Below are 115,343 nucleotides of genomic sequence, written 5' to 3'. Positions count from 1 at the left end.
CTCAATCTCCGGAGCCGAATGATGACCTTCGACCTTCTCGTCAAGAACGCCAACCTTCCCGATGACCGGACCGGCATCGATATCGCCGTCTCGGGCGGCAGGATCGTCGCCGTCGAAAGAGGCATTACCGCCGAGGCCGGCCGCGTCATCGATGCCGGCGGCAAGCTTATCACCGCACCTTTCATCGATATCCATTTCCACATGGACGCGACGCTATCGCTCGGCACGCCGCGACTCAATCGCTCCGGGACGCTTCTTGAAGGCATCCAGCTCTGGGGCGAGCTGAAGCCGCTGCTCACCAAAGAGGCGGTTATCGAGCGTGCGCTGCGCTATTGCGACCTCGCCGTTTCACAGGGGCTGCTCGCGGTCCGCAGCCACGTGGATGTCTGCGACGACCGACTGGTGGGCGTCGAGTCCCTGCTCGAAGTGCGCGACCTCGTGAAAGACTATCTCGACCTGCAGCTCGTCGCCTTTCCGCAGGACGGCTTCTTCCGCTTGCCGACCGCGTCGAAGAACCTCGTTCGCGCGCTCGACATGGGGGTCGAGGTGGTCGGCGGGATCCCGCATTTCGAGCGGACCATGGAAGATGGGCGGCTGTCGGTGAACGCACTGTGCGAACTCGCGGCCGAGCGCGGCCTGATGGTCGACTTGCATTGCGACGAGACCGACGACCCGATGTCACGGCACATCGAAAGTCTCGCTTACGAGACCCAGCGCCTGGGCCTCAAGGGTCGCGTTGCCGGCTCGCACCTCACCTCCATGCATTCCATGGACAATTATTACGCCTCGAAGCTGCTGCCGCTGATCGCCGAAGCGGAAATCCATTGCGTGCCGAACCCGCTTGCGAACATCGTCCTGCAAGGCCGCCACGACACCTATCCGAAGCGGCGCGGCATGATGCGGGTGCCAGAACTGATGGCGTTGGGCGTCAATGTCGCCTTCGGCCAGGATAGCTGCATGGACCCTTGGTATTCGTTCGGCAGTGCCGATATGCTGGAAGTTGCCCACATGGCCGTGCATACCGGTCATATGACTGGCCGTGAGGCTGTGAAGGCCTGCTTTGCGGCGATCACCGAAAATCCCGCCAAGGTCTTCGGCCTCGAAGGCTATGGCCTAAAACCCGGATGCAATGCCGATTTCGTGCTGCTTGAAGCCCGCGACGCGATCGAGGCTGTGCGGATGAAGCCTAACCGCCTTGCGGTTGTTCGTCGCGGCAAGGTGATCGCCGAGACGGCTCCCCGCACGGCTAGCCTTTCGATCGAAGGCCGGCCGGCGACCGTCGAGCCCTGGCGCTACGCGCCGGTGGAGGCTTCAGCGACGTAAGGATGAGAACGGCGGCGGCTCAGAAATTGCCCATCGAGCCGCCGTCGTTCCAGGCGTAGATCTCCCAAAGCTCATCATCTGGACCGGCAAAATAAGCGCCGCGGGCGTTCCAGACATAATCGTTGGGTTCGCTGTAGAAAGGCACGCCCTTTTCCTTCAGCTCTGCATAGGCCTCGTCCACCACCTGCGGCGAGGGTACCCGCACGGCGATGCAGGCCTTGTGCGGTCCTTCCGCCTTGGCGTTAGGCACCCCGGTATTTTTGCTCAAGTGGTCGATCTCCCAGCAGGCGAGCGTCAGGCCAGCGCCGTTGAACTCGGCAAAACCCTCGGCGCGGCGATTGAGTTCGAAACCGAGCTTGCCGACGTAGAAATCGATCGAGCGCTGGGTGTCCTTGACGAGAATACAGATGTCGGTGATCGCGTGGGATTGAGCAAAGGGCATGGCGGGGCGATTCTTTCAGTCGGATGTTGACAGGCGGCCGGTAACGACCGGCCGGCGTTCAGGCTGGTGACGGCCGATGAGGATGGCTGCGGAAATCGCCTCGGCCGCCGTGGCTACGGCGGCTTCGCAGCGGCAGTGAAGGATGCAGAGTGGCTCGCCTTTCTCAACGACGTCGCCGACGTGCACGATGCCGGTCAGGCCGACGTCGTGATCAAGCGCGTCGCTGGCGATCTTCCGGCCGGCGCCGAGCCCGACCATGGCAAGACCGACCGCATAGGCGTCGACCTTCCTGACGAAACCCGAAGTGGGCGAGGGAAGAGGGGACACGAACGGCGCCGGAGGAAAATAGCTGCCGGCGTTCTCAACGAGGTCGGCCGGGCCGCCGAGCGCCGCCACCATCCGGCTGAAACGCTCGAGCGCAGAGCCCTGTGCTAGCCGCTTCTCGAGCATGGCGGCCGCTTCTTCGGTGGAAGCGGCAAGGCCGGCCATGACGAGAATTTCGGCGGAAATATCCATCACCAGCGCCCGCATACGCGGTTCCTGACGGCGGCCGGCGAGAAAATCGATCGCCTCGCGCAGCTGCAACCGGCTGCCGATCGCATCCCCCATCACCTCGTCCATCTCGACGATCGGCGCCACCATGGGCAGGCCGGCGAGGCGCGCGACCGAAATCAGGCTTCCAGCCAGTTCGTCGGCATCCGCATAGGTCGGCATGAAGGCACCGGAGCCATAGTTGACGCTCATGACGAGGCCGGAAACACCCGAAGCGAGCTTCTTCGAGAGGATCGAGGCGGTGATCAGCGGGATCGATTCCACCGTCGCGGTGACATCGCGAACGTAATAGATCGCCGCATCGGCCGGGGCCAGCTTCGTCGTCGGGCCGATGATCGCGACCCCGGCATCCATTACCGCCTGGCGGAACATTTGCGTGGAGGGGGCAATTGAGGCGCCCGGTATCGCCTCCATGAGATCGACCTCGCCACCGGTGTGGCCCAGACCGCGAGCCGAGATCATCGGCATGTGGATGCCGCAGGAGGCGACCAGCGGCGCGAGGATCAGGCTCACCTTCTCGTCACCTGTGCCGCCGCTCGAATGTTTGTCGATGATCGTGCGAGGATCGATGCCGGCACCGGTCCAGTCGATCACCTCGCCGGAATCGCGCATCGCCAGCGTCAGTGCCGCAGTCTCCTCCGGCGCCATGCCGTTCAGGAAGCAGGCCATGGTGAAAGCGGCGATCTGCGCCTCGGAGACCTCGCCGGCGCCGATGCCCTCGACGAAGCGGCGGATGTCCGCTTCGGAAAGGCTCTTGCCGTTCCTTTTGGCGCGGATGATCTGGGCGGGGAGAAAGACCGACATCGCTCAGCCTTCGCGGCGGTTGACGCCGGGCCAGAGCGGCAGATCGCCCTGGTAGCGGTTCATGCCGATGTCCTGGATCGTCGCGCGCCGATACATTTCACGCATGTAGGGCTCGAAGCGGGCGTTCAGCCGCTCAAGTTCCTCATGCTCGGCCAGATAGGCCGGCAGAAGCTCGCGCAGTTCCGCGAAAATCTCCGCCTCATCGATGGTGGTGAGCCTGTTGTCCTCGACGACGACCTGACCATTGACCATCACCAGACGGATGTTCGATCCGTTCTCGCAATAAACGAGGTGGTGGTCGAGCCGGTTCATCGGCATGTAGTCGTAGCCTGTGATATCGAGCATGATCAGGTCGGCGCGCTTGCCGACTTCCAGCGAGCCGGTCACGGCATCGAGCATCGCCGTGCGAGCGCCGCCGATCGTGGCGGAGCGGAGCACCTCAGCCGCCGTCACCCAGCGTTCTGTATCGGGCGCGGCGATGTCGTGAAGCAGGGCTGCGAACCGCATCACGTCGAAGATGCGGGCGGTGTCGTTGCTGGAGAGCCCGTCGGTTCCAAGCCCGACATGCACGCCGGCATCGAGCAGCCGGCGGACGGGCGCGATGCCGGAACCGAGCTTCAGGTTGGAAACGGCGTTGTGCGCGACCGAGCACCCGGCCTCTCTCATCATGGCCATGTCTGCGTCGCTAACCCAGATCGAATGGGCGATGGTGGTATTGGCCGTCAGCACGCCAATATCCTTCATGTAGCGGATCAAGCTTCTGCCGTAGAATTCCGGCCCGGTGACCGCTTGCGTCTTCGTTTCCAGCACATGCGTGTGATAGGGCACGCCCTTGTCCCGGGCCAAGTTTACGCAGGCCTGCATCATCTCCACCGAGCAGCGCTGCGGGGCCGAGGCCGAGACCATGAAGCCGAGCCGGTCGGCGCGGCCGTGCTGCGAGCCGAAGACGTCGGCGCAATAGGCCATGTAATCGGCCACGGTGATCGAGGGGCCATCGACCTCATCCTGCAACGCGGCGGGCATGATCTCTCGGAGATAGGGCATGGTGTCGAAGACATGCCTGTCGATGACGCAGTGGGAAATGTTGGCCCGGATGCCGGCGTCATCATATGCATCGAAGACGCGGGTGAGGCGAGCGATGTCAAAGTCCGGTGGATCGAAAAAGTCGTCGACCAGCGTCGTGACGCCGGCTTTCAGCGATTCCATCGCCGTCAGCAGGCTGCGCAGATACAGCAGCCGTTTCGGAATCGGACCTTTCATCAGGATGGGATAGGAATAGAGCATCCAGACTTCGAGCGGCGTGCCCTGGTAGCGCCCCTTGAAGAAAGTCTCCGAGGAATGCAAATGGGCGTTGATGAGGCCGGGCATGATCAACCGGCCGGTCGCGTCGACCACCCGGGCGTCTGCGGGAGCCGCGAGATCCCGATCGACCGCCGCGATGCTGTCGCCTTCAACGAGCAGATCGCCTGAGAACGGCGTCGTACCATGGGTCTTGTCCATGGCGAGAATGGTGGCATTCTTGAAGAGAAGCGTCATGCGTATGCTCTAGCTTTGATTGTCGGGCCTGCCGACCAGAAGCGGCAGCAGCACGAGTTCGAGGCCGATGAGGACGAGGCAGGAAATGCCGAAGACGATCGTGCCGATGGCGTTCAGCGACGGATCGATCGCGGCGACGAGAACGGAATAGATGGCGACTGGCAGGGTCGGTTGGAACCCGGAGACGAACCAGGCGATGATGAACTCGTCGAAGGAGAAGGTGAAGGCGAGCAGCCAGGCGCCGAAGATGCCGGGCAGGGCAAACGGCAGCACCACCTTGGTGACCGCCTGCCATTCGGTCGCGCCGAGATCCCATGCTGCCTCTTCCAGCGCCGCCGGCATCTGGGCGAGCCGAAGCTGGATGATGGCGAGCGCCGGTGCGGTGATCAGCACGACGTGGGTCAGGAAGACCGCGAACAGCGTTCCCGACAGATGCAGCCGGGCGAGCAGGCCGAGGAAACCAACACCGAGGATCAGCGGCGGAATGAGGATCGGCAGGGTCACCAGCGCCAGGAACGTCGTCTTGCCGCGGAAGGTGAAGCGGTTGAAAGCGTAGGCTGCGAAAAAGGCGATGACCGTCGCGACTGTCGCGGCCGCCGGCGAAACCACCATCGTGTTGCCGAGCGCCTTCAGCAGCGTGCCGTCGGAAAACAGCTTGTCATACCATTGCAGCGTGAAGCCCTGCAGCGGAAAGCCGGGGAAACGGTTCTTCTGGAAGGAGAACAGCACCAGCACGACCAGCGGCAGAAACATAAAGGCATAGGCGAGGCCGAGCCAGAGGCCGCCGGCAAGGATCCACGGGTTGCGGCGGTAAGGAGCGGAGATCACGAGGTCCTCCTGTGTGCACGGTCGGTGGCGACGAAGCCGAACGCCAGGGCAAGAACCATGACGGCGATCAGGATCGTCGCGAGCGCCGACGTCCGCGGTAGGTTGGTGGAGCTCGAATAGTCGGACATGATCATCGAAGCATAGGTGGGCAGCTTGCCGATGATCGAGGCACCAGCGCCGCCGCCCAGCAGATTGCCAGAGAGCGCGTCCCCGAGCGAGACGATCACGGCGAAGCTCGCCGCCGTCATCAGCCCGAAACGCGACAAGGGCAGGATCACGCGGGTGAAGGCCTGCCAGCGCGTGCAGCCCAATTCGCGCGCCGCCTCGATCAGCACCTTGTCGATGGCTAAGATGCTGACATAGAGAATGACGATCAGGATCGGCGCGAGATAATGAATGAGGCCGATGCGGGTGGCGATCTGGGTATAGATGATGTCGATCCGGTAGTCGGAAAGCCCGACCTGTTTCAGCACCGAATTGATCACGCCGTTGCGTGACAGGATGGTCTGCCAAGAATAGAGGCGCAGTACGTAGCTTGACCAGAACGGTGCGACGGCCAGCAGCAGCGCCAGCCGCTGCCAGCGGCCCGGCACGGCGAAGGCGATCGACAGTGCCACTAGGTAGGAGAGGATGGTCGCAACCGCCGCCGTGGTGATCGCCACCCAGAGGGACTGGACGAGCGCCAGGCCATAGCGCGATTTCGAAAAGAAGCTCGCGAAGATTTCTGCGTAATTGCCGAAGGAGAAGGCAGGGACGGCCTGGAAATTCTCGACCCGCCAGAAACCGATCCACAAGAGAAAGGCGAGAGGCAACAGGAACAGAACGGCCAGCCACAGGCCGAGCGGCGCGAGAAAGAGGATCTTGAGCGGGCTGTCGTTCGGCGTCTTCAGCCGCTTGGAGGGGGAGGCGGTGTTCGTCATGCGGCTCCCCGGATCAGCGAGGCGTTTTCAGGCGAGAACCAGGCCGAAGCCGGGCGGTTGATCTCGACGGCGAGAACCTGCGGCACGGTCATCTTCACTTCGGTGCCGTCAACCAGGTCGAGCAGGTACACATTGTGGGAGCCGGCGTATTCACGGCCTCGCAAGGTGGCGTCGAGGCGGTTTTCGCCGGCAACGCCGGTGGGGGCCGGCGACAGCTTGTCGGCCTGCACCACCACGAAGACCGGGGTGCCGACTGGCGGCGAATCGTGGGTCCGGACCTCGACCTGGCCATGGCCGCAATGGACGATGACGCGATCATGCGCGACTTCCTGGATGCGCCCGGCAAAGAGATTGTTGGTGCCGACGAAGCGGGCGACGAATTCCGTCTTTGGCCGGGCATACATCTCCTCGGGCGCGTCGATCTGCTCGATTTTCCCCTTGTTCATGACAACCACCCGGTCGGCCATCGAAAAGGCTTCGACCTGGTTGTGGGTGACGTAGATGAAGGCCATGCCGAGCTGCTGCTGGATGCGCCTGAGCTCTCCCTGCATGCGGATTCTCAGATGGGCGTCGAGTGCCGAGAGCGGCTCGTCGAGGAGCAGGATTTCCGGCTCGGTGACGAGCGCGCGGGCAAGTGCCACACGTTGCTTCTGCCCGCCGGAGAGCTGGCTGATCTTGCGCCCCATGAGATCGGTGAGGCCGACCAGCTCGGCCATGGCCCTTACCCTGCCGGCGACGACCGCTTTGTCGTGCGGCTTCAATGTCAGGCCGAAGGCGATGTTGCCGGCGACGTCAAGGTGCGGGAAGAGCGCGTAGTTCTGCCAGACAAGCCGCGTCGAGCGCAAGTTGACGGGCACGTCGGAGACGTCCTTGCCGCGGATGTGCAACTGGCCGGAACTGGCGGTCTCCAATCCGGCGAGAATGCGCAGAAGCGTAGTCTTGCCACAGCCGGACGGACCCATGATGGCCACGAACTCGCCTCGACCGACCGTCAGATTGATGCCGTCGACCGCGACGAAATCATTGAAACTTCTCGTAATCGCGACGAGTTCGAGATCTGGGGGCGTGGTCGAGGCGATGGTCATGGAATATCCCGGAAACGAGGAAGGTGCGCCCCGCACTCGCGGGGCGCCTGGGCCCGGCGGAAGGCGATCAGGCCGTCTTGAACTCGTTGAAGATGTCGATCCACGCCTGTTCCGGCTGGTTGGCCGGCAGGCCGCGCGGCATCGAGTGGTCGATCAGCGTCTCGACAAGCATCTTGCCGGGGTTTTCGGGGTCCGGAACGTAGGACAGCAGCTTCTTCTGGTCGTCGTCCCAGTAGTCCACGATCTTCATGTTCGGGCCGCGCGCCTTGAAGGCCTTGGTATAGACGAGCTTCGACTGCACCTTGGGCGAGGTCATGTACTTGACCCACTCCATGGCGAGATCCTTGTTCTTCGACGCCGAGCAAACGCAGGCCACTTCCTGCCAGCGAATGCCGCCCTGCTTGGGAATCGTCGAAGAGAAGTTGTCGTAACCGGCCAGCTTCAGGTCGATATCGAGGTCGCCGGTCGGCGAGGCGACGATGTCGCCGGCAAGCATCGCTTGCGCGATCGGCTGGTTGGAAGAACCGAACATGCCGATCTGCGGCCGCAGCTTGGTAAGGAATTCCTTGACCTTGACCAGCTGGTCGTCGGTGATCGCGTAAGGTGTCTGGTTGCCGGGATTGACGGCGAGGCTGGCATTGCCAAGGTTCGGCAGGTACCAGTCGAACATGCCGATCTTGCCGGCATATTTCGGATCGAGCAGAGAATTCCAGTCCGCCGCCTGTTCCGCCGACATTTCGTCCGTGTTGTAGGAGATGCCGTAGAAGGAGAAGCGCGTCGGGATCCCGTAGACGGTGCCGTCGGTCTCGCCCTTGGTGGGTGCGAAATCGCGGAACTTCGGATGGTAGTTGGCAAGCTCCGGAATGCCGTCGGTCTTGTAGGCTTCGATCGCCTTGTTCGCCTTCAGCTTCTGGACATACTCGGCGTCCGAAATGATTGCGTCGAATGTGCCGGGCGGCGTCTGGGCGAAGAACTGCAGCATCTGTTCGCCGCCGATGTAGATCTTGAATTCCACCTTCGTCTTATGGAGATCCTCGAACTCGGCGATGACATCCCTCTCTTCGTAACCCGGCCAGCAGAGAACGCGCAATGGCTCGGCGGCCTGTGCCTGTCGTGAGAATATGGTGAAATTCCCGAAGGCGGCGGCCGCGGCACCGGCGGCCGTCGCCCCCAAAAGCTTGCGGCGCGAAATCTCTGTTTGATTGGACGTATTCGTGGTGTCTGGCAGGCGAGGCTTATTTGACATGTCGTTCCCCTGATGGCGATGGTTGGCACCGATCAGAGAGCAGCAAGTTCTATGCCATGTGATTATCTGATTGATTTAATTGGGTTGTGCTTCTTTTGAGAAAGGTAGTCTTGGAACGGCCAAGGTCAAAAACTGACCAAATGGTCAATTTTTTGACAGTTGTAGAATCATCTGCCGAGTACCGACGAGGGTCGGTGCTCCGGTCCGCGTCGGGGCTTTGCGACGCCACCCAATTATGATGACGAAATCGCTCGGTGAATGTGTCACGACTTGAGCCCGCGCATGAGGCCTCATCGCAAAATGGTCGGGCCTCGCTAATGGGAGCACAAGGATCGCGCTGTCACTAAAGATATCAATTCACCCATTTAGGCATCGTCTCCTCAAATCCCTTGACGACGACAAATTTTACAAGCGTCTGTGCCATCAGGCCTCAGCAACCAAAATTTACACATTATACCAACAAGAAAGCCCTCTCAGAGGGCTTTCTTGCGTTTAAGGCCCAGCGCACGGCAATCTGGCAGGCTTATTCGATCCGTGTCGCAACTACGCCTGTCTCCCTCTGCGGGAGCGACACATCATGCCTGAACGCTGGACGTGAGTAATTCCTCGGCGAACTGGATAAGCCTCTTCTGTAACCCGGAGTAAGCGATTAGCAAATATATCGTCCAAGCGTGAGTATAAATTCGGAGTTGATTTTCAGCATGTTTTTACGCATATTTCTATCATGGATAGTATATTTCAAATATTGAAGTATATTTGTTCCGTAATTGCTTGGGATCGCCGCATGCTCGTATTTTCAGATGAAAATTTGGAGGTGATACATCGTTCAGGATCATCTCCCTATCTTCTCGTCACCTTTAACGAGATGGAAATGAAGGCAAACGGCAGCCGCTTCTGGGGGCAGCGGTTCTGCGAGAAGGCTGACATTTCGGCGCTTGGCTTCATCAGCCGACGGCCGAACTGGTTTCCGGCGGCGAGCGTCGTCAAGGCGGTCGAGGCGGCCGCGCCCATCCTGCGCGCAGCACCGGAGCGGATCCTTTACGGGCACTCGCAGGGCGGCTATGCGGCGTTGCGGTACCGAAGGCGCTTCAACGCTGCCGTTGCCATCGCTTTTTGCCCTCAGATCTCGATCGATCCGAAGGCCGTTCCTTTCGACGGTCGGTTTGCACGCCATTTCTCGCCCGACCTCCACGCCAATATGGGGATCGCGCCTGATCACGCAGCTGGCCGGGCCTATCTCTTCTTCGATCCGTTCCACGCCGTCGATCACCAGCACGCGGTTCGAATCGCGACGCTGCAGGCGAGGACGCACCTCGTACCGGTCCACATGACAGGCCATGGCACCGTTCGGGCGTTCACTGGAACGGCACGCGCCCTGTCGCTGATCGAAGCCTGCCGCGAAGACGATCTTCCGGGTCTACGCGCGCTGGCTCGCGCAGCCCGAGTCATGGCGCCGATGCGACCCTATCAGATCGCTGTGACGGCGATCGCCCGGCATCGGGCCTGGGCCGACCAGTTTCATGCACGCTTCGGCTCGGCTTTCTCTCCGGTTGAGCGAGCAAACTTCCTCTATCATCGCGCCAACCGCCACATTCGCGACGGTGAGCTTGCGACGGCGCGGACCATGCTTGTGGACGCCATGACATATCAGCCGGAAAATCCTAGTTTCGCCCGCCGGATGGCGGAACTGGACGGCCGTATCGCGCGCCGCCTCGGGGCGGATGAGGCCGCGCATTCGTGATCCGAATGTTGCCGAGCCTACTCGACAAGATGGCCTTGCTGAAGAGTGACAGCCTGTCTCAGGTCCAACGCTCTTGGTTGCCGGCAGCATCCTTGTTCCTGCGAACGGCTTCTCAAGGGTTTGGTTGACCGATCCTCTCTTGTGAAGCCCTTTCAGCGCTTCACAAGGCGAGCGTCGTTAACGCGAGTGCGCGAGAAGCGCCGAGCTCTCGGTCATCGCGGCATCTAGCTTCCGCCGCAGCAGCGCGCGATAGAGTTTGACGTGTTCTCGCGCGCAGGCGAGGCGGTCGGCGGGCTGTCGCATGGAAACGCAGAGGCGCTCCCAGATTTGGCTATCACCCAAGACTTCGACGATGCGGTCCGCGAGATCCTGGCTGCTGCCTGCGCGAAAGTGCAGGCCATCTTTTCCTTCACGCACCTTCTCGGCCATCCCGCCGATGTCGGAGCAGATCATCGGCCTACGATGGAGCAGGGCCTCCTGGATCACGATGGGCGAGTTTTCCCACCAGACGGACGGCAGAACCACCCAGTCGACCGAACGCATGAGACGCGGCACGTCGGCGTTCTGGTAAGCGCCGTAGAAACGGACGCGGTGGCCGGCGTCTGCGATGAGCTTCTTCATCCGCTCCTGGAATTCGATCGGCTGTCGCTCGAGGTTGCCGCCGAAGATCATCAGGCAGGAGTCTTCGCCCCATATCTCCTTCGGGATGCGCGAAACAGCGTCGATCAGGAGGTCGGCCCCCTTGAACGGCGTCATTTGTCCGAAATAGGCAAAGCGGTTGCGGCGCGGGTTGGGACCTTGCGTTTCTCGCGCGGGCGCAGCTGTTTCCACGGCGATGCCGTTCTCGATCACACTGAGCTTGTCCTTTTCGATGCCCCATGCGACGTAGCGCTCCGCCAGAAACCGGCTGGGGGAGACGAAAGCGTCGGCAAGGCCAAGCATCCCGCGCGCAAACAACTCCCGCTTCAGGAAGCGTGAGACGGGGATGTCGGGAAAGCAGCCGTGGCAAGCGACGGGGGATGCTGTTTCGCAGAGCTGACCGGAAGGCCGTTTCACCATCTGCCCGTGATTGTGGCAGATCGACAGATACTCGTGGAATGTGACGAGTATGGCCGCGTGCGGAAATGCTTCTCTAAGGGCGTAGAGGGCTTCAAGGCCAATGCCTAGAACATGATGGAAATGCACGACATGCGGCCTGAGATCGCGCGCGAAACGCAACAGGTCGCGGGTGATTGCCTGGGTATCGCCGTTCGACAAAAAGAAATGGTCGTAGTCGTCCGCGTGGAACAGCAACTCATCCTCGGCAAGGCGAAGGCTCATCAGCGCGGACGAGGCATGCCGCGGGACCGGATGGCCGACCCGGGCCAGGTAAACCGATTGCACGTTCGGCAATGCGTTCAGGCCGCGATGCAGGTTGTGAGAGGCGATTTCCGCCCCGCCGAGCGAAACGCTCGGGTGCGCATGCGAGACGACAAGGACGCGAAGCTGCTCGTTCATGCGGGCCTCTTTTCCGAGTGCTTTTCGACGGTGAGGATAGGCAACCATTGACTCTTGAAGATCTTTCGATCGATCTCTTCCACCAGAGCCGCCATCGCTGGACTGCCACCGTTGCGGGCGTCGTCGCAACCCCACATCTGCACCGATGGCAGCAAATAGGAGTCAAACCCGGAGCGGCTGAGACGGAGGCCGAGATCCAGACCCTTTTCCTGCGCGCCCAGATAGCCGCCGGAACAGCCGCCGGCGCGCAACAGGGCATCGCGGGGCATGACGCAGCACTCGAGCGAGGCCGCCGCGATACGGGTCAGCTTCATGTCGGTAACCGCTTTGAGAGGATATCCCGTATAGCGGCCCACGACTGGTTCGTCGCCGTTGCCGTCATCGATCCAGTTTCCCGCCCAGCGAATGGAATGGTCCTCGTAAACCAGGACCGGCGAGACGACGCTTCCTTTGAGCGTCGCGGCCCTGGCCAAGAGTTTTCCATACCAGCCTGGACCGTACGGGATCAGTGAGGCGGAGAGCGACACGACCGTTTCACAGGAGAGTGCTTGCGTGCCGGCTTCCAGCATGTCGTAGACGTCGCCTGTTCCCTTCGCCGATACCAGCCTGGCCGAAAGGCTATAGAACCGCGCGAGTTCCCTGAGGCGAGCAGCCTGCCTGCGGAAGCGCTCTGCGGGCATGGCGATCACGATCGGCGTGCGCCGAGTTTCCGGATCGAGCGCAAGCAAGGCCAGCAGCGGGGAAATGTCCTCCTCGCCCTCCCCGGCGCCGATGACGATCGGTGGGCCGTTTTTCTCATCGAAGGAGCCGGCATCGAGGATTGTCTCGACAACCGGTGTTAACCTTCCAGATTGTCCGAGGAACGGGACAATTTGTGAATCGACTATCGCCGGCAGCGCACAGTTTGCGGGATCGATGGAGCCGATCTGGCGCAATGCCGCCAAGCGCGCAGAAACCCGCGTTGGTTTCACTGGCAGAAACGCACGGCGCGAATCGTGCAGCGTTAGTTCGAAATAGAGGGGCGCACCAGGATCTTCATTCGGCAATTGGGCGTGGGCGATGAAGCCATGCGCGCGCTGTTCGCTCCGAAGGCTCGGTGTGAAGTGCTGCTGGTCGTCGAAACTGTCCGTGACATCGGGGCGATCAAAACGCGTCCAGCGTTCGTCGAGGCGAGCCGCGGCATCGCATCGCCGCAGTCTTACCGTTGCGACGTGGCCGTCGGGGTCATAAAGCCAGCCGGAGACGAGGAGGTTTCCTCCATCGGCCTCAAATGTGCTGTCTACTCCCATTCGGACGGGATAAGGCAGGCTGGAGACGGTTTCCTTGCCCTCAAAGCTGTTGGCGGCTGCTCGCAGGGACAGGAGCACGTCCGGCGCGCCATGGGTCCGCAGTAGAATCGACCGGATATGTTCGGGCGTTTCCAGCGGGCCGGCGATGCGCTTTCGGGGGTGGACCGAAACATACCTCCAACCGGCGCGCCCCCGAAAAACCAGACCTTCGATGTCGAGCGCGAGGGCAGCCTGGCTGGCGTCGAGAAGGCCGACAAAACCAGAGGCGCCATCGGGAGCGTCCGGGCGAGGAAAGATGGCGATACCGCACTCCGCAACCACCGGCGTCACATTGCCGACCACGGACACCCGGCAAGGCCCCGGCGCCATGCCGCGGCTCCAGCCCTGCAGGAACGTCGCGCCATCATGGCTCTCACCAATCAACTCGATAAACCCATCGCCGGCGTGGGCTGACTGCAAAAGCGCGGTTATGGTCAGAAGTCTGCGGCGGCTGACATTGCCGACCATCAGAGCGTCCACGAGCCGGTCGAGGACTGCGGCTGACTGAGATCCCGCAGACTCGACCACAAGCGCGGCTGCTTCCTCCGCGGAGATAAGCCGGGGCGCAAAGATGTAGCGTGCGCCGGTCTCCTCCTCTCCGAACCGGATCGTGCTCATGGCCAGTTCCGTGCCCACAGCCGGAAGGAGCGCCGCGAAGCCGTGCCTGGCCCGCGGTGAGGATGCGGCCAATCGCCATTCCGAGACAAACAAGCTTGGCGTGACGGCTTGATCTTCTCCGAGGCCGACGACCACGTCGCCGGCCGTGACACGGCCGAGGCCGATGATCAGCAAGGTTGTCTCATCGACGCGGCAGCCGATAACCCTTCCAGAGCGTATTGCCCTGCTCGCGGCATACCCGCCTGCCGAGGGGCCAATGACAGCGGGGGATTGTTCTCTAACCAGCACGCTTTACCCTCCCTGGATCAGATTCTGGCAACCAGCGTAAGGCTGGCGCCCGCTGCAAATCCCACGAGAACGAACAGCAGCAGCAGCAGGGGCTTTATTTCGCCGTTCGCACGCTTTCGCACCGTATTCAGATTCTTCTCCATTCCTGCCACAACCCCATCCAGCCGCATCAGGTGGACATCGAGATCATTCAGCCGTTGGCTGATATCCACCTTGAGGCTTTCGACCGCGTTGCTGACATCGGTGAGGCCGGCGGTCTCGGTCTTGTCGGCATCGATTTCCGGTGTGCGCTGCAGCGAGCGCTGTGAGACCTGCAACTGCCGCTGCGCCGCCATCAGCAAATCGAGCTTATCGAGCACTTTCGCCAGCGGTGCGGCGATAAGAGCCTCGGCCGCCTGCTCGTTTGGCTGGGGAACGCGCAGGGCCTGCTCGGAACCGCTTCCATTTCGCGCCATGACGACAATATCGTTCGCCCGAGACTGGAGGGGATCGGGCAGCGCGATTTCAAATGCGTGTTTGCCGTCGCCGATGCCGTTGCGCCGTAGGTCGGGACGATTGCGGTCGGCAACAGTCTCGGCAATCACCTTGCCATCGAGGAGGACACGAATGGTCAGCCGTTGATCCGGCGCCATCGGGTCGAATGCCCAGCCGAAGACCCTGCCCATGTCAACGGCATCCACCCGGCCGTTCATCGGCTTGGCGTTGTCCTGTTCGGATGCGGCATCCGGTCGTTCAGCGGGACTAATCATAAGCTCTCCTGTGCCTGAACCGGTGCCGTCTCCATCCGCTTGAGGTAGCGGCGGGCGGTCGTGTCGATGTCGTCGGGCTTGCGGGCGTTTTCGGAGAGCTGGCGCAGCAGGTTCGGCTCTTCCGCCATGTTCCGCATCGCCGCGGCGAGCGCTCGGGGATCATTGGGTGGAACTGTCAGGCCGTTGACGCCATGCTCGATCATTTCAGCCATTCCCCCGATGTTGCTGGCGATGACCGGGCGGCCTTGAGCCTGGGCTTCCTGAATGACAAGCGGCGCGTTCTCCCACCAGACGGAAGGAACTATGGTGCAATCGACCGCGGCCACGAGATCGCCAATATCTTCGCGTCGATAGGGTCCTCGGGACTGCACGGATTCTGACGTTTCGGTAAAGCGCCGATTGATCTCATCGACGAAGGCCTCGCTCTGGAAGGGCGCTCCGCCATGGACGCGGAGTTCGAAATCAAGGCCGTCGGCCAGAAGCTGACGCGCCGCCTCGAGCAATACCGTCACCCCTTTCCAGGGGTTGAGATTGCCGAAATATCCGAAGACCGGCTTCCCGCCCTGGAGCAGATCTCTTCGTACGCTGGCTTTGCGGGCGGGGATGCCATTGGGAATGACGCTGATCGTATCTTCGTCCAGTCCCCACTGCACGAAGCGATCCCGCAAAAAGGCGCTTGGCGAGACGAAGTGGTCAACCGTGCTCAACAGGGCCTTCAGGTGGCGTTCGCGCAAGGCAAAGCGATCGAGCGGAATGTTATTGAAGCAGCCATGGCAGCGGTCCGGGCTGGCCTGGTGACAAAGCTCCTTGCTGCCAGTGCGCACCATCAGGCCGTCATGGTGGCAGATGGGGTAGTAGTCGTGGAGTGTCATGACGATCTGGCAGTCGGGCAAGGTACGGCGGACGATGTGGGGGAATTCGGCGCCAAGCAGCAGCATGTGATGGAGATGAACGACATCCGGCCGGAAATCGCGCAGCAGTTCCGCTATATCCGGCACAACACCATAGAGGTCGATTTGGCTCATGAAGAAGCGGTCGAAATGTCCGGACCACAGCAGGATTTCGTCTCCCGCCGAGCCGATGCTCTGGAAGCTCGTGCCTGGTCTGGCTTCGCGATGGATTTGGTTCGTGGCACCGAGAAACAGGGCTTCGTGCCCCTCGCGCTGGTAGGCACGAAACAAGTCGTGAGCAAATATTTCCGTTCCACCCGGGTGAAGGGACGGATGGTTGTGGGCTGCCACCAGAATGCGCTTGCTCATCGACCGTTTACCCGGCGCTTTGCCACGATGAAGTCCTGATGGTGGCCCGCATTGGTGCCGCGCCAATGGCCAAGCGATTTCAGAGCGACGGAGAGGCCGGCCCGTTCGAGCGCCTTGTCCAGAAAGCCGTCTTCGAAACCGACCGCGGCAAGCGGTGGCTGGTTGGGTACGAACCAGCATGGGCTTTCGCCATAGCGGCGGAAGGCGAGACGCGGATCGCGCCGCCCATGTTCGTTTGCCGCCGCGATCCGGTCGACCACGAAGGCGGTCATGAACAGGCGCCCGCCGGGTGACAGGGTTCTGCGGACCTCAGCGAGGTAGACAAGGACCTCCGCGGGCGGCAGATGAGTGACCAAGGACGTCATGATGACGAAGTCGAAATGGTGATCCGGAAAGGGAAGCCTCAGGGCCTTGCCGCTGACCTTGCCATTTGGATTGTAGAGCTCGTGCGCGATATCCAGTCGCTGGAAGGCGAAATTGGAGTAGGCGGGAGTGATCGTCCGCTGACACCAGTCGATGCCGCCCTCGACCGGATCGATGCCATCGTAGCGGCTCGTTTGCGGATCGAGATACTGGGTAAGCGGCACGGCCATCCGGCCGATACCGCAGCCGATATCGAGCACGCGGGCCTCTTCGCGCAGGCCGCCGATACGGATGAAGTGCCCGAGGAATTCCGCGCCTATCGCACGAAAATCACCGTCACCCACGAAGACATTGGTGGGTTCCGGCTGCGGCAGAAAACGGTTGCCCCGAACGGCTTCAAGCAGCCAGCGAACACGATCCTCATCGACCAGTCGAGTCGGCTTGGGAGGGTGCACGAGTGCTACCTGTGTCACGCTGCGTTCCTTTCCCGGATTTTCGCATTTGTGGCGGCGGGGCGATCTTGATCTCTGCCGAATTGGTTCGCCATCAAGTCGGTGATGTCGTCTTCCCAGCGTTGCGTGTGCAGCCATGAATTGTATTGGCTGGCAACGCCGCGCATATAGTCCTGGCTACGGCGGATCGAGCGGCGCTCGAAATGATACAGGCACGCGGCCGGCTCATAGGCGATCTGGAGCCCGAGACGGCGGATCTTGAGGCAGAGGTCACTGTCCTCGTAGTCGCCGATCACGTAGTCCTCGGTGAACCCGCCGACACGCTCGTAGATGGCCCTGCGGGTCACGAGGCAGGCGCCGGTGACGCCGGGAACCTCGCGGGCTTGTTGGGCGGGAGCATAGTCGCCGGGCATGCCCTTGTTGAAATGGTGGTTCAACCAGATCCCGCGCTGGTCGCGGCCAAAATAGAGGCCGGCATGCTGCAGCGATCCGTCTTCGAAGAGCAGTTTCGGGCCGATGGCGCCCAGCCTGCTGTTTTCCAGCAGCGGCCGCGACAGCACCTGAAGCCAACCTGGTCCCTTTGGCACCACATCCGAATTGAGCATGACCAGAATGGCGCCGCGGGCAAAACGTGCGCCGGCATTGCAGGCGCGCGCGTAGCCGCTGTTGCGGTTCATGACGACCAGCTTCATCGGCAGCCCGTGCAGGAGGTGCAGGCCGCCCAGCAGGTGCTCCGTCTCATCCTGGATTTCCGGTGAATCGAGGACAAAGATGATCTCGGCATTGGCGACGAGCCACGGATCGGTGGCCATTCCCGACAGTTGGAAGCGCAGGAAATCGAGAACCTTGTAGAGGGGTACGACAATCGAAACGAGGGGTGTGGTTTCGGACAGGCTGTAGTCCTTCGCGGAATCGACCTCTATGATCTTGCCCAATCGCCGTTCTATGTCCTGCAGGGCGGGCGCGAGGATCGTGCGGAAGGCACTGTCGACCGCATGCTGTGGTGGCACGGCGCGCAGGACATGGTTTCGTTGTGTCGCGGGCTCGAAAGGCTGCGGCGTCGGTATCAGCGGCCTGACCGCTCCCGAAGCAAGGCGCATCTGAAATCGCGGTTGCAGGAGCGGCCCAGGGGATTCCGACAGCGGGACCCAGGCAACGAAACCGGTCACATCGGTCTTACTCTTCTCATCCTTCCCTTGCGCCCATGCCGGGAATTCGTAGCTGTTGCCGTCGAGCGGCACGGCCGTGCCGTCCTCCTTGACGTAGTCGATGCCGGCGAACGCGGATGACGGCGCGTGGAACCAGCCGCCGGCCAGCAGACCGTCGTCGAGCGCCAGAGCGAGATCGACCTCACCGGACGGATGCATCGATGACTTGGCAATCCGACTTGTCGCCAGTGGTGCACGAACTTGAAGGTCGATCGCCGTGGCGGCGCCGCTTTCCGGCAACGTGGCGAGTCGACGGACAATCATTTCGCGCAGTTCCACCGCCTCGGGGTTTTTGCCCCACCAACTCTGAAGGTTGGGATGGCGAGGCTTGCCGTGAGCAAGCTGGCGAATGGCGATGCCATTCTTGCTCAGGAGCACGATGAGAAACGGAGGGGAAGGGGAAGGCGCCTCTGCGATGAAATGGCACGATTGCAGGGCGTTTTTCGCGTTGCGTCCAAGGACAAGCCTTACGACCATGCGTGTAATCGAAGCTGCACCGATCGCATAGACCGATGTGATATCGCCCAGATCCGGATTGATGGCCGTCTCAATCAGATGGCATCCTTGCGCAATCTGGCAGACGATGCTGGCTGCCTGCGGTTCGGGCACGAGCGCGTGAAGGGCGTCTTCGACCACCATGGTGAAAAGATGGTCGCTGGCGATGCGGAAGGCGCTTCGCCACACGGTCAGCAGGTTGTTGACAAACTTGATGCGGGCATCCGGCGCGAGATCCGCGAATAGTGCCTCCACATCGAGGGGCGCGAGCGTGCGCGCCGGCTGCATCACGATGGTTTCGGCGGTGCTGCCGTGTTCCGTGCAAATGCCCACACTCACCGGCTGCTTTTCCGGTCTCATCGCCCAGAACATTCGTTGTCTTCCGTCGCCAAGCGGCAGCATCATGCTGACGAGCGGTACTGGCGACTGGTCCATGGACAACAGGCACTTTGTGGTGGCGGGCAGGGACGGGGGAAGATCCCAGATAAGGAGGGCCAACTCCGCGCCGAGCCGAAAGATCTTTGCGTTTCTGAAAACGCCAGTGGCGTCTATCGCTTCGTGGAACGTCACACGCTACCCCTTTGGATCGGAGTTGCGCGCCCCACGGGAGGAGGCAAGGCGCGCAGAAGTCATATTCAGTGAACGGTGAAGTAGTTCTCGGGATTGGCATGGATGTCATCGGCATCGACATTTACCAATGTGAGCGTATCGCCATGGCCGAGATCCACGACGACATTGCCGCCGACCTGCGTGACACGCGAGGCCAGGTCTTCGGGCGAAGACACGTCGAGGCCATTGATGCCCTTCGAGATCTGCAGCAGATCCTCGCCCGCGTTAAAGTCGAGGATGACGTCATTCCCGCCGCCGCCGTCGAAGACGAAGATGTCATGGCCAGCACCGCCTGCCAGGACGTCGTTGCCAGCACCGCCATCGATGATGTCGGCACCATTACCGCCATAAAGTATGTCGGCGCCCTTGCCGCCGGACAGGAGGTCGCTTCCCTCTCCGCCGAGCAGGGTATCGTTGCCCTTGTCGCCGTACAGAAGGTCATCACCCCAGCCTCCGACGAGGTTGTCATTTCCGTTTTCACCGTTCAGCAAGTCATTGCCCTCTCCGCCGAACAGGGAATCGTTTCCCTTTTCGCCGAACAGCAGGTCGTCTCCGTCACCACCGAACACGAGGTCGTGCCCGTTGCCGCCGCTCACGAAATCATCGCCCCCATGGGCACGAATGAAGTCGTTAAAGCGGGAGCCGAACAGTGCATCGTCGTATGCTCCGCCTTCCAATGTGGCCATCTGCCTCTCCTCTTCGGATTGATATTGATGCGTCTCGGCGCCGGGTGCGACGATTTCGCGCTTGAACTGTGCACTGCAAAAAAACGAAGTGCAAGTGTATCGCGAAGCTAAAATGCCATATATTGAGAAATATATTTCCCAAATTGAGTCTTATTGGCACATTATTTCAATAGTTCCCTGAATTATAAAATAATATACATATATATTACTTGGTAATAACTTCAAAATTTGAAACAATTCCTGCGATGCAGCATTCCATTTCATCTGGGAATCTAGTCTTCCCTGAACGCGCGATTGAAGCTCTCGAGGACGGGAGAGGTGAGGTAGTCGATCGCAAGGCGTGACTCGTGGACGATCAGCACCTCGGCGGGCATGCCGGGATAGAGGCGGACGTCCGGATTTGCCTTGAGCGATGCCGGATCGAGTTTGGCGCGCGCGACGAAAAACGCACTGTTTGACTTTTCATCTACCGACTGGTCCGCGGCGACATATGTAATGGTGCCTTCCATCGGCAGGCGGGAGCGTTGACTATAGGCTGTCAAACGGACTTGCGAATGCGAGCCCACGGCGATGCTGTCGATGTCGCGAGGATTGACGCGCATTTCGACCAGCAGTGGCTCATTTTCCGGAACGATCTCGAGCAACGGTTGGCCGGGCGTGACCGCGCTGCCAGGGGTGCGCAGCAGGATGTTGCTGATGATGCCATCCTGCGGAGAGCGAATCTCAAGGCGCCGCAGTACGTCCTTCGAAGCGGTGATCTGCTCTTCGACGTCCGCGAGATCGATGCGTGCCGTGGTGATTTCGCCAGCAATCGTCGACTGAAAGTCACTTTCGATCCCGGTCAGCGCAAGCTGTGCTCCTGCTGCGGCTTTTTCTGCCTGGGCCTTGTTGCCGACGAGTTCGCCCCGTTCCCTGGCAAGCTCGCTTAGCTTGGAGTCGATCTCGATGAGTTGCGTGCGCGGTGCCGCGCCTTTTTTCACCAACGTTTCCGTCGCCGTCCGGTGCTCTTTGAAGAGATCGATTTGCTGGTCGGTCGCCTGGATCTGGATGTCGAGCGACGTTGCTTGTTCGAGGTGCTCCTCGATGGTCTTTTGCTGGACCTCGACGCGTCCGACCTTGGTCTCGCGCCGCTTTTCGAAAAATATCGTCTCCGCCTTGACAGCGTCATCGACCGTAGCGTCCCGGGTGTCACCCAAATCGCGCGGAAAGCTGATTTGCGGCATGTCAGTCTGCTCGGCTTTCAATCGCGCCAGTTTCGCGATCAGGCCAATGCGTCGGATTTGGAGCGACTGCAGGCTGGAGCGGGCGCGCGTATCCTCCAACGCGATCAGGGGCTGCCCGGCGGAAACCTTGTCGCCCTCCTGAACAAGCAGTCGGCTCATCACGCCGCCTTCGAAATGGCTGATAGACTTTCGCTTCGAATCGACGATGACCGTGCCGTTGGCGACCGTCGCGCTGCTGAGCTCGACCGAAAAGGCCCAGGCAAAAAATCCACCGAAGGACACAAGGATCGTGGCGAGCCCCGCAACGACAAGACGACGGAGCGGTGAACGGTTATCAAACCGGTCGAATTCCAAGTTCGACGGGCCGACATCCCGCGAAGCCGGCTGATGCTGCTGGAGGCGACGTTCGGCGAGATCGGGCCGGACCGCTAGGGGGGTCTTTTCAATCATATCGCGGCTACCTCGCGGTGTGGTTCGCCCGGCATCGTGGTTGTAACCACGGCCGTTCGCGGTCCGAACTGTGTGACGCGGCCGTTTTCGAGCACGAGCAGCTTGTCGGCGACCTGCATGATGGCTGGCCTGTGAGCGATTAAGATAACGATGGCGCCGTCGTCGCGCGCACACTGGATCGCGCGGATAAGGGCACGCTCGCCGATCGAGTCCAGGTTTGCGTTCGGCTCGTCGAGCACGATGAGGCGAGGCTGGTTGTAGAGGCAGCGCGCCAACGCTATGCGCTGCCGCTGCCCTCCGGAAAGGGTCAGATGTCCGTCGCCGACGGGTGTGTCGTAACCGAGCGGCAGGCGTCCGATCATCTCGTGGATGTCGGCCAATCGCGCCGCCTCCAGCACCTTGTAGGGATCGCTGTCCGCCATTCGCCCAATGTTTTCTCGAATGGTGCCTTCCAAAAGCGAGACGGATTGCGGCAGATATCCGACCACCTGACCGAACGAGCCACGCTCCCACAGATAGGTATTGTTGCCGTCGAGGAAGACACCGCCGGACGTGGGGCGCAAGATGCCGACCAGCAGCCGCGCGAGCGTCGACTTGCCGGCCGCGGAGGGACCGATCACGCCCAGAACCTCGCCCGGACTGAGGGAGAAAGAAATGCCCTTGATGATGGGCACATCCAGCCCGGGAGCTGCGTAGACGAGCTTATCGACCACGATGTCGCCCGACGAATGCGGCGTGGGCATCGTCTGGCGGATTGCAAGATCCGCCTTGAGAAGGGCCTCGAGGCGACGCCAGCCAGCGATCGCCAGCACCCATTGGCGCCAATTCTCGATAATTGAATCGAAGGGGATCAGGAGGCGCCCGACAAGAATGCTCGATGCCATCATCGCGCCGGGCGTGACTTCCTGCTCCAGGACCAGATACGCGCCGGCTGCCAGGGTCATGATCTGGATGGAATAGCGCAGGCTGCGGGTGATGGACGACATCGCCTTGCTCCTGCACCCACTCGTTTCAAAGGCGGTGAGAGCCTGCAGTTGAAGGGCGCGCCAACGATTTGCCAGAGCTGGCAGCATGCCCATCGCCTCGATGGCCTCGGCATGTCGCAGCGAAGCGCCGATCCTGGACACGGCCTCGATATTTGTTTGGTTCGCTTCCTTGGTGAGTTGATGCGTCAACATGTCCGTGATCAGGCCGCCGCAAATGAGCAGTGCGGCGGAGACGGCTCCGATAAGACCAAAAAGCGGATGCAAAAGGAAAAGGGCGCCGAGGAAAATCGGTGACCAGGCAGCGTCTAGGGGCGCACTGACCGCTGACGAGGTCAGGAAGCTTCGCAATTCTGCGATGTCCCGAAGCGACTGGGTCGCGCGCGACAGGCCCTGATCGACAGAAGCCTGAACGGCGGCCGCCAGGACAGGCATGTTCAGCCCACGCACGAGCGCGCCTCCGATGGCTTGGAAGGAGAGGGCACGGATGAATTCCAGGACGCCGAGCACCACAAGGGCGCCGACAGCCAAGATAGTGAGCATTGCAAGTGTGTCCATGCTCTGACTGTTGAGTACCCTTTCATGAACTTGCAGCATGAACAGGGGCATCGTCAGTTGTAATATGTTCATACACACGCTTAGTGCAGTTGCATAGAGCAACCCGGACAAAAATACACGCTTTGCTTGCAGAATCAGCAACCTTGGGCTGCCTTGTTTTTGGCCTCCCTCGGTTCGCCCCTTGCTTCTTGTCTCATTTTGAACCGTATCACGCATGAAGATTTGCCTCGAGTTAACTTTAGAACCATCTGTTGTAGGACAGATTTGGTTGTAACTGAGCGTAAGGATAGTATTGCTTCGACCAATCTGGCACATAACAACGGGATTGTGCAAGCTCATGGTGATCGACAGTGGTGAGCGTATTTGAATATTACTTCAAGTTTTGAAGTATTTCCTTGAAACGGAGAGTCGAATGAAAGAAAACGATGTGTTCAGTTTGCCGGTAGAACTGAATGACGATCTGAGTCTTCGTCTGAGCCAGACAGCACAAACAGACCCCCGGCTTCCTCAGGGTACCGAGCTTGGGGACCTCCAACAAGTTACGTATTTCGAGCTCGCTCGCCTCATGGAGCGGGCAAGCCGGCGCTTTTCGGGCCTGATCCGTGCGGAGCTGACAAAGCTTCGTGTAGACGATATCGGGCCGGCGCAGGCGATGATTCTGCTGGCAATCGGCGATTCGGAACTGTCGGTCGCCGAGCTTCTGGATCGTGGGCATTATGTCGGCTCCAACGTTTCCTATTATCTGAAGCAGCTTGGCGATGGCGACTACATTGATCGCGTTGCCTCCCAGCGCGACAAGCGGTCCGCCCGCATCAAATTGACGGAGAAGGGGCGGCAGCTCAGGGCAAATCTCCGCGACGCGGCGATGGCCTATGAGCGCGCGGTGAATCGTGGCGACCTGGAACAGCGGATGCTTGAGACGGCTTTCCAGACGCTGCACCAGCTCGAACTGGCCTGGGGCAGGGCTTCACGGTACGGCGTCTAAGCGGTGAGCGATGCCGCGCACCTGGCAACGGCGGACTAACGCGATGCACGTGGCGTTTGTTCATCGACGGGGTTTCGGTCAGTTCGCTGCCTTGGCCGCTCAGCTCGCGCAGGCGGGCAATGAGGTCAGCCTCATCACTGAGACCATAGACCAGAAGATCCCATCCGTTCGCGTCGTTCGACATCGAGCGGAATCGGGCCCGCGCGCAGATCCGCATATGGCCCGACACATGGGTACTCCCGATCACCATGCGCGAATCGGCCATCGCGTCGCCGAAACGCTCGACGCCATGGCGCGGCAAGGGCTGGTACCCGACGTTGTCGTAGGCCATATCGGTTGGGGAAGCATGATGTTCTTGAAGGACGTGCTGCCGCGGGTGCCCGCATTGGGGTATTGCGAGTTCTTTTACCGATCGGAAGGGGCGGACATCGGGTTTTCCCCCGACGATCAGCCCGATCTGGAGACGCGCAAGAGGCTGCGGCTGCGCAACATCGCGCAGCTCCTGTCCCTTGAGGCCATCGAGGCCGGCATCAGCCCCACCCATTGGCAGAGAAGTCTGTACCCCGCCGACGCCCGGGGGCGCATTTCGGTCTGTCACGAGGGGATCGATACGGCGCAGTTTCGACCGGACCCAACAACTTCGGTCAGGCTTTCGGACGGGCGTGTGCTCAGCGCGGGTGGTTCTCCCATTGTTACCTTTGTCGCGCGCGACCTTGAGCCGTATCGTGGATTTCCACAGGTCTTGGAGGCTGCCGCCAAGGTTGTGCGCCAACGCCCCGATGCCTTGTTCGTTTTCGTCGGAGGAGATGGCATCAGCTATGGTGTGCCGCCGCCTGGCGGCGGGGCGTGGAAGGATCACCTCCTCAAATCCCTGGATATACCGCGGGAGAATATCCTCTTTCCCGGCGCGGTGCCGCATTCGGTTTTGCGGCAGCTTTTCCAGATCTCGGCGGCGCACCTTTATCTGACTTATCCATTCGTTTTGTCGTGGTCGATGTTGGAGGCGATGGCGTGCGGCGCCCTGGTCATCGGATCGGACACCGCGCCCGTCCAGGAGGTTATACACTCCGGCCGGAACGGCCTTTTGGTGCCGTTCTTCGATACGGATGCACTCGCTGAGGCCGTTCTCGGCGCCCTGAAGAGTCCCGAACACCATTTTGGGATGCGTGCAGCGGCGCGCCGGACGATCGAGACGCGTTTTCGACTGACGGACTGCCTCGATCGTCAACAGAATCTTCTTGAGAAATTGACCGGAAAATCACTTCGCCGCAATGCAGAAATGAATGCATGATTATTACTTTGATTTTTAAAGTATATATGAAATGTTTTTCTTTGTGGCGGCTAAATTTTATTATTGTGCACTGCAACGTTAGTTGTTAGGCTCCCTATACATGGCGCGGAATGATTTGAATAAATATCTGATTATTCGGCGTCTTTGCTTTTTTCTCCGAGATAATTCTTCAGAGGCCGCGCGTGCAAGAATTGACGTCTTCCGGCATTGGGAAACGACTGGTGACGAGAAAGCTAATAGCGGCATCGGGCCGGGATCGATTATGCTTCGAAGGCAGCGATATCGAGCATCTGGTTGTTTACCTCGATGTTGATGGGCATCCTCCGGCGACATTGCAGAATGCTTTTCCATTGATCGCCATCGCCTTTTCCGAAGAGGGTGAGGCGGATTTGCGGGAGCGTCTGGCGCTGCTTGGACCACTGGGAACTGTCCCCGCGGTTCCCATACAGCGGCTTGATCCCGCAAATAAGCTGGACAGTTTTCCGCTTCTGCGGGCGCTCACTGAGGGCGGCGTCGGCCGGCTTGCCCGGTATAGCGCCTCCATCACTTCGGAGCTTGCGATCCTGCGCCGGGAACGCGAAACGCTGCTGGAAAACTACCGGGCGCTCGAAGATGCGTTCCAGGCGCGAAACTGGGAGCCGGTTTCTGAGATTTTTTCCCATGATCCCTACGGCGATCCAAAGGACGAGGGGATCGGGCCGTTGCTTGCCGCCGCCTTTGTCGAGCAACTGCTGCCGATATCCAGCCTTGGCGTGGCCGGGTTCGCCCTTCACCTGCACTCGGTGCCCAGGATCACCGGAGAGCTTGTCGTCGCATTGAGCTACCTCGAGAGTGGCGAAGGAGTCGCCGAGTGGATCGTACCGTATGCGCAACTCGTGCCGAACTGGAATTTCTTCTCGCTGCCCCGGGCCTGCGGAGGGGCTGCGCGGACGCTTCGGCTGCGGATCTCCGCCACCGGACCGGAGACCGTCGGCCTTTCGCTCGGCTATCCGATCGCCGGCGAGCGCTATTCGGCACGGTCGGAACTCCCGCATCCGGATCTCGACCTGCGCCCGCTGGCGTTCAAAGTGTTTACGGGACTGCCGGGAGTAAAACCCGCCAGAACACCCAACATGATTGCGCCCAGCAGCCTGCTCGAAGGCCAGTACACTGTCGATTATCGCCTGGCGGTCGCTACGTTGAGGCAGATCGCGGACGTTTCGGTCACGCCGATCGTCCCGGAATTCCAGACGGTGCGCTTCCTCGAGCATGAGCATGCTGTTGTCTGCCACCCGTTGCCGAGTGGCATATCGGCAGGCGCGGTCAGTCGCGCCGTCGAGCCCGGAACGATATCCTTTTCGGCGAGCGCCTTTATCGATCATCCGGAAGGTCAGCCCGCGGCGGTCAGCTTCCTGCTCGCACCGACGAATTCAAATGCGCGTTCCGAAGTGGCCGAGGTTGCGCGAAAGGGCGCGGCCAAACCGTCGGCATTCTTCAGCGGATGGCGTGAAGTCAGCTCCAGTGAGGTCGTCAACATCAACATCCAGCTGGACGAGCCGGCACGCGGCCCGATGGACCTGATGATCCTCAGCCGCGCAGTCACGGATTCGGTCGATTTCTCCTGGCTCAAGGTGTCTGGCTTCAGGCTGGTCAAACAGTTTACGGAGGCCGCCGATGTCCAGTAACAGGGAGCCAATGGACCTGATCGCCGTGGCCATGCCCCTTTACGGTCACGCGGCACTTGCCCTGGAGGCGATCGAGTCGGTATTTGCCTCGAACGTTAGCAGTTGCCGGATCGTCATTGTCATCTCGGTCGACGGCGATCCACGGCACGAGACGTTCGATCAACTGTTGCTCTACGCCGCGGTTCATTCTTCCGTCCATGTGGTGTTCGGCCAGAACGCCGGTCCGGGTGGCGCGCGCAATCGCGCCATCGACTTCGTTCTCGAGCGCTTTCCAGAGACGAAGGCCGTCTATTTCCTCGACGCCGACAATCGCGTCCTTCCCGGCACCATCGAGACGCTTTACCGGCACCTCCTCTCCAGTGGCTGCGGGTGGGTCTACACGAATATCGACACATTTTCGGTAAGCTGGCGCGCCCACTACGGCAACCGCTATTCACGACTGGTCCACTGCATCACCGACAACATTTGCGATACAGGATCGATGATCTCGATCGATGTTTTTCAGCAAGGCGTCCGCTTCAACGACGACAGGCAGAACGGCTTCGAGGATTGGGAGTTCTGGCTGTCCTGCATCGAACATGGTTTCGTCGGCACGCCTTGCCATGACACGGTCTTCGAATACAGGCTGAGGGCGGAGAGCCGCTTCAAGGAGGCCAATCGAGACCGCGCCACGTCGGTAAGCTTCCTGCGCAAGCGCCACAGGCCGCTGTTCCAGCGCCCGATGCTGGTGGATTTCGAGCATGAGGAGTGCCCGCGCTACCTGTTTGCGCGAACGGAAGATACGGCGATCTCTTTCTTCACTGATCCTACCAAGCCGCCGACGATCCTTCGCCTCGACGACATCATCCCCGCGTTCTGGGGCAATATCGGCGAGCCAGACAATGAACATTTCCCGCCTTTCCTGGTCGCCGGAAGCGGCGCGGCGCTCGACCTTCTGCGGCGTTCGCGCATGCTGCCGAACGTGCTTGCCCATCTTGAGCGCTTGAGCGAGAACAGCAACGTCGTCTTCGTCCAACTCGCCAACGATGCCGCCCAGCGCAAGATCGAGCCGATCGTTCATGGGGCGGGCGGACAAAAAATCGGCCCCGCCGATCTCGTTTTCCTTTCGATCCGGCTCGTCCAGGAGGTGGTCCAGAACAATGCTGTGGACTGGTTCGCCTCGATCGGGAGCCAGCAGGTATGGCCGACATCGACCGTTCTGAAAGTGCACTTCCCTTTTCCAAGAAGCCTCCCGCGCCGTTCTCTCATCACGCCTCAGCAGGTGATGATCAATTGCGTCAACGCAATTGCCATGAGCCCCCTGCGCGAGACGGCGGGCAGGCGGTGGACGTGGCGTCCCGCGCGGCTCGTGCCCTACACTGATCTCTACAAGGCGTTGCGCAAGGAAGTCGGAGGATCACCGGTCCTGCCGCTCGGCCATAGCGAGGGCAAGCGGACCGTGGCGCTGCTCGTGCCGAATGCCTCGTTCGGCGGAGCCGAAAAGGTCGTCTATGCAGCCGCCCGGGAATTGAAGGCGGCGGGTTACGAAACTCATCTCTTCGTGCTCGGCACGTCCCGGATGGATGTGATCGATGAATTCGATTCCAGCTTCGACTACATTCACTTCTGGGACGCGGGAATTCCGGCCTGGGGAGGGTCGGGCTCCTTCCTGGGACAGGATTTCATCGACGAAGGGCATTCGGTCGACTGGGAGGCGCTGAAGGGACAGCTTTCCGGCTTCGACCTGGTCATCAACAACCACGTGATGGCCGTCCATCCCCTCATCGCGCGATTGCGCTCCGAAGGCACGCGCACGGCCTGCTATCTTCACGTCGTGGACAACACGGCCTTCAAGAGGCCTGCCGGTCAGCCTTTCGCAGCGATTGCCCATGAGCACTGCTACGACGCCTTCCTAACCTGCTCCGAACAGCTCAAGATCTATCTGCACAGCTACGGCGTCCCCCACGAGAAAGTCTTCGCCGTCGCGAACGGAGCGAGCTTCTCGGTACCGCCCAAGGCCCTGGCGGAGGTTCTGGCCGTCAGGCGGATCGAGCGCAGGGATGACCGCTTGCGGCTTCTTTACATGGGCCGGTTCGATCAGCAGAAGGGCATTGACCGGCTGGCGGCAGCGCTCGCGGAACTGCGGGCCTCCAACGTCAATTTCGAAGCCCGGGCCATCGGAGGGGAAATCCTCGCCGATTCCAGGGTCTCCTGGAGCGAACGGCTGAAGGACCTGGGCGTCGACGTGCGCTCGCCCGTCTTTGCGAGCAAGGATCTGATCAAGGCACTGGGCTGGGCCGACGTTCTCGTCATGCCCTCACGATGGGAGGGCGCGCCGCTGATGATCGCCGAGGCGCAGCAACTCGGCTGCGTGCCCATCGCGACCGCGGTCGGCGCGGTGGACGAGCTCATTTCCGACGGCGAGGACGGCATACTCATCAACGCGCCTTCCGATCCTCAGGTGGTGAGGGAGATGGTGCGGATCATCGAAGAGGTCGCGCGCAATCGCGAGAGGCTCGCTCCGCTCATGGAGGGCTGCATCAGGACCGCCGCACGCCGGTCATGGGCCTCCTCTTTCTCGGAGTTTATCTCTTGGAGCGATCGGTCCGTGAAGAATTCGTCACTGTCCCGCGCTGCGGTCTTTCGCGAGCAGGCGGCGCCAAATCCCGTGGTCGCGGCAATTGGCTGATTGCCGCGCCGCTTCTTTGAAACAGAAAGGTCTAGTCGAATGCGTCCGCGAATTCTCGTGACGGGTATTCCCGGTCACTACACGCGCCTTGCCAACGGCGCCTACGGCCTGTCCGTCTCCTATGCGGAGCGGCAGAAGCAGCCGGAAACGAAGGAGGAGTTTCTGCAGGAGCTGCGCAACATCAGCAATACCGGGAACTACCTCATCGGTGAGGGCGCCCTGCATGCGCTTGCGCCACATGCGAAGCAAGTTCCCTTCTGGCATCTCTACAATTTGAGCAAGAACGGCAATGGATTCGACGAGTTTAACGCCAACTTCGACATCTGCGTCTTCACCTGCGCAAACCTATTGCGCAAGGGACTTTCCGCGGACGCAGAGGCGGATGTCCTAAGCCGACTCAACATGCCGATCGTCATGCTGGGCATCGGCCTGCAGAACCGCAAGGACCTTGAGAACAATCTTCCGGAGGGAACGAAGCGGCTTCTGGCCGTCCTGAAGGAGCGTGAGCACTACTTCCTGACACGCGGCTACGAGTCCGCCGGCTTCTTGAAGGACCAGGGCTTCTCCTTCGTGCGCCCGACCGGTTGCCCTTCCGTCTATTTCATGCCGGCCAACATGCGCCGGTCCATGAGGAAGCTGCCGAGCGTAAACATCGGCAAGGCGCGGACAATCTTTTCAGGCTATCTCGGCGGCGATCAGGATGCGATCCTCGATGCGAATGCGCTGGCCCCGCCGGACACCGTGCCGCAATACGTGGTGCAGGACGAGTTCCTCCACTTCGATATGAAGGTGGAGCCTAATGACGAGGAACGCGTCTATGATTCCGCATCGGGCCTGATGATCGGCGATCTGGCCTATCCCGGCACTGAGCGGGAGAAGCAGCGGTTCGAGTTTCGCACCTTCTTCGACACGAACCAGTGGCGCGCCTGGGCTTCGTTGATGGACTTCAATTTTGGCCGTCGTTTCCACGGCTCGATCATCGCCATGCAGGCGGCCGTGCCGAGCCTCATGGTGGCGGTCGACGACCGCATGCGCGAGATGCTGGGCTTCACCGGCCTGCCGGCCGTCGACATCACCGAGGTCGACAAGGCAGAGAACCGGGCCGAGTTCGTGGCCGATCATCTGGCAAAGCTCAACACGAGCGAACTTGTGGACCGCTATTCCGACCGCGAGCGCGCCTTCCGCACCACGCTTCGTGAAATCGGCATCGGTCTATAGCGGCCTGAAGGCCATCACTTTTCGGTTCAGAGGACAGTTATGCGTATTTTGCTTACGGGCATTCCATCCTACTTGCAGCGGACGATTGCGGACGTCTCAGGCACGACCGTCATCCATCGGCCCTATTTCGACGAAACCAGGACCAAGAAGGATCTGATCTCGCAGGTCAGGAAGATCGCCAACACCGGCAACTATCTGATCGGCGAAGGAGCGGCTGAGAGCTGCGCGCGGTCATGACGTCACCTATCTGCCGTTCTGGCATCTCGCCAACAATCGGGACTCGAACGAGCTTTACGAGCGCGTGAACCGCGAATTCGACTTGTGCGTCTTCGCCTCCGCTAATCTGCTGCGTCCTGGCTATTCCGCCGATCTCGAAGCGGAAATCTTCGCGAAGCTGAAGATGCCGGTTGTGGTGATGGGCATCGGCATCCAGCGCAAGGAAGGCCTCAAGGATCAGCTGCCGGCCGGAACGATCAAGTTCCTGGAGGTGCTGAGGAACAAGGAAAGTTTCTTCCTCACGCGTGGCTACTTCACCGCCGAATTCCTCAGGGAGCAGGGGATGAAGTTCGTCAAGCCGACGGGTTGCCCGTCGCTCTACTTCTCGCCGAACGACATGAAGCGTTCGCTTTCGGCACTTGCCAATCCGGGACTGGCGGAGGCCCAGAGGATCGTCTTCGGCGGCTATCTCGGTAGCGTTGCCGATACGATCGTCGATGCTCATGCGCTGCTCAAGCCCGACAGCGTGGCAAGCTATGTCGTCCAGGACGAAGTGGTTGCCTACAGCCTCTCCCTGACAGGTGACGATAATGACATCGTCTATGATCGCGCCAGCGGGCGCATCACGGGAGGGACGGAGTACAAGCATTCGGAGAAATGGCAGCGGAAAAACGAGCTGCTGGTCTATTTCGATACGAGCCAGTGGCGCGGCGCGATGTCCGCGCGCGATCTCTGCTTCGGCCGCCGCTTCCACGGCTGCATCATCGGCATGCAGGCCGGCACGCCCGCCCTCATGATCGCGGTCGATGACCGCATGCGGGAGATGCTGGAATTCATCGGCTTCCCCTATATCGAGGCAGCCACCTGGAACAGGGAGGCGGACAAGCGCGCCTATCTCGCCAACTTCCTCGGCAAGATCGACACGCAGGCCGTGATCGACCGTTATTCCGCTTGCGAGGCGAATTTCCGCAATGCTCTGGTGCAGATCGGACTTTGAGCGGATGAGGGTGGTGGCGCAAACGCGCGCGCGCCTTGCTTGCGCGCTGGCAGTGCTCTGGGCCTTCGCCTCGGCGCTGCCGGCGGGCGCTGCCGAAGTGCTCTCCGATCGTATCGGAATCAACCGCGTAAACCTAGCCTGGCTTTCCCGCGGCGATCAGGAGCGCGTCCTGAATGAGATCGCGGCAAGCGGTATCACCCATGTCCGGCTTTCGCTGTCGAGACCGGTGGACAAGAGCATCGAAGCGCTCGAAATGGCGGACCGGCGGGGGTTGAAAATCCTCCTCGAGATCCAACTCGGCAACAAGGATTATTATCCCGCGGAGGCGCGTTCTCGCACCGGTTTCGGCCGCATCTGGGATGTTCAGCGGCTTTCGGATCTCGATCTCGATCTCTACCGAGCGCAGTTGCGCTCGGCGCTTCGCCGCATTGACGAAATGGGTATCCGCATCGACGCCGTCGAGCCCGGAAATGAAATAAACTACAGCGCTTACAACGGCGACCTCGTCGTCTATGAAAAGCCTGGGCGGCAGACGCCGCGGAGCGTTTCGGAAGTTGCAAATCGCTCGGCCCTCGAACGCGGGCTCGACGCATATGTCGGCGCACTCCGCATCACCCGGGAAGAATTGCGGGCGACGGCCTATAGCCGCGACGCGCTTCTGATTTCGGCCGGACTTTCCGACGTCGGCACTGGCGAGGCCGACCGCCGCGGCATGGAACGGCTCGAACCCGGCGAGTTCATTTCACTCCTGCGGAAGCGGGGGATCGATGCGCTGGTCGATGGCTACGGCATTCATGTCTACCCGGGACGCAAAGATGACGCGGCGCTTGCACGCTATGTGACGACGCTTCTCGACTTTTGCCGGCCTGAAGGGGAAGGCAAGCCGTGCTGGGTGAGCGAATGGGGCATTGCCAACACCGCGCTTTCCTGCCCGGTCGATGATCGCGAGCGGGAAGTGGTGGTCCGTGCCGTGCGCCGCAGCTTCGCGGAGTTGATGGAGAAGGGAAGGCTGAAAGCGGCCTTCTACTATGACTGGGACACCCAACCGGTCTACAGGGTCTGGCGTTGCGGCGCCTTGAGCCCGGCCGGCGTTGCGGCCACCGAAGCGAATAGCGGCGGGGTAGCGAGATGACGGGTCAAATCTGTCCGTTCCCCGTAGCCGAGGTCCGCGCGGCCGCGATGGGAAACGGTGATGGAAGGTCGGCGGATACACGACTGGTTGCATTCCCCGTCCCAAGACGACGTCCGCCGGAGGCACTGGTCTAAAGACCGTAAAGCCCGATTATTCGCGGCGACCTTAGCCAGTGTCTGTCCACAAACGGTAAGTTACTGAAATTATTGCATGTATCGCGATACTTGAACAATCAAAGCGCGGCGGTTTCAGGTACACTTAGATCAAGCCATTGTGCTAAAGACAAACCCGCAACCGCCGGAGCCGACAATGCGCCAAGAACGCAAATTCATAATGCCCGCGCCGAAGCCGTCTATATTGACGGTGATGCAATGGCCGGTCGCCGGCGCGCCGCGATACGAGTTCCACGCTGCGCCGACTTCTTTTCAAGAGCCGTCGGTATCAGCCTCTTGAATTGCCGTCGCCCGAATGACCTTCGTTCTCAAGAGTTACGACCTCGTCGGCTATCGATGCCACCTGCTGATCATGCGTGATGAAGAGCACCCCCCGCTGCGAAGAAAGCTCTCTGATCAACCGCAGAATCTCACCCTTGGTCTTTTCGTCCAGCGCTGATGTTGCTTCGTCAAAGATGAGTATGTCTGCATCGCGATAGATCGCCCTGGCTATAGCCAATCGCTGGCGCTCGCCACCGGAAAGCTTCAGCCCCCGCTCACCGATTTCGGTGTCGAAGCCGTCCGCCAGACCTCTAACCAGCTCTTCGATTTCGGCCGCTCTTACGGCCGCCCACAATTTCGCGAGATCTGGCTCCTTGGTTAAACTGATGTTGAAACCAAGGCTCTCGCGAAACATGACGGCGTCCTGAGGGACAACCGCGATCTTTCGCCGAAGCTCAAGGCCATTAAGTCGACCAATGTCTACGCCATCCAATAGAATTCGACCTTCATTCAAAGGCAAGGTCTTCAGAATTAGGCGTACAAGCGTCGACTTTCCGCTCCCCGATCGTCCGAGCAAAGCCGTGATTTTTCCCTTTTCGACGTGCAGGTTCGCGCTCCGAAGTGCATGCCTGCCGTCCGGATACCTATAGCCCGCACCCTCTATATCGAGCCGCGAAATTCCACTCACCGCTTGCAGGGAGCCTTGATCCGGATCCTTTTCTTCCGCGAACACGTCCAGGAAACGCTTCACCGCTTCGAAGGATTGCCGCGTGTCGCGATAGGAGAAGCTAAATCCCTCTAGAGTCCGAAAGAGCTGCAGGATGTAGGTGTTCGTTAGCACGAGCGCCCCCACAGACAGCTCGTTGGAAACAACGCGCATCGCTGAGATCCAAACGGCGGATGCAAAACCCAGCAGCAGTACGGCCGACAATGCAATGCCGAGAAAACCACGGCTGAAATAGAACGTCCGAAAGCGTGCGTGAACTTCACCAAGCCGGTCGCGGTAAGACTTGACCACCGCCTCTTCAATGACGAGCGTCTTGACTCCTTCGGCATTCAATATGGCATCACCGGCCGTACCTTGCGCGTCGATTGAGGCGTTCAAAGCTATCTTGAGTCGCCGGCTTGCGAGTTCGGCACCGAAAACGAGCGCCACTGCATAGAGCGCGATCGTGGCGAGCATGATCAGGGAAACATCGGCATCAACGAACGTGAAAAAGGCTATCGAGGTTATCAAGACCTCGAACAACAACGGAGACAACTGCGTGAAAAGCATCCCGCTGAGCGTTTGAATCCCCCCGAGCCCCTGCCCGACAATGGAATCCAGACGCCCCATGGATCGGTTGACGTGAAAGCCGACCGGAAGATCTAATATATGTCGGAGATAGACCTCGCGGACAGAATTGAGGATCCGGTTTTCCGCCGGTTGGTAGACCAGCCAGCGTTGCTCGACGAGAAACTTGGAGAGCGCCAGAGCCAGCAGCGCAAAGACGACGAAGCTCAGCGCCTGGTGCCCCGGGAGATCCTTGCTCAAGAGCGCATCGATGGCCTTCGAAAAGAGAATGGGTGAAAGTGCCTGCAGGATGCTTGCCAGGAATGACAGCCCCACGCTCAGGAGCAGAAACACGAATATGGTACGACCGCTCTGAAGCGCCACGATAGAGCGAAGCAGCATCTTTGCCGTCGATCTTCGATCGACGGCCTCAGAGGATTCAATCGCTGTTTGTGACCTATGCGATGGCCGCTGTGCGACGTTCATTTCCGACCAGTCCTTCCGCGATTTCAACGATCGGATCTCTGGCCGGCGCTCGCGCCTCCAAAACGCGAGAGAGCGCCCGACTGTGATGGCTCAGGCATTGCCTCAGTTCCGAACTCCCGAGTAGATCTTCAATCCCCTTAGCCAACTCGAAGGTGTTCTGCGGGTCAGGCACTCTCAGGACGTTGATGCGGTCCACGAGTTGACCACTGAAATAGACCTTTTCGTATATTTCTCCACTCAGGATTAACGGCGTCGCACATGCGATGACTTCCCTTGGAACTTGCGGCGTATGAAACGATATCGGAAACCGATTCTCGAGGAAAGCGACGGCGATGCACGACCGGATGAAAGACGGGACGTGCCAGGGGGCCACCGGAGGCAGTAGAATTGACCGGCCGCGAAGATTGTCCTTCTGGCTCACGTAATGGAAGGCGTGGGCGAACCTATTGGGCGTGGCGCTCCATAGAGCTCGATAGGAAACTTTGATTCCTCTTCCCACGAGAGTGTCGAGCGCATCAATCAGATTATAGGTGCCCTTCACTTCCGCGATTTTTCCATATGAGCCGACGGCAGGGTCTTGGCTTTCCAGGCCGGCACGGTTCCAGGCAACAAGCGCGCGATAGGTCTCGGTATCGAAACCGTAATGAGAAAACCACTCCTCGGCGCGATCGACCATCGCGGGCAGGTCAAACTGTTCTTCATTGCTATAGAAGGACGAGTGCAGGGCCCGCCCTTTGGCCCGGATGATCGCGTTCTCCTTCACGCCGGTGCTTTTCAAAATATCCTCAATATCTGGATTCTTGCCGGTGATGACGGCGGCCGATTGCGACAGGCATCTGTCATAGAGGATGCCCAAACTTGGGATGTGACGAAGCCGCCCCAGGTCACTTCCGGCATGCCTTAGGACGACGGGAACATCACACAATTGCCCAAGCAGAGATGCCGCCACGCCATAGGGCTCAAGGTACCATCCAATGATAACGTCGGGTTTCGTCCGTCCGATACTTGCCAGCCCCGAGCCCAGTAACTGGCTGACGAAGGGGGGCGCCCATGGGATATAGGCGTGGGCTGGGATGTTCTCGCAATGTTGGACATTTCCGCCTTTCTGCAAAAAGACATCGCGTACTTTGTCGTCGCTCAGCAGCATCTGGCGGAAGCCATAGCCCATCTCGTCTGCGTTGGAGATGACGTCGATGGAATGACCGGACTCAAGAAAGTCGCTTGCGGCAAACCATGTGCTGCGGGAAACACCTCCTTGAATCGGCGGGATCTTTCCAAGCAGAAGTACATGCATGCTTTCAATCCTCCCAACCACATTCACCCCGGCTGAGACACCAAGGCGAATGGGTCCCGCACAAGCGTGTCAGTTCACGGTGCAGCTATGGCCCGTGCAACTGTTACAACCGCTGCAGCCTGTGCAGGCAGCCACATCAGTGTCGTTGCCGGTCGGCCGAGGCCAATAGGCCGATGGCGCCGGTTCGTTAAACACCGCCTCATAGTCGGCGAGGAATGCGAGGTAGTGGTCGAAGGTGCTCGCCGACATCTCGCCTTCGACTTCCGGAACGTGATGCAGGAAGCGGCCGGCCACAGCATCGCAAAAGGCGGCATAATCGCGGGTGAAGATCACGAACGTATGCCAGAGCTCGTCGACGGCGCCGGTCATGCCGTAGAACTTGCCGTGCGGCGCCGCGGTTGCGCACAGGGCAAAAAAAGCGCAGCATCTCGCGCCGATGGTCCTGGGCGATTTCCACCGACAGGCCATGCTCCTTCCGGTGGCGGGCCAGCACCGGCTTCAATTCGAAGCGTTCGGCGATGTTGCTTCGGCGCAGCGCGTCTGCGGTAAAGCCCGGGATTGTGGATGCGTGGCCATGCCGAATGTTGGAATTGTCGATTTCCTCCAGCTCGGCCGACGGAAATACAGGAAGGCGCGCGAAGGTCTTTTCATTTGGGATAAGGTATTCGGTCATTTGGAATCCTCCTTTCCTGGCGCTGAAACGATCAGCACGCAGCGGAGAATTTTGTTATTCTGTGGCGAAAGAAGGGCATTCGCTCTGATATGGTCAGAATATATTCAAGTTATATTGCCATTATATATTTAGATATTTCGATGCATCTCAACGTATACTTCGTGCGTTTCTTTTATTCTTTGTATATTTATTTTGTGAAAATCACGATTAAGTCAGGCCGGCGTCTCTTGCCTGAAACGCGCCTATGGCTTGGTGCTCTGCACCTGGCGTGGGCTCGACCACTTCAAGACTTAGTTTGGTCCTCGGTAGTCGCTTACAATCTCGCCCGCCTCAGATCGCTGACTTCCCATGTCGGCAGCTGAAACCGGACCGGCGAAAACGCCGGCAGTTGCCAATGCGCGCATTTCCACCAGAAATCCTCGCCGCCCAAATTTGCACCCATGAGCCACACCGCATGGCTTCAAAGCAGCCGCCAAGCAGAACCCAACGTGCTGCAAGCACAAGAAAAACCAGCCATTTATGGATGGAAACTAGCTAAAGCCTCTCGTTCACGAGAACAGCTCCCGGAATAGGGGTGGGCCAGCTTCTTCCTCCGCGAGGGCGGCGCGGTTAGCGGCCTCACGGAGTGCCTGAAAGTCAGCCTGATCCTCAAGCCTTGTACCGCCAAGCCGCACCGTCACCGATATCTGGCGCTCTTGTCCGGCTGTGAACGTGGTTTCTTGCACCCGCGCGCGGATGCGCTCGCAGATGTTGCTGGCATTTTCCGTTGTTGTGCCGGGCAAATAGATGCCGAGTTCGTCGGAGGCAAGGCGGGCGACGAGATCACCATAGCGCAGGGAAGAATGTACGATCCGAACAATCGATTGAAGCAGCGTATCGGCCCATTGCGGACCATAGCGACGACTGATCTCATCGAAATTACCGACATTGAGAACGAGCATGACACCATCCGGGTTTTCCGCGCCGCTCACGCGCCTGCGGTCTATCGCTTGCTCGACTGAGTTCGCAAATTCGCTGGCGCGCAATGTATCCGTGACGGGATCATGACGGAGCGCGTACTGAAGTTCTTTTTGGGTATCACGAAGCGCTTCGTTGCGCCGAGAGATTGCCAATTGAAACCGAAATGTGACAGCAGCCGATATTAACGCCACGGCGGTCAATTCCACCCAAAATGGAGGTTCGGGAAAAAGCAGGCTCAGTGCCCAAACGACCACGGTCGCTCCAGTCGCAGAGGCAAGGGCGCGGAGCGTTGACATCTTGATATGCGGGGCGATTACGGCCTGGCGACAACGAAATTGCAGAGTCATCGGTTAACGGAGCTTTTGCAGTGGTCGCTACCTTTAAGGGCTTCGGTGAAACACCAGGTGAATAAATCCGATGGCATTTTAGCAATGGGCCGCGAAGAATTTGATCGTCACGTGAACCAGATCACGGCCTGTGAGGCCCAGGCCAATGAGCTCGTTTAAAAAACATTCGCACCTTCTGCGTTAACGCCGGGAGTATTTTCTAAAGGCGCAGGCCCTTCTCGTTGAACAGATGAAGCGGTGCGGCCGAGAGCGACAGGCGGAGCTCGCTCCCGATCGTCAGGTTGTGCTGGCCAGGTGCGACCACCAGAACCTTCTGCCCGGCTACATCAGCATGGATGACGGTTTCCGAGCCGAGCGCTTCCACGAGCCTGATCTTGGCCGGAATGGCGGTCGGCTCGCTGCCAACCGCAATATGGTGGGGCCGCACGCCGACCGTGACCCGCGCGCCATGGCCGAGATTGGTGCCGTTGACCGGAAGCTCGATCCGTTGCCCGCCGGGCAACGCGGCAACTGCCCTGCCGGACTGCACGGATTCGACCGTTGTTTCGAGGAAATTCATGTGCGGCGAGCCGATGAAGCCCGCAACGAAGCGGTTGGCCGGTGAATTGTAGAGTTCGAGCGGCGTGCCGACCTGCTCGATCCGGCCGGCGCGCAGCACGACGATCCGGTCCGCCAGTGTCATCGCCTCGACCTGGTCGTGGGTAACGTAGATCATTGTCGCCGCAAGCCGGGCATGGAGTGCTGCAAGCTCAGCGCGCGTTGAGCCGCGCAGCTCGGCGTCGAGGTTGGACAGCGGTTCGTCGAGCAGGAAGGCGACTGGCCTGCGCACGATGGCGCGACCGATGGCGACACGCTGGCGCTGGCCGCCAGAGAGCTGGCCCGGTCGCCGGTCGAGATAGGCCTCTATCTCCAGCATGCGCGCGGCTTCGCCGATACGCTCGGCGATCTCCGCCTTAGGCATCTTGGTGTTTTCCAGGCCGAAGGCGAGGTTCTGGCGCACGCTCATATGCGGATAGAGCGCATAGGACTGGAACACCATGGCAAGGCCGCGGTCGGCGGCCGGGATAGTGTTGACCACCTTGCCGTCGATGGCGAGTTCGCCGCCTGTCGGCTTTTCGAGCCCGGCAATCATGCGAAGCAGTGTCGACTTGCCGCAACCGGAGGGCCCGACGAAGACGACCAGTTCCCCGTCCTTGATCTCCAGGTTGATGCCATGGAGCACGTCCACCGCCCCGAAGGATTTCGTCACATTGGTGAGCTTGATATGACCCATGACGGCCTCCTCTATTTCAGTCCGGTTCCGGCAATGCCGGTGGTGATGAAGCGCTGCAGGAAGATGAAGACGAGGACGACTGGGATCATCGTCACTACCGTCATCGCCAGGATGAAATGCCACTGCACATTGAGCTCGCCGGAATAGATGCTGAGGCCAACCTGCAGAGTATAGAGTTCCTTGCGCGATAGCACGATCAGCGGCCAGAGGAAGTCGTTCCAGCGCCAGACCACGGAGAAGATCGCAAGAACGGCGAGCGCGGGTGCGGTCAAGGGCAGGATGATGCGCCAATAGATCTGCCATTCCGACGCCTTGTCCATGCGGGCCGCGTCGATCAATTCGTCGGGAATGGTCAGCATGTACTGGCGCAGGATGAACACGCCGGTCGGCGTCGCCACGGTCGGCAGGATGACGCCCCAGAGATTGTTGAAGAGGCCAAGCGCCGAGACGATCGAATAGAGCGGTACCATGATCACCGAGAGGGGCACCATCAGAGTGGCAAGGATGAGCAGCATGGCAAAGGTCCGGCCGCGAAACTCGTATTTGCTGAGCGCAAAGGCCGCCATTGAATTGACCACGAGCGTAATCAGCGTTGCCGTTACCGTCACGAAGACGGAATTCCACAGATAGCGGACGAAATCGAAATGGGTGAAGGGTTCGGTATAGTTCTCCGACGCGAACGACATTTCGCGAACCGGGGTGCGCTGCGAGATGTTGACCTTGACGATCTCGCCCGGTTTTTGCGGATCGATCATCTGGCTCACGATGCCGATGCGCCGGACTTCGGCGAGTGTCGCCTTGCTGCCATCCGGCAGCGTGACGTTGTAGAGATCGAGCGGCTTGTCATAGCCTTCGACCGTCACTTTCTGAGTGACGTAGGGCAAGATAGTCGGCGGGAATTCGGCAAGGGCTGCCGGCGACTTGAATGACGAGCCGACGAGCCAGACGGCCGGGCCGAACATGACGAACAGGCCGCCGACGAGCCAGACCCAGGTGACGATGTCCGTCCAGTGCCAGCGCTTGCCGCCCTTGCGGCGCAGGATGAATTCGGCAACGCGGCTCATTTGCGGGCTCCTTTCTTTTCACTGGAGCGGCTGAGGCCGAGCTGCATCAGCGTCAGCACGACGAGGACGACACCCATGAGGATCGAGGCCGCCGCGGCAAGCCCAGGATTGCGCAACTGCGTGGCAAAGCCGGTCTCGTAGATATACTGGGTGAGGTAGAGCGTGCTGGTGCCCGGTCCGCCGCCTGTCAAGACGTAGACTTCGTCGAAGATCTGCACGGCCTTAATAAGGACGAGGACGACCACGACGAGCAGGTTGGGCGCAAGCAGCGGCATGGTGATGCGTAGGAACGCCCGCGTCGGCCGGGTGCCATCCATTTCGGCGGCTTCGTAAAGATCCTTCGGGATCGCCTGCAGGCCGGCGAGCAGGATCAGCGTGTAAAAGCCCATATGCGCCCAGATCGACACGCCGATCGTGGCGGCAAAGGCCCAGTTGCGATCGTTCAGCCAGGCATAGGGATCAAAGCCGAAACCGTAGAGGCCGAAGTTCATCAGGCCCTGGCGCTGCAGGATCCATTTCCAGATCAGGCCGACAACAACAGGCGACAACAGCACCGGAAAGAAGAACACCGCCCGCCAGAAGCTGCGCGCCGCCAGCTCACGGTTGAGGATCAGCGCGGTCACGAGCGAGACGGCGATCATCAGGGTAACCTGGATGATGACGAACCAGCCGGTATTGCCGACCGCCGTCCAGAACGTGTCTTCGGCGCAGCTATTGGCATTGAGATAGTTCGTGCAGTCGAACAGCCGGGCATATTGATCGCCGCCGACGAAGCTGCGATCCGGCAGGAAGAGGGCAGTCCCACCGGTCATCGAATAGGCGAAGTTGATGAAGAAGGGCAGAAGAACGAAGATGCCGAAGATCAGCATGTTTGGCAGCAGGAAAAAGGCCGCCATGCCGCTGATCCCGGTGACCCTTTGCAACCACCGCAGCGGCGCGTCGATCAGCCCCATCGTGAAGCGCACCGGCGCGAGAACGACTTCGCCAATACCGGAGCCGGTTTTTCCGGGAACATCTGCGTTCATTGCCCACCTCCCAGCGGCAGGTGGAAACTTACTCGTTTCCAGCTGCTGTCGCAGTTTGCAAATTGCTTCTCAAGACGTGCAAGTGGGAGGCGAGCGGCGACGCAGTTTTGCTGCCGCTGCTCGCCTCACTGTTAGCGGCCCGAGTCCTTGATCTTGGCCGCAATGTCCGCATCGATACGGGTGTAGGCTTCGGCCAGCGGCATTTCGCCCGCCGCTGCCTGGCTCACTCGTGTGACCAGCGCCGCATAGTAGGTGTCCGACCAGAACCAGCCGGGCAGCTTTCGGGCGATATCTGAAAGCGAGCCGGTCGCCCCGACGAAGATGTTCAGGGCTGCCTTTGCCTGTGCATCGTCAGTCTTGAAATCCAGACCCTTTTCGACCACGCCTTTGTGCGCAGGCAGGAACAGCGTGCGTTCGGAAAATTCCTTCACGATGTCTTCGCGTGCCAGATAATCCATGACCTTGGCCACTTCGGTCGGATTCTTGGTGTATTTGACCGCGACCAGCCCAGCGCCGCCGGTCATGCCGGTGCAATTTGCTGGACCGCAAGGGCTGCCGGTTGCGACCCAGTCGAAGTTCGAGCCGATCTTGGTCGAGAAGTTCGGGACCTGCCAGGAGCCGGAATAGTAGTAGGCAAGCTGGCCGTTGATGAAATCGTCGGCTCCGGCGCGGTAGGTCGAGCCAGCTGCAGACACCCAGACGTCCTTGCTCATCGTTCCGTCGCCGACCCAGCCGACGAATTTTTCGATGAACGCCTTGGCGCCGTCATCCAGCGGAGCGGGTTTTCCGTCGGCACCGATGTAGTTCGAGCCATAGGCTAGGATCGGCCCGCTCAAGCGGTGACCGGATCGGTCAAGCGCCATGGCGAAAGGCACCTGCTGGCTTTCGGCGACCTGCTTGGAGGCCCGGGCCCAGTCGTCCCAGGTCGCATCCTTGCCCGGCATGGCAATGCCCGCCTGGTCGAACAGCGTCTTGTTGGCAAAACCGCCGGCAAGCGTGATCTGCGTCATGAAGCCGGAAATCTGGTTGGACCCATCCGGACGCATCCAGTCGGCCTGAGCGCCGAAATTCGTGTCCCAGTAGGCGGCGTCGGCGACCAGTGGGCGAAGATCGAGCCAATGCTGGCTCATTGCCTTCAGGTTGGTGACGCGGGCGATATCCGGACCGTCGCCGGCTTCAAGCTGCACTGGCAGCTGTTCGCGCACGACCGTGTACGACACGTTGTCGAGCACGACGTTGATCCCGGGATTTTCCTTCATGAAGCGGTCGAGCAGGTCTTTCAGCACCTCGCCCTCGACGCCATCGGAATACCACATGATGCGGACGTCGCCGGCGAGTGCCGCCGTCGACGTCAAAAGCCCGACGGCAAGCGCCGCCAGCAGTGTTCTGGTCTTTCGCATTGTCTTCCTCCTCTTCCGTGCACGAGCCCTTCTCCCGCTCGCAGGTAAACGTCGCGCCGGTTTCTCCTACCAGGCGTTTTGCTATCAGTTGGCAGCCAGCATGGCGACCTCGCCGGCAACCGTGAAGTCCTTGGGCGAAATGGTGCGGCCCTCGGCCTCGACCGAACCGTCGGCGCGAAATGTTACTGTGCCGTATTCCGGGTCCTCGATAGCGAGCGAGCCGTCTTCCTTCTCCTCGACTGCAAGAGCCGTGAACCGGGCTTCCACCGCGGCAAGGGTGGAGGCCTCGCAGACCCGAACGATCCAGCGGGTTTTTCTGCCGTATTGGCGCAGTTCCGCATTGGCGGATGGACCATCCTTGATCGCAACGAGATCGGTGCTGCCGCGCAACATCATCGCGCCGTTCCCGCAGCGCGCCAGCGCAAGGGTTCCATTGACGCTGCTCTCGTCAAACTCGCCAACCGGAAACCAAGCATGGGTGAAATCCGGCTGCTCTTCAAAGGTGGAAAAGTCGAGTACGGCTAGCGCTCGGTACTGGTGGGCGCGAGGGAGGGTGCCGCAACCACCCCAAAAGGACGGCCGACCGTACCCGAACTGAATCGTTTCACCGGGATGGTTGATCCAGACGGTCGCTTCTGGCCGCTTGCCGAGCCGCAGATGCAGCACGGTTTCCTGGTACCCCCATTCGTTCCAGCGGTAATGGGCAGCGGACCCCATGGCGAAATCGCGGCTCTTATAGTGATAGAGCGCTGCAAACCTGTTTTCACCTTGCGCGAACCGCCATTCCTGATGCTCGTCGGCTTGATGGCAGGCGACCATGCCAAGGTTTTCCGGCACGGTCAGGCCATTGTCGCGCAGACATACAGCGAGCTGCGGCAACGCGTGCACGCGGCGGCCGTACCAGCCCTTGCCCCAGAGTAGACGGGCAACACCCGAAAGCTCCAGAGAACGGCCGGCGCAGAGCGTGTGTTCGTAGGAACGCCCCTGCGCTGCCGTCACCATGCCGTGATGCGCCGAGCGGCCGATCACTTCGCATAGGCGAATGATGCCCTTCCGCGCGCGCTCGGCGATGTCGGTATCGGGAGACAGGGCGGCGAGCGCGGTCAGCCCCTTGAGGTCGATCGGGAAATAGGGGGCGGAGTTGAACTCCGCCATTTCCCAGGCTTCGAAATGGTCGAGCCAGGCGCGAACACGGGCAGCGCCAACGGCGCTCTGCTCGGCGCCTGTGCGGCCGGAGCGGGCAAAGGTCTTGTCGGCCAGAAGATGTCCGGCGAGATAGGCGGAGGTGTGGAACAGCAGTGCGTGGTTCTCCGAGAAATACCATTGCACATCGTTGCCGGGCTCATCCATCCAGTAGCGGAAACCGAGGATAGCCTGGTCGATGCGGTCGCGCGTCGCCTCGCCGATGTCCTTGCCCCAGACGGTGCGCGACCAGATCAGCGGAACAAGCGAGAAATCCGCGCAGTCGTGGCAATCCTCGATCGAAGGTAGGATCTCCTCGATCATAGCATCGGTGTCGGCGCCACTGCGGCCGCTTGCCAGCCGCGCAAAGGCGCGGACGGTATCGCGCTCGGAGAATTCCGAGATTTCGTCCAGCGTTTCGGTGATCCGTTCGGCAAGCGCTGCCGGTGCTTCGCCCTGACGGCCGGCATGGCAGATCTCGACGCCGAGCGAGCGCGAGGCGACGAAGCCGCCGGCCTTCAGCGTGATGCGGAAGTGACGGAAGTCCGCGGGGGCGTTTTCCGAGGGGCCGATGACCAGATGCGCATCGCCGGCCATGAGCACGAAGTCGTAGTCGAAGCGTTCGGTCGACATGAAGTCGCCTTCGACGGCCACGTTGACATCGACATCCACCGGTAAGGGCTCGGCGAGAAGCAGTGTGATGTCGCCTTCGAAATAGGCCGTCTTGTCGAAATGCATGCTTTCGAGGGCGGCCTCGATCGTCTCGGCGATCTTGCCTTCGATCGGCACGGGCACGGCGACGTTTGCCGGCGGTCCGTCGAGATAATCAAGCTGGAAGAAATAGCGCGCATCGCGTTCGGCCAGATCGTCGAAGAAGATGGTGACCTCGTTCAGTCCTTCTTTGAGCGGAAGGTCGAATTCAGCCTTTGCCTCGAGGTTGCGGCTATAGGGCGCCATCCAGCCGGTCTCGTTGCCATTCAGCCAGAGAACCGCGCCGCCACAAGTACCGAGGCGGACCTTTGCCCTACCGGCTTTCTCGGCAGCGATGAATGTGCGGGCAAAGGTGGCAAGTCGCGTCGGGCGGAACCAGAAGCCGGAGAGATCGAGCCGCGGCGAGCCGAAAGGCAGCCACCAGCGCGCCGCGTCGAACGCGCCGCGCACGTCCGGCCGCTTGCCGCGATAGGTTTCGGCGAAGATCGTGCGGCAGGGATATTCGTGCGGGATGAAGTTCTTATGCTTCGTCAAGAAGAAGAACGGGTCCATCTCACCCTTCATCGGGGCGTCGGGAACGTCGAAACGCTCCTCGGCGATCGCGCCGAGCTGCCAGTAGCGGATGGCTTCGCCGGGGTTAAGCTCACGGTCCATAAGTGATCTCATCGGGCTCATTTCAGTTCCGCTAGGGCCACCGGGGCCACATCGTTATATTCCTGGTTTTCTCCGGTCATGCCCCAGACGAAGGCATAGGGGCCGGTGCCGGCGCCCATATGGATAGACCAAGCGGGTGACAAGACGGCGTCGCCATTGGCGACGATGAGGTGACGCGTTTCTTCCGGGCGGCCCATCAGGTGGATGATGCGATCTTCCGCCGCCATATCGAAATAGCAATAGGCTTCCATCCGGCGCTCGTGCACATGCGGCGGCATGGTGTTCCAGACGCTGCCCTCGGCAAGATCGGTAATGCCCATCAATAGCAGGCAGGACGGTGTCACCTCCGGATGAATGTACATGGCGAGCCGTCGCTTGTTCGATCGGCGGCCGTCTCCCAGATCGATAGCCTTCGATCCCGCCTTCTTGATCAGTCGGTGGGGGATGTCGGCGCCGGCGGGCACCGAGTTCATGTAGAACCGGGCAGGGTTCCTTCCCGAGAGGCTCGCCATGGCAATCTCGCGCGCACCGCGGCCGAGATAGAGCACGTCGCGGTTTTCCAGCGTGAAGGACCGCCCGTCGACGGTTACGGTGCCCGTGCCGCCGAGATTGGCAATGCCCATTTCGCGGGCAGACAGGAGATAGGGCGTGCCGATCTCGGCGCCGGAGCCGAAGGTCACGCTCTGGGAAACCGGCATCGCACCGCCGAGAAGCAGGCGATCGACATGCGTATAGGTGAAATTGACAGCGTCGGGCAGGAACAGGTCCGTCATCAGGAAGGCGCTGCGGAGCTGTTCCGTATCATAGGCTTTGACGTCTTCCGGTGCCGCTCCATACAAAATCTTCATCGTCACGCTGCTTGTCCTTCGGTGCCGACATGCTGCAGGCCTTCGGAGAGGCACAGGATTGCCAATGCCTGGCCGTAGCCGGTCGGTTGAATGGGGATATCCTTGTAGAACTGGAGATCGTGACCCATGCGCGTGCCGTAGGAGACGTTGAGCACGGTGCCGGTCTCGTCGATATTGTCCATCACCACCTGCAGGGCTTTCAGCCCGGCTTCACGCCATGCCGGCGTGCCGAGCCCGAGACGATAACCTTTCAGAAGGCCGTAGCCGATGCCAGCCGTAGCGGAAATCTCTTCGTAGGAGGTGGGATCGTCGAGCAAGGTGCGCCAGGCGCCGGACGGAGCCTGAAGCGCGAGCAGCGCATCGACCTGCGCCACGAGAACACCCTGAAGAAATTCTTTCACCGGCTTGCTGATTTCGGCGAGATCGAAGAAATCAAGTAGTCCCGCCGTGATCCAGGCATTGCCGCGCGCCCAGCGCGCTTCGGCAAAATTGTGCCGACCGTCAAAGGTCCAGCCGTGGAACCAGAGGCCGGTATTGGTGTCTGCGAGGTAACGCGTGTGGACGAGGAATTGCCGCGATGCCTCATCGACCAGTTCGGGCCGACTGCTTGCCTGACCGTAGGATGCCAGGAACAGGGCGACCATATAAAGGGTGTCGTCCCAGAGTTCGTTGTCGTTCACCTTATCGGAGACGTGATGCTCGAAACCGCCTTCCGGCGTGCGGCCCATGTCCGACATCACGCGGTTTGCCCAGTCGTCGAGGACCTGCTGCCAGCGGGGGTCGCGGGTCTTGGCCCAGAGCACTGAAAGGCCGAGCATCGGCGCGGTGGTATTGACGTTGAGTTGCGGCAGGCCCGCCTCGATGCGTGCCTGGTACCAGCCTTCGATGAGCTGCTGCAGATCGCGGCGGCCGGTGAAAAGCCAGAGCTTGATCAGGCCATAGAGGCCGACACCCTGCGGCCACTCCCAACTTTCGAAACTGATGTAGTCGCCGGCGGTTCCGTCGAGATTAGGTTCATGGAAGCGACCGTCGTGCTTCAGGCCGGTCGTTCCGGCAACAAGGCGATCGAGACCACCGCGAATATCGCGGCCATTCGGGGCCATGGTAATCCTCCCAACCTGTCCGCTCTTCGGCGGTTTCGCTGCCAAAATAAAGCCACGGGATTTTTTCTTGCGCAACCTGAAAATTTTTCTCATGATTGCGGCAAGGAGACGAGGATGACTGTGAAACCATTGCCGGGCAAACGCGGAAAGAAGAGCAAGCGTGTGCGTCTGGAAGACATTGCCGAAGCCTGCGGTGTTTCGCTGAGCACCGCCTCGCGTGCGCTTGCGGGCGAAAAAGGCGTCCGGCCGGAAATCCGCCAGCAGGTGCTCGAAGTCGCAAAAATTGCCAATTACGTCATTCCAACCGCGGTTGCGGGGCAGAAAGTCATTCTCGCCGCATCGAGCGCTGCCATGATCGACTATGTGCGCAACCAGTTCACGCTTTATGTCCTAGAAGGCTTGAAGGATCGGGCGCAGGCGCTCGGGCTCGAAATCATCACGCGGCCAATCGCAGGCAGACACGAGGAACTCGCCGTTCTGAAGGAGGCGCTGGATGATCCGCAGGTTGCCGGCCTGCTGTTTCTCACTGTCGATGACGAGGGCATGCTTGCCGCCACGCGCGGCTTTCACAAGCCTGTGGTCCTTCTCAATAGCGACGATCCGTTCATGCGGCTTTCCAGCGTCACGCCCTGCAACCGCTCAAGCGCACGGCTCGCCGCCGATCACCTGATCGATCTCGGCCACGAGCGTATCCTGTTCCTGATGCGGCCCGGCCGGCGCACCATCGAAAGGCGCTACGAAGGCTGGAAGGACGCCCTGCTGCATCGCGGACTACCCTTCGACGAGGGTCTCATGGTGCCTGTCGAAGACTGGCTTCCGGAGCTTGCAGCCCAAGCGGTCGCGGCGCGCATCGCTGCCCGAGGGCTCGATTTCACCGCCATACTGGCCGCCGGCGACAGCCTCGCCGTCGGGGCGATGATGGGTGTCCAGCAGTCCGGGTTTACTGTGCCGGGCGACGTTTCAGTGATGGGTATGGACGATCTTCCGCAGGCGGCCTTCCTCAATCCGCCGCTGACGACTATGCATATCCCAATGCGCGAGATCGGCTCGGTGGCGCTCGATCTGCTACGCGACAACCTCTCCAGCCTGCCCATGCCGCCGCGTCGCGTGGAACTTGCCTGCCATCTCGTTGAACGCGCGTCCACCGCTCGGCGCCGGCCTGTTTCAATTCACCAGATTTCTATGGATAGCCAGGATCGAGAGAGCTTTCCTCACTGACGGCGAATATTGGCAAGCCTCCGTGGTTTCAAGCCCCCGCAACAGATACACAATGTCCGCCCCGGAGACAGAGGTAACAGATCGTACCTAACACATGGGTGACAACCTCGTGCCGAACGGGTTGTCGACCGTTTGCAAGTCATCTGCTCCAGATCGATATATCCCAGATCATGTGCATGAAGCTGACGAGCCAAATGCCGTACCGGCGAAGGCCTCTGAAGCAGGAAAGGCGGGGCATGCGCTGGCATCCCCGCGCCAGCCGCAACGGCCCGGCGCAACTGCTGGATTGGGCGCGCCGGTTTTGATTAGCGCGCGTCGGTATAACCTTGCTGTTGGTTAGAACTGCGAATCCTTCACAGGACGGCATCAACGCTCGGTAATCAGCGGGCCTTTTGTTGAGTGGGAATACGATCCCGGAAATGGCAATGTGGTGGACGACACCGGACGCTTAGTTTGCCACTGTGTTGCCGCACGTTGCCAGGCGGATGTCTCTTCGGAAGTCCGACGGTGACATGCCTGCGATGTGGCGGAAGGATTTGTTGAAGGCGCTGATGGAGCCGAAACCGCTGTCCATCGCCACCTGAAGCACATTCGCGTCGTCGGCCATCAGCAACGCCTGGGCGCGTGAAAGGCGCAGCAGATTGAGGTATTTGCTGAGCGTCATCCCGGTCGATTTCTTGAAGACGTTCATTGCGTATTTCGGATGCAGATCCGCAGCACGGGCGATATCGACGGTGTCGATGTCCTCCATGAAATTGGCGGCGATGAAATCGCACATCCTGACTATGCTGCGCGACGATTGCGCATGGGGCTGTTCGGCCTCCGTTCCACCGTAGCCGACAGCCGTCATCGAATAGGGTTCGAATGCGATGCGCTCGATGCGGAGCAGCAACTCGTCGACGGCATGTTGCGCTTTTGCTGGATTGCCGGAGTTGGCGTAGCGGGACCAGCGGGAGAAGTTCTCTTTGTCTGCGGCGTCGGTGGCGGACGTCAGCAGCGTCGAGCCCTTCATCAGCCTGCTGGAAATTTCGGCAGGCAGGCGAAGACGGAAGAAATAGACAAGCGGCAGATGGGCTCCCGCATAGAGCGAATCGTCGGAGGATTCATCCATCTGATGCGGCTGGCCGCCCCAGAAGAGGCACATGTCGCCGGCCCTGAGCGTCATTTCGTGGTCGTTCATGCGGTAATGCACGATTCCGCGCATGATGTAGTTCACTTCCACCTGCGCGTGCCAGTGCGGCATGACCATGACCGGCGGATGGGCGTGGAACATCTGCAGCGTTGTCGGCAGGCCCTCGATACTGCTCGCACCCGGCTGATAGATGGCTCTGCTGGCAACCTTACTTTCCGCCAAATTCATATTCCCTTTTTAGGAGACAGGGGCTCCCTTGCATATAACTTAGCCACGTTCGCTAAAGGACGGCAATTGAAAAGGGAGGATTTTCAATGCGCTTCAAACTTATCGGTGCGACCGCTACGGTCGCGCTGCTGGCTTCCGGTTCCGCATTCGCGCAGTCGGGCAATCTCACCATCTGGAGCTGGAACGTCGCAGCATCGGCGCTGAAATCCACGCTCGAAGGCTTCAACAAGCAATATCCAGATATCAAGGTCACGGTGGAAGACCTTGGGAACAGCCAAGTCTTCGATAAGACACTTGCCGGTTGCGCCGCCGGCGGCGACGGTCTGCCGGACATCGTGACGATCGAGAATTTCGAGGCGGAAATCTTCTGGAACCGCTTCCCGGACTGCTTCGCCAATCTGAACGAACTCGGCTATACGCCGGAAATCCAGGCGAAATTTCCGGACTTCAAGCGCACCGAGTTGGAGGTGGATGACGTCGCCTATGCGATGCCGTGGGATTCCGGTCCGGTTGCCGTTTTCTATCGCCGCGACTTCTATGAAAAGGCCGGCGTCGATCCGGCGACGATCAAGAACTGGGACGATTTTATCGCGGCCGGCAAGAAGATTTCCGAAGCCAATCCCGGCGTCGTCATGGCGCAGGCCGATTTCAACGGCGACAGCGAATGGTTCCGGATGATCGCCAACGAGCAGGGCTGCGGCTATTTCGCTACCGACGGCCAAACGATCACCATCAACAAGCCGGCCTGCGTCGCAACCCTCGAAAAGGTCAAGCAGATGAAGGACGCCGGAACGCTGACGGCCGCCATCTGGGACCAGAAAATCCAGGCCAATACCGCAGGCAAGGTCGCAAGCCAGATGTATGGCGGCTGGTACGAAGGCACGATACGCTCCGGCTCGCCGGATCTTTCCGGCAAATGGGGCGTCTACATGATGCCTAGCCTCACGGCTGACGGCCCGCATGCCGCCAATCTCGGCGGTTCGTCGCTGGCCATCAACGCCAATTCCGAAAACAAGGAAGCGGCCTGGGCCTATCTGAACTATGCGCTGGCTACCAATGAAGGCCAGGTCACGATGTTGAAGTCCTTCGGCCTCGTCCCTTCGCTGTTGTCGGCCGTACAGGATCCTTTCGTCAACGAGCCGCTGCCTTACTGGGGCGGGCAGAAGGTCTGGGCGGACATCCTTTCGACGCTGCCGAAGATCGTACCGAGCCGCGGGACGGCGTTCCAGAGCGATGCGGATGCGATCTACAAGGCGGCGCAGACGAAATATTTCGCCGGCGGCTATCCGGACGCCAAAGCGGCGCTTGACGACGCGGCCAACCAGATCGCCTCGGCGACTGGCCTTCCGATCGCAGAATGAGCAACCGGCCGGGCGCCTGATGCGCGCCCGGCGTTCACCTTCAAGGTGGCTCGTTTCGCTTGTGAGGAGGATATAAATGCCATTCAGGACCCGGAGCGCCTATCTGTTCCTTGCGCCCTATCTTCTGGTCTTCGCCACCTTCTGGCTTTGGCCGATTATCAATTCGTTCCTGATCTCGTTCCAGAACACCCGCATCAATCCCTGGAAATACAGCTTTCAGGCCAATTGGGGACGCCTCTTCGGCGATCCGGCTTTCTATAATGCGCTCTACAATACGCTGATCATCCTGGTCATCCAGGTGCCGGTGATGATTGCGCTTGCAACCGTCATGGCGGTGCTTTTGAATTCACCGCTGCTGAAAGCGCGGCCTCTTTTCCGCTTCGCCTTCTTTGCGCCCGTCGTCGTCGGCGAGGTCGCCTATGCCGCCGTCTTCCGGCTGATGTTCAGCATCGATTTCGGTATCGTCAACAAGCTGATCGGTTCGGTCGGCATTGCTCCCGTTTCCTGGTTTGACAATGCGAATGCGGCAATGGCCCTCGTCATTATCGCAGTCACCTGGCGCTGGGCGGGCTACAACGCGATCATCATTTTGGCCGGCCTGCAGTCGATCCCTGACGATGTCTACGAGGCCGCGACGCTCGATCGCGTCAGCAAGGTACAGCAGTTCTTCCACATCACTCTGCCGCTCCTGAAGCCGATCATCCTCTTTTGCGTGGTGCTGTCGGTGATCGGCACGATGCAGCTTTTCACCGAACCGTTCCTCATCACCAATCGCGGTGGCCCAGGCGGCGGCACGGAAACGCTCGGCCTGCTTCTTTACCGGCAGGGCTTCACATCACTGAATTTCGGATACGCATCGGCGATCGCCTACACGATAGCCGCGCTGGCGATTGCAATTTCGCTGTTTAATCTGTGGGTCGGGAGGGAGCCGAAATGAGGTCGAGGTCCAAGTCGCAATCTCTCTTGATACGCAAGATCGCGCTGCATGCCGCTCTGACGCCGCTTGCCATCATCTGGCTCTTTCCGCTCTGGATGATGTTCGTCTTCTCGACCATGCCCGACAACGGCATCTTCAGCCCGGACATCGTGCTGTGGCCGTCGACAAACTTTGTCGAGAATTTCAGGAACCTGCAGGCCGATACAAATTTTCTGAGGGCGATGTTCATCTCGATCACCGTCGCGATCATCTATACCATCCTGTCGGTGATGCTGACATCGATGGCCGGCTGGGCGCTTGCGCGCTATAGGTTCATCGGCCGCTCCGTGGTCACAGCCATCATTCTTGGCACGATCACCTTGCCTTTCGCCGTTGTCGTGATCCCGCAATTCATCATGGTGGCGCGCGAATTCAAGCTGGCGAACACCTGGGTGGCACTCATCGTCCCGCCTCTCTTCAATTCGCTGGGCGTGCTCTTCATGCGCCAGTCCTTCTCGATGATGCCGAACGAGCTTTTCGACGCCGCCCGCGTCGAAGGCGTCAAGGAATGGCAGATATTCCTGCGCATCGCCTTGCCGCTTGCCCGGCCGACGATGGCGGCGCTGTCGATCATTCTCTTCCTCCACTCGTGGAACAATTATCTCTGGCCGCTGCTCATCAACTCCCGGCCTGGCATGATGACAGCGCCGGTGGCGCTCGGAACGCTGATCGGCCTCACCAAGGTTTCCTGGGGCGGCATCATGGCGGGCGCGATGCTGCTGACCGCACCGATCCTCGTCGTTTTCGTCCTGTTGCAGCGTCATTTCATCGCCGGCATCGCGGCCGGCGCAATCAAATAACAGGGGAGGCCGAATGGCAGAGCTTTCACTCAGGAATGTTGTCAAACGCTTTGGTGTCTTCGACGTGATCCACGGCGCCAATCTCGACGTGAAGGACGGCGAGTTCGTCGTCTTCGTCGGCCCTTCAGGCTGCGGGAAATCAACGCTGCTGCGGATGATCGCCGGTCTTGAAGATATCTCAGCTGGTGAGATCACGATCGGTGGTAGGGTCGTCAACAATGTCGAACCTGCCGATCGCGGCATTGCCATGGTCTTCCAGTCCTATGCGCTCTACCCGCATATGACGGTCGCGGATAACCTCTCTTTCGGCCTGCGTATGAATGGCAACCCGAAGGCGGATACCGAGAAACGGGTGCGCCACGCCGCCGAGATCCTGCAGATCAAGGAATTGATGGAACGCCGTCCGAAGCAACTCTCCGGCGGCCAGCGCCAGCGTGTTGCGATCGGGCGCGCTATTGTTCGCGAGCCGGAGGTCTTCCTCTTCGACGAACCGCTGTCGAACCTTGACGCAGAACTGCGCGTGCAGATGAGGGTGGAAATCTCGCGGCTGCACAAGCAGCTCGGCACGACGATGATCTATGTGACCCACGACCAGACGGAGGCGATGACGCTTGCTGACAAGATCGTCGTGCTGCGTGCGGGCAAGATCGAGCAGATCGGTGCGCCGCTCGACCTCTACGACGATCCTGCTAACCAGTTCGTTGCCGGTTTCGTCGGTTCGCCGAAGATGAATTTTCTGGCGGCGGAAGTTGTTGAAAGAGACGCCTCGAACGCAACCGTTGCCGTGACCGGGGACAGGAATGTCCGACTGACGCTGCCGGTTTCGGCGGTAACCGAAAAGGGCGCGCAGGTTACCCTCGGCGTGCGGCCCGAGCATTTTGCCGACCAGGGCAGCGGCGATGCCGACCTGACCGTCGCGGTCGACGTTGCCGAGCACCTCGGCAATACCAGCTATGTCTATGCGACCGCTGCGGGCGGCCAGCCGCTCATCATCGAACGTCCGGAATCCCGCTCTGCCGCCGATCGCGACACGCTTACCGTCGCAGTTTCCGCAAAACGCACCTTCCTGTTCGACAGCGCAGGCAATCGCTTGCGCTGACGAAATCCGCTCCCAAGACGAAGATACGAAAGAGGAATAGCCATGAGTTCAGAGCAACCGATCCGCTGGGGCATCATCGGTCCCGGCACCATCGCCCGCACCTTCGCAGACGGCATCGCGCATTCGCGGACCGGCAAATTGGTGGCTATCGCGAGCCGCAATCCGGAAAAACCGGGCCTCGGCGACGGCTTTCCCGGTGCCCGCATCGTCAAAGGCTATGATGCGCTGCTGACCGATCCGGAGATCGATGCCGTCTATATCGCCACGCCGCACACCGGCCATGCCGAATGGGCGATCAAGGCAATCCGCGCTGGCAAGCACGTGTTGGTGGAAAAGCCGATCGCGCTTTCGGCCTTCGATGCGGATGCGATCTACTATGAAGCGAAGAAGGCCGGCGTCTTTGCCGGCGAGGGCTTCATGTACCGCCTGCATCCCCAGACGGCGAAGATCGTCGAATTGGTGAAAAGCGGCGTGATCGGCACGGTGCGGATCATCCGCTCAAGTTTCGGCTTCAACATGGGCAGCTTCAAGCCAGAGCATCGGCTCTTCGCCAATGACAAGGCGGGCGGCGGCATTCTGGATGTCGGCGGCTATCCGGTTTCGATGGCGCGGCTGATCGCCGGAGCGGTTGAAGACAAGCCTTTCCTCGAGCCGCAGAAGGTTTCCGGCGTGGCGCACCTCGGCCAGTCGGGCATCGACGAATGGGCCTCCGCCGTTCTGAAATTTCCGAACGGCATCATCGCCGAAGTCTCCTGCTCGATCATGGCGCAGCAGGACAATACACTGCGTATCATCGGCTCCGAAGGCCGTATCGAGGTCAAGGATTTCTGGTTTGCCTCAGGTCACAAGGGCGGCATCGGCAAGATCGAGATATTCAAGGGCAATGAACAACAAGCGGTCGAGGTGAAGGAAGACCGCTGGCTCTATTCCTTTGAAGTCGACGCGGCCGGAGATGCAATCCGCGCCGGCGAGAAGGAATTCACTTCGCCGGGCATGAGCTGGACCGATTCCATCGGCAACCTCCGCGTTCTCGACCAATGGCGTGCCGCGGTCGGCCTTGAATACGGGGTCGAAAAAGCATCAAAACGCACCGCGAATATTGCGGGTGGGACAGTCCGGCGAGGCGACAGCGTTCCGCAGCGTCAGATACCAGGCATCTCCAAGCCCGCCTCCGTCGTGACGCTCGGATTCGAGTTCTTCCCGAGTTTTGCAGCCGCCTCGCTGACGCTCGATGCCTTCTACGAGGCGGGCGGCAACATCTTCGACACGGCTTATGTCTACGGTGGCGGCAAGACGGAGAGCATCTTCGGCGATTGGCACACGAGCCGCAACATTCCGCGCGAGGAGATCGTCCTGATCGGCAAGGGTGTGCATTCGCCGCTCTGCTATCCGGACATGATCGCCACGCAACTCGATCAGTCGCTCGACAGGCTGAAGACGGACTACGTCGATATTTACTTCATGCATCGCGACAATACCGGCGTGCCGGTTGGCGAGTTCGTCGATGCCATGGATGCGGAAGTCAACCGCGGCCGCATCCGCGGGATTTTCGGCGGCTCGAACTGGACGCGCGAGCGCATGGACGAGGCGATGGCCTATGCGGCAAAGAACGGCAAGGAAGCGCCTGCTGCTCTTTCCAACAACTTCTCGCTCGCTGAAATGCTCGATCCGATCTGGGCCGGATGCGTCGCAGCTTCGGACGATGATTGGAAGAAGTGGCTGAACGACAAGCAGATTCCGAACTTCGCGTGGTCGAGCCAGGGCCGCGGCTTCTTTACCGACCGGGCGGGACGCGACAAGCATGATGACGAGGAAATCGTCCGCTGCTGGTATTCCGAGCGCAACTTCGGGCGCCGTGACCGCGCGATTGAACTCGGGAAGGAGCTCGGGCGCAACCCGATCCATATCGCTCTAGCCTATGTCATCGCCCAGCCGTTCCCTGTCATTCCGCTGATCGGCCCGCGCACAATCGCCGAGCTGGAAGACAGCCTTTCAGCACTCGACATCAAGCTTACGCCCGAGCAGGTGAAGTGGCTGGAGGGCTGACGAACGAGAAAAGCGCGGGGAGGTAATCTCTGCGCCGCGACTTCCCGACGAATTGGGCGCCGCCATCCAGTGGAGTGGCGGCGTTTTAAATTGCAGCAATCGATCAGTTTTTAACCGTATCTTCCAGGAAGAAACGGCCAAGCGGATTCTGGTAGAAGTTCTCAATGTGCTTGCGGGAGACGTTGATGTACGGGCTGTAGTAAAGGTCGATCCAGTTGACGTCATCCTTCGCCATCTTTTGAAGATCGACATACATCTGCTCGCGCTTCTTTGGATCGATCTCCAGACGGGCCGCGGCTACCAGTTCCTTCACCTTTTCGTTCTTGTAGTTGGTCAAGTAGTTGTTGTTGGAGTCGTGCCCGAGCACGAAGGTCGTCTTCTGGTCCGGATCGAGAATGTCGTTCGTCCAGTAGTTGACCGAGATGTCGTAATCGCCGGCGACCGTCATATCCCATTCCTGGCTTGGATCGACTTTCTGCAGGTTGGCGATAATACCGGCCTTCTGAAGCTGCTGCTGGACCAGAACGGCGGTCTGTTCGTCAACTTCGTCGCCCGCGCGGATCAGATAGTTCAGCGTTAAGCCTGATGCGCCGGCTGCCGCCAGCATCTCCTTGGCCTTTTCCGGATCATAAGAGCGCTGCATGTTGTCTGCGTAATAATAGAGGGCGCCCTTCGGGACATAAGAATTGGCGAGGGTTCCCTGGCCGAAGGTCACGGCGTCGACGATCGCCTTCTTGTCGATCGCCATATCGAGTGCCTGGCGGACTTCCTTCTTGGCGAGTGCGCCGTGCGCATGATTGATCAGCAGATGGTCCTCGCGGGTCGAGGCATCGATAGTGACGGTAAGGTTCGGGTCCTTCTTGAGTTCTTCGACACGGGAGAAGGGCACGAAGATCGCGGCGTCGAGCTGGCCGGCCTGGACATTCAGCATGCGCGTGTTGTCGTCCGGCACGGAGATCCATTCGACGCCATCGAGCTTCACTCGATCCGCCTGCCAGAAATAGGGGTTTTTCTTCAGGATGATACGGTCGCCGCGGCGCCACTCGTCAACCACGAAGGCACCCGATGCGATTGGCTTTTCACCGTAAGCATCGGAGCCTATTTCTTCCATGCCTTTCTTCGAGATCACCGAGGCGTTCGGAAGTGCCAACGTCGAAAGAAATGGTACGGAAAGGTTCTTGAGCTTGACGGTCAGCGTGCGGTCGTCGGTTGCGACAGCCGTGTCGACGACCTTGTAGGAGTCGCTCCAGAGCGATGTCTCATCATCGCGAATGCGCAGCAGGCTATAGGCGGCATCCCCGGCCGTCAGCGGTGAACCATCGGAGAATTTGGCATCGCGGATCTTAAACGTATAGGTGAGGCCGTCGTCGGAAACGGTCCAGCTTTCGGCAAGGCCAGGCTCCAGCTTGGTTCCCGTCTTGTCGACACGTATCAGCACGTCATAGACATTCGAGAAGACCCAGTTGTCGATGTTCTGCGCCGTCTTGATCGGATCAAAAGTCGTCGAGTCTTCGCGACGCCCGATGGTTAGAACCCCGGCTGCGTCGGCATAGCTTGCACTTAGCGTGAGGCCAGCCACGATGGCTGCTAGCCCGACTATCTTCCATTTGTTTGTCATGCGTTTGTTCCCTTCGTTGTTATGGCATGCATTTGGCTGGCTGAAGCGGTGTGGACTGCGGCTCGTCGTGGCGCATTCCGGCCCGCAGCAACGGCTTGTCCGGATCGATATCGGGAATGGCGGCAATCAGGGCTGCGGTATAGGCATGCTTCGGCCGCGCGAAGACCTCCTCGGAGGATCCTTCTTCCACGATCTCCCCCTGATACATGACGACGACGCGCTCGCAGAGATTGCGCACGATGGCGAGGTCGTGAGCGATAAAGATCAGCGTCAACTTCATCTTTTCCTTGAGTTCGCGGAAAAGATCGATGATCTGTGCCTGGATGGTGACGTCGAGAGCCACCACGCACTCGTCGGCGATGATGAGCTTCGGGTCGACTGCGAGCGCCCGCGCGATTCCCGCGCGCTGGCACTGGCCGCCGCTCATACTGCGCGGCTTGCGATTGGCGAATTCGCGCTCCAGTCCGACGAGATCGAGCAATTCGCCGATCCGTGCCGGAATGTCCGCTGCCGCGATCTTGCCGTGCACCTTCAACACTTCGCCAAGCATGCTGCCAATCGTCAGTCGAGGATTGAGCGCGTTATAGGGATCCTGGAAAACCATCGCTGTCTCGTGGCGCAGTTTGGCAAGGCCGGAGGCCTTCTGCTGTGCGATGTCGATGCCGTCAAACGTCACATGTCCGGAGGAGATCGGTGCGAGTCCCAGAACTGCCCGTGCGAGCGTACTCTTGCCGCTGCCGGACTCTCCGACGATGCCGACAGTTTCGCCGGGCATCACTCGCAGGCTGACACCCGAGACGGCACTCACGCTCTTGCCGCTTCCCTTGAAAAGGCTGCCGCCGACTTTGAAGCATACATTCAGGTCGTCGACTTCGAGAAGAGGTTTGGTGACGCCACTCGCCTTAATCACCTCGACAGGAGCGGAGTCGGGCATGGACGGGTGGCTATTGATCAGATTGGTCGTGTAGGGATGCTGAGGCTTGGAAAGGATCGCACGTTTCGGCCCCTCCTCGAGCAGCTTGCCGCCGCGAAGCACGGCAATCCGGTCACAAGTCTGGGCGACGATGCCGAGATCGTGGGTAATGAGAATGATGGAGAGGCCACGCTTGTCGCGTATTTCCATCAGCAGTTTCAGGATTTGAGCCTGGATCGTTACATCCAGCGCCGTAGTCGGCTCGTCGGCGATCAGGATTTTCGGATTACATGAAAGCGCGACACCGATCATCGCACGCTGGCGCATGCCGCCTGAAAATTCATGCGGATAGCTATCATATTGCCGAGCCGGGTCAGGAAAGCCGACTTGGCTCAGAATTTCCGTCGCGGCAGCGCGCGCGCCTCGCGCATTCAATCCATGATGATAGCGGATGCCTTCAGCGATCTGGTCGCCTATCCGCATGACCGGATCGAGATGGCTTGTCGGGTTCTGAAAGATCATCCCAATTTCGCTGCCGCGAACGGCCAGCATCTCGGCGTCGCTGACCTTCGTCAGATCGCGGCCTTCGAGGAGAACAGACCCGCCTTCGATCCTGAGAAGCGACGACGGCAGCAGCCGCACTAGCGAACGGCAGAAAAGGCTTTTACCCGAACCGCTTTCGCCGACGAGACCGAGGATTTCGTCCTTGCCGAGATCAAGCGACACGGCGTCTATTAGGGTGCGTGTACCGGTGTCGAGATGGCCCCTGATGGTCAGGTCGCGGACGGAAAGGACGGGGGCGCTCATTCGTGGACCCCAAGCAATTCGGCGAGCCCGTCGCCAAGCATGCTGAAACCGAAAGCAAGGCAGACGATGGAAAGGCCGGGGAAGAGCGTGATCCACCAGGCCGTCGTGATGAAGCTCTGGCCTTCCGCGACCATGACGCCCCACTCGGCAAGCGGAGGCTGTACACCAAGGCCGAGATAGCTGACGGCCGCGCCGCTCAAGAGCACAAGCGTCGCATCCGACATCGAAAAGACAATCGACCCGGCGACCGCATTCGGCAGCAGATGGCGGAACATGATGCGGAAGCGGCTGAAGCCGAGGCTGACGGCAGCGATGGCGTAGTCGGCGTTCTTAAGCGTCAGCATTTGAGCCCTGATCAGCCGCGCATAGGAGACCCAGCCGACCAAGGCCATGGCGATGTAAAAGCTCCCCAAGCCCGGCCCAAGAATGGCGATGATCGAGAGCATCAGCACTAGGAAGGGAAATGCGAGGATGATGTCAACGAGCCGCATGAACAGCGCATCGACCGCCCCGCCGAAGAAGCCCGCGATCGTGCCGACGGCGGTCCCGATCAGGAACGGAAAGAGGACGCCGATCACCGCGATCTGCAGGTCGATCCGTGTGCCCCAGATGACGCGCGAAAGAATGTCCCGACCGAAATTGTCCGTGCCAAACGGATGGAGAAGACAAGGTGATTGGAGACGAACATCGGCATTCTGGAGGATAGGATCATAGGGCGCAATGAGAGGCGCGCCGATCGCGAGCAGAAGGAAGAACAGCAATATGCCGCCGCCGATCGCGAGCGCGAGCCGCTTGCCGAAAAACCGGCGCCAGCTGAAGGGGGAGGGCTCGATCGCCTGGACGCTCATAGCTTCACCCTCGGATCGGCGGCAACCGTCACGATGTCGGCGATGAAGTTGACGAGTACGGTGGCGCACGCGAAAACCATGGCGACACCCTGGACGACCATATAGTCGCGGGAGAAGATGGCGCGCACTAGTAACTGTCCCATGCCGGGCAGTGCGAAGATGCTTTCCAAAACGACCGTTCCACCGATCAGCCAGCCGACATTGACCGCCAGCAGGTTGATTGTCGGAACCAAGGAGTTCGGCACAACGTGGCGCCAAAAGACGATGCTTTCCGGCATTCCGCGCGCCCGCGCCGCCGTCGCGACATCCGACTTCAGGGCTTCGACCATCGCAGCACGCAGGCTACGCGTCAGTACTGTGGAGAGGGAAAGCGCAATGGTGAGGCTTGGCAGGACGAGATGCGCCAGTTTATCGCCGATGCTACTGCCATAGCCGGAAACTGGGAAAACGCCAAGTTGGACGCTGAAAAGAATGATCAGCATTAGCCCCAGCCAGAAAGGGGGAAAGCCGATGCCGAAAGTCGAGATAATGCGAACGGCATGATCCGGCGCCCGGCCGCTGTTGCGAGAGGCGATCGCGGCCACGGGAATGGCGATTGCAACCGACAGAATCACGCTGGAGATCACGAGCGCCGTCGTTGGTTCGATGCGCGTTAGGATGAGTTGGAGAACGTCTATCTTGTAGAGGATGGACCTGCCCATCTCACCATTTGCGAGATTTTTGAGAAAATAGAAATATTGCAGCCAGAGAGGCTGATCCAGCCCGTATTGTGCGCGGACGTTCGCGAGGGCCGTGGGCGTGGCGCGGGCGCCCAGGATGACACGCGCGGGATCTCCTGGAATAAGTCGCACCAGAATGAAGGTGATGACGCTGATGCCGAAAATGACCGGCAGGAATTGCAGCGGTCTTGTCAGAACGAACTTATAGCGATGCATGGCAGCGATCGCCCTCCTGCCTTCGTCCGGTTTTGATCGCGTCTTCCCGCATCAGTCCGCCCTATGACGCGAGAGGAAACCGAGAAGTGCGGGATAGTAGTCTCCGGGATTCTCATAGAAGGGCATATGGCTTGCGTTGGCAAATACCTTGAGTTCGGCGTCGGGCAGCGCAAGCTTCATACGCAGCGCGCACGCGGGTGTCAGTTCGTCATGTTCGCCGGTTGTGATCAGCACCGGGACTTTAATGCGATGGAGGTCGGGAATGCGGTTCCAGTCCTTCAGATTGCCGATATAGAGAAATTCATTCGGTCCCTGTATCGTGGTGTAGGGTCCCATATTCCAGTCGTCGAGCGACCGGCGCACCGGCACCGGCCATTCCGGCAGGCGGCAGACGTGCCGATAGTTCAGGATCGTTACAGCGGCCAGATATTCGGGATGAGCGTAGATTCCCTGCGCCTCATGCTTCTGCATCATCGCGACGGTTTCGGGACCGAGTGCGGCTCTCAGCCGCGCCAGCTCGGAGACGAGGTGCGGCATGTCGGCAACGGTATCCTCGAGAATGAGTGTTCGAAGATTTTCAGGGTAGGTGAGGGCATAGTCGATAGCCAGCCAGCCGCCCCAGGAATGACCAAGCATGTGGACCTTGCCAAGGCCGAGTGCTTTCCGCACGGTCTCGGTTTCCTCGACATATCGGCCGATCGTCCAAAGCGAGGCATCCTCCGGCCGATCAGAGAAGCCGGTGCCGAGCTGGTCGAACGTGACGACGCGATAGCCTTGATCGATGAGGCAGGAATGCGCCTCACGCAGATAGTCACAGGGAAGACCGGGGCCGCCGTTCAGGCAGAAGACGGTCTCACTGCCGTTGCCGTGACTATAGGCGACCACGCGATAGCCGTCGACTTCCACTTCAAAGCGGTCGTCTGGCTCTATCTCTCGCCACATTATGGCTCTCCAGCAAAGATTTTACTTGCTCAACATTTGGGCGTGGCTAAATTTTTACCAGAAGAGGCGAACCAGGCTAGCTATAAGAAGTGATAGGTCGCCCCAAACGTTGCGCCGCGGGGTTCGTTATGCTCGACGAAATTGGAACGATCAGACGGCAGTTCACCGCTCATTCGACTTTGGATGGCCGGATCGATCAAGTGTTCGAAGCAATGAAACACCTGGGCTACGAAGCGCTGATCTATGACTATACGCCGGTCGCCTTCGATCTTGACGGCGAGATCATGATTCCGTCGCTTCTGAAACTGCGCAATATTTCAGAGGACATGCACGAATACTGGTGCAATCGCGGTTACTTTCGCATCGATCCGGTTCAGCAGGTAGCGCTGCGCACATCGGCTCCCTTCTTCTGGAACTATGATGCGGACGCCGACACGCTCATCAGACGCTTCATGAGCAGGGATACGGAACCGGTCGCGCGCTATCTCGGCGAGCGGGACATGTCGACAGGCGTCACTGTTCCCGTTCATATGCCGCATGGCGACTACGCGACAGTGACAGGCATACGTTTCGGGGCCAAACGGGATTTCGAGATGGATGCTCTGCGCTATATCGCGGATTTCAATCTTCTCGCCCACGTTTTCCATGAAGCCGCTTACGGGCTCTTCGATGCAGAGGCACGCAGCGTCGGCAAGATCCGGCTGACCGAGCGCGAGCGCGAATGCCTGCGCTATTCCGCGGAAGGCTATTCGGCCAAGGAGATTTCCCGCATTATCGAGCGTTCGGTTCCGACGGTCGTCATGCATCTCAATGCCGCCGCCAAGAAGCTTGGTGCTAAAAACCGTACGCAAGCGGTGGTGCGTGCCACGCATTACCGTATGCTTGAAAAACCAGCCATCCTATAACTTGTGATAGCTGCCGCAGGCCCGAACGCCACGTTATGTTTCCATCGCCCCTAGCAACAGATGGAGAATGTCGTGGCTGCTGTGATGTCGAAGGAAGCCTATTTGCCCTTTCGGGAGTATAGCACCTGGTTTCGGGTTACAGGATCGTTCGATAGTGGCAAGCTGCCTTTGATCGTGGCCCATGGCGGACCAGGATGCACGCATGATTACGTCGATTCCTTCAAAGATATATCCGAGCTCGATGGCCGTCCGGTCATCCATTACGACCAGCTTGGAAACGGCAATTCGACACGTCTGCCGGAGAAAGGTCCGGATTTCTGGACAGTCGCTCTTTTCCTCGAGGAACTCGACGCGCTGCTGGGGCACTTGGGCATTCACGAGCGGTATGCCTTTCTCGGCCAGTCCTGGGGCGGCATGCTGGGTGCCGAACATGCCGTGCGCCGGCCAAAGGGTCTTAAGGCGCTCATCATCGCCAATTCGCCGGCCAACATGCATACCTGGGTCGCGGAAGCCAATCGGCTGCGCAAAGAGCTGCCTAAGGAGGTTCAGGATACGCTGCTGCAACACGAGCTGGCCGGCACACTTACCGACCCGGACTATATTGCCGCCTCGCGGGTCTTCTACGACCGCCATGTCTGCCGCGTGGTGCCCTGGCCACCCGAAGTGGCTCGTACTTTCGCAATCATGGACGAGGATAGCACGGTCTATCGCAACATGAACGGTCCGACGGAGTTTCACGTTATCGGTACGATGAAAGATTGGACGATCGAAGATCGCCTCGATCAGATCCACGCTCCCACGTTGGTGATTTCCGGGAAATACGACGAAGCGACGCCAGAGGTGGTCAGGCCGTATTTGGAGCGCGTTCGCGGTTGCGAATGGGTGCTCTTCGAAAATTCCAGCCATATGCCGCATGTCGAGGAAAAAGAGCTTTGCCTTTCCACGATATCCCGCTTCCTCTCACGGCACAATTGAGCGGTTGAGGCCAAGCGTCAGGCAGTCCAATAGCCTCTATTGATCGCCGAGCTCAGGTGCGCCGAGCTGCCCTCCATTAGTATGAGAAGCATTCGTTTGACACGCGAATAGTTTTCGTTTTAACTTCAATCACTTTCGAATTGCGCGCTCGACGCAAATCGAATCCGGCACACGGGGAGGGGTTAAAGTGGGCCAAACATATCACGACCTCTTCGTGATAGGCGGTGGGATCAACGGCTGCGGCATTTGCCGGGATGCTGTTGGGCGCGGCTATTCGGTGGCGCTGGCGGAGATGGGCGACTTTGCCTCCGGGACGTCATCCGGGGCGACGAAGCTGATCCATGGGGGCCTACGCTATCTCGAGCACTACGAGTTCCGGCTGGTGCGCGAATCGCTGATGGAGCGCGAGATCTTGTGGGCCATGGCGCCGCACATCATCTGGCCGCTGCGCTTCGTGCTGCCCTATCACAAGGGCGGTATCCGGCCGGCCTGGCTGATCCGGCTTGGGCTGTTCTTCTATGACCATCTCGGCGGCCGCAAGCTTTTGCCGCCGACCGCCGTGCTGAACCTGCGCCGCGATCCAGCGGGCCGGCCGCTGAAGCCGGTGTTTGCCAAGGCCTTCGAATATTCCGATGGCTGGGTCGACGATGCCCGCCTGGTGGTGCTCAACGCCCGCGACGCGGCCGACCGTGGGGCGCTGATTTTGCCGCGCACCAAGGTGGAGGCGGTGCGCCGTAAGAACGGCCTATGGGAAATCGACACCTGCGACATGCAGACCGGCGAGACCAACCGGCATCAGGCCCGCATGCTGGTCAATGCTGCCGGTCCCTGGGTCGATCAGGTGCTGCGTGCAGCCCTGGGCGAAACCGAGGCCCGGCATGTGCGACTGGTGCAGGGCAGCCACATTGTCGTCAGGAAGAAGTTCGAAGGCCCTCGCGCCTATTTCTTTCAGAACCCCGACAACCGCATCATCTTCGCCATTCCCTATGAGGATGACTTCACGCTGATCGGCACCACCGACCGCGACTACACCGGCGATCCGCAGGATGTGCGGATCTCTGACGAGGAGACCGGCTATCTCTGCGCCGCCGCCAGCGAGTATTTCCAGGCGCCAGTGCATCCGGAAGACATCGTCTGGAGCTATTCAGCAGTTCGTCCGCTCTATGACGACGGCGCCTCGAAGGCGCAGGAGGCTACGCGCGACTATGTGCTGAAGCTCGAGGGTGGAGCGGACGAGGCACCGCTGCTCAATGTCTTCGGCGGCAAGCTGACCACTTACCGGCGGCTGTCGGAGCACGCGCTGGAGAAGATCGGCGAGACGATCGGCGCCAAGGGGCGCCCCTGGACGGCAAAGAGTCATCTGCCGGGCGGCGATTTTCCGGTCGAAGGCTATGCGGCGGAGGTGAACAGGCTGCGGGCCAACTATCCGTTCCTGGCAGAGGTCCATGCCCGCCGGCTTACCCGCCGCTACGGCACCCGGGCCACCGAGCTGCTCGGACAGGCGAAATCCATCGCTGATCTCGGCCGCTGTTTCGGTTCCGATCTCTACGAGGCCGAGGTCCGCTATCTCGTCCGTACCGAATGGGCCGTCACGGCTCAAGACATCCTGTGGCGCAGGACGAAGAAGGGGCTATATCTATCAGCGGATGAGGTACAGAAATTGGAGGAGTACATGGCCGTGATCCCTGCGAACCTTGCGGGATGAAGCGGCATGTCGTCCCCGTCGTGAGGAGGCACGGGAACCGGAATGCTTGAACTGCGGAATGCCGCCAAGATGGTGGGTGGCGAATACCATATTCACCCGACCGATCTGACACTTGAAAGGGGTACGCTGAACGTCCTGCTTGGACCGACGCTCTCCGGCAAGACATCGCTGATGCGTCTCATGGCTGGACTTGACCGTCCAACCAGCGGCTCCATCCATTTCGACGGTGCCGATGTGACCGGCGTGCCGGTGCAGAAGCGCAAAGTCGCGATGGTCTACCAGCAATTCATCAATTACCCCGCATTGACGGTCTATGAGAATATCGCCTCGCCGCTCAGGATCGCTGGCCGGGACGCGAAAACGATCGACGCGGAAGTACGCAAGGCTGCCGACCTCCTGAAACTGACACCCTATCTCGAGCGCACTCCGCTCAATCTGTCGGGCGGGCAGCAGCAGCGAACGGCGCTTGCGCGCGCCCTTGTCAAGAATGCAGGTCTGGTGCTGCTCGATGAGCCGCTTGCCAATCTCGATTACAAGCTGCGCGAAGAACTGCGCCAGGAACTGCCGAGGATATTTTCCGAATCGGGTGCGATTTTCGTCTATGCGACGACGGAACCCTCGGAGGCCTTGCTGCTTGGCGGCAATACCGCGACTCTCAATCAGGGACGCGTGACGCAATTCGGTTCGACGATTTCCATCTATCGACGCCCCGCCGATCTGGTGACGGCCAAGATCTTTGCCGATCCGCCGCTGAATTTCATCACGGTTTCGAAAACAGGCGCGAGCCTCCAACACGATGACCAGATCGGCATTCCGGTGCCGGCACATCTTGCGGCGATTGCGGACGGCCCGGTCACGATCGCGTTTCATCCGCACCATCTTGCCTTAACGCCGCAGACCAAGGATGCGCCTAAGCTTCGCGCCAGGACGCAGATTTCCGAAATTACCGGTTCAGAGAGCTTTATCCATGTGGATTACAGCGGCGTGCGTTGGGTCATGCTGGCGCACGGCATTCACGATATCGAGCCTGACACGGAGATCGACGTGTTCCTGGACACGCGTCATTTGATGGCGTTCGGCGAGGACGGCCGCGCCATCGCCGCCACGCAGCTGGCGGCATAGGGGGATAGAATGGCACGAATCACGCTCGACCATATCCGCCACGCCTACGGACCCAATCCGAAGACGGACAAGGACTATGCGTTGAAGGAAGTCGATCATGAGTGGACCGACGGCGGCGCCTATGCGCTTCTTGGACCATCAGGATGCGGAAAGACGACGCTTCTCAACATCATCTCCGGCCTGCTTCAACCTTCGCACGGGCGCATCCTGTTCGGCGGCCAGGACGTAACGACGTTATCGACGCAAGCCCGCAACATCGCGCAGGTCTTCCAGTTCCCCGTCATCTACGACACCATGACGGTCTACGACAATCTCGCCTTTCCGCTCCGCAACCGCGGCGTTGCCGAGGCCGAAGTCGATCGGCGCGTTCGCGAAATTCTTGACATGATCGATCTTGCGGACTGGGCCAAACGCAAGGCGCAGCGGCTTACGGCCGATCAGAAACAGAAAATTTCGCTTGGCCGCGGTCTGGTGCGAAACGACGTCAATGCAATTCTCTTCGACGAACCACTGACCGTCATCGATCCGCACATGAAATGGATGCTGCGGTCGCAATTGAAGCGGCTGCACAAGCAGTTCGGTTTCACGATGGTCTATGTGACGCATGACCAGACGGAGGCGCTGACCTTCGCCGAAAAGGTTGTCGTCATGTATGAGGGAGAAATCGTGCAGATCGGCACGCCGGCCGAACTTTTCGAACGCCCGAGCCACACCTTTGTCGGCTATTTCATCGGTTCGCCGGGCATGAACGTGATGCCGGCAGAGGTTTCAGGCAATCTCGTGAAAGTCGGCAGCGAGACGATCAATCTCGGCTATGCACCGAAAACGGATGGTGCGGTCAAGATCGAACTTGGCATCCGCCCCGAATTCATCCGTCTCGGCCGCGAGGGGATGCCCGTTTCGATTTCGAAGGTCGAGGATATCGGCAGGCAAAAGATCGTTCGAGCGCGGTTTGCGGATCAGCCGATTGCGATCGTCGTGCCGGAAGATGTTGAAATTCCAGCGGATGCGCGCGTCAGCTTCGATCCGGATGCGATCAGCATCTACGCCGGTTCGTGGCGTGTCGGCAGGGAGGGCTGATCATGGAAAAGACCTGGAACAACAAAGCTTGGTTTCTCGTCCTGCCGGTATTGCTGCTCGTTGCGTTTTCGGCGGCCATTCCGCTGATGACGGTCGTGAACTATTCCGTTCAAGACACGTTCGGCAACAACGAGTTCTTTTGGGCCGGCACCGACTGGTTCGATGACATCCTGCATTCCGACCGCTTCTGGGAGGCTCTGCAGCGAAACCTGCTGTTCTCCTTCATCATCCTGGCGCTTGAAATTCCGCTCGGCATCTTCATCGCGCTCAACATGCCCAAGAAGGGCCTCGGCGTTCCAGTCTGCCTGGTGCTGATGTCGCTTCCCCTCCTCATCCCATGGAACGTGGTCGGCACGATCTGGCAGGTCTTTGGACGTGTCGATATCGGGCTGCTCGGCCACACTCTGGAGGCGATGGGGCTCGACTACAACTATGTCCGCGACCCTATCGATGCGTGGATCACGATCATCGTTATGGACGTCTGGCACTGGACCAGCCTCGTCGTGCTGCTCTGCTATGCCGGTCTCGTTTCGATCCCGGAGGCCTATTACCAGGCTGCGAAGATAGACGGCGCGTCGCGCTGGTCCGTCTTCCGTTATATCCAGCTGCCGAAGATGAAGCGCGTGCTGCTGATCGCGGTGCTGCTGCGCTTCATGGACAGCTTCATGATCTATACCGAACCCTTCGTCGTCACCGGCGGCGGACCGGGCAATTCCACGACATTCCTTTCCATCGATCTCGTGAAGATGGCGGTCGGCCAGTTCGATCTCGGGCCCGCAGCCGCGATGTCGATCGTCTATTTCCTGATCATCCTGCTGCTCTCGTGGATTTTCTACACGGTCATGACCAGCAGCGACGCGAATTCTTGAGAAAGGGGAGGGCCATGGAAACGACGATGAAATACAAGCCAGCCGGCAACTTCTCCTGGGTTGTCTCGACGATCTACATCATCTTTCTCCTGCTGCCGATCTATTGGCTTATCAATATGAGCTTCAAGGAGAATGCCGAAATCACCGGCGTCTTCTCGCTCTGGCCGCAGAATCCGACGCTCAGGAACTACCGGGTGATCTTTACCGATCCTTCCTGGTATAATGGGTATATCAATTCCATCATCTACGTCGCGATGAACACGGTGATCTCGGTGCTTGCGGCGCTGCCGGCGGCCTACGCCTTCTCCCGCTACCGTTTTCTCGGCGACAAGCATCTGTTCTTCTGGCTGCTGACGAACAGGATGGCGCCACCCGCCGTCTTCGCGCTCCCTTTCTTCCAGCTCTATTCGGCGTTCGGCCTCATCGACACGCATGTCGCCGTTGCTCTAGCGCATTGCCTCTTCAACGTGCCGCTGGCGGTCTGGATCCTGGAAGGCTTCATGTCGGGCGTGCCAAAGGAAATCGACGAGACGGCCTATATCGACGGCTACTCGTTCCCGCGCTTCTTCGTGAAGATCTTCATGCCGCTGATCGCAAGCGGGATCGGTGTCGCAGCCTTCTTCTGCTTCATGTTTTCGTGGGTCGAATTGCTGCTTGCCCGCACGCTGACGACTACGGCCGCAAAGCCGATCTCGGCGATCATGACGCGCACGGTTTCAGCGGCCGGCATGGATTGGGGCGTGCTGGCTGCTGCCGGTGTGCTGACGATCGTGCCGGGCGCGCTCGTCATTTATTTTGTCAGGAACTACATCGCCAAGGGCTTTGCTCTTGGACGCGTTTGAGGGGAGATCGGCATGAATTTTTCCTGGATGGCGTGGACGCTACCCACGGCACTATTCTTCCTGACGATCCTCGTGCTGCTGATTGGCATGAGTGTATGGGAGTATTTTGCGCCGGGAGGCTCGCCGCGGGTCGGCGTGCTGCGTTTCGAAACGACACGCGGGGACCGGCTCTTCATTTCGCTGCTCGGTGCAGCATTCATTCATCTCGCATGGCTGGGCCTTGTCGGGCCCAACCTGTGGTGGGCACTTGCCCTCGCCGTAGTCTACGCCATAGGCGTGTTCCGCTACGTGTGACGGCAGGGTAATACAGATGGCTGGGGGTACTGGCCGCCTGAGACGTGAAGACTGCAATCGCAAACCCTGGGAGGATATTATGCGACGGCATTTACTAGCGACAACAGCAGGCATCTTGCTGGCCATGGCGGGCTCCGCCTATGCCGGCATGGATGAAGCAAAGGCCTTTCTGGACAAGGAAGTCGGCGATTTATCGACGCTTCCCCGCGCGGACCAGGAAAAGGAAATGCAGTGGTTCGTTGATGCGGCAAAGCCTTTCGCCGGCATGGACATCAAGGTCGTCTCCGAAACGATCACCACGCACGAATATGAATCGAAGGTACTGGCACCGGCCTTTACCGCTATCACCGGCATCAAGATCGCCCACGATCTCATCGGCGAAGGCGACGTCGTTGAAAAACTGCAGACGCAGATGCAGTCGGGCGAAAACATCTATGACGCCTACGTCAACGACTCCGACCTGATCGGCACCCATTGGCGCTATCAGCAGGTGCGTAACCTGACGGACTGGATGGCAAACGAAGGCAAGGACGTTACCAATCCTGGCCTCGACATCGCCGACTTCATCGGCACCTCGTTCACGACCGCGCCGGACAAGAAGCTCTACCAGCTTCCCGACCAGCAGTTCGCGAACCTTTACTGGTTCCGCTACGACTGGTTCAACGACGAGAAGAACAAGGCCGACTTCAAGGCGAAGTACGGCTACGATCTCGGCGTGCCCGTCAACTGGTCGGCTTACGAGGACATCGCCGAATTCTTCACCGGCCGTGAAATCGACGGCAAGAAGGTCTTCGGCCACATGGACTACGGCAAGAAAGACCCGTCGCTCGGATGGCGGTTCACGGACGCATGGCTCTCCATGGCCGGCAATGGCGACAAGGGCATTCCGAACGGCTTGCCGGTCGACGAATGGGGCATCAAGGTCGACGAGAATTCGCGTCCTGTCGGTTCCTGCGTTGCCCGCGGCGGCGACACCAACGGCCCGGCTGCGGTCTACTCGATTTCCAAGTATCTCGATTGGCTGAAGGCCTACGCGCCGCCGGAAGCACAGGGCATGACCTTCTCGGAGTCCGGCCCGGTTCCGGCCCAGGGCAATATCGCGCAGCAGATCTTCTGGTACACGGCGTTTACGGCGGATGCCGTCAAGAAAGGCCTGCCGGTTGTCAACGAGGACGGCACGCCAAAGTGGCGTATGGCTCCGTCGCCGCACGGCGTCTACTGGAAGAACGGCATGAAGCTCGGCTATCAGGACGTCGGTTCCTGGACGCTCATGAAGTCGACTCCGGAAGACCGTGCGAAAGCAGCATGGCTTTACGCGCAGTTCGTGACGTCGAAGACCGTCGACGTGAAGAAGAGCCATGTGGGTCTGACGCTCATCCGCGAAAGCTCCATCCGGCACGACAGCTTCACGAAGCGCGCGCCTGAGCTCGGCGGTCTGATCGAGTTCTATCGCTCGCCGGCCCGCGTGCAGTGGTCGCCGACCGGTACGAACGTGCCGGACTATCCGAAGCTGGCACAGCTTTGGTGGCAGGCGATCGGCGATGCGTCGTCGGGCGCTAAGACCGCGCAGGAAGCCATGGACTCGCTTTGCGCCGAGCAGGAAAAGGTACTGCAGCGCCTGGAACGCGCCGGCGTCCAGGGCGATATCGGCCCGAAGCTCGCCGAAGAGCAGGATCTCGAATACTGGAACAAGGATGCCGTCGCCAAGGGCAACCTCGCTCCGCAATTGAAGGTCGAGAACGAGAAAGAGAAGCCGGTAACGGTCAATTACGACGAACTGGTCAAGAGCTGGCAGTCGAACTGATCGTCATCGGGGAGCGGGCCGGAAGAACGAGGCTTCCGGCCCGCTCCGCAAGTGCTATTGCGGCCATATTCGTGCGCATGGCGTCTCTATGAAAGCGCGCCGATTGCATTCCTGACGGCCGCCGCGCTCAACAGCCAGGGTTTGTACTCCAGCCCCACGCTTCCTTCATACCCTTCCGCAAATAGCCAGTTGAGGCGATGCGGCAGATCGATGCGGCCGGAGCCGGGTTCGTTACGGCCCGGGTGATCCGCGACGTGGACATGGAACACGCGCGAAATCCGGTCGCCGATCACATCCTCCGTTCGCTCATCCATCACGGCCGAATGGTAGATATCGTATACGATCCCGATTTCGGGGCGCTCGACCTCGTCGGCGATGTCGAGGCCTTCTCGGGTGGATTCCAGAAAATGGCCGATATGGTCGATGCGGGTATTCAGTGGCTCGACGCCGAGGCGCACGCCCGTGCCCTTCAGAATATCGGCGCCGGCACGCAGCGCGTCCGTCAGCGCAAGGCGCTGCTCCTGCCGCGAGCGGCCGGGGAGATCGTCACCTGCCTGTGCAATGAGGATGGGAGCGCCGATCTGCTGTGCGGCTTTGACCGAAGCGGCCAGTCCTTCTAGCCACTTTTCCTTGTTGGCGGAATCTGTCAACGGAATCATCGGTTCTGTTACAATACTGGATACGGCAAGGCCGGTTTGCTTGAGGGTAGTGGAAATCGCGCCGAGATCCTTGTTCGTCCAACGCCAGAACTCGATTGCCGGCAAACCGGCCCTCTTGGCACGATAGATGCGGTCTTCGAAACGGTCACCGGGTTCGACGAACAGCCATTCAATGCAGGCTGAGTATTGGCGCATGATGAATCCCTCCCTGATGCCTTAGCAATGCGTCAAATGCCTTGTTGCGGCAAAGCGGATTTTAGCGACGTTCATCGCATCGAACAGATTGCGGCGGCATCAGGATAAACAACCGGTGCTTTGCTCGATCCGGGAACAAGCCACCTGTTTCGGACGTTTCCAGCGCATAAATTCAAGGCGTTGGACAGCGAATGACCGACTTTCGAGCCGCATCCGATAACCATAAGACAACCAAAGCAATTGATTATATCACGACGGTCGCGCGCCGGGGCCGGCCCGCTCTTCCGGCTATTCCGGGCGGCATTATCCGCAAGGGACGGAACGTCTGGCGAACTGGCAAAGCGGATAAGGTGGCTTTTCTCATTGATGGCGCTGCCTATTTCGCGGCGCTCGATGAGGTGCTGCGGCAGGCGAGGCATTCGATCTGGATCATCGGCTGGGATCTTGATCTCGACATCCGGCTGAAACCAGATCAAAACCCGGAGACGCTCGGCGAACTTCTGCTGACGCTTGCCGATGACAATCCAGGGCTGCAGATCCGGATATTGATCTGGGGCATGGGACCGGTTTATTCCGGCAAATCTTTGAAGCTGTTTAAAGGAAGCGGCTTCTCTACACATCCGCAGATCAGCCTGCGTTTCGATCTGAGCCATCCTTTGCGTGGCTGCCACCATCAGAAACTGGTTTCCGTTGATGACAGCATTGGGTTCCTCGGTGGTGTAGACCTGACCGCCCGGCGCTGGGACGAGCCGGACCATCGCGCCGACAACCCCCTTCGAAAAGCTCCCGACGGCGTGCCATACGATCCTGTTCACGATATACAATCGATGGTCTCGGGCAGCGTTGCCCGGCTGATCGGCGACGTGTGCCGGCGGCGGTGGAAGCAAGCGACCGGCAAGCCAATCGAGCCCGCTCCGGAGAGCGGCGTGCCATGGCCGCATACATTCCCTCCGGAAATGGAGAAGGTGACGGCGGCGATTGCTCTCACCGAGCCCGGACTGATCGGTAAACGCGGGCGCTTCGAAGCCTTCCGGCTGACGCGCGATGCCATAAACAGCGCAAGGAACTACGTCTATATCGAGACCCAGTATCTTGCCTCCTTCGGCGTGGCGAGGGTGATCGCGAAACGCCTCAAGGAGGCCGATGGCCCGGAGATTGCGGTTCTGGTCACGAAGCGTTCGCACGGACTGATCGAAAAACTGATGATGGGCCATAACCGCGACCGGCTGATCCGCAGGCTGAAGCGCCTCGACCGCTATGACCGGCTGCACGTGATGTACGCGGTAGTGCCGGACGGGAAGGGCGGCGAGCAGGAGATCGTCATCCATTCGAAGCTTATCATTGTCGACGACCGTTTCATCCGCATCGGCTCATCGAACCTCAACAATCGGTCGGAGGGGCTTGATACCGAATGCGACCTGGCGATCGAGGCGGAAAGCGCTCCTCAGCGGCAGGCGATAACGTCGCTTCGCCACCGGCTGATTGCCGAGCATCTCGACGCGACGGCCGATGCCGTAAGAGACATGGAAGCGGCGAAGCGGTCGTTGCTCAATGCCATAGCGGCGCTGAATATTCGCGAGCGCGGCCTTCGTCACTTTGCGATCGACATCGCGCGAGGCGAGACATCGCCGGTCATCGGAACTGCTTTCGTGGATCCGCGGCGGCCTTATCGGCCGCTACAGAAGCTGCGTCTGCGCGTGAGTCGACTGTTGAGAGCGATCTTCTGACGAAACCTGCTTTCGTTTCGGGATGACGGCCTCGCTGATTGCGAAGGCCGGCAGGCCGATCAGCAGCGGAAATAGAAAGTAAATCGCCCTGAATGCCACCAATGCGCCTATCGAAGCAGCTCCGGGCAGGACATAGCTGACTGTCGCCTCAATGACGCCCAAACCGCCAGGAACGTGGGCGATGAGGACCGCGATATTGGCAAGCACGTACGCCGTGGCCGTCTGCACGTAGCTCGTCTCGCCTTGGGCGGCCAGCATCTGATGCAGGCAGGCTGCCACGAAGATGAAGTTCAGTGTGCCGATGACGACCTGGCCCAAGGCGAGCTTCGGGCGCGGCATTTCGAAGGCCCATTTCCAGAGATGCAACGGCGTGCGGATGACGACGGACAGAACGATATAGACCGCGGGGAGGCTGAGACAGACGCAGCCGAGGGCGAACAGACCGGCCGGGCTGAGTTTCAGGAGATTTGCGGCATCCTCAGGATTGATGAGCAGGACGATGCCCGCAAGGGTTGAAAGACCGATGCCGACGGTCGCGCCGCAAAACAGGATGACCTTCGCAACCTCCTCGGCATTCAAGCCCCAGCGCGAATAGAAACGGTAGCGCACAGCGCCGCTGCTCAGCGCCGCAAAGCCAAGATTATGGCCGATCGAGAGGCTTGTGAAAGAGGTAAGGGCAGCCTTCCGATAGCTCAGCGGTTTGCCTGCATAGCGGAGCGCCATCCAGTCGAAGCCGGTCAGGCAGAGATAGGAAGCGGCCGCGAAGCCGAGGCTACCGAGAATACGGGTCCCCGGTATTGCGCAGATCGATTCCATGACATCGCTCAACGTGTAACGGCTGAAGACCCTATAGAGAAGATAAGCCGCAAGCATCAGGCAGAGAACGAGAGCTGCATTGATAAGCACGCGCTTGATGGACATGAATGCGCCGTTTCGTTGGAGTTCCGGAGATGGAACGAAACAGGCTGAAAGCAAGTTCCCCCGGGATGAGCACATTCTCCTCTGTTCTGCCGGGATCAACTGGCAAGGAATTGAAAATCCTGACCTACAACGTGCATAGCTGCGTCGGCACCGACCGGCGGATCGAGCCGGCGCGCATCGCCGATGTGATCGCGGAAACCGGCGCGGATATAATTGCGCTGCAGGAACTGGATGTCGGCCGCAAACGCACAGGCAGCATCGACCAGGCTCACATGATCGCCTCGCTTTTGAAGATGGAATCGCATTTCCATCCGGCGCTGCATGTCGAGGAGGAGCAATATGGCGATGCCATTCTCACTGCGATGCCGACCCGGTTGATGAAAGCCGGGCCGCTGCCCTCGGTAGGCGAGATGCGGGGGGCGATATGGGTGCAGATCCAAATAGGCGGAATTCATCTGAACCTGCTCAATACGCATCTCGGCGTCCGTGGCATCGATCGGGTGCGGCAAGTGACGACGCTGCTCGGCAAGGAGTGGATTGGAAGTCAGAAATTCCAGGCGGCTCCTGCGATCATCTGCGGCGATCTCAATGCCGTCCCGTCATCACCAGCCTACAAAATGCTGGCTCGACATTTCCGCGATACGCAGCTGCTGGCTGCGCGGCGTCCGCGCCCGACCTATCCCTCCCGGCTACCAATCCTGCGGATCGACCATATTTTCGTATCGGACGGGCTTGGCGTGACATCTGCGACAGTTACCGCGACACCGCTCGTGCGCCGGGCCTCGGATCACTTGCCGCTTCTGGCGACCATCTTACCGGGTGCAGCCATCAAGCGAAGGGAAATGTCGTTTCAAGCAGTGGCCGGAAGCGGCCGCTGAAGTTAATTATTTTCAATAATTTATACAACAAAGCCCGATTTTTCTCACGACTCGAGAAAGACTTGACGCCGTCCGCTTTATAACGCTTTAAATTGTCAACCGTGACTGGGAGAGTTGCGGGGCATGTCTGTCGCTTCGATTGCGGGAGACATCGGCGGACGAGGAGGGTCTCGCCGCTTTACTTGCGAACGGGAGGAATATCATGCGCAAGTTTTTGGGCACGGCAGCCGTTGCTGCCGTGATGATGGCAGGCACGGCAGCCTACGCGGCCGACGTGAAGGAGGTCCAGATGCTGCACTGGTGGACGTCCGGCGGTGAGGCTGCGGCGCTCAACGTGTTGAAGGAGGACCTCTCCAAGGAAGGTTTTGCCTGGAAGGACGTGCCGGTGGCTGGTGGTGGCGGCGATGCTGCCATGACTGCTCTCAAGGCCATGGTTGCAGCGGGCACCTATCCGACCGCCTCGCAGATGCTCGGCTATACAGTGCTCGACTACGCGCAGGCAGGTGTCATGGGCGATCTAACCGAGACCGCGAAGGCGGAAGGGTGGGACAAGTCCGTTCCCGCGGCTCTTCAGAAGTTCTCCGTCTATGACGGTAAATGGGTTGCTGCTCCGGTCAACGTGCACTCGGTCAACTGGCTTTGGATCAACAAAGCCGTCATGGAAAAGATCGGTGGGACTGAGCCGAAGACCTTCGACGACCTGCTCGCGCTGCTCGAAAAGGCCAAGGCTGCTGGCGTCATTCCGCTCGCGCTTGGTGGCCAGAACTGGCAGGAAGCGACGATGTTCGATTCGATCGTGCTCTCCACGGGAGGGCCGGAATTCTACAAGAAGGCCTTCAACGACCTCGATGAGGAGTCGCTGAAATCAGACACGATGAAGAAGTCCTTCGACAACCTTGCCAAGATCAAGGAATATGTCGACCCGAACTTCTCCGGCCGTGACTGGAACCTGGCGACTGCCATGGTAATCAAGGGCGATGCACTTGTTCAGGTCATGGGCGATTGGGCCAAGGGCGAATTCGTGGCGGCGAAGAAGACGCCGGATACGGATTTCCTTTGCTACCGTTTCCCGGGCACGGACGGCAGCGTGATCTACAACTCCGACATGTTCGGCATGTTCGATGTGCCGGATGACCGCAAGGCCGCGCAGGTCGCGCTTGCCACAGCCACGCTCTCCAAGAGCTTCCAGTCGGCCTTCAACGTCGTCAAGGGCTCAGTGCCTGCGCGCACCGACGTTCCCGATACCGACTTTGATGCTTGCGGCAAGAAGGGCATTGCCGACCTCAAGGCTGCGAACGAAGGCGGCACGCTGTTCGGCTCGCTGGCCCAGGGTTATGGCGCTCCTCCAGCGGTTGCCAATGCTTACAAGGACGTCGTGTCCAAATTCGTTCATGGACAGATCAAGACGTCTGATCAGGCCGTGGAAGAGTTGGTCAAGGCAATCGACGACGCCAAGTAAGCTGCTGTCGGTCAAGGATGCTTCCCCCGCGCATGCGGGGGAAGCGTTTTTGTCACAGATACGGCCCCTGGGAGGGGACGATTTTATGAACACTGTCGCGACCCCCGAGATCAACGTGAAGTCGGAGCGCAGAATAGGCAATTCCATTCGCTCCCGCATGCAGGATGTCCTACCGAAGATCGTGCTGGCGCCGAGTTTCGCCGTCACTGTGATCTTTGTTTATGGGTTCATCGTCTGGACCGCCTATCTGTCCTTCACCAATTCCAAAACATTCCCGTCCTATGTGCTGACAGGACCGCGCGCCTATCAAAGGCTATGGCGCTGGACGTTTGAGACCGATCCGCCGTCGAGCTGGTATACGTCGATCACCAATATGGGAATTTTCGGCCTTCTCTATGTCGGAATCTGTCTGGCGCTCGGCCTGTTCCTGGCAATTCTGCTAGACCAGAAGATCCGCGGCGAGGGATTGCTGCGGCCGATCTACCTCTATCCGATGGCGCTTTCCTTCATTGTCACAGGCGTTGCCTGGAAGTGGTTTCTTGATCCTGGACTCGGCCTTGAGCAGACACTGCATCAATGGGGCTGGACGAGTTTCCATTTCGATTGGATCAAGAACAAGGATTTCGTCATATATACCGTGGTGATCGCCGGCGTCTGGCAGGCTTCCGGTTTCGTCATGGCGATGTTTCTTGCGGGTCTGCGTGGTATCGACGGTGAGATCATAAAAGCCGCCCAGATCGACGGGGCAACGACCTGGCAACTCTACAGGCGCATCGTTATCCCAATGCTGCGACCGGTCTTCCTTTCGGCCTTCATCGTGCTCGCCCATATGGCGATCAAGTCCTATGATCTGGTCGTCGCGCTGACGAGCGGCGGTCCCGGGGGCTCGGCCTGGCTGCCTTCCAATTTCATGTATGAATACACGTTCAAACGAAACGAAATGGCCGTCGGCTCGGCAAGCGCAATCATCATGCTGATGACGATCTCGGCGATCATCGTGCCCTATCTCTACTCCGAACTGAGGGAAAAGGCGCGATGAGTACCGTTACCTCTTCGGCAACTGCCATAGCGCGAGGCGGCAATGGCCGCCGGTGGGTCACTCGCACCGTCATCTACGGCCTGCTGCTGATCTTCGCGATTCTTTATCTGATGCCCCTCTTCGTGATGCTGGTCACCTCGTTCAAGACCATGGACGAGATCCAGAACGGCAACATGCTGGCGTTGCCTCAGTCGCCGACCTTCGATCCTTGGTTGAAGGCCTGGGGCGAGACCTGCGTTGGCCTGACCTGCGCCGGCATCAAGGGCTATTTCTGGAACTCGATCAAGATGGTCGTTCCTGCCGTGGCGATCTCCACCATCATGGGCGCGCTCAACGGCTATGTGCTGACCAAATGGCGCTTTCCCGGCGACAAGCTGGTGTTCGGCCTGATGCTTTTTGCCTGCTTCATTCCGTTCCAGTCGGTACTGCTGCCGATGGCGACGATCCTCGGTGCACTCGGCCGCTTCGGTGCCACGCTTCAGAACGCCACGGGCATGAGCTTCGGCTTCGGCAATCCGACTGTCAATCTGGTCTTCGTGCATGTTGTTTACGGCTTGGGCTTCACGACGCTGTTCTTCCGCAATTTCTACGAGGCCTTTCCGACTGAACTGGTCAGGGCCGCACAGGTTGACGGCGCCAGCTTCTTCCAGATTTTCCGTCGCATCATGCTGCCAAATTCGCTGCCGATCATCGTCGTCACAGTGATCTACCAATTCACCAATATCTGGAACGACTTCCTGTTCGCTTCCGCCTATGCCGGCACCGGTGAATCCATGCCGATGACGGTGGCGCTCAACAATGTCGTGAATACCTCGACCGGTGTGGTCGAATATAATGTCAACATGGCCGCTGCGATGATCGCCGCCGTGCCGACGCTCATCGTCTATGTCCTCGCCGGCCGCTATTTTGTGCGCGGTCTGATGGCGGGCGCCGTCAAAGGGTAATCCATGGCTTTCCTTGAAATATCCGGCCTAAAAAAGCGCTTCGGCGCCGTCGACATCCTTAAGGGGATCGATCTGGAGCTTGAAAAAGGCGGCTTCCTCGTGCTGGTCGGTCCATCCGGCTGCGGCAAGTCCACTTTGCTCAACACTATTGCCGGACTGGAGTCGATCACCTCGGGCGATATTCGCATCGATGGCCGCAGCATTAACGGTCTTCATCCCTCTAAGCGCGACATCGCCATGGTGTTCCAGTCCTATGCTCTTTATCCGAATATGACGGTCGCGGGAAACATCGCCTTCGGCATGGAAATCCGCAAGGTGCCGAGAGAGGAGCGCGAAAAGGCGATTAAGGAAGTGTCCGACATGCTGCAGATCGGTCATTTGCTCGACCGCAAGCCAAGCCAGCTTTCCGGCGGCCAGCGCCAGCGCGTCGCCATGGGCCGCGCGCTGGTGCGCAATCCGCAGGTCTTCCTCTTCGACGAGCCGCTATCAAACCTCGATGCGAAGCTGCGGGTCGATATGCGCACAGAGATCAAGCGGCTGCATCAGCGTATGAAGACGACGATCGTCTATGTCACGCATGACCAGATCGAGGCGATGACGCTGGCAACGAAAATCGCCGTCCTGAAAGATGGAGTGCTGCAGCAATTCGGCACGCCCGCTGAGATCTACAACAGGCCGGCCAATATCTTCGTTGCCGATTTCATGGGATCCCCGGCGATGAATCTTCTCAACGCCACGGTGGAAAGCAGCGCTGGCGGCCTGCAGGTCTCGCTCGACCGGCCGAATGGTGCGGCGCTGAAACTGCCGGTTCCGGCTGGCAACAACGGTCTGGCCACCTATGCCGGCAAGAAGGTGATTTTCGGCATTCGTCCGGAAGCGCTGACCGATCCAGACGGCGCCGACCGCAAGGCAAAGTCGCTGGCGGAAGGCGATTGTGCGATCGAGGTCGTCGAGCCCGCCGGTTCGGACACTTTCGCCGTGACCAAGCTTGGCGGCAAGTCGGTCATCGCGCGGCTGCGCGCCGATGCCGGTATTCAGCCTGGCCAGAGCACCCGCCTTGCCTTCAATCTCGACAAGGCGGTGTTCTTCGATCCGGAGAGCCAACTCCGGATCGCGTGACGCCGTCAGACGGCCGTTATATGAACGGTGACGGATGCAAAGCGGGACGAAGCTGCCTCGACCGTGATGTTGCCGGTGAGTCCGGTTGCTTCCAGCCAGCAACCAGCCGTGCCGCCCCGCAGCGGAACAGTGGAGGGCCCGATGATCTTGGCCGGACCATCGACGCGCAGTGTCACGCTGTCATGCAGGAAGGGAAGGCGCTGGCCATATTGGTCCAGCGCGCGGATGATGACGCGCGTCGTGTCGCGCTCGCGGGCTTTCAGCGATCCGCTGTCGGCTGCCACTTCGAGCGTCGTCGGCAGCGGATCGGCAGCAAGCCGTAACCTGGCAACGGGCTGGCCATTGATATAACCCGTAAAATCCCCGTCGAGCCATTCAATCCCCCATGTGCCAAGCTCATCCGCCGTGAAAAGCCGATGATCCAGCACGACAGGCGGGTGAGGCAGATGCGGGTAGTTTTCACGATCGGGGCCGATGCGCTTGGTGATCGAGCCGTACGTCAGCTCGACTTCATCGCAGTTCGTAAGAATGATCAGCGGCAGGACGCCGCCAATATTGCGTTCCCCGCGAGCCCAGAAGGTCACCGGCTTCATGATAATCTCGTCGGACGGATCGCACTGGCTGGAATACACATAGGCGGCGAATTTCGGCTCGCGGAACATGTCGAGTACGCCGTGATAGCAGATGCGGTCGCCCGAGCCGAAGTCCTTGTGGGTGTTGTAGTCGAACATGCACCAGCCGATCGCACCTGAAATGTCCGGATCGCCGTAAGCGGCGTTCAGCACCTCAAGGTGACGGCGCACATGCTCTGCCTGGCGCGCTTCCTGATCGTAGATCTTGGTTGGATACATATGGCCGTTGAACTCGGTGATGAGGTACGGCACCTTGCGATCGAGACCGGTGTTCTCCTGCTGGCTGCGAAGTGGCGTGCGCGGGCGGTTGGCGCCTGGGAGTTCCTCATTGCCGAGGATGAAGTCGTTCATCGTATAGACGTCTTCGAGCAGTTCGCTTTCCGTGATGTAGCGCACGCCGCCGGTCTGGCGGGTCGCGTCGAGATCGCGGGCGAGCCGGTTGGTCTCGACGTAGAAGTCGTGACTATCCTGCGATTCGTTGATGCGCACGCCCCAAATGACGATCGACGGGTGGTTCCAGTCGCGCTCGATCATGCGGCGGACGTTGCGGATCGATTCCTGCTGCCACTCCGCATCACCAATATGCTGCCAGCCGGGAATTTCCTCGAAGACCAGAAGGCCGATGCGGTCGCACTGGTCCAGGAACCATTTCGACTGCGGATAGTGCGAAGTGCGGACGATATTGCACTTCAGCACAGATTTCATGATATCGGCATCGCGCTCCTGCGCCGAGCGGCCAGCCGCGTAGCCGACATAAGGAAATGCCTGGTGGCGGTTCAGGCCACGCAGCTTCAGCGGCTTGCCGTTAAGCAGGAAGCCGCTCGCTGTGAACTCGGCGGTGCGGAAACCGAAATGCGACGACAGGCGGTCGGAGCCGTGGCTAGTTTTCAGGTCGACGGCGATCTCATAGAGCGTCGGGCTGGAAATGTCCCAGAGCGAAATGTCCGTCAGGTTTTCGAAGGAAAGCGTCACGTCTTCGCCCGTCGTATCGCCGCTCGCGGTTGCGATGACGGTGCCTGATGTATCCTTCAGTGAGGCAGTAACCGTGCCGAGAAAGGCAACATTTTGCGGGTTGGCGAGATCGCAGCGGACACGAACGGATTTGACGTCGGAAAGGACATCTGTCGTTTCAATCTTGAGATTGCGGATCGAGACGGCGCCGGTGACTTTAATCCAGACGTCGCGATAGATACCGGCATAGGTCAGATAATCAATACGGCCGCCGAAGGGTGGAATTGCGGGGTTCTCGCTGCCGTCGACCTTTACGGTGATCAGGTTGTCGCCCTTGAGAAGCTTGCCTGTGAGGCGGGCCTCGAAGGGCGTGTAGCCGTCCTTGTGGGCGATGATCTCTTCGCCGTTCAGGTAAACGACGCTATCGGCCATGGCGCCATCAAAGGCGATCGACACTTCGCGACCTTCGAATTCCGGGAGCCAGCGCAAGATCTTCTGATAGGTAAAGGCGCGCTGATAGAGCTTCTCGTCAAAATAGTTGAAGGGCAGTTCGACGGCAGTGTGCGGCAGGCTGATGCTTGCCGTGCCATCGAAGGCATCGAGAAACTGCTGGCCAAAGCCTTCGTGGAAACTCCAGGATTCATTGAACGAGACGACAGACCGCATCCCGGACTCCTCTTTAAAGCATGTCTGATTGGCGCGGCTAGCAAAGCCGCTTACGGATATTGTGCGCCATTCGTCGTCGTGTAGATCGAATAGAGCGATTGCGTTGCGGTGATGAACAGGCGGTTTTTCTTCTGGCCACCGAAGGTGACATTGGAAACGGTCTGAGGCACCTTGATCTTGCCGAGCAAGGTACCGTCCGGTGCGAAGCAATGGACGCCATCGGCGGCACTGCTCCAGAGATTTCCGCTGACGTCGAAGCGGAAGCCGTCCGGTATGCCGTTGTCGATCGAGCAGAAATAGCGGCTGTTGGCGAGCCTCTTGCCGTCGACAACGTCGAAGACGCGGATATGGCGCGGCACGTCGTGATCGGCAGAGCCGGAGTCGGCGATGTAGAGCTGCTTTTCGTCAGGAGAGAAAGCAAGGCCGTTCGGCTGGATAAAATCGGTGGCGGCGGCTTCGACCTTGCCGCTTTGCGGATCAATGCGGTAGACGTTGCGCGTCTCCTGTTCCTGCTCTGACTTGTAGCCTTCGTAATCGGACTTGATGCCGTAGCTGGGGTCCGTAAACCAGATCGCGCCGTCGGACGCGACGACGACGTCGTTCGGCGAGTTGAGGCGCTTTCCCTGATAGCTGTCGGCCAACACGGTGATCTTGCCGTCAGGTTCCGTACGCGTGACGCGACGGCCGCCGTGTTCGCAGGAGATCAGGCGGCCCTGACGATCGCGGGTGTTGCCGTTGACGTAGCTTGATGGCGAGCGGAAAACCGAGACGCCGCCATCCGGTACCCAGCGCAGCATGCGCTCGTTCGGGATATCGCTCCAGATCAGGCAATTGAGATCGGAGAACCAGACGGGACCTTCCGCCCAGCGGCAACCGGTATAAAGTTCCTCCAGCTTAGCGCTTCCTGCAATCAGGTTGCGGAAGCGGTCGTCACGAATGTCATACAGGATATCTTGCGACACTGATTGGCTCCTCCCCAAAGCGATATAACGTTCTTCGTAAACATAAACGGCGATGCGTGCCAGAGCCAGGCGCGGCAAATGCGCCGGCCTCATGCCATTTTTCAAAGCTGCGGCGGATGCGGCGATCCGTCATGTGCGTCTCACCATTGAACGGAGGTTTGTCTTTCCCTAATGGGTTAATTGGAGGTACAGCTTTCAGGAGTGAGGATCCGTAGCATGGAATACAGCGATATCGGAACGGTCGCCGCATGGCTGACGGAGCAGGGGCTGAAGGGTGCCTCCGAAGCCGAACTGCTGACCGGCTTTTGCAATTCCTGCCGCGAATTCGGCCTGCCACTCGATCGCGGCATGGCGCTCATGGATACGCTGCACCCGGTACATGAGGGCCGAGCCTTCCGATGGGACAGCCAGGAGGAAATCGAGACCGAGTTCGAATACGGCCCGACCGGCGAGGGTAGTGCGCGGGACACTTGGCTGCGTTCGGCTTTCTACTATCTCTGGTCTGGCAACGAGAACGAGGTCCGCCGCCGTATCGGCTTCGGCGACCCGGCGGATTTCGTCATGCTCGACAAGATGCTCGAAGAGGGCCACACCGATTTCGTCGCCATGGTACACCGCTTCGCCAAGGCCGGTACGATCGGCGAGATGGATTGCTTTTTCTCGCATTTCGCAACCCGGCATCCGCAGGGCTTTTCCGACCACGATCTCGCCATCTTGCGAAAGCTAGTGCCAGTGCTGGCGCTGGCGATCAAGTGCATCGCGCTAGGCCGCATCGCACGGACGATTGCGGAGGTTTACCTCGGCGAGGATGCGGCCCGGCAGGTGCTCGAGGGGAAGATCATGCGCGGCAAGTCCGAGCGGATTTCCGCGGTGCTCTGGTTCTCGGACCTTCTCAATTACACCAAGATATCCGATAGCGCGCCGCCGGAGGAAATCCTGCCGATGCTGAATGCTTATAGCGACGTGGTGATTTCGGCCATTCACGAGGCCGGCGGCGACGTCCTCAAACTCATCGGCGACGGTGTGCTGGCTATCTTCAAGGCAGATGCACCGTCGGATGCCTGCTGTGCGGCGCTGAAGGCGGAGAAGCTCTTGCGCGGCAAGCTTGCGGCGCTGAACGACGAACGCGCCCGCGATGCCCGGCCAACAACCGACGTCTATCTTGGCCTGCATATCGGTGATGTCTTCTACGGCAATATCGGCAGCCAGGAACGGCTCGACTTCACAGTCATCGGTCCGGCAGTCAACGAGGTTAGCCGCATCGCGTCGATCTGCCGGTCGGTCGATCTCAACGTGCTGATGTCATCGGATTTTGCCGCCGCGATTCCAGGAGCTCAGAGCAGCGGACTCGCCTGCATCGGCCGCTATGCGCTTCGTGGCGTCAAGCGGGCGCAGGAGCTTTTCACACTGGAAACTGGGCGCCTTGGCGGCTGACCCTAGCGCAGCAGGCCTTGGCCACCATCGATCCAGATCGGCGTGCCGGTGATGTGATGCGAGCGATCAGCGGCAAGAAAGAGGATTGTTTCGGCAACGTCTTCGCTGTGGCCCGCCTCTCCTCCAGTGATCGGAATTTCGCCTTCCGGCCAGACAACCGGGATTTCCGCCTCGTCCCGGTGACGGCTGCTTGTATTGTCGTTGATATTGGTGTCGATGGCGCCCGGGCAGACGGCATTGACGCGGATTCCATGCTTGCCGAGCTCCAGTGCCAGCTGCTGCACCATCGCCACCTGGCCGGCCTTCGTGACGGTATAGGCAGTCGCGCCCGGCGTCGTGAAGGTACGCGTCCCATTGATCGAGGAGACGACGATGATCGAACCGCCGCCATTCGATTTCATATGCGGGACGGTGAGATGGAGAGTGAGGTAGGTACCGCGCAGGTTGACGGCCATGGTCTTGTCCCATTCCTCCGGCTTCAGGTCGTCGATAGGAGCCCAGACGCCGTTGATTCCGGCATTGGCAACGACGATGTCGATGCCGCCGAACTCACCGAGAAGCGCTTCAACTGCGCCGCGCATCTGGCTTTCGTCGCTGGTGTCGGCCGCCAGCGAGATCGACTGCCCGCCTGCGGAACGGATTTCGTCGCGGGTCTGGTTCACCTCGTGGCTGGTGCGGCTCAAAACGGCAACCTTGGCGCCTTCTGCGGCGAGCTTGAGCGCGGTCGCCTTTCCGATGCCGGAACCCGCGCCGGTGACCAATGCGGTTCTTCCCTGAAGTTCCATTTTAGCCAATCCCTCATTCGGTTTGCGTTAGGGCAATGTTCGGGTGGGGGCATGGTTCCGGTGCAAGTGCGAAGTTTTCGGGCTGGCAACCCCTACAGTCTCACCAGGCTGCGGCGGATCGCCCACTTCTCCGGTCCATGCGCGGCGGCAAACAGCAGTCCGGCCAGGAACGTGAAGTGGTCGATGAAGAAGCCAAATTCTGCCTGGTTGCCCGCCCAGCGCGACGGGCCATGAAAGGCGAATGCCAGGAAGATGACATAAATGCCGGCAACCAGGCTTGCTTCCGTAAAGAAGGCGCCGGTTATCAAGGCTAGCGCCAAAGCTATTTCGAAGAAAGCTGCTACCCATGCCAGGGCGCCGGCCATCGGAAAACCGGCGGAAGCGATATAGGTTGCGGTGGCGCCGACGTCGGCAAATTTGAAGCCGGCCGCCATGAAGAAGACGAAGCTGAAGATGATGCGGGCGACGATCACTGCGATTGCTCGTGTCATTTGAAATTTCCTCCTGTGAGCTTTCACAATGACGGTTAGCGCGCATGGCTTCCTACATGGTGCAACAAAAAGGGCCGCTCGATGTGACCCTGTTGGTTCTCACCATTCGGCGAAACTGCCGTCGGCATGGCGCCAAATCGGGTTGCGCCAGCGGTGACCCTGCTTGGCACGTTCGACGACATAGGCCTCGTCGACTTCGACGCCGAGGCCCGGTCCCTGCGGGATCGAGACGAAACCATCGGCGTATTTGAAGACTTCCTTATTGGAGATGTAGTCGAGGATATCGTTGCCTTGGTTGTAGTGGATGCCGAGGCTCTGTTCCTGGATGAAGGCGTTATAGCTGACCGCATCGACCTGCAGGCAGGCGGCAAGCGCGATCGGACCGAGCGGGCAATGCGGGGCAAGCGCTACGTCATAGGCTTCCGCCATCGTGGCGATCTTGCGGCATTCGGTGATGCCGCCGGCATGCGACAGGTCGGGCTGGAGAATGTCGACGTAGCCGTCTGAGAGCACCGACTTGAAATCCCAGCGCGAATAGAGCCGCTCGCCAAGCGCGATCGGCGTCGAGCAGTGATTGGCGATTTCCTTCAATGCTTCCCGGTTTTCGGAGAGCACCGGCTCTTCGATGAACATCAGCTTGTACGGCTCGAGTTCCTTAGCAAGAACCTTGGCCATCGGCTTGTGCACGCGGCCGTGAAAATCGACGCCGATGCCGATATGCGGACCGATCGCCTCGCGGATAGTAGCAATGGTCTCGACAGCCTTCTCAACCTTCTCGTTGGTATCGACGATCTGCATTTCTTCGCAGCCGTTGAGCTTGATCGCCTTGAAGCCGCGCGCGACGACCTCCTTGGCGTTGCGCGCAACGTCCGATGGGCGGTCGCCGCCGATCCAGCTGTAGACCTTGATCCGGTCGCGCACCTGGCCGCCGAGCAGCGAATGGATCGGCTGGCCGAGTGCCTTGCCCTTGATGTCCCAGAGCGCCTGGTCGATGCCGGAAAGCGCGCTCATGTGGATGGCGCCACCGCGATAGAAGCCGCCGCGATACATGACGTTCCAGTGGTCCTCGATCAGGAACGGATCCTTGCCGATCAGGTAGTCGGCAAGCTCGTGCACGCAGGTCTCCACGGTTAGCGCCCGGCCCTCGACGACCGGCTCGCCCCAGCCGATCACGCCCTCATCGGTCTCGACCTTCAAAAATAGCCAGCGCGGCGGAACGATATAGGTTGTCAGTTTCGTGATCTTCATGGGTCCAGGCCTCATTCTTCTCGTGTTGCTCTAAGCGGTCGGCCGGCATTTCCAATCATGATTGGGGTGCTGCCGATCGTCTTTTCGATGGCGGCAAAATCGCGCACCGCAAGATCCAGCATCCGGTTGGCGCACTCTCGTGCCCTTTTGCGGTCGCGCATTCTGAGTGCCTCGACCAGTTCGCCGTGAACGGCTACTGCGTCCTCGCGGCTTTCGACTGCGACGTTCGAGGCGTGAAGGGCATATTTCACCGCGGCGTGAATGGCGCTCGAAAGTCGCCGAAACACCTGGTTGTGGCTCGCGGTCAGCAGCGCCGAATGGAACATGACGTCGGCATCGGTGAAGCTTTCCGGATCGTTGGCGGAATCGCGCATCTGCCGCCAAGCGCTGTCGAGATCGGCAATCTCCTGTGCGGTTGCGCGCGCGGCCGCATATTCGGCCGCCGCAGGCTCGATGGTACGCCGAGCTTCGAGGATGCAGCCGAGCAAGTCGAAATCCTCGATATATGGTCCCATCCATCCGAGCACGTCGGCGTCGAGGATATTCCAATCGTGCATACGAAGGCAATGTCTTGGTATGATCGTTTATCGACCGGAGGTCATTTTCGGACCGATTTTCTTACAGCCGTCGCCTTCTGAGGATAGAGCATTATATTGCCGTTCGAGAGGCTTTGGCCTCTCTGCGGCGGGAAGCGGCGCAAGTCCTTTCCGGAAGGAGCTCAATCGAAACAGGAGGACGGCATGCAGATCAATCGCATAGGTTCGGCCCAGTGGTCCGGCGGTCTCAAAGACGGCAAGGGACGGATATCGACGCAGAGCGGCGCGTTGAAGGAATATCCCTATGGTTTTGCAAGCCGCTTCGAAGGTATTCCAGGCACCAATCCGGAAGAACTGATCGGCGCTGCCCATGCCGGCTGCTTCACCATGGCGCTATCTTTGATCCTCGGCGATGCGGGGCTTACGGCCGAAGATATGGAGACAACTGCAAAGGTAACGCTCGAGAGCGTCGAAGGCGGCTTCGCGATCACCGCAATCCATCTGTCGTTGACCGGCAAGGTTCCCGGCGCCGACCAGGCGACGTTCACCGAGCTCGCCAATAAGGCGAAGGCAGGGTGCCCTGTTTCCAAGGCGCTTTCCGCCGTGCCGATCACACTCGACGTCAAGCTGGGCTGATTTCAGCAAGTATTGATTTCGAATGCCGCGAGCCGAAGCCGCGGCATTTTTTGCGGCAGAACATTGACAAGTGGCGCCTGATATTTTACGACTGACGAAATACGAAAATCGTCAGTCGTAAATAAGGCTCTGGAAACGCATGAATGACACCGCAGAAAACATGCTGGACAGCACCCGTCAGGAAAATGTAACGCGCATTCTCGACGCGGCAGAGCGGCTATTCCGGCACTATGGCTACAGCAAGACGACGGTTGCCGATGTGGCACGCGACCTCGGCATGTCGCCGGCCAATATCTACCGCTTCTTCGCCTCGAAAGTGGAAATCCACCAGGCGATCTGCGGCCGCATGCTGGCTGCCAGCTACAAGCAGGCTTACGACATCTGCCATTTGCCGATCAGTGCATCGGAGCGCCTGCGACGATTTGTGTATGGCCAGTATCAGATGACGCTCGACACCATGCTTGATGAGCAGAAGGTGCACGAGATGGTTGTCGTCGCGATCGAACGCGACTGGCATGTTATCGAAAGGCATGTCGACAGCATTCATGAACTGATTGCCGGCGTGATCCGCGAAGGGATCGCAGCCGGTGAATTCGCCGAGCAGGATGCCGATGTTGCTTCACGCTGCTTCGGTGCGGCCACCGTGACGCTCTGTCATCCGCAGATGGTGGCGCAATGTCTCGCCAAGACCAACCGCGCGACGGTTGACGAACTCATCGAGTATTCGATCAGAGCGCTTAAGAAATAGCCCGACGGTAAAGCCGCCGCGCCTCCCAACATAGAAACGATTTCAGGAGTGCGAAAGATGATTTCGCTGAAGACCGTCAAGTTGCCGTCAGTCGCCAGTTTCGCGCTCCTTGGCGCCGTTGCATTCGCCGTTTCGGGCTGCAGCGATGAGAAGAAGGCCGAGACGAAGGAAATCGTCCGGCCCGTCAAGGTCGTGGAGATTGCGAAGGACGGCGAAACGCGCGCCCTCGACTATTCCGGCGCCGTAAAAGCACGTACCGAGATGAACCTCGGCTTCCGTGTCGCTGGCAAGATCACGGAACGGCTCGTCAATATCGGTGATCGGGTGAAGCCCGGGGATGTGCTCGCGCGCATCGACTCCACGGATTATCAGCTCGCTGTGAAGACGGCTGAAGCCAACTTGGCTGCGGCCGAGAAGGGCGTGCAGACGGCAGATCTCGCCAACAAGCGTGCCGGGCAACTCTTCGACAAGAATGTTACACCCAAATCGCAGCTGGAGCAGGCTTCGCTTTCCTACGACCAGGCCGTGTCGACGCGCGATGCCGCGATCTCCTCGCTCGATCAGGCCAAGAACCAGGTAAGCTACACAGACCTGAAGGCCGATCAGAACGGCATCGTGACCGCAGTCAGTGCGGATACGGGCCAGGTCGTCGCCTCCGGGACGCCCGTCGTTACCGTTGCCGTCGACGGCGAGAAGGAAGTCCAGATCGCGGTGCCGGAAAACGATATTGCCGAATTCAAGCCCCGCAAAACGGTGAAGGCAACCTTCTGGTCAGATGACAAGCTGGTGCTCGACGGGAAGGTTCGTGAGGTTTCGGGCAGCGCCGATCAGCAGTCCCGGACCTTTTCCGTCCGCGTCAGCCTGCCGAATGATCAGCGTGTTCTCCTCGGCATGACGGCGACGATCGAGGCGGATGTTACGAATTCCGATCCTTCCGTCGCAGTGCCCTTGAGCGCGCTTGCCGAGAAGGATGGGACGAAGATCGTCTGGGTGGTCGACCGCGATGCGGCGACCGTGCACGCCCGCGAAATTCACGTCGGCGGTTTCACCGGCGACGGCGTCAACGTCACCGACGGCCTCAAGGCCGGCGATCTCGTCGTTGCCGCCGGTACGCAGTTCATGACCGAGAACCTGAAGGTCTTGGTTCCGGGTCAGCAGTCGGCCTCCGCCGAGCCTGCCGGCACCGTCCAGTAATTGCTGTCCAGGAGAGGGAAGACTGTCATGGACAACACAACCACTGAAAAACGCCCCTTCAACCTGTCGCGTTGGGCTATCGGCCATCCGAGTATCGCGCGCTTCCTCTTCGGCTTGATCATCGTCACTGGTGCGCTCGGACTGATGCGCATGGGCCAGAAGGAAGATCCGGACTTCACCTTCCGTGTCATGGTTGTGCAGGCCCTATGGCCGGGCGCATCCATCCAGGAAATGGAGGATCAGGTCGTCAACAAGATCGAGCGCAAGCTGCAGGAGACCCCACATCTCGATTTCGTTCGCTCCTACACCCGTGCCGGCAGCGCGATCATCACGCTGCAGGTCCAGGGTGATACCAACGCCGCGGAAGTGGCGGACGCCTTCTATCAGGTGCGCAAGAAGGTCGGCGATATTTCGAACGAACTGCCCGAAGGCCTGCTTGGGCCTTATTTCAATGACGAATTCGGCGATACCTTCATCACGCTTCATTCAATCAGCGGCGACGGCTACTCCTATCCGGAACTGAAGAAATTCGCGATTCAGGCGCGCGACATGCTGCTTTCGACGCCGGGCGTCGAGAAGGCCGTCATCATCGGCGACCAGCCAGAAAAGATTTATATCGACGTTTCGTCCAAGGCGCTTGCCGAACGGGGGCTAACAATCCTCGACTTGCAGAATGCCATCAAGGGCCAGAACAATGTCGATCCCGCAGGATCCGTCGATACCGGCCTGCATTCGGTGCGCATTTCCGTCGAAGGCGATGTAAAGAAGGTCGAGGATATCCGCGAACTGCGCCTGCGCTCCGGAAATCAGGTGACGCGTCTCGGCGATATCGCCACCGTCACCTCCGGTCTCGAAGACCCCTATCAGCGCAAGTACCGCTTCAACGGGCACGAAAGCGTGCAGGTTGGCGTGGTTATGGCCAAGGGCTTCAAGGTCACGGATGTCGGCAAGGCCATCGAGGCGACCTACCAGCGCTTCGATGAATCTCTGCCCTATGGCGTTTCCGTCGACCAGATTTCCAACCAGCCGGATGTGGTGACGGACGCCATCAGTGAATTCATGCATGCGCTTGGCGAAGCATTGATCATCGTGCTGATCGTCTCGTTCCTGTCGATCGGCTGGCGGTCTGGCCTTGTCATCGCGATCGCGATTCCGCTCGTGCTGGCTGCTACTTTCGCCATCATGTACGAAATAGGCATCGACCTGCAGCGCATCTCGCTCGGCGCACTCATCATTGCGCTTGGGCTCTTGGTCGACGATGCGATGATCGTCGTCGAGATGATGGAACGAAAACTGGAAGAGGGCCTGGTGAAGATCGAAGCCGCGAGCTTCGCCTATTCCTCGACCGCCTTCCCGATGCTGACCGGCACGCTGATCACCACGGCGGGCTTCATTCCCGTCGGCTTTGCGGAGTCGACGGCCGGCGAATATGTGCGCTCGCTCTTCTACGTGGTCGGCATCGCGCTCGTCGTCTCTTGGTTCGTGGCGGTCTATTTCACGCCGTGGCTCGGTTACATGATCCTCAAGCAACGCAAGCACGCTGGCGAGCATCATGATGTCTTCGATACGCGCTTTTATCGCCGCCTGCGGACCACCGTCGCCTGGGCCGTGCGCCATCGCATCATCGTGCTGGCCGCCACGCTCTTCACCTTCGCCACGAGCCTCTGGGCCTTCCAGTTCATTCCGCAGAACTTCTTCCCGCAGTCCTCGCGCCCCGAGATCCTCGTCGATCTCTGGTTGCCGGAAGGCACCAGCATCAAGGAAGTCGAGACGCAGGCAAAGGCGCTCGAAGCCAAGATGATGGATGACAAGGACAAGAAGTTCGTCGCCACCTATATCGGTGAGGGCGCGCCGCGCTTCTTCCTGCCGCTCGACCAGCAGCTTCGCAATCCGAACTTCGCGCAGCTCCTGATCATCGCCAATGACGAGCCTGCCCGCGAGCGGCTGATCGTCAAGCTGCGCGGCATCCTTGCGGAAGATTTTCCGTCCATTCGCAGCAAGGTCGACCGTCTCTTCCTTGGTCCACCGACGGGCTGGCCCGTGCAGATGCGCGTCATGGGGCCGGATCGCCAGGAGGTTCGCCATATCGCCGATCAGGTGAAGGCGAAGTTTGCAGAGAATCCGCAGCTCGGCGCCGTCCACGACGACTGGCTGGAGCCGGTGCCGGCCATGAAGCTGGTGATCGATCAGGATCGCGCCCGCGCTCTTGGCGTTACCTCGCAGCGTGTCCGTCAGACGCTGGAGGCGGCGATGTCCGGCCAGCCGCTTGACGACTTCCGCGACGGCGAAGAGACGGTCTCGATCGTCGCCCGCGAGCCGGATTCCAGCCGTTCGCTGCTATCGGCTGTCAATTCGGTCTATGTCCCGACAGACTTCGGCGGCTCCGTTCCGGTCGCGCAGGTCGCCAAGGTGGTCCCGGCTATGGAACAAGGCGTTGAATGGCGCCGTGACCGTCTGCCGACGATCACGGTTCGCGGAACGCTGCCGGACGGCATTCAGCCGAACGACGTGGCGATGAAGATGTATGCCGATATTCAGGGCCTGCGCGACAGCCTGCCTGCCGGCTACAAGATCGAAATCCAAGGCGGTGCGGAAGATGCTGCCGAAAGCCAGGCCTCGATCGCAGCCAAGGCGCCGATCATGCTCGTCGTCATTGTTCTGCTCTTGATGGCGCAGCTGCAGCACTTCGGCAAGGCGATGCTGGTGCTGGCCACCGGCCCGCTCGGCATCATCGGTGCTGCTGCGGCGCTCCTCATCAGTGGTGCACCCTTCGGCTTCGTCGCGATCCTAGGCGTTATCGCGCTGCTCGGCATTATCATCCGCAACTCGATCATCCTCGTCGATCAGATCGACCAGGACATCAAGGCGGGCATGCACCGGCAGGAGGCGATCGTGGGTGCGGCCGTGCGCCGTTTCCGGCCGATCATGCTGACGGCGATGACGGCGGTCCTGGCCCTCATCCCGATCTCCCGCGGCGTCTTCTGGGGTCCGCTCGCCTACGCGATGATGGGCGGCATTCTGGTCGCGACCGTGCTGACCATTCTCGTGCTGCCCGCCGGCTATGCCCTCTTCTTCGGCCGCGAGCCGAAGGCGACGGACGCCGAGGCCGAATTTGCCAATGCCAACCAGGAAGAGGCGGAAGACCATCATCCGCCGGCATTGGCGGCAGAGTGAAAATGGCGCGGTGAAAGCCGCGCCATTTTCATCTTTTTGATCAGCCCCCAAAACGCTCTTACGCCGCTTCCGCTTTCAAGCCCAGGAGAGCTGCGCCGATGAGGCCCGGCTCTAAACGGCATTCGCTGCGCACGATCAGCGGCCGGTCGAACTTGCGTAGCGTGCGGCTTCTCACTGCCTTGTCGAGTTCGGCAAGCAGCGGCTCGACATTGGAAAGTCCGCCACCAACTGGCACGATGGTCGCGCCGGTGATATTGATTGTGAGCGCCAGGGGTGAGGCGACGAGATCGGTATAGACGTCGATCGTGCGCGTTGCGTCTTCCTCACCCCGTTGCCATTGCGCGATGATCTCCTCGCTCGTGAAGTCAAGGTTGTGCAATGTCTTGTGAAGCCGCTCCAGGCCGCGGGCGCCGCCGACGGTATCGACACAGCCGTTCTGGCCGCAGCCACAGCGAAAGGCTGGGATTTTCACAGGAGGATTACCGGCTTCGGAGGCGAGGATCGGGCCGTGACCCCATTCGCCAGCAAAACCGCCCGATGCATTGACGAGCCGGCCATCGGAAACAAGCCCGCCGCCGACGCCGGTGCCGAGGATCGCGCCAAAAACAATGCGGTGGCCTCGTCCAGCGCCGAGCTCGGCTTCTGCCATGGCAAAGCAATCGGCGTCGTTGGCAATCAGTACCGGAAGACCAAGTTCGGCCTCCAGATCAGCCGCAAGGCTGCGGTTGTGAATGCAGGGAATGTTAGCGCAGGTCAGCCGCTGTGTGTCGGGATCGACAACACCGGCAATCGAGAAGGAAAGGCGCGAGGGCGTTTCACCGGTTTCGGCGATGATGCTGCGGATCGTCTCGGCGAAAGCGGCGAAATCATCTTTCGGCGTCGGGCGGCGGCCAAGCGGGACGATGTCCGTCTCAGAATGCGCGATGCCGCCCTTGATTGCCGAACCGCCGATATCGAATGAGATGATCATGTTATCCGCCGTCTCGAAAGTTTCCGCGTCTGCTCGCACCCTTCGGGCGGATTTGCAAGTCCTGTGCCGGCAGGTTCACCTTGCTTCAGAGGGTCAAGCGAAGGGTGCCGGCGAAAAATAGTCATGTAATGGCCGTGATCCAGAACTGGCACGGCCATGATGGCGGCGCATTCGACAGAGAAGATTCACACTGGGATGGTATCAGTCGCAAGCCGACGAGCCGGGATGCAATGACAATCGAGGGAATGGAGAGATCACGCAGGCATTTTGTCAGGGGTCCACGCCCAAAGGGGCGGCGGCTTTCTGCTATCCTGAGGCAGCTTGCGGGTGATAGAAGCCGTGAGCGCATTTCAATCGGCGATCTTTTCGAGGTGATGGGAGACCGCGCGACCGGCGCGCTGATGCTGGTCTTTGCCATTCCCAATCTGGTGCCGACGCCGCCGGGAACCTCCTCAATCCTCGGCGCGCCGCTGCTCTTTCTGGCCTCGCAGCTGACATTCGGGCTGAAGCCATGGTTGCCGAAGGTAATCGCCGGCCGCTCGATGAGGCGCGAGGATTTCGAAGTGATCGTCTCGCGCATCCACCGTTGGCTCGCCTTTGCCGAACGCATGCTGCAGCCGAGGCTTTCCTTCCTCGTAGAGCCGCCTGCCGAATATCTTGCGGGCTTTCTCTGCCTGGTGCTTGCGATCATCCTCACGCTGCCCATCCCGCTCGGCAATATCCTACCGGCCTTCGCCATCTGCCTGTTTTCTTTCGGCATATTGGGCAGGGACGGTCTCTTTTCGCTGTTCGGAATGATCATGGCCGGGATTTCGCTGACAGTAGTCGGCGGCGTGAGCTACGGCCTTATCAAGGCTGCGATCTTCTTCGTCACAAATTGGTTCGCCTGAGCGAATTTTCGCCCACGCGACCGTTGCATTTTCTCAATGCACTCGACTTTTGCTCAATTTTGTTCTGATCTGGCGCTGCGCAGACTCAGAGAACATTCATACACGCGGTAGACCTCAATGGCGAAAAGAACCGAGACATCGGGACGGCTGGACGACGCAGCGCGTGCAGGTTGGCTCTATTACGTGGCTGGCCGTACGCAGGACGAGATCGCCTCTGCGATGGGTATCTCGCGGCAATCGGCGCAGCGGCTGGTGTCGCTGGCCGTCGCCGAAAAACTCATCAAAGTGCGGCTCGATCATCCGATTGCTGCCTGCCTTGAGCTTGCCAACCAGCTGCGGAAGAAATTCGACCTCAAGCATGTCGAGATCGTGCCGAGCGATCCGGGGTCTTCATCGAGGACAGTCGGCATCGCCGAAGCGGCGTCAGCCGAGATTGAGCGCTGGCTCAAGCGGCCGGATCCGATCGTGCTCGCCGTTGGAACCGGCCGGACGCTGAAAGCCGCCGTCGACCAGCTTCCGATGATTGAATGTCCGAACCATCGCATCGTTTCGCTGACGGGCAATATCACCCCGGACGGTTCGGCCGCCTATTACAATGTCATCTTCAGCATGGCGGATGCGGTGAAGGCGAGGCACTTCCCGATGCCGCTGCCAGTGCTCGTCACCTCGGCGGAGGAGCGCGAATTGCTCCATGGCCAGCAACTCGTGCGCTACACGCTTGCGATAAGTGCCCAAGCCGATGTGACCTTCGTGGGTATCGGCGAACTGGGCATCGACGGCCCGCTTTGCGTCGACGGCTTCCTGGAGAAGGACGAGATGATGGAGCTGATGCGCGAGGGCGCGATCGGCGAAATCTGTGGCTGGATTTTCGACGGGGAGGGCAGGCTTCTCGATAATCCGATCAACGAACGCGTCGCGTCGGCTTCGATTCCTTCACGCGAAACCTCGACAGTCATAGGAATCGCCAAGGGCAAGCGCAAATTTAAGGCGATAAGAGCCGCAATCGTTGGCCGTCAGATCAATAGTCTGATCACTGATGAAGAGACAGCTGAGTTTTTGCTCAGTATTTGAGCAAAAATTATACTGTTTTGAATCAACAGGATAACCAGTCATTTCGCTATCGCAGCAACGATTTCAATTGACATTCCGTACCCAGTGGTGAGTAATTGCCCATGAGCAAAGCGAATGCTCATACCCATCTTCTGGGAGGAAGATATGACATTGAGAACTATTCTGCTGGGCGCCTGCTCAGCATTGGCGTTTGCCGGCATGGCTTCGGCTGAAACGCTGACGATCGCGACCGTGAACAACGGCGACATGATCCGGATGCAGAAGCTGACGGATGACTTCAAGGCAAAGAATCCCGACATCGACCTTGAATGGGTTACCCTCGAAGAGAACGTTCTGCGCCAGAAGGTCACGACCGACATCGCGACCAAGGGCGGCCAATACGACGTTCTGACGATCGGCACTTATGAAGTTCCGATCTGGGCAAAGCAGAACTGGCTCTTGCCGCTCGACAACCTCGGCGCCGAATACGATGCCGACGACCTGCTGCCGGCAATCCGCAGCGGCCTGACCGTAGACGGGAAGCTCTATGCTGCGCCATTCTACGGCGAAAGCTCGATGGTCATGTACCGCAAGGATCTGTTCGATACCGCCGGCCTGAAGATGCCCGACGCGCCGACCTGGGATTTCATCGCTGACGCTGCGAAGAAGATCACCGACAAGGACAAGGGAATCTACGGCATCTGCCTGCGTGGCAAGGCCGGCTGGGGAGAAAACATGGCCTTCCTGACGGCGATGTCGAACTCGTTCGGCGCCCGCTGGTTTGATGAGAGCTGGAAACCCCAGTTCGACCAGCCGGAGTGGAAGGACACGCTGAGCTTCTACGTCGACTTGATGAAGGAAGCCGGCCCTCCCGGCGCTTCGTCGAACGGCTTCAACGAAAACCTGGCGCTCTTCCAGACCGGCAAGTGCGGCATGTGGATCGACGCTACCGTCGCGGCTTCCTTCGTCAGCAACCCGAAGGAGTCAAAGGTCGCCGACAAGGTCGGCTTCGCACTGGCCCCGGACAAGGGGCTCGGCAAGCGCGGCAACTGGTTGTGGGCCTGGAGCCTCGCTATCCCGGCGAGTTCGCAGAAGGTCGAAGCGGCCGAGAAGTTCGTCGCCTGGGCAACGGGCAAGGACTACTCCAAGCTCGTCGCCGAGAAGGAAGGCTGGTTGAACGCCCCTCCCGGTACGCGTACCTCTCTGTATGAGAACGCGGAATACCAGAAGACCGCACCCTTTGCGAAGATGACGCTGGACTCGATCAACGCCGCTGACCCGACCAAGCCGACCGTCAAGCCGGTCCCCTATGTCGGCGTTCAGTTTGTGGCGATCCCGGAGTTCCAGGGCATCGGTACGGCCGTCGGCCAGCAGTTCTCGGCCGCTCTCGCCGGCCAGCTCTCGGTCGAACAGGCCCTGCAGAGCGCGCAGCAACTGACGACCCGCGAAATGACCAAGGCTGGATACATCAAATAACAACCTCCTGAGACGGTGGGATTGTTGACCTCCCGCCCCTCTGGGCCGCCGAATGCCCGAATTGCATCGGCGGCCCCTTTTTTCCTAGCTGCCCTGCAGCCGCGTGCCCCTCGAAACAGGATCGGTCATCGCCATGGCAACGTTACACACCCGCTCCGCAGCGCGAATGATGATCGCACCGTCCGTCGTGCTTCTCTTCGCTTGGATGATCGTCCCGCTTGTGATGACGATCTACTTCTCGCTGCTGAACTACAATCTTCTCAGCCCGGGAATGGAGAGCTTCGTTGGCTTTCTGAACTACAGCTACTTCCTGTCCGATCCGGCCTTTTTCGCGGCGCTCACCAATACGCTGCTCCTGGTGCTCGGCGTGCTGATCATCACGGTGGTCGGCGGTATCGCCTTCGCCTTGCTGCTCGACCAGGACATTTATGGCCAGGGCATTGTGCGCATCCTGGTGATTGCGCCTTTCTTCGTGATGCCGACGGTCGCAGCGCTCGTCTGGAAGAACATGTTCATGAACCCGGTCAACGGGCTCTTCGCGCATCTTGCGAAGGCGCTCGGCCTGCAGCCCTATGACTGGCTGGCAAACGCGCCGCTCTTCTCGATCATTCTGATCGTTGCCTGGCAGTGGCTGCCGTTTGCGACGCTGATCCTGCTCACGTCTCTGCAGTCTCTGGACGAGGAGCAGAAGGAGGCTGCGGAAATGGACGGCGCTGGCGCGATATCCAGATTCATCTATATCATTCTGCCGCATATGGCGCGCGCCATCACGGTCGTGATCCTGATCCAAACGATCTTCCTGCTCTCGGTTTTTGCCGAAATCCTGGTCACCACCAACGGCGGCCCGGGTACGCAAAGCACGAACCTGACCTACCTCGTCTATGCGCAGGCGCTTCTGCAATTCGATATCGGCGGTGCCTCGGCGGGCGGTATCATTGCCGTCATCCTCGCAAACATCGTCGCGATCTTCCTTGTCCGCCTTGTCGGCAAGAATCTGGAGGCTTGAGATGGCTAGAAAAGTCACCACTCAACGCAAGATCATCATGACGGCGATCGCCTGGACGCTCGCGATCCTGATTTTCTTCCCGATCCTTTGGACGTTTCTCACGAGCTTCAAGTCGGAAGCCGACGCCATTGCTTCGCCGCCGCAGTTCCTGTTCTTCCACTGGACGACGGAAAGCTATGCAGAGGTGCAGAGCCGGTCGAACTATCTCGGCCACTTCATGAATTCGGTGATCATCTCCTTCGGCTCGACGCTGATCGGTCTCATCATCGCGATCCCGGCCGCCTGGGCCATGGCGTTTGCGCCGACCAAGCGGACCAAGGACGTGCTGATGTGGATGCTGTCGACAAAGATGATGCCGCCGGTCGGCGCGCTGATCCCGATCTACCTGATGTTCCGCAATTCCGGGCTGCTCGACAGCCGGTTGGGGCTGGTGATCGTGCTGATGCTGATCAACCTGCCGATCATCGTCTGGATGCTCTACACCTACTTCAAGGAAATCCCCGGCGAGATCCTCGAGGCGGCGCGCATGGACGGCGCGTCGCTCGCCAAGGAAATCATCTACGTGCTGACGCCGATGGCGGTGCCGGGCATTGCCTCGACGCTACTCCTCAACATCATCCTGGCCTGGAACGAAGCCTTCTGGACATTGAATCTCAGCGCCTCGAAAGCCGCGCCGCTGACAGCATTCATCGCCTCCTACTCCAGCCCCGAAGGTCTGTTCTACGCCAAGCTTTCCGCAGCATCGACGATGGCAATCGCGCCGATCCTGATCCTCGGCTGGTTCTCACAAAAGCAACTCGTCCGCGGCCTGACCTTCGGCGCGGTGAAATAAGACATCAGGGAGAGAAACATGGGCAGCATTACCCTTCAGAGCGTTTCGAAGGTCTTCGGCGAAGCCAAGGTCATCCCTTCGATCGATCTCGAAATCAAGGACGGCGAATTCGTCGTCTTCGTCGGCCCTTCGGGTTGCGGCAAGTCCACGCTGCTCAGGCTGATCGCCGGGCTGGAGGACGTTTCCGGCGGCAAGATCGTCATCGACGGCAAGGACGCGACCGAAAAGGCGCCATCCGAGCGCGGACTTGCGATGGTGTTCCAATCCTATGCGCTTTATCCGCATATGAGCGTGCGCAACAATATTGCCTTCCCGCTGAAGATGGCGGGCATGGACAAGGCCGAGATCGACAGGAAGGTAACCGACGCCGCACGCGTTCTGAACCTCACTGACTATCTGGAGCGGAGACCACGGCAGCTTTCCGGCGGCCAGCGGCAGCGCGTTGCGATCGGCCGCGCCATCGTGCGCCAGCCGTCGGCCTTTCTCTTTGACGAGCCGCTGTCGAACCTCGATGCCGCACTTCGCGTCAACATGCGCCTGGAAATCAGTGAACTGCACCAGCAACTGAAGACAACGATGGTCTACGTCACCCACGACCAGGTGGAAGCCATGACCATGGCCGACAAGATCGTCGTGTTGAACCGCGGCAACATCGAGCAGGTTGGCTCGCCGCTCGAGCTCTACAAGAGCCCGCGCAATCTTTTCGTTGCCGGCTTCATCGGCTCGCCGAAGATGAATTTCATCACCGGTCAGAATGCGGCGGCGCTGAATGCCCACGCGATCGGCCTGCGTCCTGAGCATGTGCTGCTTTCGATGGACAGCGGTGACTGGAAGGGCAGGGTTATCGTCGCCGAGCATCTCGGCTCCGACACGTTCCTGCATATCGATGTCGAAGGCATCGGCTCGGTCACTGCACGCGGTGGCGGCGATTTCGCGGCGAAGGCCGGGGACGTCGTCCATCTGACGCCGGACAAGGCGCGCATCCACAAATTCAACGAGGGCGGCCTCGCCATCTGAGGCGACGGCCGGGCGGGGTGGGAATGCAGACCGGGCAAGGCGCCCGGTTTGCCGAAAGCAGGGCGGCTGGATACGCTCCGCAAGGCCTCAAGAGGACTGAAACATGACGTGCAAACTATCGCTGGCAACGCTTTCCGATGCGGCTAAAACGGCCACCATCCCGGCTTATGACAGAGCGTCGCTCAAGCCTGGCATCGTGCACTTCGGCGTTGGCAATTTCCACCGCGCGCACCAGGCCATCTATCTCGACGACCTTTTCAACGAGGGCCAGAATCACGACTGGGCCATCATCGGCGCAGGCGTGCTCCCTTCCGACGCCGCGATGCGCGAGAAGCTTGCTGCGCAGGACTTTCTGACAACGGTCGTGGAGCAGGATAACAACAAGACGGCGGCGCGTGTGACCGGTCCGATGGTCGGTATCCTGCCGGTCGGCGATTCCGGAGCCATCATCGCCAAGCTCTCCGATCCTGCAATCCGCATCGTCTCGCTGACGATCACCGAGGGCGGATATTTCATCGACGCGGCGGGAAAGTTCAATCCGGCGCATCCGGCGATTGCTGCGGACGGACAGAACCCGTCCGAGCCAAAAACCGTTTTCGGCCTGATCGTTGCCGGTCTCAAGGCGCGCGAGGAGAAGGGCATCGTGCCCTTCACCGTTATGTCCTGCGACAACATTCCGCATAACGGTGCCGTCACCAGAAACGCCGTCTTGGGTACGGCGGAGCTCTCCGATCCGGCGTTTGCCGTGTGGATCAAGGCCAATGTCGCCTTCCCGAATGCCATGGTCGATCGCATTACGCCGGCAACCGGGCAGCGCGAGATTGATCTGTTGAAGGACACGTTCGGAATCGAGGACAACTGGCCGGTCTATTGCGAAGAGTTCAAGCAGTGGGTGCTGGAAGACAAATTCACCGCCGGACGGCCGGCGCTTGAAAAGGTCGGCGTCACCTTCGTTCCAGATGTCACGCCTTACGAGCATATGAAGATCCGCATCCTGAACGGCGGCCATGCGGCGATCGCCTATCCGGCGGCGCTCATGGACATTCATTTCGTGCATGATGCGATGGAAGAGCCGCTGATCCGCGCCTTTCTCGCCACGCTCGAAAACGACGAGATCATCCCGATCGTGCCGCCCGTGCCGAACACCTCGCTCAAGGATTATTTCGCGCTTATCGAGCGCCGTCTTCTCAACCCGAAGATCGCCGACACGATCCCGCGTCTGGCGCAGGACGGATCGAACCGTCAGCCGAAATTCATCCTGCCCTCGACGCTCGACAATCTGCGCCAGGGCAAAGACGTCGTCGGCCTTTCGCTGGTTTCGGCTCTCTGGTGCCGCTATTTCGCGGGCACGACCGATAGCGGCAAAAAGATCGCCTTCAATGATGCCAGTGCCGACCGCCTCCATGCGGCCGCGCTGAAGGCAAAGGACGATCCGATGGCATTCCTTGCCTTCGAAGATATTTTCGGCGAAGTGTCGCAATCCGAGGTATTCCGCAAGCGTTTCGCGCATGCCTTGAAAACCCTGTGGGAAAAGGGCACCCGCGCGACCTTGCAGCTCTATCTCGACGGCAAGCTTGCAGTGTAGGAAATCAGGATGGCGGCAAATCCTGCCGCCATCGATCCGGCGTTATGCATGGGGGGCGCAACGACAATGCATCCGATCCGAACTCTGGTTGGTCGTTCATGACTGATGCTGAAATACGCCTGGTGATTTTCGATTGCGACGGAGTTCTCGTCGATAGCGAGCCGATTTCCGTAAGCGTGCTCGTCGGGGCGATGAACGACCTCGGCATCCCCATCACCGAGGAAGAGGTCTATGGACGATTCCTCGGCAAGAGCCTCGCTACCGTCATCGAAACGATGAAGAGCGAATACGAGGTGCATGCCGGCGAGGAGTTTCTCGAGCGCATCCGCACCAATCTTTATGCGCGGTTCAGGAAGGAACTGAGGCCGATCGAAGGCATAGGTGCGACGATCGACGCGCTCGCCATTCCCTGCTGCGTCGCCTCGTCGAGCCAAGTCGAGCGTATCAGGCTGTCGCTCACGGTCACCGGCCTTATCGACAAGCTGCCGAACATCTTCAGCGCCTCGATGGTGAAGAATGGCAAGCCGGCGCCCGATCTCTTCCTGCATGCGGCGCGCGAAATGCGTGTCGATCCGAAGAACTGCGTCGTAATCGAAGACAGCCCTGCGGGCATCGAGGCGGCCAAGGCTGCAGGCATGACAGTCTTTGCCTTTACCGGCGGCTCACATGCCAATTTTGCGGGCTATCGTGCCGAACTCGACCGACTTACGCCGGAACTCGTGTTTGACGCGATGCCGGATTTGATACACCTTATCCAGAAACAAAAGCTGGACGGGACTCACCCTTGATGCATGATCATGTGGTTGCGGTGGATGTCGGCACCGGCAGCGCGCGTGCTGGCGTGTTCGACGCCTGCGGACGCCTGCTCGGCAAAGGCGAACATCCGATCATCATGAACAGGCCACGTGAAAACCATGCCGAACATGATTCCGAAAACATCTGGTCCGCGGTCTGCATCGCCGTTCGCAAGGCGATGGGACAATCGGGCGCAGCTCCCGTGTCCGTCGGCGCGATCGGCTTCGACGGCACATGCTCGCTCGTCGTCCGCGATGTCGATGGCGGGCAGATCAGCGTCTCGACCGGCGGCGAGAGACGCTTCGACACCATGGTCTGGCTCGACCACAGGGCGCTGAACGAGGCGGATTTCTGCACGGCCACCGAACATGCGGTTCTCGATCATTCCGGGCATTTCATGTCGCCAGAGATGGAGATGCCAAAGCTGATGTGGTTGAAGAAAAAACTGCCCGGCACATGGATGAACGCCGGCTATTTCTTCGACCTTGCCGACTTCATGACATGGAAAGCGACGGGCTCATTTGCCCGTTCGCGCAGCACGCTGACGGCGAAGTGGAACTATCTGGCGCACAAGGAAAAGGGCTGGCAAAGAGATTTTCTGGCGCAGATCGGTTTGGAAGACCTGCAGGAACGCGGCCGTCTGCCCGATGAGACAGTGCCGGTCGGTGCGAGCGTCGGCACCTTGACCCAGGAGGCTGCATCGGCTCTCGGGCTGACGACGGATTGCCATGTTTCGGCGGGCCTGATCGACGCCTATGCGGGCGCGCTTGGCGCGCTTGCCGGCTATGCGGCCGACCCAGCGCAGCTTGAGCGTCATCTGGCGCTTATCGCAGGAACCTCGAGCTGCATCATTTCGTTCTCCCGCGATCGCAAGCCAAGTCACGGTATGTGGGGACCTTACTATGAGGTCGTCTTTCAGGATTCGTGGCTCGTTGAAGCCGGCCAATCGGCGACTGGCGCGTTGCTCGATCATATTGTGCGCATGCATGCCGCCGGCGGCGAGCCGACCGCCGCATTGCATCAGAAGATTGTGTCCCGCATTGCGCAGTTGCGTTCCGAAGAAGGCGATACACTCGGTTCGCGCATCTTCGTGCTACCGGATTTCCATGGCAACCGGTCGCCGCTTGCCGATCCGCACGCGGTCGGCACCATCAGCGGGTTGACGCTCGATACGTCATTCGACGGGCTTTGCGCACTCTACTGGCGTACGGCCGTCGGCATTGCGCTCGGCATCCGGCATATTCTCGAAAAGATGAAGGAATATGGCTACGCGCCGGACACGCTGCATGTTGCTGGCGGGCATGTGAAGAACCCCGTGCTGATGGAACTTTATTCGGATGCTACGGGCTGCAGGGTCGTCGTGCCGAAGATGAATGAGGCTGTGCTGCTGGGAACTGCGATCGGGGCTTCTGTTGCCTGCGGCTTACATAAGGATCTCATGGCGGCCGGGGCGGCAATGTATCCCGGGGGTGACGAGCGTGCGCCGGACGTGACAAAGCGAGCTCTGTATGATCGCGAATACCGGCGGTTTCTAGCGATGTATCGCCATCGCGCCGAGCTGGAAGCGATAAGCTAGCGATTGCCGCTTTCTCCGAGAATGGTGCCGAATTCCGACATTCGCCGCCGACGTTCGAACGCCTCTTCGCCCGCAGCGGCAATGACGGATTCCGACAGACAGTCAAGAAGAGCGATCAGCGGGGGAAGATTGTCCTCATCGGGCGAGCGGGTAGGCGGAAGCGCCAGCATGATGTTGGATTGATCGGGCAGCCAGTCGCTGTTTTCCGTCGTGATCAGCACGACCTTGTAGCCATAACGCCGCGCCGTTCGCGCCAACAGACGCGCTTTGCCGAAGCGTCGACAATCGATGATGATCAGGAGGGCACCCTCGCCGCTCGGGCGGGCGAAGAGTTCGGCGAAGCGGTTTGTCGAACCGTCCAGTGCGTGGACGCCATCGCGGGACCGTGTCAGCCGGTGGGCGAAATGCGTCGCGAAGCCCGCGAGCCGTACATGCGTTGCAATGAAAACTTCGCGCGCCGTGCCGATCATCGCTACGGCTTCGGCCCAGTGCGTCTGTGCCGTCAGATGATAGATGTAGTGCAGCGCCTGAATCTGCTCGGTGACGAGCAATGCAAGCGGCTTTCCTTCCGAGGCATCGGTCTGCAACTCGCTGAGCGAATTTTGAAGCTGGACTGGAGAGGTGACGGCGGTTTCGCGGAAATGAATTTTGACGCTGTCGAGTCCTTGATAGCCGAGCGCGCGCAGAAAACGGCCTACCGTCATCGGGCTTAGATCGAGGCGGTCGGCCACCGAAGCTGCGGTCTCAAAAGGAAGGTCGTTCAGGTGCTCGGTAAAATATTTCGCGATCCTGCGTTCGGCCGGAGTGCCTGACTTCACATAGTGTCTGAGCTTCTGGACAAAGTCTTCCACATCAGCCTCCTGACTTCCCAGAGGCATTTCGCGGATGCGCTATTGGCGAGACTTGCCGTTGCAACTATTTCCGGAAGCTGCGTCCCAGGCTCAAGTTTATATCGAATACTATAGACTATATATTAGTGTGTTATTTTAGACAAGTTTTCCATTGTTGCATGTAATTTTATTTCGACTTGCCGTCGGGCGTTGAGATTCCTACATGCGCAGGCATAAACCGGAGATGCGAAGAATGATCCTCGATGCCGCGCGCCTTGCCTTTGTCAACCTTTTTGCACGGGAAACCCGGTCGGTTTTCTGGAAGGTGCTGGGGCTTACGCTCCTGGCACTCATTGGGCTCTGGTTCATGCTGCGAAGCCTGTTCATGACTTTTCTGTTTCCGTGGATCGCGGGCTTCTTTCCGGAAGTGCCCGATTGGGCTGGCTGGCTGAGCTTCGTCTTTGTCATTCTCGCAGGCATCGGTCTTGCCTTGGGGCTGGCGCTGCTGCTGTCGCCCGTGACGGCGTTGATTGCCGGCCTTTTTCTCGATGACGTGGCGGAAGTGGTAGAGAAGCGGGATTATCCCGAGGATATCCCGGGAACGGCCATGCCGCTCGGCCCGGCAATCGCGAGTTCACTCAAGTTCTTAGGCGTTGTGATCGTCGGTAATATTGTCGCCCTTTTCCTGCTTTTCATTCCGGGCGTGAACCTGATCGCCTTCTTCCTGGTGAACGGTTATCTGCTCGGCCGTGAGTTCTTCGAGTTCGCCGCGATGCGCTTCCGTTCGCCGGAGGAGGCGCGGCTCTTCAGGGCGAAGCACGCTTCCACGGTCTTCCTCGGCGGCCTGGTCATCGCTGCTTTCCTCGCGGTTCCCTTCCTCAACCTGCTAACGCCGCTCTTTGCTGCAGGCATGATGATTCATCTCTACAAGCTGATTTCCCAAAGGGACCTCGGTTTTCACCGCAGAGCAGTTTGAGGAGGCCGATGGTTCGGCTACTCGACGGCCTCGCCAATCACCTGCGGCGGTAATTCGACCAGCGGCGCCGGTATCTCGCAGCTCTTTTCCGGTGATTTGCACAGATCGGCGATCACGCAGCGTTCGCATTCCGGGCGGCGTGCCTTGCATGTGTAGCGGCCGTGCAGGATCAGCCAGTGGTGAGCGTGATAGAGGTAGTGCCTGGGGATCACCTTCATCAGGCGGTCCTCCACCTCTTCCGGTGTCTTTCCCGGTGCCAGCTTGATGCGATTGGCGATGCGGAAGATGTGCGTGTCAACCGCCATGGTCGCTTGAGCGAAAGCCATCGAGAGCACTACGTTCGCCGTCTTGCGTCCGACCCCCGGCAGGCGCACGAGTTCTTCCCGTGTCTGCGGAACCTCGCCGTTGAATTCGTTGACCAGCATCTGCGAGAGCGCCATGACGTTCTTCGCCTTGTTGCGATAAAGGCCGATCGTTTTGATGTAGTCGCGCAGGCGTTCCTCGCCGAGCGCCAGCATCTTCTCCGGCGTATCTGCCACCTTGAAAAGCGGCCGCGTCGCCTTGTTGACACCGGCATCCGTTGCTTGGGCGGAGAGCGCCACGGCAACGACGAGTGTGAACGGGTTAGTGTGTTCCAGCTCGCCTCTGGGTTCCGGTCGCTGGATCGAGAAGCGGCGGAAGATCTCTTCGCGTTCGGCTTGCGAATACGCGGTGCGTACGGCCGCCGGTTTGCGGCGGCTGATCACTTCTGGTCCTGGCGGGGCTTTGCGGGCGGATTTGAGTTTCGGTTCTGGCATAGACAATCTATACTCATCAGCCATGACGGAAAGCAACGCCGACAGCGCGAACGAACAGCCTGTTTTTGCAGCCGAACTTTTTCCTTACCGGTCGCTCGGCCGCAAGGGTTTCAGAGTGCTGCTGCTGATTTCCGGTGCCGTCTGTTTCATGTATGGGATGTTCTTTATCGTTACCGGTGCCTGGCCGATCGGCTTCTTCTTCGGGCTGGATTTCGCGTTGCTCTACGGTGCCTTCTGGCTCAACTACCGCTCCGGCAAGGCGCGTGAGGAAGTGACCGTTTCGCGCACTGATGTCGCAATCCGCAAGTTCGCGCCTTCCGGACGCATGGTGGAGCATCACTTCAATCCCTTCTGGGCGCGTTTCCTCGTCCGCCGCCACCAGGAAATCGGCATTCTCTCCATGCATATTTTCGGCGAGGGCCGGCGGACGGACATCGGCTCCTTCCTCAATCCAGATGATCGCGAAAGCTTCGCCAAGGCCTTCAAGGGCGCGCTTGCGGCGGTCAAGCAGCGTATTTGAACGCTGCGCAAGAAACGGGTGGCTTGCGGTCCTCCCCTTGACTATCTCCTTGTTACAAGGAGAAGAACGATGAATATGATCGCAAATCTGAACAGAGACATTACGCCCGAGAGCCCGGACTACGAGACCGTCCGGCAGGTCATCGAGCTCATCACCGAGGATTATCGCGACCAGCCGTCGCTGGAGGCGATCGCCGCGCGGCTCAACCAGTCGCCGACGCAGCTCCAGAAGACGTTTACCCGCTGGGCCGGGCTTTCGCCCAAGGCCTTCCTGCAGGCGGTTACGCTCGATCATGCGAAGCGATTGCTGCGCAAGGAAGATATGCCGCTGCTCGAAACTTCGATCGAGGTGGGTCTTTCGGGTCCGAGCCGTCTTCACGATCTTTTCGTCACCCATGAAGCGATGTCGCCTGGCGAATGGAAGGCAAAGGGCGGCGGCCTGACGATCCGCTACGGCTTCCACCGGTCTCCCTTCGGCGTCGCGCTGGTCATGGCCACCGATCGCGGCCTTGCGGGCCTTGCCTTCAGCGATCTCGGCGACGAGGCCGCCTGCTTGGAAGATATGACTTGCCGCTGGCCGAATGCCCAATATGTCGAAGATCGGCAGGCCACCACGCCTTATGCCGAGCGCATCTTCGAGCCCGGAAAGTGGTCTGCCGACCAGCCGTTGCGGGTTGTGCTCATCGGCACGGATTTTCAGGTCCGCGTCTGGGAAAGCTTGCTCAAGATCCCATTCGGCAAGGCGGTAACCTACAGCGATATCGCCAACGACATCGGCAAGCCGACAGCGATGCGTGCAGTCGGCGCCGCGGTAGGACGTAATCCAATCTCATTCGTCGTGCCGTGCCATCGCGCGCTCGGGAAAAATGGCGACTTGACGGGCTACCATTGGGGTCTCACCCGCAAGCGGGCGATACTCGGCTGGGAAGCCGGTCAGGCTTAAGATTTAGTATTCCGGCAGCCGCGGTCCCTTCTCCCAGCGGGGAGATACACACTCGACCTCGCGCCGCTCGGCCGTTCGCGACTACCTCGCTCACCCCTCACCGCCGCGCTATCGATCCGACACTTCTCCCCGCTGGGGAGAAGACACAAGCGGTACCGTCTCGGCCAAATCCAAGAGCGCCTTTGCGGCGCTCTCGTCCGTGATCAGCGTATTGCAACCGATGCGCCGGATGGTGGCGCGGATCGCCAACGCGCGGTGCGCCCCACCTGAGGAGAGCACGATGTGCCGTGCCTTCTTCAGGGTATCCAGATCGACCGACATCACACGGCTGTTGATCGAGTGATCGACAGTGTTGCCGTCCTTGTCCAGAAAATTGAACATCGTGTCGCAGACGCAGCCGGCGTCGATCAGCTCTTGCAGTTCGGCCTTCGAAATCCAGCCCTCCGACAGCGACGTCGAATGCGGGCCGATGTCACCGCAGCTAACGATCGCAAGATCGAGGTCTTCCGCCAACCGGTAGATCGTGTCCAGTCCGCATTTCTCGATCAGATTGCGCTTGGTCTCGACCGAATCGACGAGCAGCGGCGAGAGGAACATGTAGCATTCGGCGCCGAGCTGGCTTGCCAGCCGCCACGTATAGTCAATGGGGTTTGTTTGATGCACGGCGACGATGCCGCCAAGCAGCGAAACGACCTTGCAATTGGCGCGGCGGGGCGGACGAAAACTCGAAAGCGACGCCGTCATTGTGCGCCCCCAGCCAACTCCGATCGTATAGTCGTCTGGGATCGTCTCGGACAGGAACTGGCCGAGCGCGAGGCCGACGCTCTTTGCCAGACTACCGACGTCGGAATTGACGGGAGCGGGGACAACGATCGCCTCGTCGAGCCCGTAGGCGCGCTCCAGCTTCACGGAGAGCTCGACGCAGTCGCCAATCGAATCGTTGATCCAGATCTGCACCTCGCTGCGCTTCATCGCTTCGTCGAGCAGGCGGATGACCGTCGTGCGGCTGATGCCGAGCTGCTCGGCGACGTCCTTTTGCGTCAGGCCCTGATTGTAATAGAGCCACGCGGCGCGCAGCCTCAGCGACGAGGCTTCTGAGTAAGCGGTGTGCGTGCCACGTTTCAGCTTACCCACATCTTCTCCTGTGTGAATTTCACCCTACTTGCACCCCGGAGGCGACAGAGCCGGCATTTTTCTTGAGGATGATAATGACGCGTGTGACACTTATGTCAATTGAAATGAACAAATGTCCTTGACTTTCCCTTTAGGGAACGGCGATAGTCACGTCAACACAGCCGTTACTTGTCTGTCCGAGGGACAAAATGTGCGGACGCACGGGGAGGTCTCGGCCGGACCGGCGCCGGCCGCAGCTCAAGTTAGCAGTTCGAGTTCACAAGGGATTTTTGACCATGACATCCAAGCTTGACCAACTCCGAGACATGACCACGGTCGTCGCCGATACCGGCGACATCGAGGCCGTCGCCCGCCTGAAACCGGTGGATTGCACGACCAATCCAACCATCGTTTTGAAGGCGCTCGGGACGCCGATGTTTGCCGATACCATCAAGGAAGCCGTGTCCTGGGGCAAGAAACAGGGCGGAAACAGCGATGCGGTTGCCGCAGCCGTTGCCGACCGCCTTGCAATTTCAGTCGGCGCCGCCTTGTCGAAGCTCGTGCCGGGCCGCGTATCTACGGAAGTCGATGCCGACCTTTCCTTCGACACGGAAGCATCGATCGCCAAGGCGCGCGGCATCATTGCCTCCTACAAGGAGCGCGGCATTGAGCGTGACCGCATTCTCATCAAGCTTGCTTCCACGTGGGAAGGCATCCGCGCTGCGGAAGTGCTGCAGAAGGAAGGAATCGACTGTAACCTGACGCTTCTCTTCTCCAAGGCCCAGGCCGTTGCCTGTGCCGATGCGAAAGCCTTCCTGATTTCGCCCTTCGTCGGCCGTATCCTCGACTGGTACAAGAAGTCGACCGGGAAGGATTATACTGCGGAAGAGGATCCGGGCGTTCAGTCCGTCCGCGACATCTACAACTACTACAAGGCGCATGACATCAAGACGATCGTCATGGGTGCCTCGTTCCGCAATGCCGGCGAAATCGAAGCGCTGGCAGGCTGCGATCGCCTGACGATCAGCCCGGCGCTGCTCGACGAACTCGCCAGCGATCAGGGCACGCTTGTCCGCAAGCTCTCGCCCGACGCCAAGGAGGCCGAGCCGAAGATCGAAATCGACGAGAAGACCTTCCGCTGGATGATGAACGAAGATGCGATGGCAACCGAAAAGCTCGCCGAAGGCATCCGCGCCTTCGCCAAGGACCTGACGGCGCTGCGTACGATGGTCCAGAAGGAATTGCAGCTCGCTGCCGCCTAACGTCTTCATAGAAAGTAACTGAAGGCGCGGTTGCCAATGGCGGCCGCGCCTTTTTCGTGCTGATATCAAGGGCATGGAGCCTGAGGAAAGTCATGGCGGACAACGATCAGCGCAGCCCGATGATGATCTATGCGGTCCGGCATCGGACCATCATCATTGCTTTCATCGCAGGCTTAGCGGTTTTCCTGCTTCTCACTTCCCGGGACATGAACGCCAAGAATGTGCTAATCGGCTGGAACGTTACGGCCATCGTCTTCACCTGCATCAGTTGGCGAAGGATGTTGCGGGCGACGGTCGCGGATATCAGGAAGCGAGCAGAAGATCTGGATTTTTCCGACACCTTCGTGCTTTTCCTGTCGATCACGGCGGCGCTCGCGAGCATTGCCGGCATCGGGCTCGAGCTGCATTCCGTGAAAGAAGCGCCGCCTGATGTGGCTTTGGCCAGGGCCTGTGCGGCGGTCGTCACGATCCTGGTTTCGTGGATTTTCCTCCATACGCTCTTCACCATCCATTACGCCCATCGATTTTACGGCGGACTGGACAAAGGTGAAGGATTGATTTTCCCAGACAGGATCGGAGAGCCTGTTTATTGGGACTTCCTTTATTTCTCATTCACGATCGGCGTCGCGGCACAGACGGCGGATGTTGCCGTTTCCTCTATGACAATGCGCAAGATCACGCTGCTTCATGCGGTGCTGTCGTTTCTCTTCAATACGACAATCCTGGCACTCGCGATCAATGTCGGAGCGAGCCTGCTCTAGGCAGGGCCATGAGCGTTAGAGAACCGCCTGGCCGGCCATTAGCGCCAGGATCAGGAAGATCAGGAAGATGACGAGGGCGATGCCGAAAAGGACACGCGCGATCGTTGCAGTGGCGGCGGAGATGCCGGAAAAACCGAAGAACCCGGCAACCAGCGAAATGACGAGAAATATGAGAGCCCATTTGAGCATGGAGGTTTCCTCTGTGTTGGATACAGAAGAGGACGCGGGAAAGACCAAATTGTTCCGCCGCAGTTGTCTGCGACGGTCTTGGTCACAACTGACACGGGTCAAAATTACTCAACCATGGTTGATCATCACGTGCCGGACGGCGGTGTAATCCTCGAGCGCATAGACCGACATATCCTTGCCGTAGCCGGATTGCTTGAGACCGCCATGCGGCATCTCGTTGACCAGCATGAAATGCGTGTTGATCCAGGTGCAGCCATATTGCAGGCGCGCAGCCGTCTTCATGCCGCGGCTGATATCATTGGTCCAGACGGAGGATGCGAGGCCATAGTCGCTGTCGTTCGCCCAGGCAACGGCATCCTCGATGTCGCTGAAGCGCGTCACGGAGACGACAGGGCCGAAGACTTCGCGACGGACGATCTCGTCCTCCTGCGTGGCGCCGGCAATGACGGTTGGCGTGAAGAAGAACCCCCTGTCGCCTGAGGTCTTACCGCCAGCAGTGATTTCCATGTGCTTGTGCTCGGCGGCGCGGGTGACGAAGCTTTCGACGCGGTCACGCTGGCGCTTGGAGATCAGCGGGCCGATCTCGTTTTCGGTGTCTTCGGCCTGGTTGAACTTAATCGAGGAAACCGCCGAGGAGAGGTCGGCGACGAACCTGTCGTAGACCTTGGCATCGGCATAGATACGGCAGGCGGCGGTGCAGTCCTGGCCGGCGTTGTAGTAACCGAAGGTGCGGATGCCGGAAACGACCGCATCGATATCGGCGTCGTCGAAGACGATGACAGGGGCCTTGCCGCCGAGTTCCAGATGCGTGCGCTTGACGGTCTTTGCGGCGGCCTGCAGCACCTTCTTGCCGGTCGCGACATCGCCGGTGATCGAGACCATGCCGATCTTCGGGTGGTTGATCAGCGCATTGCCAACACTTTCGCCGCGGCCGAGGACGACGTTAACGACGCCCTCAGGCAGGATATCGGCGAGCAGTTTCGCCATCTTCAGAGCCGTCAGCGGCGTTTGTTCGGAAGGCTTGAAGACGACGGTGTTGCCGCCGGCGATCGCGGGTGCCAGCTTCCAGGCCATCATCATCAGAGGATAATTCCAGGGGGCGATCGAGCCGACGATGCCGATCGCGTCGCGGCGGATCATCGAGGTATGGCCGGGCAGATATGCGCCGGCGACGGGGCCGTGCAGGTTGCGGACAGCTCCGGCAAAGAAACGGTAGCAATCGACGATTGCCGGGATTTCGTCGTTGAGCACGGCGTTGATCGGCTTGCCGCAGTTCAGTGCTTCAAGCGTGGCAAAGCTTTGTGCGTCTTCCTCTATGGCACCGGCGATCTTCAGCAGATAGCTGGAGCGTTCGGCGGGTGTCGTCTGCGACCAGCTCTTGAAAGCCTTCCCGGCGGCGTCCACGGCGGCATCGATCTGGCCGAGCGAGGCTTCCGGCAGATTCAGCACCGTCTCGCCCGTCTTCGGGTTCAGGATGTGCTCTTCCGTTTCCGTGCCCGCTTCGAAGCGGGATCCAATCAGCATCTGGGTGTCCATGATGTTCTCCCTTTTCATTTGCCGGCGCCGGCGATCTGGTCGCCGTCGCGGGTGAGGTAGTAGGCTGCCAGGATCGGCAGGAAAGTGACGAGCACGACGGCCATCGCGACCACGTTGGTAACGGGGCGTTGGCGGGGGCGGATGAGTTCTTCGAGCATCCAA

Annotated in this window: 95 protein-coding genes and 3 pseudogenes (1 of these 98 running past the window's edge); 50 read left to right on the top strand and 48 right to left on the bottom strand. The window is 59.9% G+C overall.

Going from position 1 to position 115,343, the window contains the following annotated elements; genetic code table 11:
* The first annotated feature begins 21 nt into the window (after positions 1–21).
* Positions 22–1,323 (top strand): amidohydrolase family protein, encoded by a 1,302-nt coding sequence (locus N2599_RS15875; protein WP_027507827.1) that lies wholly within the window; start codon positions 22–24, stop codon positions 1,321–1,323.
* A gap of 19 nt (positions 1,324–1,342) precedes the next feature.
* Here N2599_RS15875 and N2599_RS15870 read toward each other — a convergent pair whose 3' ends face one another.
* From N2599_RS15870 to N2599_RS15840, 7 genes are all read right to left on the bottom strand, one after another.
* The gene (locus N2599_RS15870) at positions 1,343–1,765 is read right to left on the bottom strand and encodes a VOC family protein (RefSeq protein ID WP_027507828.1); all 423 of its coding nucleotides are present in this window, start codon (positions 1,763–1,765) and stop codon (positions 1,343–1,345) included.
* Between the two features lie 15 nt (positions 1,766–1,780).
* Complete coding sequence (locus N2599_RS15865) at positions 1,781–3,121, bottom strand: thymidine phosphorylase (protein ID WP_027507829.1); 1,341 nt, start codon at positions 3,119–3,121, stop codon at positions 1,781–1,783.
* A 3-nt stretch (positions 3,122–3,124) separates the two neighbouring features.
* Positions 3,125–4,657 carry an amidohydrolase family protein gene (locus tag N2599_RS15860; RefSeq protein WP_027507830.1) on the bottom strand — a complete coding sequence of 511 codons (1,533 nt, stop codon included), beginning with the start codon at positions 4,655–4,657 and terminating at the stop codon, positions 3,125–3,127.
* 9 nt (positions 4,658–4,666) lie between these two features.
* Positions 4,667–5,485 carry an ABC transporter permease gene (locus N2599_RS15855; RefSeq protein WP_051336427.1) on the bottom strand — a complete coding sequence of 273 codons (819 nt, stop codon included), beginning with the start codon at positions 5,483–5,485 and terminating at the stop codon, positions 4,667–4,669.
* Positions 5,482–6,405 carry an ABC transporter permease gene (locus tag N2599_RS15850; RefSeq protein WP_027507832.1) on the bottom strand — a complete coding sequence of 308 codons (924 nt, stop codon included), beginning with the start codon at positions 6,403–6,405 and terminating at the stop codon, positions 5,482–5,484. Before N2599_RS15850 ends, N2599_RS15855 begins: the two co-directional genes overlap by 4 nt.
* Positions 6,402–7,490 carry an ABC transporter ATP-binding protein gene (locus N2599_RS15845; protein ID WP_037140815.1) on the bottom strand — a complete coding sequence of 363 codons (1,089 nt, stop codon included), beginning with the start codon at positions 7,488–7,490 and terminating at the stop codon, positions 6,402–6,404. The genes N2599_RS15850 and N2599_RS15845 overlap by 4 nt, the downstream gene beginning before the upstream one ends.
* A gap of 67 nt (positions 7,491–7,557) precedes the next feature.
* On the bottom strand, positions 7,558–8,736 hold the full coding sequence (locus N2599_RS15840) for an ABC transporter substrate-binding protein (RefSeq protein WP_027507833.1): 1,179 nt from the start codon (positions 8,734–8,736) through the stop codon (positions 7,558–7,560).
* A gap of 784 nt (positions 8,737–9,520) precedes the next feature.
* On the opposite strand from N2599_RS15840, the gene N2599_RS15835 reads away from it, so the two are divergent.
* On the top strand, positions 9,521–10,477 hold the full coding sequence (locus tag N2599_RS15835; RefSeq protein WP_027507834.1) for an alpha/beta hydrolase: 957 nt from the start codon (positions 9,521–9,523) through the stop codon (positions 10,475–10,477).
* 177 nt (positions 10,478–10,654) lie between these two features.
* On the opposite strand, the gene N2599_RS15830 is transcribed toward N2599_RS15835, so the two are convergent.
* From N2599_RS15830 to N2599_RS15790, 9 genes are all read right to left on the bottom strand, one after another.
* A complete protein-coding gene (locus N2599_RS15830; protein ID WP_027507835.1) occupies positions 10,655–11,974 on the bottom strand; it encodes a glycosyltransferase family 4 protein in 1,320 nt (439 codons plus the stop codon).
* Positions 11,971–14,208, bottom strand: a complete 2,238-nt coding sequence (locus N2599_RS15825; RefSeq protein WP_027507836.1) for a hypothetical protein — start codon at positions 14,206–14,208, stop codon at positions 11,971–11,973. The genes N2599_RS15830 and N2599_RS15825 overlap by 4 nt, the downstream gene beginning before the upstream one ends.
* Positions 14,209–14,225: 17 nt before the next feature.
* Positions 14,226–14,957 (bottom strand): hypothetical protein, encoded by a 732-nt coding sequence (locus N2599_RS15820; protein WP_037140818.1) that lies wholly within the window; start codon positions 14,955–14,957, stop codon positions 14,226–14,228.
* Positions 14,954–16,216, bottom strand: coding sequence for a glycosyltransferase family 4 protein (locus N2599_RS15815; RefSeq protein ID WP_027507838.1), 1,263 nt, complete (start codon positions 16,214–16,216; stop codon positions 14,954–14,956). Before N2599_RS15815 ends, N2599_RS15820 begins: the two co-directional genes overlap by 4 nt.
* Positions 16,213–17,052, bottom strand: coding sequence for a class I SAM-dependent methyltransferase (locus N2599_RS15810; protein ID WP_037140822.1), 840 nt, complete (start codon positions 17,050–17,052; stop codon positions 16,213–16,215). The genes N2599_RS15815 and N2599_RS15810 overlap by 4 nt, the downstream gene beginning before the upstream one ends.
* Positions 17,049–19,304 carry a glycosyltransferase family 2 protein gene (locus N2599_RS15805; protein WP_027507840.1) on the bottom strand — a complete coding sequence of 752 codons (2,256 nt, stop codon included), beginning with the start codon at positions 19,302–19,304 and terminating at the stop codon, positions 17,049–17,051. Before N2599_RS15805 ends, N2599_RS15810 begins: the two co-directional genes overlap by 4 nt.
* Positions 19,305–19,369: 65 nt before the next feature.
* The gene (locus tag N2599_RS15800) at positions 19,370–20,029 is read right to left on the bottom strand and encodes a calcium-binding protein (RefSeq protein ID WP_027507841.1); all 660 of its coding nucleotides are present in this window, start codon (positions 20,027–20,029) and stop codon (positions 19,370–19,372) included.
* Between the two features lie 272 nt (positions 20,030–20,301).
* Positions 20,302–21,702 carry an HlyD family type I secretion periplasmic adaptor subunit gene (locus N2599_RS15795; protein WP_027507842.1) on the bottom strand — a complete coding sequence of 467 codons (1,401 nt, stop codon included), beginning with the start codon at positions 21,700–21,702 and terminating at the stop codon, positions 20,302–20,304.
* Positions 21,699–23,459, bottom strand: a complete 1,761-nt coding sequence (locus tag N2599_RS15790; RefSeq protein ID WP_027507843.1) for a type I secretion system permease/ATPase — start codon at positions 23,457–23,459, stop codon at positions 21,699–21,701. The genes N2599_RS15795 and N2599_RS15790 overlap by 4 nt, the downstream gene beginning before the upstream one ends.
* A gap of 196 nt (positions 23,460–23,655) precedes the next feature.
* On the opposite strand from N2599_RS15790, the gene N2599_RS15785 reads away from it, so the two are divergent.
* The 7 genes and pseudogenes from N2599_RS15785 (at position 23,656) to N2599_RS15755 (ending at position 33,414) form a co-directional block, all read left to right on the top strand.
* On the top strand, positions 23,656–24,228 hold the full coding sequence (locus N2599_RS15785) for a MarR family transcriptional regulator (protein WP_027507844.1): 573 nt from the start codon (positions 23,656–23,658) through the stop codon (positions 24,226–24,228).
* Between the two features lie 43 nt (positions 24,229–24,271).
* A complete protein-coding gene (locus N2599_RS15780) occupies positions 24,272–25,519 on the top strand; it encodes a glycosyltransferase family 4 protein (protein WP_027507845.1) in 1,248 nt (415 codons plus the stop codon).
* A gap of 182 nt (positions 25,520–25,701) precedes the next feature.
* Positions 25,702–27,183, top strand: a complete 1,482-nt coding sequence (locus N2599_RS15775; RefSeq protein WP_027507846.1) for a DUF6212 domain-containing protein — start codon at positions 25,702–25,704, stop codon at positions 27,181–27,183.
* Positions 27,173–29,851 carry a glycosyltransferase gene (locus N2599_RS15770; RefSeq protein WP_027507847.1) on the top strand — a complete coding sequence of 893 codons (2,679 nt, stop codon included), beginning with the start codon at positions 27,173–27,175 and terminating at the stop codon, positions 29,849–29,851. The genes N2599_RS15775 and N2599_RS15770 overlap by 11 nt, the downstream gene beginning before the upstream one ends.
* 39 nt (positions 29,852–29,890) lie before the next feature.
* Positions 29,891–31,069, top strand: a complete 1,179-nt coding sequence (locus tag N2599_RS15765; protein ID WP_027507848.1) for a polysaccharide pyruvyl transferase family protein — start codon at positions 29,891–29,893, stop codon at positions 31,067–31,069.
* A 39-nt stretch (positions 31,070–31,108) separates the two neighbouring features.
* A pseudogene (wgaE, locus tag N2599_RS15760) lies at positions 31,109–32,282 on the top strand (galactoglucan pyruvyltransferase).
* A 4-nt stretch (positions 32,283–32,286) separates the two neighbouring features.
* Entirely contained in the window at positions 32,287–33,414 is a 1,128-nt protein-coding gene (locus N2599_RS15755; protein WP_244915033.1) for a glycoside hydrolase, read from the top strand.
* Between the two features lie 441 nt (positions 33,415–33,855).
* On the opposite strand, the gene N2599_RS15750 is transcribed toward N2599_RS15755, so the two are convergent.
* The 3 genes from N2599_RS15750 to N2599_RS15740 all read right to left on the bottom strand — a co-directional run bounded on the left by N2599_RS15750 (position 33,856) and on the right by N2599_RS15740 (position 37,270).
* On the bottom strand, positions 33,856–35,523 hold the full coding sequence (locus N2599_RS15750) for an ABC transporter ATP-binding protein (protein ID WP_027507851.1): 1,668 nt from the start codon (positions 35,521–35,523) through the stop codon (positions 33,856–33,858).
* Between the two features lie 55 nt (positions 35,524–35,578).
* Positions 35,579–36,901, bottom strand: a complete 1,323-nt coding sequence (locus N2599_RS15745; RefSeq protein WP_027507852.1) for a glycosyltransferase family protein — start codon at positions 36,899–36,901, stop codon at positions 35,579–35,581.
* Between the two features lie 69 nt (positions 36,902–36,970).
* The gene (locus N2599_RS15740) at positions 36,971–37,270 is read right to left on the bottom strand and encodes a glycine-rich domain-containing protein (RefSeq protein WP_051336428.1); all 300 of its coding nucleotides are present in this window, start codon (positions 37,268–37,270) and stop codon (positions 36,971–36,973) included.
* A 517-nt stretch (positions 37,271–37,787) separates the two neighbouring features.
* On the opposite strand from N2599_RS15740, the pseudogene N2599_RS15735 reads away from it, so the two are divergent.
* Positions 37,788–37,936, top strand: a pseudogene (locus N2599_RS15735) (ISNCY family transposase); the annotation flags it as partial.
* Positions 37,937–38,122: 186 nt separating this feature from the next.
* Here the strand turns inward: N2599_RS15735 and N2599_RS15730 are convergent.
* The 8 genes from N2599_RS15730 to bglB all read right to left on the bottom strand — a co-directional run bounded on the left by N2599_RS15730 (position 38,123) and on the right by bglB (position 48,141).
* A complete protein-coding gene (locus N2599_RS15730) occupies positions 38,123–38,740 on the bottom strand; it encodes a GGDEF domain-containing protein (RefSeq protein WP_260308419.1) in 618 nt (205 codons plus the stop codon).
* Positions 38,741–39,080: 340 nt separating this feature from the next.
* Positions 39,081–40,154: an ABC transporter ATP-binding protein gene (locus N2599_RS15725; RefSeq protein WP_027507855.1), complete on the bottom strand. Its 1,074-nt coding sequence runs from the start codon at positions 40,152–40,154 to the stop codon at positions 39,081–39,083.
* A gap of 11 nt (positions 40,155–40,165) precedes the next feature.
* Positions 40,166–41,218: a carbohydrate ABC transporter permease gene (locus tag N2599_RS15720; protein ID WP_027507856.1), complete on the bottom strand. Its 1,053-nt coding sequence runs from the start codon at positions 41,216–41,218 to the stop codon at positions 40,166–40,168.
* Positions 41,215–42,243 carry a carbohydrate ABC transporter permease gene (locus N2599_RS15715; protein ID WP_027507857.1) on the bottom strand — a complete coding sequence of 343 codons (1,029 nt, stop codon included), beginning with the start codon at positions 42,241–42,243 and terminating at the stop codon, positions 41,215–41,217. The genes N2599_RS15720 and N2599_RS15715 overlap by 4 nt, the downstream gene beginning before the upstream one ends.
* 131 nt (positions 42,244–42,374) lie before the next feature.
* A complete protein-coding gene (locus N2599_RS15710; protein ID WP_027507858.1) occupies positions 42,375–43,643 on the bottom strand; it encodes an ABC transporter substrate-binding protein in 1,269 nt (422 codons plus the stop codon).
* Positions 43,644–43,727: 84 nt separating this feature from the next.
* A complete protein-coding gene (locus tag N2599_RS15705) occupies positions 43,728–46,211 on the bottom strand; it encodes a hypothetical protein (protein ID WP_051336429.1) in 2,484 nt (827 codons plus the stop codon).
* Entirely contained in the window at positions 46,208–47,044 is an 837-nt protein-coding gene (kduI, locus tag N2599_RS15700; protein ID WP_027507860.1) for a 5-dehydro-4-deoxy-D-glucuronate isomerase, read from the bottom strand. The genes N2599_RS15705 and kduI overlap by 4 nt, the downstream gene beginning before the upstream one ends.
* Positions 47,041–48,141: a beta-galactosidase BglB gene (gene bglB / locus N2599_RS15695; protein ID WP_027507861.1), complete on the bottom strand. Its 1,101-nt coding sequence runs from the start codon at positions 48,139–48,141 to the stop codon at positions 47,041–47,043. The genes kduI and bglB overlap by 4 nt, the downstream gene beginning before the upstream one ends.
* Positions 48,142–48,255: 114 nt before the next feature.
* Between bglB and N2599_RS15690 the strand changes: the two genes are divergently transcribed.
* Positions 48,256–49,359 carry a LacI family DNA-binding transcriptional regulator gene (locus tag N2599_RS15690; RefSeq protein ID WP_027507862.1) on the top strand — a complete coding sequence of 368 codons (1,104 nt, stop codon included), beginning with the start codon at positions 48,256–48,258 and terminating at the stop codon, positions 49,357–49,359.
* Positions 49,360–49,807: 448 nt separating this feature from the next.
* Here N2599_RS15690 and N2599_RS15685 read toward each other — a convergent pair whose 3' ends face one another.
* Positions 49,808–50,719 carry a helix-turn-helix domain-containing protein gene (locus N2599_RS15685; protein ID WP_027507863.1) on the bottom strand — a complete coding sequence of 304 codons (912 nt, stop codon included), beginning with the start codon at positions 50,717–50,719 and terminating at the stop codon, positions 49,808–49,810.
* A gap of 86 nt (positions 50,720–50,805) precedes the next feature.
* Between N2599_RS15685 and N2599_RS15680 the strand changes: the two genes are divergently transcribed.
* From N2599_RS15680 to N2599_RS15660, 5 genes are all read left to right on the top strand, one after another.
* Positions 50,806–52,080 carry an ABC transporter substrate-binding protein gene (locus tag N2599_RS15680; protein WP_027507864.1) on the top strand — a complete coding sequence of 425 codons (1,275 nt, stop codon included), beginning with the start codon at positions 50,806–50,808 and terminating at the stop codon, positions 52,078–52,080.
* A 76-nt stretch (positions 52,081–52,156) separates the two neighbouring features.
* Positions 52,157–53,017, top strand: coding sequence for a carbohydrate ABC transporter permease (locus N2599_RS15675; protein WP_027507865.1), 861 nt, complete (start codon positions 52,157–52,159; stop codon positions 53,015–53,017).
* Positions 53,014–53,856 (top strand): carbohydrate ABC transporter permease, encoded by an 843-nt coding sequence (locus N2599_RS15670; RefSeq protein ID WP_027507866.1) that lies wholly within the window; start codon positions 53,014–53,016, stop codon positions 53,854–53,856. Before N2599_RS15675 ends, N2599_RS15670 begins: the two co-directional genes overlap by 4 nt.
* 13 nt (positions 53,857–53,869) lie before the next feature.
* Positions 53,870–54,955, top strand: a complete 1,086-nt coding sequence (locus tag N2599_RS15665; RefSeq protein ID WP_027507867.1) for an ABC transporter ATP-binding protein — start codon at positions 53,870–53,872, stop codon at positions 54,953–54,955.
* A 42-nt stretch (positions 54,956–54,997) separates the two neighbouring features.
* Entirely contained in the window at positions 54,998–57,001 is a 2,004-nt protein-coding gene (locus N2599_RS15660; RefSeq protein ID WP_027507868.1) for an aldo/keto reductase, read from the top strand.
* 103 nt (positions 57,002–57,104) lie between these two features.
* Here N2599_RS15660 and N2599_RS15655 read toward each other — a convergent pair whose 3' ends face one another.
* The 5 genes from N2599_RS15655 to N2599_RS15635 are packed head-to-tail and all read right to left on the bottom strand — an operon-like array spanning position 57,105 to position 63,064.
* Positions 57,105–58,619, bottom strand: coding sequence for an ABC transporter substrate-binding protein (locus tag N2599_RS15655; RefSeq protein ID WP_027507869.1), 1,515 nt, complete (start codon positions 58,617–58,619; stop codon positions 57,105–57,107).
* Between the two features lie 19 nt (positions 58,620–58,638).
* On the bottom strand, positions 58,639–60,339 hold the full coding sequence (locus tag N2599_RS15650) for a dipeptide ABC transporter ATP-binding protein (protein WP_027507870.1): 1,701 nt from the start codon (positions 60,337–60,339) through the stop codon (positions 58,639–58,641).
* Positions 60,336–61,187, bottom strand: coding sequence for an ABC transporter permease (locus tag N2599_RS15645; protein WP_027507871.1), 852 nt, complete (start codon positions 61,185–61,187; stop codon positions 60,336–60,338). The genes N2599_RS15650 and N2599_RS15645 overlap by 4 nt, the downstream gene beginning before the upstream one ends.
* Positions 61,184–62,122: an ABC transporter permease gene (locus N2599_RS15640; RefSeq protein ID WP_027507872.1), complete on the bottom strand. Its 939-nt coding sequence runs from the start codon at positions 62,120–62,122 to the stop codon at positions 61,184–61,186. The genes N2599_RS15645 and N2599_RS15640 overlap by 4 nt, the downstream gene beginning before the upstream one ends.
* Before the next feature lie 51 nt (positions 62,123–62,173).
* The gene (locus tag N2599_RS15635; RefSeq protein WP_027507873.1) at positions 62,174–63,064 is read right to left on the bottom strand and encodes a proline iminopeptidase-family hydrolase; all 891 of its coding nucleotides are present in this window, start codon (positions 63,062–63,064) and stop codon (positions 62,174–62,176) included.
* A gap of 128 nt (positions 63,065–63,192) precedes the next feature.
* On the opposite strand from N2599_RS15635, the gene N2599_RS15630 reads away from it, so the two are divergent.
* The 9 genes from N2599_RS15630 to N2599_RS15590 all read left to right on the top strand — a co-directional run bounded on the left by N2599_RS15630 (position 63,193) and on the right by N2599_RS15590 (position 72,660).
* On the top strand, positions 63,193–63,969 hold the full coding sequence (locus N2599_RS15630; RefSeq protein WP_027507874.1) for a LuxR family transcriptional regulator: 777 nt from the start codon (positions 63,193–63,195) through the stop codon (positions 63,967–63,969).
* A gap of 60 nt (positions 63,970–64,029) precedes the next feature.
* Entirely contained in the window at positions 64,030–64,944 is a 915-nt protein-coding gene (locus N2599_RS15625) for a proline iminopeptidase-family hydrolase (protein WP_027507875.1), read from the top strand.
* Positions 64,945–65,131: 187 nt separating this feature from the next.
* Positions 65,132–66,649 carry a glycerol-3-phosphate dehydrogenase gene (glpD, locus tag N2599_RS15620; RefSeq protein ID WP_027507876.1) on the top strand — a complete coding sequence of 506 codons (1,518 nt, stop codon included), beginning with the start codon at positions 65,132–65,134 and terminating at the stop codon, positions 66,647–66,649.
* Positions 66,650–66,691: 42 nt separating this feature from the next.
* On the top strand, positions 66,692–67,771 hold the full coding sequence (locus N2599_RS15615; protein ID WP_027507877.1) for an ABC transporter ATP-binding protein: 1,080 nt from the start codon (positions 66,692–66,694) through the stop codon (positions 67,769–67,771).
* 9 nt (positions 67,772–67,780) lie between these two features.
* On the top strand, positions 67,781–68,851 hold the full coding sequence (locus N2599_RS15610) for an ABC transporter ATP-binding protein (RefSeq protein WP_027507878.1): 1,071 nt from the start codon (positions 67,781–67,783) through the stop codon (positions 68,849–68,851).
* 2 nt (positions 68,852–68,853) lie between these two features.
* Entirely contained in the window at positions 68,854–69,720 is an 867-nt protein-coding gene (locus N2599_RS15605; RefSeq protein ID WP_027507879.1) for a carbohydrate ABC transporter permease, read from the top strand.
* A gap of 14 nt (positions 69,721–69,734) precedes the next feature.
* Complete coding sequence (locus N2599_RS15600; RefSeq protein ID WP_037140833.1) at positions 69,735–70,562, top strand: carbohydrate ABC transporter permease; 828 nt, start codon at positions 69,735–69,737, stop codon at positions 70,560–70,562.
* 12 nt (positions 70,563–70,574) lie between these two features.
* Complete coding sequence (locus tag N2599_RS15595; protein WP_027507881.1) at positions 70,575–70,856, top strand: DUF2160 domain-containing protein; 282 nt, start codon at positions 70,575–70,577, stop codon at positions 70,854–70,856.
* Between the two features lie 79 nt (positions 70,857–70,935).
* Positions 70,936–72,660: an ABC transporter substrate-binding protein gene (locus N2599_RS15590; RefSeq protein WP_027507882.1), complete on the top strand. Its 1,725-nt coding sequence runs from the start codon at positions 70,936–70,938 to the stop codon at positions 72,658–72,660.
* Positions 72,661–72,746: 86 nt separating this feature from the next.
* Here N2599_RS15590 and N2599_RS15585 read toward each other — a convergent pair whose 3' ends face one another.
* Positions 72,747–73,514 (bottom strand): TIM barrel protein, encoded by a 768-nt coding sequence (locus N2599_RS15585; protein ID WP_027507883.1) that lies wholly within the window; start codon positions 73,512–73,514, stop codon positions 72,747–72,749.
* A gap of 191 nt (positions 73,515–73,705) precedes the next feature.
* Here N2599_RS15585 and N2599_RS15580 point away from each other — a divergent pair, with 191 nt between their 5' ends.
* Complete coding sequence (locus N2599_RS15580) at positions 73,706–75,241, top strand: phospholipase D-like domain-containing protein (RefSeq protein WP_027507884.1); 1,536 nt, start codon at positions 73,706–73,708, stop codon at positions 75,239–75,241.
* Here the strand turns inward: N2599_RS15580 and N2599_RS15575 are convergent.
* A complete protein-coding gene (locus tag N2599_RS15575; RefSeq protein WP_027507885.1) occupies positions 75,191–76,162 on the bottom strand; it encodes a lysylphosphatidylglycerol synthase domain-containing protein in 972 nt (323 codons plus the stop codon). The genes N2599_RS15580 and N2599_RS15575 overlap by 51 nt on opposite strands.
* 65 nt (positions 76,163–76,227) lie before the next feature.
* Between N2599_RS15575 and N2599_RS15570 the strand changes: the two genes are divergently transcribed.
* The 5 genes from N2599_RS15570 to N2599_RS15550 all read left to right on the top strand — a co-directional run bounded on the left by N2599_RS15570 (position 76,228) and on the right by N2599_RS15550 (position 81,601).
* The gene (locus tag N2599_RS15570; protein WP_084606370.1) at positions 76,228–77,040 is read left to right on the top strand and encodes an endonuclease/exonuclease/phosphatase family protein; all 813 of its coding nucleotides are present in this window, start codon (positions 76,228–76,230) and stop codon (positions 77,038–77,040) included.
* A 202-nt stretch (positions 77,041–77,242) separates the two neighbouring features.
* On the top strand, positions 77,243–78,499 hold the full coding sequence (locus N2599_RS15565; RefSeq protein WP_027507886.1) for an ABC transporter substrate-binding protein: 1,257 nt from the start codon (positions 77,243–77,245) through the stop codon (positions 78,497–78,499).
* An 85-nt stretch (positions 78,500–78,584) separates the two neighbouring features.
* Complete coding sequence (locus N2599_RS15560; RefSeq protein WP_027507887.1) at positions 78,585–79,538, top strand: carbohydrate ABC transporter permease; 954 nt, start codon at positions 78,585–78,587, stop codon at positions 79,536–79,538.
* Positions 79,535–80,482 carry a carbohydrate ABC transporter permease gene (locus tag N2599_RS15555; protein ID WP_027507888.1) on the top strand — a complete coding sequence of 316 codons (948 nt, stop codon included), beginning with the start codon at positions 79,535–79,537 and terminating at the stop codon, positions 80,480–80,482. Before N2599_RS15560 ends, N2599_RS15555 begins: the two co-directional genes overlap by 4 nt.
* A gap of 3 nt (positions 80,483–80,485) precedes the next feature.
* Entirely contained in the window at positions 80,486–81,601 is a 1,116-nt protein-coding gene (locus tag N2599_RS15550; RefSeq protein ID WP_027507889.1) for an ABC transporter ATP-binding protein, read from the top strand.
* 5 nt (positions 81,602–81,606) lie between these two features.
* Here N2599_RS15550 and N2599_RS15545 read toward each other — a convergent pair whose 3' ends face one another.
* Together N2599_RS15545 and N2599_RS15540 are read right to left on the bottom strand one after the other, a co-directional pair.
* A complete protein-coding gene (locus N2599_RS15545) occupies positions 81,607–83,850 on the bottom strand; it encodes a glycoside hydrolase family 2 protein (protein ID WP_027507890.1) in 2,244 nt (747 codons plus the stop codon).
* Between the two features lie 50 nt (positions 83,851–83,900).
* Positions 83,901–84,812 carry an SMP-30/gluconolactonase/LRE family protein gene (locus N2599_RS15540; RefSeq protein WP_027507891.1) on the bottom strand — a complete coding sequence of 304 codons (912 nt, stop codon included), beginning with the start codon at positions 84,810–84,812 and terminating at the stop codon, positions 83,901–83,903.
* Between the two features lie 216 nt (positions 84,813–85,028).
* Here N2599_RS15540 and N2599_RS15535 point away from each other — a divergent pair, with 216 nt between their 5' ends.
* Positions 85,029–86,246 (top strand): adenylate/guanylate cyclase domain-containing protein, encoded by a 1,218-nt coding sequence (locus tag N2599_RS15535; protein ID WP_027507892.1) that lies wholly within the window; start codon positions 85,029–85,031, stop codon positions 86,244–86,246.
* Between the two features lie 2 nt (positions 86,247–86,248).
* Here N2599_RS15535 and N2599_RS15530 read toward each other — a convergent pair whose 3' ends face one another.
* The 4 genes and pseudogenes from N2599_RS15530 to N2599_RS15515 form a co-directional block, all read right to left on the bottom strand.
* Positions 86,249–87,031, bottom strand: a complete 783-nt coding sequence (locus tag N2599_RS15530) for an SDR family oxidoreductase (protein ID WP_027507893.1) — start codon at positions 87,029–87,031, stop codon at positions 86,249–86,251.
* Between the two features lie 92 nt (positions 87,032–87,123).
* Complete coding sequence (locus tag N2599_RS15525) at positions 87,124–87,522, bottom strand: DoxX family protein (protein WP_027507894.1); 399 nt, start codon at positions 87,520–87,522, stop codon at positions 87,124–87,126.
* A 99-nt stretch (positions 87,523–87,621) separates the two neighbouring features.
* The gene (dgoD, locus tag N2599_RS15520; RefSeq protein WP_027507895.1) at positions 87,622–88,770 is read right to left on the bottom strand and encodes a galactonate dehydratase; all 1,149 of its coding nucleotides are present in this window, start codon (positions 88,768–88,770) and stop codon (positions 87,622–87,624) included.
* Positions 88,771–88,781: 11 nt separating this feature from the next.
* Positions 88,782–89,321, bottom strand: a pseudogene (locus N2599_RS15515) (FadR/GntR family transcriptional regulator); the annotation flags it as partial.
* Between the two features lie 189 nt (positions 89,322–89,510).
* On the opposite strand from N2599_RS15515, the gene N2599_RS15510 reads away from it, so the two are divergent.
* The 4 genes from N2599_RS15510 to N2599_RS15495 all read left to right on the top strand — a co-directional run bounded on the left by N2599_RS15510 (position 89,511) and on the right by N2599_RS15495 (position 95,058).
* Positions 89,511–89,942, top strand: a complete 432-nt coding sequence (locus tag N2599_RS15510) for an OsmC family protein (RefSeq protein WP_027507896.1) — start codon at positions 89,511–89,513, stop codon at positions 89,940–89,942.
* 139 nt (positions 89,943–90,081) lie between these two features.
* Complete coding sequence (locus N2599_RS15505) at positions 90,082–90,690, top strand: TetR/AcrR family transcriptional regulator (RefSeq protein WP_027507897.1); 609 nt, start codon at positions 90,082–90,084, stop codon at positions 90,688–90,690.
* 57 nt (positions 90,691–90,747) lie between these two features.
* Positions 90,748–91,884: an efflux RND transporter periplasmic adaptor subunit gene (locus tag N2599_RS15500; protein WP_027507898.1), complete on the top strand. Its 1,137-nt coding sequence runs from the start codon at positions 90,748–90,750 to the stop codon at positions 91,882–91,884.
* A gap of 27 nt (positions 91,885–91,911) precedes the next feature.
* Positions 91,912–95,058: an efflux RND transporter permease subunit gene (locus N2599_RS15495; protein ID WP_027507899.1), complete on the top strand. Its 3,147-nt coding sequence runs from the start codon at positions 91,912–91,914 to the stop codon at positions 95,056–95,058.
* Positions 95,059–95,116: 58 nt separating this feature from the next.
* Here N2599_RS15495 and N2599_RS15490 read toward each other — a convergent pair whose 3' ends face one another.
* Entirely contained in the window at positions 95,117–96,028 is a 912-nt protein-coding gene (locus N2599_RS15490) for an ROK family protein (protein ID WP_027507900.1), read from the bottom strand.
* Positions 96,029–96,339: 311 nt separating this feature from the next.
* On the opposite strand from N2599_RS15490, the gene N2599_RS15485 reads away from it, so the two are divergent.
* The 9 genes from N2599_RS15485 to N2599_RS15445 all read left to right on the top strand — a co-directional run bounded on the left by N2599_RS15485 (position 96,340) and on the right by N2599_RS15445 (position 106,255).
* Complete coding sequence (locus N2599_RS15485) at positions 96,340–96,918, top strand: exopolysaccharide biosynthesis protein (RefSeq protein ID WP_027507901.1); 579 nt, start codon at positions 96,340–96,342, stop codon at positions 96,916–96,918.
* Positions 96,919–97,035: 117 nt separating this feature from the next.
* The gene (locus tag N2599_RS15480) at positions 97,036–97,989 is read left to right on the top strand and encodes a sugar-binding transcriptional regulator (RefSeq protein ID WP_027507902.1); all 954 of its coding nucleotides are present in this window, start codon (positions 97,036–97,038) and stop codon (positions 97,987–97,989) included.
* Between the two features lie 144 nt (positions 97,990–98,133).
* On the top strand, positions 98,134–99,444 hold the full coding sequence (locus N2599_RS15475) for an ABC transporter substrate-binding protein (protein ID WP_027507903.1): 1,311 nt from the start codon (positions 98,134–98,136) through the stop codon (positions 99,442–99,444).
* Positions 99,445–99,577: 133 nt separating this feature from the next.
* On the top strand, positions 99,578–100,450 hold the full coding sequence (locus N2599_RS15470) for a carbohydrate ABC transporter permease (protein WP_027507904.1): 873 nt from the start codon (positions 99,578–99,580) through the stop codon (positions 100,448–100,450).
* A gap of 1 nt (position 100,451) precedes the next feature.
* Positions 100,452–101,282 carry a carbohydrate ABC transporter permease gene (locus N2599_RS15465; protein WP_027507905.1) on the top strand — a complete coding sequence of 277 codons (831 nt, stop codon included), beginning with the start codon at positions 100,452–100,454 and terminating at the stop codon, positions 101,280–101,282.
* Positions 101,283–101,300: 18 nt separating this feature from the next.
* On the top strand, positions 101,301–102,299 hold the full coding sequence (locus N2599_RS15460) for an ABC transporter ATP-binding protein (RefSeq protein ID WP_027507906.1): 999 nt from the start codon (positions 101,301–101,303) through the stop codon (positions 102,297–102,299).
* Between the two features lie 103 nt (positions 102,300–102,402).
* Positions 102,403–103,884, top strand: coding sequence for a mannitol dehydrogenase family protein (locus tag N2599_RS15455; RefSeq protein WP_027507907.1), 1,482 nt, complete (start codon positions 102,403–102,405; stop codon positions 103,882–103,884).
* Positions 103,885–103,982: 98 nt separating this feature from the next.
* On the top strand, positions 103,983–104,672 hold the full coding sequence (locus tag N2599_RS15450) for an HAD family hydrolase (protein WP_027507908.1): 690 nt from the start codon (positions 103,983–103,985) through the stop codon (positions 104,670–104,672).
* The gene (locus N2599_RS15445) at positions 104,672–106,255 is read left to right on the top strand and encodes an FGGY-family carbohydrate kinase (RefSeq protein ID WP_027507909.1); all 1,584 of its coding nucleotides are present in this window, start codon (positions 104,672–104,674) and stop codon (positions 106,253–106,255) included. The genes N2599_RS15450 and N2599_RS15445 overlap by 1 nt, the downstream gene beginning before the upstream one ends.
* Here the strand turns inward: N2599_RS15445 and N2599_RS15440 are convergent.
* Complete coding sequence (locus N2599_RS15440; protein WP_027507910.1) at positions 106,252–107,106, bottom strand: MurR/RpiR family transcriptional regulator; 855 nt, start codon at positions 107,104–107,106, stop codon at positions 106,252–106,254. The two genes, N2599_RS15445 and N2599_RS15440, sit on opposite strands and share 4 nt — an antisense overlap.
* A 232-nt stretch (positions 107,107–107,338) precedes the next feature.
* On the opposite strand from N2599_RS15440, the gene N2599_RS15435 reads away from it, so the two are divergent.
* Entirely contained in the window at positions 107,339–108,061 is a 723-nt protein-coding gene (locus N2599_RS15435) for a sulfate transporter family protein (protein ID WP_027507911.1), read from the top strand.
* 17 nt (positions 108,062–108,078) lie between these two features.
* On the opposite strand, the gene nth is transcribed toward N2599_RS15435, so the two are convergent.
* Positions 108,079–108,858, bottom strand: a complete 780-nt coding sequence (gene nth / locus N2599_RS15430; protein ID WP_037140839.1) for an endonuclease III — start codon at positions 108,856–108,858, stop codon at positions 108,079–108,081.
* 22 nt (positions 108,859–108,880) lie between these two features.
* Between nth and N2599_RS15425 the strand changes: the two genes are divergently transcribed.
* Positions 108,881–109,378, top strand: a complete 498-nt coding sequence (locus tag N2599_RS15425) for a DUF2244 domain-containing protein (RefSeq protein WP_027507913.1) — start codon at positions 108,881–108,883, stop codon at positions 109,376–109,378.
* A gap of 69 nt (positions 109,379–109,447) precedes the next feature.
* Positions 109,448–110,320: a methylated-DNA--[protein]-cysteine S-methyltransferase gene (locus N2599_RS15420; RefSeq protein WP_027507914.1), complete on the top strand. Its 873-nt coding sequence runs from the start codon at positions 109,448–109,450 to the stop codon at positions 110,318–110,320.
* Positions 110,321–110,428: 108 nt separating this feature from the next.
* Here N2599_RS15420 and N2599_RS15415 read toward each other — a convergent pair whose 3' ends face one another.
* On the bottom strand, positions 110,429–111,454 hold the full coding sequence (locus N2599_RS15415) for a sugar-binding transcriptional regulator (RefSeq protein ID WP_027507915.1): 1,026 nt from the start codon (positions 111,452–111,454) through the stop codon (positions 110,429–110,431).
* A gap of 275 nt (positions 111,455–111,729) precedes the next feature.
* On the opposite strand from N2599_RS15415, the gene tal reads away from it, so the two are divergent.
* Both tal and N2599_RS15405 read left to right on the top strand, forming a co-directional pair.
* Positions 111,730–112,695: a transaldolase gene (gene tal / locus N2599_RS15410; protein WP_027507916.1), complete on the top strand. Its 966-nt coding sequence runs from the start codon at positions 111,730–111,732 to the stop codon at positions 112,693–112,695.
* Positions 112,696–112,787: 92 nt separating this feature from the next.
* Entirely contained in the window at positions 112,788–113,456 is a 669-nt protein-coding gene (locus N2599_RS15405) for a DUF1345 domain-containing protein (RefSeq protein WP_027507917.1), read from the top strand.
* Between the two features lie 15 nt (positions 113,457–113,471).
* Here the strand turns inward: N2599_RS15405 and N2599_RS15400 are convergent, their stop codons facing one another.
* From N2599_RS15400 to N2599_RS15390, 3 genes are all read right to left on the bottom strand, one after another.
* Positions 113,472–113,645: a DUF1328 domain-containing protein gene (locus tag N2599_RS15400; protein WP_027507918.1), complete on the bottom strand. Its 174-nt coding sequence runs from the start codon at positions 113,643–113,645 to the stop codon at positions 113,472–113,474.
* Positions 113,646–113,753: 108 nt separating this feature from the next.
* Entirely contained in the window at positions 113,754–115,181 is a 1,428-nt protein-coding gene (locus N2599_RS15395) for a gamma-aminobutyraldehyde dehydrogenase (RefSeq protein WP_027507919.1), read from the bottom strand.
* A 14-nt stretch (positions 115,182–115,195) separates the two neighbouring features.
* Positions 115,196–115,343, bottom strand: the final stretch of a protein-coding gene (locus N2599_RS15390) for an ABC transporter permease (protein WP_027507920.1). It continues 668 nt past the right edge of the window; the window shows 148 of its 816 coding nt (coding positions 669–816); its start codon lies off the right edge, out of view; it ends in the stop codon at positions 115,196–115,198.

The organism is Rhizobium sullae (assembly GCF_025200715.1).
In the GTDB taxonomy this organism is placed as follows: domain Bacteria; phylum Pseudomonadota; class Alphaproteobacteria; order Rhizobiales; family Rhizobiaceae; genus Rhizobium; species Rhizobium sullae.
The sequence above is the reverse complement of the archived record's forward strand: the minus strand, read 5'-3'. Positions and strand labels throughout refer to the sequence as shown.

What these genes read in the sequence shown, in the direction of transcription:
- N2599_RS15400 (WP_027507918.1), bottom strand. Translation starts at nt 113,645, where the DNA reads ATGCTCAAATGGGCTCTCATATTTCTCGTCATTTCGCTGGTTGCCGGG.
- N2599_RS15860 (WP_027507830.1), bottom strand. Translation starts at nt 4,657, where the DNA reads ATGACGCTTCTCTTCAAGAATGCCACCATTCTCGCCATGGACAAGACC.
- N2599_RS15570 (WP_084606370.1), top strand. Translation starts at nt 76,228, where the DNA reads ATGAGCACATTCTCCTCTGTTCTGCCGGGATCAACTGGCAAGGAATTG.
- N2599_RS15455 (WP_027507907.1), top strand. Translation starts at nt 102,403, where the DNA reads ATGACGTGCAAACTATCGCTGGCAACGCTTTCCGATGCGGCTAAAACG.
- N2599_RS15495 (WP_027507899.1), top strand. Translation starts at nt 91,912, where the DNA reads ATGGACAACACAACCACTGAAAAACGCCCCTTCAACCTGTCGCGTTGG.
- N2599_RS15625 (WP_027507875.1), top strand. Translation starts at nt 64,030, where the DNA reads ATGGAGAATGTCGTGGCTGCTGTGATGTCGAAGGAAGCCTATTTGCCC.
- N2599_RS15840 (WP_027507833.1), bottom strand. Translation starts at nt 8,736, where the DNA reads ATGTCAAATAAGCCTCGCCTGCCAGACACCACGAATACGTCCAATCAA.
- N2599_RS15865 (WP_027507829.1), bottom strand. Translation starts at nt 3,121, where the DNA reads ATGTCGGTCTTTCTCCCCGCCCAGATCATCCGCGCCAAAAGGAACGGC.
- N2599_RS15630 (WP_027507874.1), top strand. Translation starts at nt 63,193, where the DNA reads ATGCTCGACGAAATTGGAACGATCAGACGGCAGTTCACCGCTCATTCG.
- N2599_RS15685 (WP_027507863.1), bottom strand. Translation starts at nt 50,719, where the DNA reads ATGAATTTGGCGGAAAGTAAGGTTGCCAGCAGAGCCATCTATCAGCCG.
- N2599_RS15585 (WP_027507883.1), bottom strand. Translation starts at nt 73,514, where the DNA reads ATGCGCCAATACTCAGCCTGCATTGAATGGCTGTTCGTCGAACCCGGT.
- N2599_RS15435 (WP_027507911.1), top strand. Translation starts at nt 107,339, where the DNA reads ATGATCCTCGATGCCGCGCGCCTTGCCTTTGTCAACCTTTTTGCACGG.
- N2599_RS15850 (WP_027507832.1), bottom strand. Translation starts at nt 6,405, where the DNA reads ATGACGAACACCGCCTCCCCCTCCAAGCGGCTGAAGACGCCGAACGAC.
- N2599_RS15795 (WP_027507842.1), bottom strand. Translation starts at nt 21,702, where the DNA reads ATGATTGAAAAGACCCCCCTAGCGGTCCGGCCCGATCTCGCCGAACGT.
- N2599_RS15595 (WP_027507881.1), top strand. Translation starts at nt 70,575, where the DNA reads ATGAATTTTTCCTGGATGGCGTGGACGCTACCCACGGCACTATTCTTC.
- N2599_RS15780 (WP_027507845.1), top strand. Translation starts at nt 24,272, where the DNA reads ATGCACGTGGCGTTTGTTCATCGACGGGGTTTCGGTCAGTTCGCTGCC.
- N2599_RS15660 (WP_027507868.1), top strand. Translation starts at nt 54,998, where the DNA reads ATGAGTTCAGAGCAACCGATCCGCTGGGGCATCATCGGTCCCGGCACC.
- N2599_RS15770 (WP_027507847.1), top strand. Translation starts at nt 27,173, where the DNA reads ATGTCCAGTAACAGGGAGCCAATGGACCTGATCGCCGTGGCCATGCCC.
- N2599_RS15605 (WP_027507879.1), top strand. Translation starts at nt 68,854, where the DNA reads ATGGAAAAGACCTGGAACAACAAAGCTTGGTTTCTCGTCCTGCCGGTA.
- N2599_RS15610 (WP_027507878.1), top strand. Translation starts at nt 67,781, where the DNA reads ATGGCACGAATCACGCTCGACCATATCCGCCACGCCTACGGACCCAAT.
- N2599_RS15470 (WP_027507904.1), top strand. Translation starts at nt 99,578, where the DNA reads ATGGCAACGTTACACACCCGCTCCGCAGCGCGAATGATGATCGCACCG.
- N2599_RS15640 (WP_027507872.1), bottom strand. Translation starts at nt 62,122, where the DNA reads ATGCATCGCTATAAGTTCGTTCTGACAAGACCGCTGCAATTCCTGCCG.
- N2599_RS15725 (WP_027507855.1), bottom strand. Translation starts at nt 40,154, where the DNA reads ATGGGTCATATCAAGCTCACCAATGTGACGAAATCCTTCGGGGCGGTG.
- N2599_RS15830 (WP_027507835.1), bottom strand. Translation starts at nt 11,974, where the DNA reads ATGAACGAGCAGCTTCGCGTCCTTGTCGTCTCGCATGCGCACCCGAGC.
- N2599_RS15420 (WP_027507914.1), top strand. Translation starts at nt 109,448, where the DNA reads ATGAATATGATCGCAAATCTGAACAGAGACATTACGCCCGAGAGCCCG.
- N2599_RS15460 (WP_027507906.1), top strand. Translation starts at nt 101,301, where the DNA reads ATGGGCAGCATTACCCTTCAGAGCGTTTCGAAGGTCTTCGGCGAAGCC.
- N2599_RS15745 (WP_027507852.1), bottom strand. Translation starts at nt 36,901, where the DNA reads ATGCATGTACTTCTGCTTGGAAAGATCCCGCCGATTCAAGGAGGTGTT.
- N2599_RS15670 (WP_027507866.1), top strand. Translation starts at nt 53,014, where the DNA reads ATGAGGTCGAGGTCCAAGTCGCAATCTCTCTTGATACGCAAGATCGCG.
- N2599_RS15615 (WP_027507877.1), top strand. Translation starts at nt 66,692, where the DNA reads ATGCTTGAACTGCGGAATGCCGCCAAGATGGTGGGTGGCGAATACCAT.
- N2599_RS15545 (WP_027507890.1), bottom strand. Translation starts at nt 83,850, where the DNA reads ATGCGGTCTGTCGTCTCGTTCAATGAATCCTGGAGTTTCCACGAAGGC.
- N2599_RS15575 (WP_027507885.1), bottom strand. Translation starts at nt 76,162, where the DNA reads ATGTCCATCAAGCGCGTGCTTATCAATGCAGCTCTCGTTCTCTGCCTG.
- N2599_RS15870 (WP_027507828.1), bottom strand. Translation starts at nt 1,765, where the DNA reads ATGCCCTTTGCTCAATCCCACGCGATCACCGACATCTGTATTCTCGTC.
- N2599_RS15650 (WP_027507870.1), bottom strand. Translation starts at nt 60,339, where the DNA reads ATGAGCGCCCCCGTCCTTTCCGTCCGCGACCTGACCATCAGGGGCCAT.
- N2599_RS15490 (WP_027507900.1), bottom strand. Translation starts at nt 96,028, where the DNA reads ATGATCATCTCATTCGATATCGGCGGTTCGGCAATCAAGGGCGGCATC.
- N2599_RS15835 (WP_027507834.1), top strand. Translation starts at nt 9,521, where the DNA reads ATGCTCGTATTTTCAGATGAAAATTTGGAGGTGATACATCGTTCAGGA.
- N2599_RS15800 (WP_027507841.1), bottom strand. Translation starts at nt 20,029, where the DNA reads ATGGCCACATTGGAAGGCGGAGCATACGACGATGCACTGTTCGGCTCC.
- N2599_RS15750 (WP_027507851.1), bottom strand. Translation starts at nt 35,523, where the DNA reads ATGCTGCTTCGCTCTATCGTGGCGCTTCAGAGCGGTCGTACCATATTC.
- N2599_RS15655 (WP_027507869.1), bottom strand. Translation starts at nt 58,619, where the DNA reads ATGACAAACAAATGGAAGATAGTCGGGCTAGCAGCCATCGTGGCTGGC.
- N2599_RS15405 (WP_027507917.1), top strand. Translation starts at nt 112,788, where the DNA reads ATGGCGGACAACGATCAGCGCAGCCCGATGATGATCTATGCGGTCCGG.
- N2599_RS15565 (WP_027507886.1), top strand. Translation starts at nt 77,243, where the DNA reads ATGCGCAAGTTTTTGGGCACGGCAGCCGTTGCTGCCGTGATGATGGCA.
- N2599_RS15560 (WP_027507887.1), top strand. Translation starts at nt 78,585, where the DNA reads ATGAACACTGTCGCGACCCCCGAGATCAACGTGAAGTCGGAGCGCAGA.
- N2599_RS15535 (WP_027507892.1), top strand. Translation starts at nt 85,029, where the DNA reads ATGGAATACAGCGATATCGGAACGGTCGCCGCATGGCTGACGGAGCAG.
- N2599_RS15465 (WP_027507905.1), top strand. Translation starts at nt 100,452, where the DNA reads ATGGCTAGAAAAGTCACCACTCAACGCAAGATCATCATGACGGCGATC.
- N2599_RS15690 (WP_027507862.1), top strand. Translation starts at nt 48,256, where the DNA reads ATGACTGTGAAACCATTGCCGGGCAAACGCGGAAAGAAGAGCAAGCGT.
- N2599_RS15425 (WP_027507913.1), top strand. Translation starts at nt 108,881, where the DNA reads ATGACGGAAAGCAACGCCGACAGCGCGAACGAACAGCCTGTTTTTGCA.
- N2599_RS15765 (WP_027507848.1), top strand. Translation starts at nt 29,891, where the DNA reads ATGCGTCCGCGAATTCTCGTGACGGGTATTCCCGGTCACTACACGCGC.
- N2599_RS15645 (WP_027507871.1), bottom strand. Translation starts at nt 61,187, where the DNA reads ATGAGCGTCCAGGCGATCGAGCCCTCCCCCTTCAGCTGGCGCCGGTTT.
- N2599_RS15710 (WP_027507858.1), bottom strand. Translation starts at nt 43,643, where the DNA reads ATGCGAAAGACCAGAACACTGCTGGCGGCGCTTGCCGTCGGGCTTTTG.
- N2599_RS15705 (WP_051336429.1), bottom strand. Translation starts at nt 46,211, where the DNA reads ATGAGCCCGATGAGATCACTTATGGACCGTGAGCTTAACCCCGGCGAA.
- N2599_RS15675 (WP_027507865.1), top strand. Translation starts at nt 52,157, where the DNA reads ATGCCATTCAGGACCCGGAGCGCCTATCTGTTCCTTGCGCCCTATCTT.
- bglB (WP_027507861.1), bottom strand. Translation starts at nt 48,141, where the DNA reads ATGGCCCCGAATGGCCGCGATATTCGCGGTGGTCTCGATCGCCTTGTT.
- N2599_RS15525 (WP_027507894.1), bottom strand. Translation starts at nt 87,522, where the DNA reads ATGACACGAGCAATCGCAGTGATCGTCGCCCGCATCATCTTCAGCTTC.
- N2599_RS15680 (WP_027507864.1), top strand. Translation starts at nt 50,806, where the DNA reads ATGCGCTTCAAACTTATCGGTGCGACCGCTACGGTCGCGCTGCTGGCT.
- N2599_RS15530 (WP_027507893.1), bottom strand. Translation starts at nt 87,031, where the DNA reads ATGGAACTTCAGGGAAGAACCGCATTGGTCACCGGCGCGGGTTCCGGC.
- N2599_RS15790 (WP_027507843.1), bottom strand. Translation starts at nt 23,459, where the DNA reads ATGCGTGATACGGTTCAAAATGAGACAAGAAGCAAGGGGCGAACCGAG.
- N2599_RS15500 (WP_027507898.1), top strand. Translation starts at nt 90,748, where the DNA reads ATGATTTCGCTGAAGACCGTCAAGTTGCCGTCAGTCGCCAGTTTCGCG.
- dgoD (WP_027507895.1), bottom strand. Translation starts at nt 88,770, where the DNA reads ATGAAGATCACGAAACTGACAACCTATATCGTTCCGCCGCGCTGGCTA.
- N2599_RS15785 (WP_027507844.1), top strand. Translation starts at nt 23,656, where the DNA reads ATGAAAGAAAACGATGTGTTCAGTTTGCCGGTAGAACTGAATGACGAT.
- N2599_RS15665 (WP_027507867.1), top strand. Translation starts at nt 53,870, where the DNA reads ATGGCAGAGCTTTCACTCAGGAATGTTGTCAAACGCTTTGGTGTCTTC.
- N2599_RS15505 (WP_027507897.1), top strand. Translation starts at nt 90,082, where the DNA reads ATGAATGACACCGCAGAAAACATGCTGGACAGCACCCGTCAGGAAAAT.
- N2599_RS15820 (WP_037140818.1), bottom strand. Translation starts at nt 14,957, where the DNA reads ATGATTAGTCCCGCTGAACGACCGGATGCCGCATCCGAACAGGACAAC.
- N2599_RS15815 (WP_027507838.1), bottom strand. Translation starts at nt 16,216, where the DNA reads ATGAGCAAGCGCATTCTGGTGGCAGCCCACAACCATCCGTCCCTTCAC.
- N2599_RS15845 (WP_037140815.1), bottom strand. Translation starts at nt 7,490, where the DNA reads ATGACCATCGCCTCGACCACGCCCCCAGATCTCGAACTCGTCGCGATT.
- N2599_RS15510 (WP_027507896.1), top strand. Translation starts at nt 89,511, where the DNA reads ATGCAGATCAATCGCATAGGTTCGGCCCAGTGGTCCGGCGGTCTCAAA.
- N2599_RS15740 (WP_051336428.1), bottom strand. Translation starts at nt 37,270, where the DNA reads ATGACCGGCGCCGTCGACGAGCTCTGGCATACGTTCGTGATCTTCACC.
- N2599_RS15715 (WP_027507857.1), bottom strand. Translation starts at nt 42,243, where the DNA reads ATGAACGCAGATGTTCCCGGAAAAACCGGCTCCGGTATTGGCGAAGTC.
- N2599_RS15600 (WP_037140833.1), top strand. Translation starts at nt 69,735, where the DNA reads ATGGAAACGACGATGAAATACAAGCCAGCCGGCAACTTCTCCTGGGTT.
- N2599_RS15445 (WP_027507909.1), top strand. Translation starts at nt 104,672, where the DNA reads ATGCATGATCATGTGGTTGCGGTGGATGTCGGCACCGGCAGCGCGCGT.
- tal (WP_027507916.1), top strand. Translation starts at nt 111,730, where the DNA reads ATGACATCCAAGCTTGACCAACTCCGAGACATGACCACGGTCGTCGCC.
- N2599_RS15550 (WP_027507889.1), top strand. Translation starts at nt 80,486, where the DNA reads ATGGCTTTCCTTGAAATATCCGGCCTAAAAAAGCGCTTCGGCGCCGTC.
- nth (WP_037140839.1), bottom strand. Translation starts at nt 108,858, where the DNA reads ATGCCAGAACCGAAACTCAAATCCGCCCGCAAAGCCCCGCCAGGACCA.
- N2599_RS15635 (WP_027507873.1), bottom strand. Translation starts at nt 63,064, where the DNA reads ATGTGGCGAGAGATAGAGCCAGACGACCGCTTTGAAGTGGAAGTCGAC.
- N2599_RS15590 (WP_027507882.1), top strand. Translation starts at nt 70,936, where the DNA reads ATGCGACGGCATTTACTAGCGACAACAGCAGGCATCTTGCTGGCCATG.
- N2599_RS15755 (WP_244915033.1), top strand. Translation starts at nt 32,287, where the DNA reads ATGAGGGTGGTGGCGCAAACGCGCGCGCGCCTTGCTTGCGCGCTGGCA.
- N2599_RS15580 (WP_027507884.1), top strand. Translation starts at nt 73,706, where the DNA reads ATGACCGACTTTCGAGCCGCATCCGATAACCATAAGACAACCAAAGCA.
- N2599_RS15555 (WP_027507888.1), top strand. Translation starts at nt 79,535, where the DNA reads ATGAGTACCGTTACCTCTTCGGCAACTGCCATAGCGCGAGGCGGCAAT.
- N2599_RS15450 (WP_027507908.1), top strand. Translation starts at nt 103,983, where the DNA reads ATGACTGATGCTGAAATACGCCTGGTGATTTTCGATTGCGACGGAGTT.
- N2599_RS15720 (WP_027507856.1), bottom strand. Translation starts at nt 41,218, where the DNA reads ATGAGCCGCGTTGCCGAATTCATCCTGCGCCGCAAGGGCGGCAAGCGC.
- N2599_RS15480 (WP_027507902.1), top strand. Translation starts at nt 97,036, where the DNA reads ATGGCGAAAAGAACCGAGACATCGGGACGGCTGGACGACGCAGCGCGT.
- N2599_RS15475 (WP_027507903.1), top strand. Translation starts at nt 98,134, where the DNA reads ATGACATTGAGAACTATTCTGCTGGGCGCCTGCTCAGCATTGGCGTTT.
- N2599_RS15395 (WP_027507919.1), bottom strand. Translation starts at nt 115,181, where the DNA reads ATGGACACCCAGATGCTGATTGGATCCCGCTTCGAAGCGGGCACGGAA.
- N2599_RS15875 (WP_027507827.1), top strand. Translation starts at nt 22, where the DNA reads ATGACCTTCGACCTTCTCGTCAAGAACGCCAACCTTCCCGATGACCGG.